Source organism: Cellulomonas sp. GbtcB1, assembly GCF_019091725.1.
GTDB lineage: Bacteria > Actinomycetota > Actinomycetes > Actinomycetales > Cellulomonadaceae > Cellulomonas.
In genome coordinates, this window is the sequence record NZ_JAGXJG010000007.1 from 1 (window position 1) to 112,757 (window position 112,757).

98 protein-coding genes and 2 riboswitches are annotated in these 112,757 nt (G+C 76.1%); of the genes, 49 read left to right on the forward strand and 49 right to left on the reverse strand.

The features are described from left to right. The first annotated feature begins 194 nt into the window (after positions 1 to 194). The 3 genes from KVT14_RS04090 (at position 195) to cydC (ending at position 6,814) form a co-directional block, all read left to right on the forward strand. Positions 195 to 2,891, forward strand: coding sequence for an HtaA domain-containing protein (locus KVT14_RS04090; protein ID WP_217614497.1), 2,697 nt, complete (start codon positions 195 to 197; stop codon positions 2,889 to 2,891). A gap of 132 nt (positions 2,892 to 3,023) precedes the next feature. After that, positions 3,024 to 5,039 (forward strand): ABC transporter ATP-binding protein/permease, encoded by a 2,016-nt coding sequence (locus KVT14_RS04095; protein ID WP_217614498.1) that lies wholly within the window; start codon positions 3,024 to 3,026, stop codon positions 5,037 to 5,039. Beyond that, entirely contained in the window at positions 5,036 to 6,814 is a 1,779-nt protein-coding gene (cydC, locus tag KVT14_RS04100; RefSeq protein WP_217614499.1) for a thiol reductant ABC exporter subunit CydC, read from the forward strand. The genes KVT14_RS04095 and cydC overlap by 4 nt, the downstream gene beginning before the upstream one ends. A gap of 175 nt (positions 6,815 to 6,989) precedes the next feature. On the opposite strand, the gene trmB is transcribed toward cydC, so the two are convergent. The 5 genes from trmB to KVT14_RS04125 form a co-directional block, all read right to left on the reverse strand. Next, positions 6,990 to 7,805, reverse strand: a complete 816-nt coding sequence (gene trmB, locus KVT14_RS22265) for a tRNA (guanosine(46)-N7)-methyltransferase TrmB (RefSeq protein WP_217614500.1) — start codon at positions 7,803 to 7,805, stop codon at positions 6,990 to 6,992. 116 nt (positions 7,806 to 7,921) lie between these two features. Then, complete coding sequence (locus tag KVT14_RS04110) at positions 7,922 to 8,704, reverse strand: VOC family protein (RefSeq protein ID WP_217614501.1); 783 nt, start codon at positions 8,702 to 8,704, stop codon at positions 7,922 to 7,924. Positions 8,705 to 8,873: 169 nt separating this feature from the next. Beyond that, a complete protein-coding gene (locus tag KVT14_RS04115; RefSeq protein ID WP_256447947.1) occupies positions 8,874 to 10,193 on the reverse strand; it encodes a UDP-glucose/GDP-mannose dehydrogenase family protein in 1,320 nt (439 codons plus the stop codon). 170 nt (positions 10,194 to 10,363) lie between these two features. Continuing rightward, a complete protein-coding gene (locus KVT14_RS04120; RefSeq protein ID WP_254630375.1) occupies positions 10,364 to 12,088 on the reverse strand; it encodes a glycoside hydrolase family 26 protein in 1,725 nt (574 codons plus the stop codon). Further along, the gene (locus tag KVT14_RS04125) at positions 12,081 to 13,733 is read right to left on the reverse strand and encodes a glycosyltransferase family 2 protein (RefSeq protein WP_217614503.1); all 1,653 of its coding nucleotides are present in this window, start codon (positions 13,731 to 13,733) and stop codon (positions 12,081 to 12,083) included. The genes KVT14_RS04120 and KVT14_RS04125 overlap by 8 nt, the downstream gene beginning before the upstream one ends. Here KVT14_RS04125 and KVT14_RS04130 point away from each other — a divergent pair. The 3 genes from KVT14_RS04130 to KVT14_RS04140 all read left to right on the forward strand — a co-directional run bounded on the left by KVT14_RS04130 (position 13,720) and on the right by KVT14_RS04140 (position 17,943). Continuing rightward, positions 13,720 to 13,905: a hypothetical protein gene (locus KVT14_RS04130; RefSeq protein ID WP_217614504.1), complete on the forward strand. Its 186-nt coding sequence runs from the start codon at positions 13,720 to 13,722 to the stop codon at positions 13,903 to 13,905. The two genes, KVT14_RS04125 and KVT14_RS04130, sit on opposite strands and share 14 nt — an antisense overlap. A 636-nt stretch (positions 13,906 to 14,541) precedes the next feature. Further along, on the forward strand, positions 14,542 to 17,142 hold the full coding sequence (gene clpB / locus KVT14_RS04135) for an ATP-dependent chaperone ClpB (RefSeq protein WP_217614505.1): 2,601 nt from the start codon (positions 14,542 to 14,544) through the stop codon (positions 17,140 to 17,142). 123 nt (positions 17,143 to 17,265) lie between these two features. Beyond that, entirely contained in the window at positions 17,266 to 17,943 is a 678-nt protein-coding gene (locus KVT14_RS04140) for a DedA family protein (RefSeq protein ID WP_217614506.1), read from the forward strand. Between the two features lie 6 nt (positions 17,944 to 17,949). Here KVT14_RS04140 and KVT14_RS23385 read toward each other — a convergent pair whose 3' ends face one another. Further along, the gene (locus KVT14_RS23385; protein WP_217614507.1) at positions 17,950 to 19,041 is read right to left on the reverse strand and encodes an FAD-dependent oxidoreductase; all 1,092 of its coding nucleotides are present in this window, start codon (positions 19,039 to 19,041) and stop codon (positions 17,950 to 17,952) included. Positions 19,042 to 19,368: 327 nt separating this feature from the next. Continuing rightward, on the reverse strand, positions 19,369 to 21,639 hold the full coding sequence (locus tag KVT14_RS04150) for a glycoside hydrolase family 3 C-terminal domain-containing protein (protein WP_217614508.1): 2,271 nt from the start codon (positions 21,637 to 21,639) through the stop codon (positions 19,369 to 19,371). A gap of 140 nt (positions 21,640 to 21,779) precedes the next feature. On the opposite strand from KVT14_RS04150, the gene KVT14_RS04155 reads away from it, so the two are divergent. Then, a complete protein-coding gene (locus KVT14_RS04155) occupies positions 21,780 to 22,454 on the forward strand; it encodes a TetR/AcrR family transcriptional regulator (protein ID WP_308160881.1) in 675 nt (224 codons plus the stop codon). A 14-nt stretch (positions 22,455 to 22,468) separates the two neighbouring features. On the opposite strand, the gene KVT14_RS04160 is transcribed toward KVT14_RS04155, so the two are convergent. The 3 genes from KVT14_RS04160 to KVT14_RS04170 all read right to left on the reverse strand — a co-directional run bounded on the left by KVT14_RS04160 (position 22,469) and on the right by KVT14_RS04170 (position 24,931). Next, positions 22,469 to 23,140, reverse strand: coding sequence for a DUF4190 domain-containing protein (locus tag KVT14_RS04160; RefSeq protein WP_308160882.1), 672 nt, complete (start codon positions 23,138 to 23,140; stop codon positions 22,469 to 22,471). Between the two features lies 1 nt (position 23,141). Beyond that, positions 23,142 to 24,047 (reverse strand): DUF4190 domain-containing protein, encoded by a 906-nt coding sequence (locus KVT14_RS04165; RefSeq protein ID WP_217614509.1) that lies wholly within the window; start codon positions 24,045 to 24,047, stop codon positions 23,142 to 23,144. 86 nt (positions 24,048 to 24,133) lie between these two features. Beyond that, positions 24,134 to 24,931: an exodeoxyribonuclease III gene (locus KVT14_RS04170; RefSeq protein ID WP_217614510.1), complete on the reverse strand. Its 798-nt coding sequence runs from the start codon at positions 24,929 to 24,931 to the stop codon at positions 24,134 to 24,136. 91 nt (positions 24,932 to 25,022) lie between these two features. Here KVT14_RS04170 and KVT14_RS04175 point away from each other — a divergent pair, with 91 nt between their 5' ends. Together KVT14_RS04175 and pyrE are read left to right on the forward strand one after the other, a co-directional pair. Further along, positions 25,023 to 25,808, forward strand: coding sequence for an SDR family oxidoreductase (locus KVT14_RS04175; RefSeq protein WP_217614511.1), 786 nt, complete (start codon positions 25,023 to 25,025; stop codon positions 25,806 to 25,808). 31 nt (positions 25,809 to 25,839) lie between these two features. Beyond that, a complete protein-coding gene (gene pyrE, locus KVT14_RS04180) occupies positions 25,840 to 26,418 on the forward strand; it encodes an orotate phosphoribosyltransferase (RefSeq protein ID WP_217614512.1) in 579 nt (192 codons plus the stop codon). A gap of 127 nt (positions 26,419 to 26,545) precedes the next feature. Here pyrE and KVT14_RS04185 read toward each other — a convergent pair whose 3' ends face one another. Next, positions 26,546 to 27,334, reverse strand: coding sequence for an HAD-IIA family hydrolase (locus tag KVT14_RS04185; protein WP_217614576.1), 789 nt, complete (start codon positions 27,332 to 27,334; stop codon positions 26,546 to 26,548). Between the two features lie 32 nt (positions 27,335 to 27,366). Further along, on the reverse strand, positions 27,367 to 28,125 hold the full coding sequence (locus KVT14_RS04190) for a VTT domain-containing protein (RefSeq protein WP_147794622.1): 759 nt from the start codon (positions 28,123 to 28,125) through the stop codon (positions 27,367 to 27,369). 120 nt (positions 28,126 to 28,245) lie between these two features. Here KVT14_RS04190 and purT point away from each other — a divergent pair, with 120 nt between their 5' ends. From purT to fbaA, 3 genes are all read left to right on the forward strand, one after another. Continuing rightward, the gene (gene purT / locus KVT14_RS04195; RefSeq protein WP_308160883.1) at positions 28,246 to 29,469 is read left to right on the forward strand and encodes a formate-dependent phosphoribosylglycinamide formyltransferase; all 1,224 of its coding nucleotides are present in this window, start codon (positions 28,246 to 28,248) and stop codon (positions 29,467 to 29,469) included. Beyond that, positions 29,466 to 30,143 (forward strand): TrmH family RNA methyltransferase, encoded by a 678-nt coding sequence (locus tag KVT14_RS04200; RefSeq protein WP_217614514.1) that lies wholly within the window; start codon positions 29,466 to 29,468, stop codon positions 30,141 to 30,143. Before purT ends, KVT14_RS04200 begins: the two co-directional genes overlap by 4 nt. Positions 30,144 to 30,246: 103 nt before the next feature. Continuing rightward, positions 30,247 to 31,269, forward strand: a complete 1,023-nt coding sequence (gene fbaA, locus KVT14_RS04205) for a class II fructose-bisphosphate aldolase (protein ID WP_147794617.1) — start codon at positions 30,247 to 30,249, stop codon at positions 31,267 to 31,269. Positions 31,270 to 31,366: 97 nt separating this feature from the next. On the opposite strand, the gene KVT14_RS04210 is transcribed toward fbaA, so the two are convergent. Next, positions 31,367 to 31,669, reverse strand: a complete 303-nt coding sequence (locus tag KVT14_RS04210) for an STAS domain-containing protein (protein WP_217614577.1) — start codon at positions 31,667 to 31,669, stop codon at positions 31,367 to 31,369. 225 nt (positions 31,670 to 31,894) lie between these two features. On the opposite strand from KVT14_RS04210, the gene KVT14_RS04215 reads away from it, so the two are divergent. Beyond that, a complete protein-coding gene (locus KVT14_RS04215; RefSeq protein ID WP_308160884.1) occupies positions 31,895 to 34,105 on the forward strand; it encodes a SpoIIE family protein phosphatase in 2,211 nt (736 codons plus the stop codon). A gap of 27 nt (positions 34,106 to 34,132) precedes the next feature. Here KVT14_RS04215 and KVT14_RS04220 read toward each other — a convergent pair whose 3' ends face one another. Continuing rightward, complete coding sequence (locus KVT14_RS04220; protein ID WP_217614515.1) at positions 34,133 to 34,507, reverse strand: STAS domain-containing protein; 375 nt, start codon at positions 34,505 to 34,507, stop codon at positions 34,133 to 34,135. A 104-nt stretch (positions 34,508 to 34,611) separates the two neighbouring features. Between KVT14_RS04220 and KVT14_RS04225 the strand changes: the two genes are divergently transcribed. From KVT14_RS04225 to KVT14_RS04245, 5 genes are all read left to right on the forward strand, one after another. Next, positions 34,612 to 35,034 carry a DUF3151 domain-containing protein gene (locus tag KVT14_RS04225; protein WP_217614516.1) on the forward strand — a complete coding sequence of 141 codons (423 nt, stop codon included), beginning with the start codon at positions 34,612 to 34,614 and terminating at the stop codon, positions 35,032 to 35,034. Positions 35,035 to 35,220: 186 nt separating this feature from the next. Beyond that, positions 35,221 to 36,507, forward strand: coding sequence for an adenylosuccinate synthase (locus tag KVT14_RS04230; RefSeq protein WP_217614517.1), 1,287 nt, complete (start codon positions 35,221 to 35,223; stop codon positions 36,505 to 36,507). A gap of 101 nt (positions 36,508 to 36,608) precedes the next feature. Further along, positions 36,609 to 37,871, forward strand: a complete 1,263-nt coding sequence (gene purD, locus KVT14_RS04235) for a phosphoribosylamine--glycine ligase (protein ID WP_217614518.1) — start codon at positions 36,609 to 36,611, stop codon at positions 37,869 to 37,871. 18 nt (positions 37,872 to 37,889) lie between these two features. Further along, a complete protein-coding gene (locus tag KVT14_RS04240) occupies positions 37,890 to 38,108 on the forward strand; it encodes an SCO4848 family membrane protein (protein ID WP_217614519.1) in 219 nt (72 codons plus the stop codon). Positions 38,109 to 38,158: 50 nt separating this feature from the next. Further along, positions 38,159 to 39,082 carry a phosphoribosylaminoimidazolesuccinocarboxamide synthase gene (locus KVT14_RS04245; protein ID WP_217614520.1) on the forward strand — a complete coding sequence of 308 codons (924 nt, stop codon included), beginning with the start codon at positions 38,159 to 38,161 and terminating at the stop codon, positions 39,080 to 39,082. Positions 39,083 to 39,122: 40 nt separating this feature from the next. Here KVT14_RS04245 and KVT14_RS04250 read toward each other — a convergent pair whose 3' ends face one another. Beyond that, the gene (locus tag KVT14_RS04250; RefSeq protein ID WP_217614521.1) at positions 39,123 to 40,130 is read right to left on the reverse strand and encodes an iron-siderophore ABC transporter substrate-binding protein; all 1,008 of its coding nucleotides are present in this window, start codon (positions 40,128 to 40,130) and stop codon (positions 39,123 to 39,125) included. A 104-nt stretch (positions 40,131 to 40,234) separates the two neighbouring features. Here KVT14_RS04250 and KVT14_RS04255 point away from each other — a divergent pair, with 104 nt between their 5' ends. From KVT14_RS04255 to KVT14_RS04265, 3 genes are read left to right on the forward strand one after another with little or no spacing between them, the layout of a single operon-like run. Beyond that, the gene (locus KVT14_RS04255) at positions 40,235 to 41,284 is read left to right on the forward strand and encodes an iron ABC transporter permease (RefSeq protein WP_217614522.1); all 1,050 of its coding nucleotides are present in this window, start codon (positions 40,235 to 40,237) and stop codon (positions 41,282 to 41,284) included. Further along, positions 41,281 to 42,312: an iron chelate uptake ABC transporter family permease subunit gene (locus KVT14_RS04260; RefSeq protein ID WP_217614523.1), complete on the forward strand. Its 1,032-nt coding sequence runs from the start codon at positions 41,281 to 41,283 to the stop codon at positions 42,310 to 42,312. The genes KVT14_RS04255 and KVT14_RS04260 overlap by 4 nt, the downstream gene beginning before the upstream one ends. After that, positions 42,306 to 43,109 (forward strand): ABC transporter ATP-binding protein, encoded by an 804-nt coding sequence (locus KVT14_RS04265; RefSeq protein WP_217614524.1) that lies wholly within the window; start codon positions 42,306 to 42,308, stop codon positions 43,107 to 43,109. Before KVT14_RS04260 ends, KVT14_RS04265 begins: the two co-directional genes overlap by 7 nt. A gap of 7 nt (positions 43,110 to 43,116) precedes the next feature. Here KVT14_RS04265 and KVT14_RS04270 read toward each other — a convergent pair whose 3' ends face one another. From KVT14_RS04270 to KVT14_RS04320, 11 genes are all read right to left on the reverse strand, one after another. Beyond that, the gene (locus tag KVT14_RS04270; protein WP_217614525.1) at positions 43,117 to 44,034 is read right to left on the reverse strand and encodes an anti-sigma factor; all 918 of its coding nucleotides are present in this window, start codon (positions 44,032 to 44,034) and stop codon (positions 43,117 to 43,119) included. After that, the gene (sigK, locus tag KVT14_RS04275) at positions 44,031 to 44,606 is read right to left on the reverse strand and encodes an ECF RNA polymerase sigma factor SigK (RefSeq protein ID WP_217614526.1); all 576 of its coding nucleotides are present in this window, start codon (positions 44,604 to 44,606) and stop codon (positions 44,031 to 44,033) included. Before sigK ends, KVT14_RS04270 begins: the two co-directional genes overlap by 4 nt. A gap of 110 nt (positions 44,607 to 44,716) precedes the next feature. Beyond that, entirely contained in the window at positions 44,717 to 46,015 is a 1,299-nt protein-coding gene (locus KVT14_RS04280) for a hypothetical protein (protein WP_217614527.1), read from the reverse strand. Positions 46,016 to 46,101: 86 nt separating this feature from the next. Continuing rightward, positions 46,102 to 46,338, reverse strand: coding sequence for a hypothetical protein (locus KVT14_RS04285; protein ID WP_217614528.1), 237 nt, complete (start codon positions 46,336 to 46,338; stop codon positions 46,102 to 46,104). A 261-nt stretch (positions 46,339 to 46,599) separates the two neighbouring features. Continuing rightward, positions 46,600 to 48,276: an ABC transporter ATP-binding protein gene (locus KVT14_RS04290; RefSeq protein WP_217614529.1), complete on the reverse strand. Its 1,677-nt coding sequence runs from the start codon at positions 48,274 to 48,276 to the stop codon at positions 46,600 to 46,602. Further along, positions 48,273 to 48,785 (reverse strand): GbsR/MarR family transcriptional regulator, encoded by a 513-nt coding sequence (locus KVT14_RS04295; protein ID WP_210417383.1) that lies wholly within the window; start codon positions 48,783 to 48,785, stop codon positions 48,273 to 48,275. Before KVT14_RS04295 ends, KVT14_RS04290 begins: the two co-directional genes overlap by 4 nt. A 5-nt stretch (positions 48,786 to 48,790) precedes the next feature. Continuing rightward, complete coding sequence (locus KVT14_RS04300) at positions 48,791 to 50,227, reverse strand: serine hydrolase (protein WP_217614530.1); 1,437 nt, start codon at positions 50,225 to 50,227, stop codon at positions 48,791 to 48,793. 71 nt (positions 50,228 to 50,298) lie between these two features. Further along, on the reverse strand, positions 50,299 to 51,204 hold the full coding sequence (locus KVT14_RS04305) for an ABC transporter permease (RefSeq protein ID WP_217614531.1): 906 nt from the start codon (positions 51,202 to 51,204) through the stop codon (positions 50,299 to 50,301). Continuing rightward, a complete protein-coding gene (locus KVT14_RS04310) occupies positions 51,197 to 52,123 on the reverse strand; it encodes an ABC transporter permease (protein ID WP_217614532.1) in 927 nt (308 codons plus the stop codon). Before KVT14_RS04310 ends, KVT14_RS04305 begins: the two co-directional genes overlap by 8 nt. Next, positions 52,120 to 53,520 (reverse strand): M14 family zinc carboxypeptidase, encoded by a 1,401-nt coding sequence (locus tag KVT14_RS04315; RefSeq protein ID WP_217614533.1) that lies wholly within the window; start codon positions 53,518 to 53,520, stop codon positions 52,120 to 52,122. The genes KVT14_RS04310 and KVT14_RS04315 overlap by 4 nt, the downstream gene beginning before the upstream one ends. Then, positions 53,517 to 55,133 (reverse strand): ABC transporter substrate-binding protein, encoded by a 1,617-nt coding sequence (locus KVT14_RS04320; RefSeq protein ID WP_217614534.1) that lies wholly within the window; start codon positions 55,131 to 55,133, stop codon positions 53,517 to 53,519. The genes KVT14_RS04315 and KVT14_RS04320 overlap by 4 nt, the downstream gene beginning before the upstream one ends. Before the next feature lie 290 nt (positions 55,134 to 55,423). On the opposite strand from KVT14_RS04320, the gene KVT14_RS04325 reads away from it, so the two are divergent. After that, complete coding sequence (locus tag KVT14_RS04325; RefSeq protein ID WP_217614535.1) at positions 55,424 to 56,161, forward strand: FMN-binding negative transcriptional regulator; 738 nt, start codon at positions 55,424 to 55,426, stop codon at positions 56,159 to 56,161. Positions 56,162 to 56,233: 72 nt separating this feature from the next. Continuing rightward, entirely contained in the window at positions 56,234 to 57,718 is a 1,485-nt protein-coding gene (locus KVT14_RS04330) for an amidohydrolase family protein (RefSeq protein WP_308160885.1), read from the forward strand. Between the two features lie 42 nt (positions 57,719 to 57,760). On the opposite strand, the gene KVT14_RS04335 is transcribed toward KVT14_RS04330, so the two are convergent. Continuing rightward, positions 57,761 to 58,324, reverse strand: coding sequence for a cysteine hydrolase family protein (locus tag KVT14_RS04335; RefSeq protein ID WP_217614537.1), 564 nt, complete (start codon positions 58,322 to 58,324; stop codon positions 57,761 to 57,763). Between the two features lie 207 nt (positions 58,325 to 58,531). Between KVT14_RS04335 and KVT14_RS04340 the strand changes: the two genes are divergently transcribed. The 7 genes from KVT14_RS04340 to KVT14_RS04370 all read left to right on the forward strand — a co-directional run bounded on the left by KVT14_RS04340 (position 58,532) and on the right by KVT14_RS04370 (position 62,713). Beyond that, positions 58,532 to 58,969, forward strand: a complete 438-nt coding sequence (locus tag KVT14_RS04340; protein ID WP_147794597.1) for a hypothetical protein — start codon at positions 58,532 to 58,534, stop codon at positions 58,967 to 58,969. Positions 58,970 to 59,047: 78 nt separating this feature from the next. Continuing rightward, positions 59,048 to 59,335 carry a phosphoribosylformylglycinamidine synthase subunit PurS gene (gene purS / locus KVT14_RS04345; protein WP_154729127.1) on the forward strand — a complete coding sequence of 96 codons (288 nt, stop codon included), beginning with the start codon at positions 59,048 to 59,050 and terminating at the stop codon, positions 59,333 to 59,335. Then, positions 59,335 to 60,030 (forward strand): phosphoribosylformylglycinamidine synthase subunit PurQ, encoded by a 696-nt coding sequence (gene purQ / locus KVT14_RS04350; RefSeq protein WP_217614538.1) that lies wholly within the window; start codon positions 59,335 to 59,337, stop codon positions 60,028 to 60,030. Before purS ends, purQ begins: the two co-directional genes overlap by 1 nt. A gap of 411 nt (positions 60,031 to 60,441) precedes the next feature. Next, positions 60,442 to 61,284 carry a hypothetical protein gene (locus KVT14_RS04355; protein ID WP_217614539.1) on the forward strand — a complete coding sequence of 281 codons (843 nt, stop codon included), beginning with the start codon at positions 60,442 to 60,444 and terminating at the stop codon, positions 61,282 to 61,284. 197 nt (positions 61,285 to 61,481) lie between these two features. After that, positions 61,482 to 61,934, forward strand: coding sequence for a hypothetical protein (locus KVT14_RS04360; RefSeq protein ID WP_217614540.1), 453 nt, complete (start codon positions 61,482 to 61,484; stop codon positions 61,932 to 61,934). Positions 61,935 to 61,985: 51 nt separating this feature from the next. Then, positions 61,986 to 62,201, forward strand: a complete 216-nt coding sequence (locus KVT14_RS04365; protein ID WP_217614541.1) for a hypothetical protein — start codon at positions 61,986 to 61,988, stop codon at positions 62,199 to 62,201. A 29-nt stretch (positions 62,202 to 62,230) separates the two neighbouring features. Beyond that, the gene (locus tag KVT14_RS04370; RefSeq protein ID WP_217614542.1) at positions 62,231 to 62,713 is read left to right on the forward strand and encodes a hypothetical protein; all 483 of its coding nucleotides are present in this window, start codon (positions 62,231 to 62,233) and stop codon (positions 62,711 to 62,713) included. 23 nt (positions 62,714 to 62,736) lie between these two features. On the opposite strand, the gene KVT14_RS04375 is transcribed toward KVT14_RS04370, so the two are convergent. The 3 genes from KVT14_RS04375 to KVT14_RS04385 are packed head-to-tail and all read right to left on the reverse strand — an operon-like array spanning position 62,737 to position 64,618. Next, a complete protein-coding gene (locus KVT14_RS04375; RefSeq protein ID WP_308160886.1) occupies positions 62,737 to 63,990 on the reverse strand; it encodes an O-succinylhomoserine sulfhydrylase in 1,254 nt (417 codons plus the stop codon). Continuing rightward, entirely contained in the window at positions 63,987 to 64,412 is a 426-nt protein-coding gene (locus KVT14_RS04380) for a rhodanese-like domain-containing protein (protein WP_217614544.1), read from the reverse strand. Before KVT14_RS04380 ends, KVT14_RS04375 begins: the two co-directional genes overlap by 4 nt. Further along, the gene (locus KVT14_RS04385) at positions 64,409 to 64,618 is read right to left on the reverse strand and encodes a DUF1737 domain-containing protein (RefSeq protein ID WP_147794585.1); all 210 of its coding nucleotides are present in this window, start codon (positions 64,616 to 64,618) and stop codon (positions 64,409 to 64,411) included. The genes KVT14_RS04380 and KVT14_RS04385 overlap by 4 nt, the downstream gene beginning before the upstream one ends. Before the next feature lie 6 nt (positions 64,619 to 64,624). Beyond that, positions 64,625 to 64,727: riboswitch (SAM riboswitch) on the reverse strand. Between the two features lie 117 nt (positions 64,728 to 64,844). After that, positions 64,845 to 64,960: riboswitch (SAM riboswitch) on the forward strand. A 48-nt stretch (positions 64,961 to 65,008) separates the two neighbouring features. Between KVT14_RS04385 and KVT14_RS04390 the strand changes: the two genes are divergently transcribed. Beyond that, the gene (locus tag KVT14_RS04390; protein ID WP_217614545.1) at positions 65,009 to 66,388 is read left to right on the forward strand and encodes an aminotransferase class V-fold PLP-dependent enzyme; all 1,380 of its coding nucleotides are present in this window, start codon (positions 65,009 to 65,011) and stop codon (positions 66,386 to 66,388) included. A gap of 58 nt (positions 66,389 to 66,446) precedes the next feature. Here the strand turns inward: KVT14_RS04390 and KVT14_RS04395 are convergent, their stop codons facing one another. Further along, positions 66,447 to 67,070, reverse strand: coding sequence for a pentapeptide repeat-containing protein (locus tag KVT14_RS04395; RefSeq protein WP_217614546.1), 624 nt, complete (start codon positions 67,068 to 67,070; stop codon positions 66,447 to 66,449). A 75-nt stretch (positions 67,071 to 67,145) separates the two neighbouring features. Between KVT14_RS04395 and KVT14_RS04400 the strand changes: the two genes are divergently transcribed. Together KVT14_RS04400 and KVT14_RS04405 are read left to right on the forward strand one after the other, a co-directional pair. Beyond that, positions 67,146 to 67,559 carry a hypothetical protein gene (locus KVT14_RS04400; RefSeq protein ID WP_217614547.1) on the forward strand — a complete coding sequence of 138 codons (414 nt, stop codon included), beginning with the start codon at positions 67,146 to 67,148 and terminating at the stop codon, positions 67,557 to 67,559. After that, on the forward strand, positions 67,556 to 67,822 hold the full coding sequence (locus KVT14_RS04405) for a hypothetical protein (protein WP_217614548.1): 267 nt from the start codon (positions 67,556 to 67,558) through the stop codon (positions 67,820 to 67,822). Before KVT14_RS04400 ends, KVT14_RS04405 begins: the two co-directional genes overlap by 4 nt. Positions 67,823 to 67,852: 30 nt before the next feature. Here KVT14_RS04405 and KVT14_RS04410 read toward each other — a convergent pair whose 3' ends face one another. Genes KVT14_RS04410 through KVT14_RS04420 form a run of 3 tightly spaced genes read right to left on the reverse strand, consistent with a single transcriptional unit; the run spans position 67,853 to position 71,624 of the window. Next, complete coding sequence (locus tag KVT14_RS04410; protein WP_308160887.1) at positions 67,853 to 68,911, reverse strand: MaoC/PaaZ C-terminal domain-containing protein; 1,059 nt, start codon at positions 68,909 to 68,911, stop codon at positions 67,853 to 67,855. Further along, complete coding sequence (locus KVT14_RS04415; protein WP_217614549.1) at positions 68,908 to 70,272, reverse strand: 3-oxoacyl-ACP reductase; 1,365 nt, start codon at positions 70,270 to 70,272, stop codon at positions 68,908 to 68,910. Before KVT14_RS04415 ends, KVT14_RS04410 begins: the two co-directional genes overlap by 4 nt. Continuing rightward, positions 70,272 to 71,624, reverse strand: coding sequence for an acetyl-CoA C-acetyltransferase (locus KVT14_RS04420; RefSeq protein WP_217614550.1), 1,353 nt, complete (start codon positions 71,622 to 71,624; stop codon positions 70,272 to 70,274). Before KVT14_RS04420 ends, KVT14_RS04415 begins: the two co-directional genes overlap by 1 nt. 134 nt (positions 71,625 to 71,758) lie before the next feature. Here KVT14_RS04420 and KVT14_RS04425 point away from each other — a divergent pair, with 134 nt between their 5' ends. Both KVT14_RS04425 and KVT14_RS04430 read left to right on the forward strand, forming a co-directional pair. Further along, positions 71,759 to 72,472 carry a TetR/AcrR family transcriptional regulator gene (locus KVT14_RS04425; protein ID WP_217614551.1) on the forward strand — a complete coding sequence of 238 codons (714 nt, stop codon included), beginning with the start codon at positions 71,759 to 71,761 and terminating at the stop codon, positions 72,470 to 72,472. Between the two features lie 50 nt (positions 72,473 to 72,522). Continuing rightward, a complete protein-coding gene (locus KVT14_RS04430) occupies positions 72,523 to 74,655 on the forward strand; it encodes an acyl-CoA dehydrogenase (protein ID WP_217614552.1) in 2,133 nt (710 codons plus the stop codon). A 116-nt stretch (positions 74,656 to 74,771) separates the two neighbouring features. Here KVT14_RS04430 and KVT14_RS04435 read toward each other — a convergent pair whose 3' ends face one another. The 6 genes from KVT14_RS04435 to KVT14_RS23125 form a co-directional block, all read right to left on the reverse strand. Continuing rightward, on the reverse strand, positions 74,772 to 75,572 hold the full coding sequence (locus tag KVT14_RS04435) for an ABC transporter ATP-binding protein (protein ID WP_217614553.1): 801 nt from the start codon (positions 75,570 to 75,572) through the stop codon (positions 74,772 to 74,774). Beyond that, complete coding sequence (locus tag KVT14_RS04440; RefSeq protein ID WP_217614554.1) at positions 75,569 to 76,429, reverse strand: ABC transporter ATP-binding protein; 861 nt, start codon at positions 76,427 to 76,429, stop codon at positions 75,569 to 75,571. The genes KVT14_RS04435 and KVT14_RS04440 overlap by 4 nt, the downstream gene beginning before the upstream one ends. After that, entirely contained in the window at positions 76,426 to 77,340 is a 915-nt protein-coding gene (locus KVT14_RS04445; protein WP_217614555.1) for an ABC transporter permease, read from the reverse strand. Before KVT14_RS04445 ends, KVT14_RS04440 begins: the two co-directional genes overlap by 4 nt. Then, positions 77,337 to 78,293, reverse strand: coding sequence for an ABC transporter permease (locus KVT14_RS04450; protein ID WP_147794573.1), 957 nt, complete (start codon positions 78,291 to 78,293; stop codon positions 77,337 to 77,339). The genes KVT14_RS04445 and KVT14_RS04450 overlap by 4 nt, the downstream gene beginning before the upstream one ends. A 4-nt stretch (positions 78,294 to 78,297) precedes the next feature. Then, on the reverse strand, positions 78,298 to 79,827 hold the full coding sequence (locus tag KVT14_RS04455) for an ABC transporter substrate-binding protein (protein WP_217614556.1): 1,530 nt from the start codon (positions 79,825 to 79,827) through the stop codon (positions 78,298 to 78,300). Positions 79,828 to 80,265: 438 nt separating this feature from the next. Next, on the reverse strand, positions 80,266 to 81,096 hold the full coding sequence (locus tag KVT14_RS23125) for a DUF2599 domain-containing protein (protein WP_308160888.1): 831 nt from the start codon (positions 81,094 to 81,096) through the stop codon (positions 80,266 to 80,268). Between the two features lie 160 nt (positions 81,097 to 81,256). Between KVT14_RS23125 and purL the strand changes: the two genes are divergently transcribed. After that, positions 81,257 to 83,671, forward strand: a complete 2,415-nt coding sequence (gene purL / locus KVT14_RS04465; RefSeq protein WP_217614557.1) for a phosphoribosylformylglycinamidine synthase subunit PurL — start codon at positions 81,257 to 81,259, stop codon at positions 83,669 to 83,671. 224 nt (positions 83,672 to 83,895) lie between these two features. Further along, a complete protein-coding gene (gene rsgA / locus KVT14_RS04470) occupies positions 83,896 to 85,032 on the forward strand; it encodes a ribosome small subunit-dependent GTPase A (protein ID WP_217614558.1) in 1,137 nt (378 codons plus the stop codon). Between the two features lie 143 nt (positions 85,033 to 85,175). Here the strand turns inward: rsgA and KVT14_RS04475 are convergent, their stop codons facing one another. Further along, positions 85,176 to 85,334: a hypothetical protein gene (locus tag KVT14_RS04475; RefSeq protein WP_217614559.1), complete on the reverse strand. Its 159-nt coding sequence runs from the start codon at positions 85,332 to 85,334 to the stop codon at positions 85,176 to 85,178. Positions 85,335 to 85,497: 163 nt separating this feature from the next. On the opposite strand from KVT14_RS04475, the gene KVT14_RS04480 reads away from it, so the two are divergent. Then, positions 85,498 to 85,872 (forward strand): sterol carrier family protein, encoded by a 375-nt coding sequence (locus tag KVT14_RS04480; protein ID WP_217614560.1) that lies wholly within the window; start codon positions 85,498 to 85,500, stop codon positions 85,870 to 85,872. Positions 85,873 to 85,955: 83 nt separating this feature from the next. Here KVT14_RS04480 and KVT14_RS04485 read toward each other — a convergent pair whose 3' ends face one another. Further along, on the reverse strand, positions 85,956 to 86,618 hold the full coding sequence (locus tag KVT14_RS04485; RefSeq protein WP_217614561.1) for a YigZ family protein: 663 nt from the start codon (positions 86,616 to 86,618) through the stop codon (positions 85,956 to 85,958). 45 nt (positions 86,619 to 86,663) lie between these two features. Between KVT14_RS04485 and KVT14_RS22275 the strand changes: the two genes are divergently transcribed. The 3 genes from KVT14_RS22275 (at position 86,664) to purM (ending at position 89,927) form a co-directional block, all read left to right on the forward strand. Beyond that, positions 86,664 to 87,149, forward strand: a complete 486-nt coding sequence (locus tag KVT14_RS22275) for a histidine kinase (protein ID WP_254630376.1) — start codon at positions 86,664 to 86,666, stop codon at positions 87,147 to 87,149. A 115-nt stretch (positions 87,150 to 87,264) separates the two neighbouring features. Beyond that, the gene (gene purF / locus KVT14_RS04495) at positions 87,265 to 88,815 is read left to right on the forward strand and encodes an amidophosphoribosyltransferase (RefSeq protein ID WP_147794567.1); all 1,551 of its coding nucleotides are present in this window, start codon (positions 87,265 to 87,267) and stop codon (positions 88,813 to 88,815) included. Then, entirely contained in the window at positions 88,812 to 89,927 is a 1,116-nt protein-coding gene (gene purM, locus KVT14_RS04500; RefSeq protein ID WP_217614562.1) for a phosphoribosylformylglycinamidine cyclo-ligase, read from the forward strand. The genes purF and purM overlap by 4 nt, the downstream gene beginning before the upstream one ends. Before the next feature lie 323 nt (positions 89,928 to 90,250). Here the strand turns inward: purM and KVT14_RS04505 are convergent, their stop codons facing one another. After that, positions 90,251 to 90,442 (reverse strand): DUF3073 domain-containing protein, encoded by a 192-nt coding sequence (locus KVT14_RS04505; RefSeq protein ID WP_147794565.1) that lies wholly within the window; start codon positions 90,440 to 90,442, stop codon positions 90,251 to 90,253. A gap of 746 nt (positions 90,443 to 91,188) precedes the next feature. On the opposite strand from KVT14_RS04505, the gene KVT14_RS04510 reads away from it, so the two are divergent. Beyond that, positions 91,189 to 91,398 carry a BldC family transcriptional regulator gene (locus KVT14_RS04510; protein ID WP_147794564.1) on the forward strand — a complete coding sequence of 70 codons (210 nt, stop codon included), beginning with the start codon at positions 91,189 to 91,191 and terminating at the stop codon, positions 91,396 to 91,398. A gap of 135 nt (positions 91,399 to 91,533) precedes the next feature. After that, positions 91,534 to 92,124, forward strand: coding sequence for a methylated-DNA--[protein]-cysteine S-methyltransferase (locus tag KVT14_RS04515; RefSeq protein WP_254630378.1), 591 nt, complete (start codon positions 91,534 to 91,536; stop codon positions 92,122 to 92,124). A 65-nt stretch (positions 92,125 to 92,189) separates the two neighbouring features. Here KVT14_RS04515 and KVT14_RS04520 read toward each other — a convergent pair whose 3' ends face one another. The 3 genes from KVT14_RS04520 to KVT14_RS04530 all read right to left on the reverse strand — a co-directional run bounded on the left by KVT14_RS04520 (position 92,190) and on the right by KVT14_RS04530 (position 93,427). After that, entirely contained in the window at positions 92,190 to 92,468 is a 279-nt protein-coding gene (locus KVT14_RS04520) for a DUF3618 domain-containing protein (RefSeq protein ID WP_217614563.1), read from the reverse strand. Next, on the reverse strand, positions 92,465 to 92,893 hold the full coding sequence (locus KVT14_RS04525) for a phage holin family protein (RefSeq protein WP_147794561.1): 429 nt from the start codon (positions 92,891 to 92,893) through the stop codon (positions 92,465 to 92,467). Before KVT14_RS04525 ends, KVT14_RS04520 begins: the two co-directional genes overlap by 4 nt. A 105-nt stretch (positions 92,894 to 92,998) precedes the next feature. After that, the gene (locus tag KVT14_RS04530) at positions 92,999 to 93,427 is read right to left on the reverse strand and encodes a phage holin family protein (protein ID WP_217614564.1); all 429 of its coding nucleotides are present in this window, start codon (positions 93,425 to 93,427) and stop codon (positions 92,999 to 93,001) included. A 150-nt stretch (positions 93,428 to 93,577) separates the two neighbouring features. On the opposite strand from KVT14_RS04530, the gene KVT14_RS23390 reads away from it, so the two are divergent. From KVT14_RS23390 to KVT14_RS04550, 4 genes are all read left to right on the forward strand, one after another. Next, positions 93,578 to 94,231, forward strand: coding sequence for a response regulator transcription factor (locus tag KVT14_RS23390; RefSeq protein ID WP_217614565.1), 654 nt, complete (start codon positions 93,578 to 93,580; stop codon positions 94,229 to 94,231). Continuing rightward, positions 94,228 to 94,743: a CrcB family protein gene (locus tag KVT14_RS04540; protein ID WP_217614566.1), complete on the forward strand. Its 516-nt coding sequence runs from the start codon at positions 94,228 to 94,230 to the stop codon at positions 94,741 to 94,743. The genes KVT14_RS23390 and KVT14_RS04540 overlap by 4 nt, the downstream gene beginning before the upstream one ends. Then, entirely contained in the window at positions 94,740 to 95,117 is a 378-nt protein-coding gene (gene crcB, locus KVT14_RS04545; protein WP_217614567.1) for a fluoride efflux transporter CrcB, read from the forward strand. The genes KVT14_RS04540 and crcB overlap by 4 nt, the downstream gene beginning before the upstream one ends. Before the next feature lie 108 nt (positions 95,118 to 95,225). Then, a complete protein-coding gene (locus KVT14_RS04550) occupies positions 95,226 to 97,475 on the forward strand; it encodes a SpoIIE family protein phosphatase (RefSeq protein WP_217614568.1) in 2,250 nt (749 codons plus the stop codon). A gap of 10 nt (positions 97,476 to 97,485) precedes the next feature. Here KVT14_RS04550 and KVT14_RS04555 read toward each other — a convergent pair whose 3' ends face one another. The 3 genes from KVT14_RS04555 to KVT14_RS04565 form a co-directional block, all read right to left on the reverse strand. Continuing rightward, the gene (locus KVT14_RS04555) at positions 97,486 to 98,106 is read right to left on the reverse strand and encodes an FMN reductase (RefSeq protein ID WP_147794556.1); all 621 of its coding nucleotides are present in this window, start codon (positions 98,104 to 98,106) and stop codon (positions 97,486 to 97,488) included. Positions 98,107 to 98,235: 129 nt separating this feature from the next. Continuing rightward, complete coding sequence (locus KVT14_RS04560) at positions 98,236 to 99,435, reverse strand: LLM class flavin-dependent oxidoreductase (protein WP_217614569.1); 1,200 nt, start codon at positions 99,433 to 99,435, stop codon at positions 98,236 to 98,238. Positions 99,436 to 99,556: 121 nt separating this feature from the next. Beyond that, the gene (locus KVT14_RS04565) at positions 99,557 to 100,894 is read right to left on the reverse strand and encodes an APC family permease (protein ID WP_217614570.1); all 1,338 of its coding nucleotides are present in this window, start codon (positions 100,892 to 100,894) and stop codon (positions 99,557 to 99,559) included. A 498-nt stretch (positions 100,895 to 101,392) separates the two neighbouring features. On the opposite strand from KVT14_RS04565, the gene KVT14_RS04570 reads away from it, so the two are divergent. Continuing rightward, the gene (locus KVT14_RS04570; RefSeq protein ID WP_217614571.1) at positions 101,393 to 103,201 is read left to right on the forward strand and encodes a PKD domain-containing protein; all 1,809 of its coding nucleotides are present in this window, start codon (positions 101,393 to 101,395) and stop codon (positions 103,199 to 103,201) included. Positions 103,202 to 103,450: 249 nt separating this feature from the next. Further along, positions 103,451 to 112,630 carry an S-layer family protein gene (locus KVT14_RS04575; RefSeq protein ID WP_217614572.1) on the forward strand — a complete coding sequence of 3,060 codons (9,180 nt, stop codon included), beginning with the start codon at positions 103,451 to 103,453 and terminating at the stop codon, positions 112,628 to 112,630. The last annotated feature ends 127 nt before the right edge of the window (positions 112,631 to 112,757 follow it).

Below are 112,757 nucleotides of genomic sequence, written 5' to 3' on the forward strand. Positions count from 1 at the left end.
GGGGTGGCCGCGTCCCGCGCCGCCCGGCGCCGGCGCGAGGCCGGGGCGGCCGCGGGGGCCGGCGCGACCGGCTCCGCACCGGGCGGGCCGGCCGAGCAGCACGGCGACCAGCAGCACTGACCGAGGAGGACCGCGGCCCGTCGGGGGGCGCGGCCCGCACGATCGCCCGGGTCCCCGGGCCGGAGAGGGAGACGATGCACCGAGGAACGAGGACCCGCGCCTGGCGCGCGGTGACCGGCGCGCTGGTCGCGCTGGTCGTGGGCGCGGGCTCCGCGCTCGTGGCGACCCCCGCGGTCGCCGCGCCGACGCCGACGCTGACGGTGTCGCCGACGACCGGGCTGGACCCGGAGGGCGCGACGATCACGATCACCGGCCGGGACTTCGACCCCGCGTTCACGCAGGGGCCGATGGTGGCCGGCATGTACGCGCAGATCGGGTGGCTGGCAGACACCTGGCGCCCGTCGCAGGGGGCGGCGGCCGGCGCGCGGTCCAACGCCTACCGCGTCGCGGTCGAGGACACCCCGACCGGCGGCGAGTACGTGCAGTGGACGGACGACGACGGCGACGGCCTGGTGGACTTCACCTGGACCCAGACGATCACGAAGGCCGCGCTGGACGCCGTGGAGATCGAGGGCGGGCAGCTCGCGGTGTTCACCGTCGGCGGCAAGGGCGTGGTGCAGGCGGGCAACGAGGTCGCCGTGCCGATCGCGTTCGCGGAGCCGGTGACCGAGGAGCCGGGCACGGGTGAGCCGGGCACCGAGGAGCCTGGGACCGGTGAGCCGGGCACCGAGGAGCCCGGCACCGGCGAGCCGGGCACCGAGGAGCCCGGGACCGAGGAGCCGACGGCCCCGGCCGAGCCGACGCTGACCGTCACGCCGACGACGGGCCTGGACCCCGAGGGCGCGACCCTGACGATCACCGGCTCCGGCTACGACACCAGCGCGCTCGGCCTGTACGGCCCGAACGCGGGCCAGCCCGCCGGGTTCTACGCGCAGGTCGGCTGGCTGGCGAGCACCTGGCGCCCGTCGGAGGGCGCGGCCACGTCGGCGCGCACGAACGCGTACTCGGCGTGGGTGCAGGGCGTCAGCGAGACGAGCCCCTACCTGAAGTGGACCCTCGCCGCCGACGGCACCGCGGGCTTCACCTGGACCGTCATGGTCGACAAGGAGACGCTGGACGCGAAGGCGCTCGCGGGCGGCACGCTCGCCGTCTTCACCACCGGCGCCGGCGGCACCACCCAGGCGGGCAACGAGCGCGCGGTCCCGATCGCCTTCGCGGCGGCGGGCGGCGAGACGCCCGGCGGGGAGAACCCCGGCGGCGGCGAGGGCGGCGAGACGCCCGGCACGCCCGGCACCCCCGGCGGCGGGACCCCGGCGCCGAGCTGCGTCGCGATCACCGGCGCCACCTTCTCCTGGGGTGTCCGCGAGTCGTTCCGCTCCTACATCACGAGCCCGATCGCGAGCGGCTCGATCAGCACCACCGGCGTGACCGGCACCGGCCCGTGGACCTGGTCCGCCGGCACGGGCCAGGTCGACGCCGACGGCCTGGCGACGTCCACGTGGTCGGGCGGCGTCCGGTTCACCGGCCACGAGGGCGCGCTCGACCTCACGTTCGCGAGCCCCGAGGTGCGGGTCACCGGCGCCACCACGGCGTCGCTGCTGATGTCGGTCTCCTCCGGCACGGCCGCCGCCACCCGCGTCGAGGTCGCCACGCTCGACCTGGCGGGCGGCACCGCGGGCTCGACGGCCTCGAAGGTCGCCTGGTCCGGCGTCCCCGCGACGCTGACCGCCGCGGGGAGCACGGCGTTCGCCGGCTTCTACCCGGCCGGCGCGCCGCTCGACCCGGTGTCGTTCACGCTGCCGCTCGGCGCGGCCACGGACTGCGGCACGCCGACGGTCCCGAGCACCCCCACGGTCCCGACGACGCCGACCCTGCCCGGCGGCGACGCCGAGCCGGCGCCGGTGCGCGAGGTCCAGGGCCTGAGCGCGTCGGGCGCGGTCACCGCGGGCGGCGAGCTCACCCTGACGGCGAACGGGTTCGGCGCGGGCGAGGGCGGCATCCGCCTCGAGCTGCACTCCGACCCGGTCCTGCTGGCGACGCTCACGGCCGACGCCTCCGGCACGGTCGCGGCGACGTTCACCATCCCGGCGTCCACGCCGGCCGGGGCGCACACGCTCGTGCTGATCGGCGCGGGCCAGACCCTCGAGTTCCCGATCACCGTCCAGGCCGCGGCGCCGACGTGCGTGGCACGGGCCGTGTCCGGGGCGTCGTTCACCTGGGGCGTGCGGGACTCGTTCCGCAGCTACGTCACCGGTCCGATCGCGAGCGGGTCGATCAGCGCCTCCGGCGTCTCGGGCTCCGGCCCGTGGACCTGGTCCGGCGGCACCGGCCGGTACAACACCGCCGGCGACGTCGGCTCGGCCTCCTGGTCGGGCGGCGTGCAGTTCACCGGGCACGCGGGCCAGCTGGACCTGACGTTCTCGAACCCGACGGTCCGCGTCACGAGCGGCTCGTCCGCGACGCTGACGATGACCGTGGCGAGCCCGTCCGGCTCCTCCCGCGTGGCGCTCGCCACGCTGGACCTGTCCGCCGGCTCGGCGTCCTCGGGCGCCTCGCAGGTGGCGTGGTCCGGGATCCCGGCGACGCTGACGCAGGCCGGCGCGACCGTGTTCCAGGGGTTCTACTCCGCCGGCGCAGCGCTCGACCCGGTGTCGTTCACGCTGCCGCTCGGCGCGGAGGTCGAGTGCGACGTCGCGTCCGGCAGCCTGGCCACCACGGGCGCCGAGCCCGGCGACGCGGTCGGCTACGCCGTCGCGCTGCTGCTGTTCGGCGCGCTCCTGACGGCGGCGGCGTACCGTCGCCGGCAGCGCTCGGCCGCGCTCGCGGCCTGATCGACGGGCGGCGCGACCTCACGGTCGCGCCGCCCCGACCACCGTGCCCGGGCACGGTGTCGCGCGGAGGGCGACCGCGTGGCACCGTGTCGGGCGCGCCCCCGTCCACCCCGCACCGAACCGAGGACCCGCATGACCGCCCCGCACCCCGGCAGCTCCGCCGGCACCCCCGCCCGGCCCGGCGGGGAGCGTCCCCCCGGCAGCGCGGGAGGCGGCCGACCGGACGGGGCGGCCCGTCCCGCGAACGGGCGCCCGGGCGGCGGCCACCCCGGCCACCCCGGCGGTCGTCCCGCCGGCGGGCACCCCGGCGCACCCGGCGGCGGCCACCCGGGCCGTCCCGGCGGTGCGCCCCTCGGCCCGCCCCAGGTCCCGACGCCCCCGCTGTCCCGCCGGACCAGCCTGCTGCCCGCTGCCCTCACCTGGGTGGTCGCGGCCGGCACCACCGCCGTCTACCTCGCGCTCGGCGCGGTCCTCGACGGCGCCCGTACCGGCGCCGGCGTCCCGGTGGGCGCCCTGGTCGCGATCGTCCTCGGCGTCGTCGCCCTCGCGGCCGCGGCCTTCGCGGGTCCGCGGCTGAGCCTGGGCGCGGTCGGCCGCCGCGAGGTCGAGCGCCGCGACGTGCTGCTCGACCAGATGTTCCGGCTGGGCGTCGCGTTCCGGACCCAGGAGCGGTCGGGCCGGTTCGTCTCGACGGCCACCGACGGCGTCGAGCGGGCCGCCTCCTACGAGGTCACCTTCAAGTTCCCGATCATCGCCTCGATGACGGTCCCGGTGATCGCGCTCGTCGCGCTCGGCGCGGCCGTCGACTGGGTGGTGGCCGGCTGGCTGGCGCTCGCGCTGCCCGCCATCCCGCTGCTGGTCAACGGGTTCCAGAAGCTGTTCCGCAGCGTGTCCGTGCAGTACCGGATGACCGCGCGCCGGTTCTCCGCGCAGTTCCTCGACGCGATCCAGGGGCTGCCGACGTCGACGGCGTTCAACCGGGCGGCGACCAAGGGCGCGGAGCTCGCGCGCAGCGCGGAGCAGCTGCGCCGGATGGTCATGCGCCTCCTGGCGGGCAACCAGGTGGTGCTGCTCGTCATCGACGCCTCGTTCTCGCTGGCGATGGTCGCCGCCGCCGCCGGCCTCGCGATGGCGCGGCTCCGGGACGGCGCGATCACCCCCGGGCAGGCGGTCGCGGTCGTCCTGGTGTCGACCGTGCTGCTGGAGCCGCTGGACCGGGTCGGGCAGTTCTTCTACGTCGGGATGGGCGGCCGCGCGGCCGTGCGGGAGATCGACACGGTGCTCGCGCAGCCGGCGACGGCCGGGGACGCGCCGGACGTCCGCGCGCCCGTGACCAGCACGTTCCACGTGAATCCTCGCGAGGGCGACGCGGGGGGCGAGGGCCGCCCCGAGGCGGTGGCGCTCGACCACGTGTCCTTCGCCTACCCCGGCGGCCGCCCCGTGCTCGACGACGTGTCGTTCGCCGTGCCGCGCGGCGGGCGGGTCGCGCTCATCGGGCCGTCCGGCTCCGGCAAGAGCACCGTCGCCGCGCTCGTCCAGGCGCACCTGCGCCCGGGGTCCGGCGTCGTCCGGGTCGGCGGCCACGACGCCACCGCGGTCCCGGTCGACTGGGTGCGCGCGCAGACCGCGGTGGTCGCCCAGACCACCTACCTGTTCACCGGCACGCTGGCGGACAACCTGCGGCTCGCCGCGTCCGACGCGGACGACGACCGGCTGTGGCACGCCCTCGCGGAGGCGAACCTCGCCGACGACGTGCGCCGGTTCCCCGACCGGCTCGCCACCCGGGTCGGGGAGCGCGGGCTGTCGCTGTCCGGCGGCCAGGCCCAGCGGCTCGCCGTCGCCCGCGCGCTGCTCAAGGACGCGCCCGTGCTGCTGCTCGACGAGCCGACGAGCCAGGTGGACGCCGCCTCGGAGTCGGCGCTCGTCGAGGCGCTCGACCGGGCCGGCGAGGGCCGCACGGTGGTCGTGGTCGCGCACCGGCTCAGCACGGTCCGCGGCGCGGACGAGGTGCTGGTGCTCGCCGAGGGCCGCATCGTCGAGCAGGGTCCGCCCGACCGGCTCGGCAGCATCGACTCGTACTACGCCCGCGCGCTGGACCTGTCCGGCGTCGGCGCGGGCCCGCTCACCGAGCAGGAGGCCCGCCCGTGAGCGCCGCCACGCAGCCCCGCCCCGCGACGCCCGCCGGGGCTCCCGCCGTCGCTCCCGAGGTCCCGCTGACCCGGGCCGCGATCTCCCGCCGCCTGGTGCGGTTCGGCCGACCCGTCCTGCCGCCGCTGGCCGCGTCGCTCGTGTGCCGCGTGGCCGGTCAGCTGCTCGGCATCGCGCTGCTCGGCGTCTCCGCGTGGGGCGTCGCGCGGGTCGCACAGGACCCGGACGCGGCGATCGCGCCCGTCGTGTGGACCCTCGTCGTGCTGTCGCTGGTCAAGGGGGTGCTGCGCTACCTCGAGCAGTTCACCGGGCACGCCGTCGCGTTCCGCGCGCTCGCCATGCTCCGCGTCGACTTCTACGACCGGCTCGCGCCGCAGTCGCCGGCCGGGGTGCTGTCCCGGCGCACCGGCGACCTGGTGAACCGCGCGACCAAGGACGTCGACCGCGTCGAGGTGTTCTTCGCGCACACCCTGGTGCCGGCGGTCAGCGCCGTCGTCGTGCCGGTCGTCGTGCTGGTGGTGCTCGCGGCCGGCTACGACCCGGTGCTCGCGCTGGTGCTGCTGCCGTTCCTGCTGCTCGTCGGCGCGGTGGTTCCCGGCTGGGGCCGCACCCCGAGCGCCGCGGCCGCGACCCGGGTCCGCGCCGCCCGAGGCCGGCTCGCCCAGCTGGTGACGGAGTCGCTGCAGGGCGTCCGCGAGGTGCTCGCGTTCGGCGCCGCCGGCCGCCGCCGCGCCGAGGCCCGGGACGTCGCCGCCGAGGTCGACGCCGGGCTCGCCGGCCTCGCGACCTGGACCGCGCGCCGCCGCGCCGCGAACTCGGTGCTCATGGTCGGCGCGGTCGTGACCGTGGCGCTCGTCGGCGCCGCCCGCGTCGGGTCCGGCGCGCTGGACTGGCCGGCGTACGCGGTGGCGGTCGTGCTCGCGCTGGCGGTGTTCACCCCGGTGCTCGCCGTCGAGGACGTCGCGCCCGACCTCGAGCAGGCCTTCGCCGCGGCCCGCCGCATCTGGCGGATCACCGACGCCGCCCCCGCGACGACGTCGCCCGCCGACCCGGTGCCGCTGCCCGACGGGCCGCTCGACATCCGGTTCGAAGGCGTGGGCTTCACCTACCCGGCACCCGACCTCGACCCCGACGACCCGGCCGCCGCGGCGCTGGGCTCCGTCGAGCGCCGGCCCGTGCTCACGGGGCTGGACCTGCACGTCCCGGCCGGGAGCACGACCGCCGTCGTCGGCTCGTCGGGCTCGGGCAAGTCGACGCTGGTGAACCTGCTGACCCGCGCCTGGGACCCGGACGCGGGGCGGGTGCTGCTCGGCGGGGTCGACGTGCGGGACGTGTCCCTCGAGGACCTGCGGCGGCACGTCGCCGTCGTCGGCCAGAGCACGTACCTGTTCAACGACACGCTCGCGGCAAACCTCCGGCTCGCCGCGCCGGACGCCACCGACGCCGAGCTGGAGGCCGCCTGCCGGCGTGCCGCCCTGCACGACGCGGTGCTGGCGATGCCGGACGGGTACGAGACCCGGGTCGGCGAGATGGGCGAGCGGCTGTCCGGCGGGCAGCGGCAGCGGGTCGCGATCGCGCGGGCGCTGCTGCTGGACGCGCCGGTGCTGGTGCTCGACGAGGCGACCAGCCAGCTCGACGTCGCGACCGAGGCGGAGATCCAGGACGCCCTGGCCGAGGCGGCGAAGGGGCGGACGGTCCTGGTGATCGCGCACCGCCCCGGCGCCGTCCGCACGGCCGACCGCGTCCTGCGCATCGAGAACCTCGCCAGCGCCTGACCCGCCCGCGGCGACCCCGTCTCGGAGTGCCCCGCCCGCGCAGCGGCGCGCGTGCTTCGGCCGCCGAGCGAGCAGCCGACGCGTCGAGCGAGTACCCGGCGACTACTCGCTCGACGTGTCGGGTACCCCGTGGTGAGCGTGCACCCGCCCGTGCCGGGTGCACGTGCGCGCCGGGTCAGGCGGTGCGGGTGGCGATGACGTCGTGGGACGGGCGGCCCGCCTGCTCGCCACGGCGCTCGAACTTGGTGACCGGGCGGTGCGCCGGGCGGGGCGCGAAGCCGCCGTGCGGGTTGGTCAGGCCCGGGTCGGCGTCGACGACCTCGAGCATCTGCTCGGCGTACTCCGCCCAGTCCGTCGCGCAGTGCAGCGTGCCGCCGAGCCGCAGCCGGCTGCGCAGCAGGGCGACGTGGTCGGGCGCGATGATCCGGCGCTTGTGGTGGCGTGCCTTCGGCCACGGGTCGGGGAAGAACACGTGCACGGCGTCGAGCGAGTCGGGGGCGACGGTCCGGCGCACCAGGTCGAGGGCATCCCCGTGCGCGACCCGGACGTTGGTCAGGCCGTGCTCCTCGACCAGCACCAGCAGGTTCGCGATGCCGGGCAGGTGCGCCTCGACGGCGAGGTAGTCCCGGGCGGGGTCGGCGGCGGCCATCGCCGCGGTGGCGTCGCCCATGCCGGAGCCGATCTCCAGCACGAGCGGGGCGGTGCGGCCGAACAGCCGAGCCGCGTCCAGGGCGCCGTCGGGCGTCGTCGGCGGGAGGCCGAGCGCGGGGTCGTGCACCGAGAAGCCGTACCGGGGCCACAGCCGGTCGAGCGCGTCGGCCCGGCGCTCGCCGAGCGCGGCGCGGCGCGGGTGGAAGGTGCGGATCGGGTCGCCCTCGGTGTTCGGGGCGTGCTGGAACGCGTCGCCGGGCCGCCCGTCCGCGGCGGCGGCACCTCCGGCTGCGCCGGCGTCGGCGGTCGGGGGAGCGGGGCGGTCGTCCGGGTCGGGCACGCGTCGAGGGTAGCGGCGCCGCCGCACGCGTCCGCGCCGCCCCCGTCGTCGCCGCACCGCCCCCGTCGCCGCCGGGTCGGCCCCGTCGCCGCCCGGTCGGCCAGGTCGCCGCCGGGTCACGCCCCGGCGGCCGCCGCCTCCTCGCCGGTGCTCGGCCCCATCAGCCCCAGCCGCTCCCCGAACGGCCCGGTGATCGACGCGACCCGCCCGTAGGGCGAGTCCTCCGCCGGGAGGTGCACGCCGCCGCCGAGCCGGGTGGCCGCCGCGACGACCGCGTCGGTGTCCGCGACCCGCACGTAGAGGCACCACTCGGCGCGGTCCCAGCCGCCGCCGATCCCGGCCACCGGCTCCCCGTCGAGCAGCAGCGTCGTGTAGTCGAAGCCCGGCTCGCTGATGTCCTGCAGCGCGTAGTCGAAGACCGCGGGGTAGAAGGCCCGCGCGGCGGTCGGGTCGGCGGACATGTGCTCGGCCCAGGCGATCGCGCCGGGCTCGTCGACGACCTCGGCGCCCAGGGAGGTGCCGGCCTGCCACAGCGCCACCGCCGCGCCGGCGGGGTCGGCGAGCACGGCCATCGCCCCGAACGCCATCACGTCCATCGGCCCGGCGAGCACGGTGGCCCCGGCGGCGGCGGCCCGGTCGGCGGTGCCGGCCGCGTCGGGCGTCGCGAGGAACGGCAGCCAGGCGACGGGGGCGTCCGGGTCGGGTCGGTAGCCGTTGAGCGCCGCGGCGCGCCGTCCGCCGACCAGGGCCTCGGAGTAGAAGCTGGTCTCCTCCGGTCCGACCACGAACTCCCAGCCGAGCAGCGCGCCGTAGAACTGCCGCCCGAGCTCGAGGTCGGGGACCGCCAGCTCCGCCCAGCAGGGCGTCCCCTCGGGCCAGGGCGTGTCGCGCACGGTCATGTCGTCCCCCTCGGTGGGTCGGGCGCGGGCCGTGGCGGCGCCGCCGGGACCCATCAGACCACCGCCCGCCGACACCCGGCCAGCGCCGGGACGGCAGAGGGGCGCCCCGACGGGCCGGCGCTCCCTCCGCGCGCCGACCCGCCGGGACGCCCCGTCCCGTGGCCGCCCGTCAGGCGGCGGGCCGCCCCAGACCCGCGAACTCCCAGCCGGCGGTGCGCCAGCGGTTCGGGTCGAGCTTGCCGCGCGCGTCGACGACGCGGGGCGTGGCGGTGAGCGGCGCCAGCTTGTCGGCGTCCGCGTTCGCGAACTGGTCCCACTCGGTGAGGACCAGGACGACGTCGGTGCCCTCGACGGCCTCCTCGATGGAGGTCGCGTACGACAGCGTCGGGAACGACCGGCGCGCCGTGTCGCCCGCCTCGGGGTCGAAGACCGTGACCTGCGCGCCGCGCAGGTGCAGCGCCGCCGCCACGTTGAGCGCCGGCGAGTCGCGGACGTCGTCGGTGTCCGGCTTGAACGCGGCACCGAGCACCCCGATCCGGCGGTTCAGCACGGAGCCGCCGCAGGCCTCGACCGCCATGTCCAGCACGCGCTCGCGCTGGCCCATGTTGATCTCGTCGACCTGCTGCAGCAGCGCCGACGCCCGGTAGGCGCCGAGCTCGTTGGCGCGGTGCATGAGGGCGCGGATGTCCTTGGGCAGGCAGCCGCCGCCGAAGCCGAGGCCGGCGTTGAGGAACTGGCGGCCGATGCGGACGTCGTGGCCCAGGGCGTCGGCGAGCACGGTGACGTCGGCGCCGGCGGCCTCGCAGACCGTGGAGATGGCGTTGATGAACGAGATCTTCGTGGCGAGGAACGCGTTGGCGCTGACCTTGACGAGCTCGGCGGTCGGGAGGTCGGTGACGACGACCGGAGTGCCCTCGGCGATCGGGCCGGCGTAGACCTCGCGCAGCGTGGCCTCGGCCCGCGTGGAGGTGCCGCCGAGCACGATGCGGTCGGGGTGCAGGGTGTCGTCGACGGCCTTGCCCTCGCGCAGGAACTCGGGGTTCCAGACGAGCTCCAGCGAGACGCCGGCCGGGGCCTGCGCCGCGACGAGCTCGCGCAGCCGCGCCGCGGTGCCGACCGGGACGGTCGACTTGCCGACGATCAGCGCGTCCTTGGTGAGGTTCGTCGCGATGGTGGTCGCGGCGGACTCCACGTAGGAGAGGTTGGCGGCGTGGCTGGTCTTCATCTGCGGGGTGCCGACGCAGATGAAGTGCACGTCGCCCCACGCGGCGGCGGACGCCAGGTCGGTGGTGAACCGCAGCCGGCCGGTCTCGAGGTGCTTTTCGAGCAGCGGGTCGAGCCCGGGCTCGAAGAACGGCACCTTGCCGGCGGCGAGCGCGTCGACCTTGGCCTGGTCGACGTCGGCGCCCAGGACCTCGAAGCCGAGCTCGGCCATGGCGACCGCGTGGGTCGCGCCGAGGTAGCCGGTGCCGTAGACGGCGATCTTCAGCGGGGCGGCCGGGGTGCCGGCGCCCGGGCGGGCCTCGGTCTCCTCGACGGGCAGGTCGGCTGCGGCCAGACCCTCGGCGGACAGGGTTGCGGCGGAGAGGGATGCGTCGTTCATGGCAGTGCTCCTCACGGTGGGGCGCGGGTGGCGGGGAGTGCGGGTCCGGCGGGCGGTCACGGGGTCGCCGCCGGGGTCGGGGTGGGCGAGGCGGTCGCGCTGGGCGACGGCGACGGCGCCGGGCTCGGCGAGGCGGTCGGCGCCGGGCTCGCGGTCGGTGCCGGGGACGGCGACGCGGTCGGGGCGGGTGCGGCGGCGGCCGCGGGCTCCTCCGCCGCCGGCGCCGCGGCGGTCGCGGCCGGCGCGGTGGCCAGCACCGTCCCGCCGAAGTTGCGCGCGGTGCCGGCCAGCCCGGTGCGGAACGCCTCGAGGCTGTTGGCCCGGGAGTCCACCCGCCAGTCGTTCGTGGCGAGCTGCCCGTCGACGTAGGTCGTCACCGCGAGGTTGAACCAGGCGAAGCCGATCACGTCGTCGTTGCGGCCGGGGTCGAAGCCCTCGAAGAACGACTTCACCCAGGCGGGCTTGGTGCCGCCGACCTCGGACGCGCCGACCTCGGCCAGCAGGATCTTCTTGTCGGTGATCTCCCGGAGCTGGTTGAGCGTCCGGTCGAACGTGTACTCGAAGGTCGCGTCGTTGTCCGACTTGTACGGCGGCCGCTGGTAGCCGGAGACGCCGACCCAGTCGACGTACGCGTCGCCGGGGTAGAGCGCCCGCAGGAAGTCGGTGCTCTGGTTGGCGGCCGGCAGGTTGTTGACGATGTTCGGCGCCCACACCCAGATGACGTACTGGTTGGCGCCGTTCGCCTCGAAGACGTCGTGGACGTGCTGCCACATCTTCACGTAGTCGCCGACGTTGTTGCCGTTGATGGGGGCGCCCGAGCCGGTCTGCTCGGCCCACGGGTACCAGACGCCGTTCATCTCGTGGTCCAGGCGGATGGCGAGCGGCAGCCCGGTCGCCGCGATGTCCTTCGCGTACTGGGTGAGGTAGGCGTCGAAGTCACCGTTGATGATCTTCGGCAGGGTGTAGTCCGGCTCGTCGACCACGTCGTTGCCGGACGCGATCGGCCGGGACTCCCAGGTGAGCATCGGGAGCATGCCGCGCTGCCAGGCGCGGGTCACCGCGTTGGCGCGGTACGCCTCGTCCCAGCCGCCGAAGAAGCCGACCATCGACTGCTGCCGGCCGACCTCCTCGGCCGCGTCGTCGAACGTGGCCCAGTTGAACGGGGCCTGCTCGGTGTACATGCCGAAGTAGCGGCTGGTCGGGTTCACCAGCGCCGCCTTGCTCGGGGCGGTCGGCTTGGTGGGCCCGGGCGGGGTGCTCGGGTTGTCCGGGCGCGGGGTGCTCGGGTTGGCCGCGCCGGAGCCGCCGCCGGAGCCGGCCGCCGCCGCCGAGCCGCCCCGGCCCGAGCGGGACGAGGAGCCGGACGACTTCGACGAGCCCGACCTCGACGACCCGGAGGTCGCCTTCTGGTCCGCCTCGGCGGCCGCGGCCGCCTCGGCCTCGCGCTGCGCCTGGTTCTGCGCCGCGGACTCCTCGCCCTTCTTGCGCGCGGCCTGCTCGTCGCCGAGGACCTCGCGCAGGGCGTCGGCCTGCGCGCGGCTGGACTGGAGCTGGCCCTCGAGCTCGGCGTTCCGCTGCTGGAGCGCGAGCTCGGCGGCGGTCGGCTCGTCGGCCTGGGCGTTGACGATCGAGGAGACCGTCGGCAGGTTCCACACGACGGCGGTGACGGCCACGAGGGCCAGCACGATCACGGCGGTCGCGACGCGGGCGCGGACGGTCATCCGGCCCATCGTCGGGGCCCACCAGTGCTTGCCGCTGGGGGTGATGGGTGCGTCAGACATAGAGGAGGGCCTCCAGGGCGAACAGGACCACGGCGATCACGTAGGGGATCCCCGCGAGCGGGTTGAGCCGCCGGCGGGCGGGGGCGGGGGCGGCGGCACGGGCGTGCCGGCGCGAGGTCTCGGGGGCGGCCACGGTGGCGACCGCGGTGTGCGCGGCCAGCGCCGGCGTGCCGGCGGTCGGGACGGGCGCGGCCGAGCCGGCCTCCAGCGGGGCGTGCCCGGCGACCGCGTGCACGGGCTCGCCGTGCGCGCCGCCGGGGTCCGTGGCGTGGTCGCGCTGCGTCGGGAAGTCGCCGCGGTCGACGACGTCCACCGGCGCCGCGTCGGCGATCAGGCCGAGCTCGGCCTCGAGCGTGCCGGGCTGCGGGGCCTCCTCCGCGCCACCCTGACCCGGGTCGCCGCCGGCGTACGCACCGGCTCGGGTGCCCCAGCCGGAGGCGTGCGCCATGCGGAGGAAGCCGAGCAGCCGGACCGGCATGAGGAAGAACGTCGAGACGATGATGAAGATCGGCAGCCGGAAGAAGTCGCTCGGGACCTCCTGCAGGTGCCGGATCTGCCGGATCGCCATCGACAGCACCGAGGACACGACCATCAGGGCGATGACCCAGAACCAGCCGGCCTGGGCGCCGTAGGTCTCGAGCATCGCCTCGTAGAGGTTGACGCCCGTGCCGCTCACCGAGCGGTAGACCCAGCCCGCGATCGTCCCGACGAGCAGGAACGGCAGCAGGATGTCGGTCAGGAAGAAGATCGCCAGGATCGGCGCGTGCCCGAGCATCCAGGGCAGCATCCGCAGCGTGTTGTACTGCGACCCGCGGGCCCAGCGGAGCTGCTGCTTGAACAGTTTCTTCACCTGCAGCGGGGCGTCGGTGTAGACGAGGCTCGTGTGCTGGTAGACGGTCCGGTAGCCCTGCTTGAGGGTGAGGTTCGTCAGCGTGCGGTCGTCGGAGACCTCGAGGAAGACGCCCATGAACCGCTGCGTCATGAAGTCGTCCATGACGTCGATGAGGATGTGCCGGCGGAACGCGATCGTGCGGCCCGGGAGGCAGCCGACCTGGCCGAGCACCGACTGCGCCGGCATCGAGTAGAGCGAGCGCGAGTTCTCCAGCCAGTCCGCCCAGCGGGTGATCCACGAGCGGGTCGGCTCGAGGATGCGCTGGCGGGTGGTGACGCCGCCGACGTTCGCGTCCTTGAACGGCTTGATCAGCTCGGGCAGCGTGCCCGGCGTCCACACCGTGTCCGAGTCGAGCAGCACGGTGATGTCGTACTTCGACATCTCGGTGCCGATCTTCACGGCGTTGCGCTTGCCCGGGATCGGGGTGTGCACCCAGCGGACGAGCGGCGCGAACTCCTCGCACACCGCCTCGAGGTCCGGGTTGCGCTTGCCGTTGATGACGACGATCACCTCGTCGGGGCGCTGCTCGGTCACGCGCGTCAGCACGTCGCGGAACAGGTCGAGCGGCTCGTCGACCACGGGCACGATCACGCTGGTCGTCTCGTGGTGCTCGTCGGTCCACGGGCGGTACCGGCGGGACAGGCCCACCTTGAGCAGCCACAGGGCCCAGACGAGCCCGGAGAAGATCGTGAACAGGTACAGCTCGGCTTGCTCGTCGAGCATGTGCCGGATCTGCAGGATGAAGATGAACATCGCTCACCTCGGCGTCGGTCGGGAGGGTGCCGGCGGCGACGGTGACGCGGCGGAGAACGGGGTCGGGATGCGCTGTCCCGGTCGGGAGGCGTCGGCCTCTGTGACTGGCGTGGGGGCAGACGAGGACGTGGTGTCACCCGTTCGGACGGGCGGCGACGAGACGATCGGGTGAGTCTGTGCGCCGGTTGTGCTCCCGGCCTCGAGTGGGCCCAGCGTGTTGGACGCGGTGCCCGTCGCGCAACTCGCTCCCGGCAATTCGGGCATGGTTTGTGAGATGGATCACAGGCAGGGTGTCCGGATTGCCCGTAAATGCGCAGATCACAGGCGTGCAAGTCGGACATGTCCGGAGTAGGGAAGCGCTTCAACGGTGCCGCAGGTCAGCGCGCGTGTCGCGCGTTGCGGGGATGTGTCGTAGGGGAGTCGGCCGCGTGAAGCCGGTCACAACGCGCGGTGACGCCGGTCAGAGTCACGCCCTGCTATGACATGACGTCACCCGGATGGTCGAGCATCGGATCGCCGCGTGATGACGCGGGTCGGCAGCGGCCCCGCATTCGCGCGCGACGGCCTGGGGCGTTCCCTTCGCGCCGCGGCCCGCACGCTGGCGGCCGGGGGCCGTGGTCCACGAACCTGCGCGTCGGCCGCGCACGCCCCCCCCCGGTCGCCGGGTCGACGCGCAGAGTTGAGCGGAATAGGCTCAACTTGCTCGGCGTTGCACCGGACGTCCCGCGCGGAGCCGCGGGGCGACACGCACGCACGACCACGCGCGCGGCCGGCCGGCCGCGCGCGACCCGGACGCACGGAGGGGACGTTGGACGCGAAGCTCACCACCAAGTCGCAGGAGGCGATCGGCGACGCCATCCAGCAGGCGTCGGCCGCGGGGAACCCGCAGCTGGAGCCCGCCCACCTGCTGAACGCGCTGCTCGGCCAGGAGGGCGGCGTGGCGAACGGCCTGCTCGACGCCGTGGGCGCCGACCGCCAGGCGCTCGGCCGCGCGGTGCGCGCGATCCTGGTCAACCTGCCCGCCGCGAGCGGATCCTCCGTCGCGCAGCCGACCGCCTCCCGGGCCACCGCGTCCGCGATCGAGGCCGCGTCGGCCGAGGCGCGCACCCTGGGCGACGACTACGTGTCCACGGAGCACCTGCTGCTCGGGCTCGCCGCCGGGCAGACCGGTGTCGCCGACGCGCTGCGCGCCCAGGGCGCCTCCCGCGACGCGCTCGCCGCCGCGCTGCCGTCGGTGCGCGGCTCCGCCCGGGTCACCAGCCCGAACCCCGAAGGCACGTACAAGGCGCTGGAGCAGTACGGCGTCGACCTGACGCAGCGCGCCCGCGACGGGAAGCTCGACCCGGTGATCGGCCGGGACGCCGAGATCCGTCGCGTGATCCAGGTGCTGTCCCGCCGGACCAAGAACAACCCGGTGCTGATCGGCGAGCCCGGCGTCGGCAAGACGGCCGTCGTCGAGGGCCTGGCCCAGCGCATCGTCGCCGGCGACGTGCCGGAGTCGCTGCGCGGCAAGCGCCTGGTCTCGCTCGACCTGGCGGCGATGGTCGCCGGCGCGAAGTACCGCGGCGAGTTCGAGGAGCGGCTGAAGGCCGTCCTGGAGGAGATCACGTCCTCCGAGGGCGAGGTCGTCACGTTCATCGACGAGCTGCACACGGTCGTCGGCGCGGGCGCCGGCGGCGAGGGTGCGATGGACGCGGGCAACATGCTCAAGCCCATGCTGGCCCGCGGCGAGCTGCGCCTGGTCGGCGCCACGACCCTCGACGAGTACCGCGAGCGGATCGAGAAGGACCCCGCCCTGGAGCGCCGGTTCCAGCAGGTGTTCGTCGGCGAGCCGTCGGTGGAGGACACCGTCGCGATCCTGCGCGGGCTCAAGGAGCGGTACGAGGCGCACCACAAGGTGACGATCGCGGACGCCGCGCTGGTCGCCGCCGCCACGCTGTCCGACCGGTACATCACCGGCCGCCAGCTCCCGGACAAGGCGATCGACCTGGTCGACGAGGCCGCGTCCCGGCTGCGCATGGAGCTCGACTCCTCCCCGGTCGAGATCGACGAGCTGCAGCGCGCCGTCACCCGGCTGGAGATGGAGGAGGTCGTGCTGTCCGAGGCGGACGACCCGGCCTCCCGCGAGCGGCTGGAGAAGCTGCGCGCGGACCTCGCCGACCGTCGCGAGGAGCTCGCCGGGCTCACCGCGCGCTGGGAGAAGGAGAAGGCCGGCCACAACCTGGTCGGCGACCTCAAGGCGCGCCTGGACGACCTGCGCTCGACCGCGGACCGGCTGCTGCGCGAGGGCGACCTCGCCGCCGCGGCGCGGCTCCAGTACGGCGAGATCCCGGCCGTCGAGAAGGAGATCGCCGAGGCGGAGGCGAGCGAGCGCGAGGCCGACGCCGCGGCCGCCGAGGCGCAGGCGCCGATGATCGCCGACAAGGTCGGTGCGGACGAGATCGCCGAGGTCGTCGCCATGTGGACCGGCATCCCCGCCGGGCGGCTGCTCGAGGGGGAGACCGCGAAGCTGCTCCGGATGGAGGAGGTCATCGGCGAGCGGCTCATCGGCCAGTCCGCCGCGGTCGCCGCGGTGTCGGACGCCGTGCGGCGGTCCCGCGCGGGCATCGCCGACCCCGACCGGCCGACCGGGTCGTTCCTGTTCCTCGGCCCGACCGGCGTCGGCAAGACCGAGCTGGCCAAGGCGCTCGCGGACTTCCTGTTCGACGACGAGCGCGCCATGGTCCGGATCGACATGTCCGAGTACGCCGAGCGGCACTCCGTCGCGCGCCTGATCGGCGCGCCCCCGGGCTACGTCGGCTACGAGGAGGGCGGCCAGCTCACCGAGGCCGTCCGGCGGCGCCCGTACTCCGTGCTGCTGCTGGACGAGGTCGAGAAGGCGCACCCCGAGGTGTTCGACATCCTGCTGCAGGTGCTCGACGACGGCCGGCTCACCGACGGCCAGGGGCGCACGGTCGACTTCCGGAACGTCATCCTCGTGCTGACGTCCAACCTCGGTTCGCAGCACCTGGTCGACCCGCTGCTCGACCCCGAGCAGCGGAAGGCCGGGGTCATGGACGCCGTGCGTGCGGCGTTCAAGCCCGAGTTCCTCAACCGGCTCGACGACATCGTGCTGTTCGACCCGCTGTCGCTCGGGGAGATCGGCCGGATCGTCGACCTGCAGGTGGCCGCGCTCGCGGCCCGGCTGCGGGACCGGCGGCTCGCGCTGGACGTCGATCCGGCGGCGCGCGAGTGGCTGGCGATCGAGGGCTTCGACCCGGCGTACGGCGCCCGGCCGCTGCGCCGGCTCGTGCAGCGGGAGATCGGCGACCGGTTGGCCCGGCTGCTGCTCGCGGGCGAGGTCCGGGACGGCGACACCGTCCGCGTCACCCGCGCGGACGACGGCGGCCTGGAGCTGACCCGGGCCTGACCGCGCTCGGCGCGGCGTGTCCGCGATGTCCGGTGTGCGAGGTGTGCAGGACCTGTGCGCCTCGCACGCCGGACCGCCGTCCTCGCAGGCCGCGGGCGAGGTCGCGTGCGACGATCGACCGCGATGAACGCGACCCTCGCCCTGGCCGCCGGCGTCCCCGCCGCCTCCGACGCAGCGCCCGAGCTCACCGGTCTGGCCGGCTGGGTGGTGGGCGTGATCGAGGCGCTCGGCCCGGCCGGGGTGGGCCTGGTCGTCGCGCTGGAGAACCTGTTCCCGCCGATCCCGTCCGAGGTCGTGCTGCCCGTCGCCGGCTACGTCGCCAGCCAGGGGCAGATGAACCTGGCCTGGGCGATCGTCGCCGCTACGCTCGGTGCCGTCGCGGGCGCCTGGATCCTCTACGGGCTCGGCGCGTGGTTCGGTCGCGCGCGGCTGCGCCGCTGGCTCGAGCGCATCCCGCTGATGGAGGTCGAGGACCTCGACAAGGCCGAGGCCTGGTTCGACCGGCACGGCGGCGCGGCGGTGCTCATCGGGCGGTGCGTGCCGATCGTCCGCTCGCTCGTCTCGATCCCCGCCGGCCTGGAGCGGATGCCGCAGGTCCGGTTCCTGCTGTACACGGCGATCGGCAGCGCCGTCTGGAACAGCCTGCTGATCGTCGGCGGCTACGTGCTCGGCTCGCAGTGGCAGGACGTCGGGCACTACTCCGACTACATCAACTACGCCGTGTACGCGGCGATCGTGATCGTCGTCGTGCGGTTCGTCTGGACCCGCCTGCGCCGCCGCCGCGCCGCCGCGCAGGGCTGACCGCGCTCAGGCGAACAGCGCCCCGACCCGGGACGCGTACAGGTCCTCGCCCTTCAGGCGGCTCGTGGCCGCGGCGCCGACCACCCGGCGCACGCCGTCCTCGCCGACGAGCTGCGAGGCGCCACCCGAGCGGCCGAGCGGCAGCAGGATCCGCTCCGGGGCCGGGTGGTAGGACGCGGCGGGCTCGCGGCCCTCGACCAGCGCCGTGATGTTCGCGGCCACCACCTCGGCGTGCGCCCGCGCCGCCGACGCGCGCTTGGACTCCGGCACGTCCGTGATGTCGCCGACCGCGAACACCGTCGGGTGCCCGGTGAGCGCGAGCGTGTCGTCCACCCGCACCTCGCCCAGCCCGTTGCGCGCGCCCAGCAGGTCGCCCGCCAGGTAGTCGCTCGCCGGCAGGTTGCCGTAGCAGCGGAACCACATCTGCGCCTCGACGCGGACGCCCGCCTCGGTCTCCACGACGAACGGCTCGTGCACGCCGACGTCCGACGGCGGCAGGTAGCCCAGGCGGGAGCCCAGCACCAGCTCCACGCGGTCGGCGAGCTGGGCGCGCACCACCTCGCGCAGCTCCGGCAGGTAGTCGTCGGTGGTGAGCACGTCGTCCGCCTGGTCCACCACGGTGATCCAGAGGTGCGGGTAGGCGTCCAGCAGCTCGCCGACCAGCTCCAGGCCCACCGCGCCGGCACCGACCACGAGGACGCGATGCGCGCGCGCGAGCCCCTCGCGCATCCGGGCGAGCCGCGCCTGCGCGACCGCCGTCTCCGACTCGATGAACTTGGCCGGGAACGGGTAGGCGGTGCCCGTCGCGAGCACGAGGTAGTCCGCGTCCAGGGTCGTGCCGTCCGCCAGCCGCACCTGCGAGGAGGTGGCCCGCTCGACCCGCTGCCGCAGCACCAGGCCCCGGTCCAGCAGCCGCTCGTAGCCGAAGAACACGCGGTCCTCCCACGACGGGTCGACCGCCGCGCGCAGCGCCGCCGCCGCGTGCACGAACGCGTCCTTCGGGTCCACGAGGACGACGTCGGCGACGCCGTCCAGCAGCGAGGCGACCTGCGTCCCGCCGTACCCGCCACCGACCACGACGACCCGCGGTGCTGCCATGTCCGAACCCCTCTCGCCCCGACGCGACCGCCGGACGCGGCCCCGTGCCCTCGAGCCTGCCACCGCCGCCGCGGCGCGGGCTGGGACGCAGGACCCGCCCGCGCCGTGACGTGCACGACGTCCGCCCGGCCCGTCGTGCCTCGACCCGGCCCGTCCCCGTCCCCACCGCTTTCGCGCGCAGCCCTCTGATCGTTCGGGCGGCGGCGCGAAATCGGGGAGGGGACCAGGGCGGTCCGCGCCTCCACCCCCGCCGCAGACGCCGCAGGCCCTCCGCGCGAGGTGCGCGACGGGCCTGCGGGCGGGTGCGGCGAGCGGCGCCGCCGGGGGTCAGGCCGCGGCCCGTGCCACCAGCGCGTCCAGGCCGTCCAGGTCGAAGCCGCCCATGCCGAAGCTCGCGACGACGCGCATCGGCATGTCGCCCATCATCGCCAGCATGGTCGGCTCGAGCGCCGCGGTGGCCTCGCCGAACGCGGCGCCGAGCAGCTCGGCGCCCCGCGGGTGTGCCAGCCACTCGTTGACCGTCGAGTCCGCCGAGAGCGTCCCGTGCAGGGACTCGCCGGTGACCGTCACCTCGGCCGCGCCGCGGATGTCGCGGGACGACGCGCCGACCTCGACCACGGTGCGCCCGCCGCCGACGGCCCAGCGGCGCAGCGCCGGGTGCCAGTACGACAGGTCGCGGGCGTCGAGCGTGAACTGCAGCGTGCGGGACTCGCCCGGCTCCAGCGTCACCTTCGCGAACGCCTTGAGCTCGCGGGTCGGGCGCAGCACGGCGGCCTCCGGGTCGCCGACGTAGACCTGCACGGTCTCCGCGCCGGCACGGTCGCCGGTGTTGGTCACCGTCACCGACACGGCGACGGCGGACGAGGCGCCCTCGCCGGACACGGTCGCCGTCACGTCGGAGTAGCCGAACGTCGTGTACGACAGGCCGTGGCCGAACGGGTACGCGACGTCGACCAGGCGGGTGTCGTACCAGCGGTACCCGATGAGCACGCCCTCGCCGTACCGGACGTGACCGTTGTCGCCCGGGAAGTTGCCGAACGCCGGGGTGTCCTCGACGCGGTGCGGGATGGTCTCGGCGAGCTTGCCCGACGGGTTCCGCACGCCGAGCAGCAGGTCCGCGACGGCCGAGCCGCCGGCCTGGCCGCCGAGCCAGGTCTCCAGGACCGCGGCGGCGTCGTCCTGCCACTCGACGGCGACGGCCGAGCCGTTGGCCAGCACGACGACCACGCGGTCGTTCACCTCGGCGACCGCGCGCAGCACGGCGAGCTGGTTGGCGGGCAGGTCGAGGTGCGTGCGGTCGTAGCCCTCGGACTCGTCCGGCGCCGGCAGGCCGAGGAACAGCAGCACGGTGCCGGCGCCCCGGGCGGTCTCGACGGCCTCCGCGAGCAGCGCGGCGTCGTCCGCGTCCTGCGAGCCCTCGACGCCCGCGACCGAGAACCCGGCGGCGAACGCGAGGTCCGTGCCGGTGGCGGCGCGCAGCGCGGTGAGGGCGTCGTCCAGGCGGGTGGGGTTCACCTGGGAGGAGCCGGCGCCCTGGTACCGCGGGGTGCGGGCGAACTCGCCGATCACCACCGCGCGCGCCGCGTCGTCCGCCGACAGCGGCAGCACCGGGGCGCCGCCGACGACCGCGTTCTTCAGCAGCACCGAGCCGTCCGCCGCCGCCTCGCGGGCCAGCGCGTGGTGCGCCTCGACGTCGATGTCACCCGGCTCCGCGAGCGCGGGCTGAGCCCGGGCGATGAGCGTCAGCACCCGGCGCACGGCGGTGTCGAGCACGGCCTCGTCCAGCTGCCCGTTCTTCACCGCGTCGACGACGAGCGCGTCCGTGCGGCCGCCGGTGGCCGGCATCTCGAGGTCCAGGCCCGCGGCGACGGCGGCGACGCGGTCGACCACGGCGCCCCAGTCGGAGACGACCAGGCCCTCGAAGCCCCACTCGTCGCGGAGGACCTCGGTCAGCAGCCAGGGGTCCTGCGAGGCGTAGACGCCGTTGATCTTGTTGTACGAGCACATGACCGTCCACGGCTGCGCCTGCTTCACCACGCGCTCGAAGGCGGGGAAGTAGATCTCGCGGAGCGTGCGCTCGTCGACGTCGGAGGAGACCCGCATGCGGTCGGTCTCCTGGTTGTTCGCCGCGAAGTGCTTGAGCGACGTGCCCACGCCCTCGGACTGGATGCCGGACACGAGCGCCGCGCCGAGGTCGCCGGCCAGCGCCGGGTCCTCGGAGAAGTACTCGAAGTTCCGCCCGCACAGCGGGGAGCGCTTCATGTTCACGCCGGGGCCGAGCAGCACGGCGACCTCGTTGCCGCGGGTCTCGCGGCCGAGGGCGCGGCCGACGCGGTCGAGCAGGTCGACGTCCCAGGTCGAGGCCAGCGCGGCGGCGGGCGGGAAGCAGGTGGCGGGCACGGAGTTGCCGATGCCCAGGTGGTCGGCGCTCTCGGCCTGCTTGCGGAGGCCGTGCGGGCCGTCCGTCACCATCACCTGCGGGACCCCGAGGCGGTCGACGCCGTCGGTGTGCCAGAAGTCGGAGCCGGACGTCAGGGCGGCCTTCTCCTCCAGGGTGAGCTCGGCCAGGACGCGCTCGACGTCGAATGCGGCGGTCATGCGGGGGCACCTCCTCGTGCGGTGGGTCTGTTCCCGCCACTGTAGCCGATGCCTACCGGTTGGTCGGGTTTTTGGCCGGGATCCGCCGACCTCCTGTGAGAACCTGTCCACCACGCGCCGCCCGGCGCGGCAGGAGCACGGTGACGGGGGCAGGGACGATGTCCGTCGAGACGCAGCAACGGGGCTACGCGAAGGGGCGCGCGAAGCGCCGGGAGATCATCGACCAGGCGACCGCCATGTTCGGTGAGGTCGGCTACCGCGGGGCGTCGCTCCGCGAGATCGCGGCGCGGTGCGGGATCTCGCACCCCGGCCTGCTGCACCACTTCCCGACCAAGGAGTCCCTGCTGCTCGCGGTGCTCGAGCACCGGGACGACGTCGACATCGAGTGGCTGGAGACCGACAGCCCGGACGGGGTCACGACCCTGCGGCACCTCGTCGAGCTCGTGGCGCTGAACGCCACCCGGCGGGGGATCGTCGAGCTGTACGCGGTCCTGTCCGCCGAGGCGACCTCCGCCGACCACCCGGCGCACACCTACTTCCAGGACCGGTACCGGCGCGCGCTGGACACCGCGACGACGGCGTTCGCGCGGGCCGCCGAGCAGGGCGCGCTGCGCGACGGGGTGGACCCCGACTCGGCCGGCCGGCAGCTGATCGCGCTGATGGACGGCATGCAGGTGCAGTGGCTGATGGACGACGGCGCCACCGACATGGCCGGCGTCGTGCGGCGGCAGGTGCAGGACCAGCTGACCGTCCCGCTGGACGCGGCCCCGGACGCCGCCCCGGCCGACGCCGCGGAGCTCGACGCCCAGGGCTGACCGGCGAGCCGCGGCTAGGCCACCGGCACGGCCGTGCCGTCCAGCAGCGACCCCGTGAGCGGGGCCGGCGGCACCGCCACGCACAGCCCCGCCCGGTCGCCGCGCGCCCAGGACGCCTCCGTCGGCGCCCACGCGAGCATCCGCGTCCCCTGCTCCCGCTCGGCGGCGGTCAGGTCGCAGGACGCCGCGACCCGCGCCGACGCCTCGGCGGCGCCCGGCCACGCGGCACCGGGCTCGAAGGCGTAGGACGACACCGCCTGCGCGGCGTGCGGGTCCGCGCACGGCACGACGCGGACCCGGTCGACCGGGCCGTCGTCGGGCACGTCCGCGAGGCAGCTGCCCGGGACGAGCTGCACCGCGTGCGCGTCGACCGGCTCCGCGACGTCGGACGGCAGCGGGCGCTGCGCCTGCGCCGAGCCGACCAGCACCGCCGCCAGCGCGATCCAGGCCAGCGTCGTGAGCGCACCGAGGACGACGCCCGCCACCGCGAGGCCGCGCCCGCGACGGGGCTCGGGCGCCGCGCGGCGGGTGCGGCGGAGCCCGACGAGCCCGAGCGCCAGCGCGACGGGGCCCGTGCCGAGGACCCCGGCCACCAGCGCCGCGACCGCGACGCCGTCGGTCCGCGGGCGGGGCGGTGCCCAGCCGGGGGCGTAGAACGGCTCGGGGTAGCCGTACGGGTCGGTCACGTCAGACCTCCGCCGCGGACCCGGCCGCGAACGTCCCGGCGAGCACCGAGCCCGTGCCCGCCGGCTCGGTCGAGAGCACGCAGTAGGCCCACCGGTCGCCGGCGGCCCACTGGTCGGGGTGCACGAAGTACACGTCCGCCCACGACTCCGCCGGCAGCGCGGTCGAACCGACCAGGCGCTCGGCCACCGCGGCGCACCGGTCGAGCAGCGCGGTGTACGCGGCGTCCGGCTCGGTCACGTCGGCGCGGACCGGCTCCGCCATCGAGAGCTGCTCCAGGACCTCCGTCGCGTGCCCCGAGGCGCAGTCCACGACGCCGGCGTCCGACATGTCGTAGGTCTCCGGGGCGGTCGCGAGGCAGTCGCCGGGGACGAGGTCGTGCCCCAGCTCGAACCACGGCAGGGTGGTCTGCTCACCCGGCGCGCCGGCGGCGTCGCCCGGCGCCGGCCAGGAGCCCGCGGACGACGCGGTGGACGCAGTCGAGGCGATGCCCAGCGCGACCACGAAGCCCAGACCGACGACGAGCGCGGCGGTCAGGACGCCGCCGATCCAGGTGGCCGCGATCGCGAGGCCGCGACCGTCGGCGCCCGAGCGACGGACCCGACGCTGCGCGGCGATGCCGAGCCCGAGGCCGACGGGCGCGGTGAGCAGGCTCGTGGCGAACGACGCGAGGGCGAGGACGAAGGCCGCCACGGCCAGACCGTCGGTGCCGGGCGCGGGCGGGGGAGCGCCCCAGGCGACCGGCGGGGCGGGCAGGGCGACCGGTGGCGCCGGCGGCCAGGTGACCGGCGGCGCGACGGGCGGCGCGACCGGCGCACCGGGCCCGGCGTAGGGCGGCAGCGGCGCGTGCGGGGATGCGGACGGCGCCGTGCCCGGCCAGGCCGGCGGACCCGGCTCGGGGGTCGACATGCGCCGAACCTAGCGGGCGCGCCCGCCGCGCCGACGGTCCGCCGGTCCGGTTCCCCCGGACGGGCGTGCGCCCACCCCGCGGACCGTCAGGCCGCGTCGGCGATGTCGAGCACCACCGGCACGTGGTCCGACGGCGCCTTGCCCTTGCGCTCCACCCGCTCGATCGACGCGCCGGTGACCCGCGGCGCGAGCGCGGGCGAGGCCCAGGTGAAGTCGATCCGCATGCCCTCGTTCCGCGGGAACCGCAGCTGCTGGTAGTCCCAGTAGGTGTACGTGTGCTCGGCAGGCACGTGCACCCGGGACACCTCGGTGTAGCCGCCGGCGCCGAACGCCTGGAACGCGTCCCGCTCCGCCGGGGTCACGTGGGTGCGGCCGGCGAACACGCCGATGTCCCACACGTCGGTGTCGAGCGGGGCCACGTTCCAGTCCCCGACCAGGGCGACCGGCAGCGCCGGGTCCTCCTCGATCCAGCGGCGCGACTCCTGCTGCAGCGCCTCGAGCCAGCGCAGCTTGTAGTCGAAGTGCGGGTCCCGGACCTCGCGGCCGTTCGGGATGTACAGGCTCCACACCCGGACGCCGCCGCAGCTCGCGCCCAGCGCGCGGGCCTCGGTCACCGGGTCCTCGCCCCACCCGGGCTGCCCGGCGAACGCGTGCTCGACGTCGTGGATCCCGACCCGGGAGGCGATCGCGACCCCGTTCCACTGGCTGAAGCCGCTCGTGACCACCTCGTAGCCGGCGGCCTCGAAGGCCTCGCGCGGGAACTGCTCGTCCTTGCACTTGGTCTCCTGCATCGCCAGCACGTCCGTGCCGGACCGCTCGAGGAAGGCGATCACGCGGTCGACGCGGGTGCGGACGGAGTTCACGTTCCAGGTGGCGAGGCGCATGACCGGCACGCTACCGGCCGTTCCCGACACCCGCGGAACCGCCGCCCGGCAGACCCGGGCGACCGGGGGTCCGCGACCGTAGGGTGGCGGCATGGGAACCGCACTGATCACGGGCGCCAGCTCCGGCCTGGGGCTCGAGTTCGCCTGGCAGCTCGCCACCGCCCGGCACGACGTCGTCCTCGTCGCCCGCGACGGCGAGCGGCTCGAGCGCCTCGCCGCCCAGCTCCGCGCCGCGGCCGGGGTGAACGCCGAGGTGCTGCGGGCGGACCTGACCGACCGCGACGACCTGGAGCGGGTCGCCGAGCGCCTGCGGGCCGACGAGCGCCCCGTCGGGCTCCTGGTGAACAACGCGGGCATCGGGCTCGGCCAGCGGTTCGTCGGCAGCGACCTGGCGCAGCAGGAGGCGGCGCTCGCCCTCATGGTCCGCGCGGTGCTCGTGCTGTCGCACGCGGCCGCCGGCGCCATGGTCGGGCGGGGGCGCGGCGCGATCCTCAACGTCGGCTCGGTCGCGGCCCTGATGACGTCCGGCACGTACTCCGCGCACAAGGCGTGGGTGCGCACCTTCACCGAGGGCCTCGCGGCCGAGCTGGCCGGCACGGGCGTGACGGCCACGGTGGTGTCGCCGGGCCTCACGCACACCGAGTTCCACGAGCGCGCCGGGCTGCGCGCCGAGCAGGCGTACCCCGAGCTGGCCTGGCTGTCCGCCGACCGGGTCGTGGCGACGGCGCTCGCAGACGTCCGGCGCGGGGCGGTCCTGTCCACCCCGAGCCTGCGGTACCGGGTCGCGTCCGGCGTCCTGCGGGTGCTGCCGCGCTCCGCGCTCCGCGCGCTGTCGGCGCGCCGCCCGGACCGCGCCCCGGGCGACCCGGAGGCCTGAGCCGCCCCGCCGCCTCGCTACGCTGGCGGCCGTGACGACCTCCTCCCTCTCCCCGACGCCCCGCGAGCAGCTCCGCGACCTCATCGTCGAGCTGGCCGTCGTGCGCGGCCGGGTCACGCTGTCCTCCGGCCGCGAGGCCGACTACTACGTCGACCTGCGCCGGGTGACCCTGCACCACCGCGCGGCGCCGCTGATCGGGCACGTGCTGCTCGACCGGCTGGAGGAGGTCGGCCTGGGCACGGCGGACGTCGAGGCCGTGGGCGGCCTGACGCTCGGCGCCGACCCGGTCGCCACCGCGCTGCTGCACGCCGCGGCGTCCCGCGGGCAGGACCTCGACGCGTTCGTCGTCCGCAAGGAGGCCAAGGCGCACGGCATGCAGCGCCGCATCGAGGGCCCGGACATCGCGGGCCGTCCCGTCGTCGTCCTCGAGGACACCTCGACCACCGGCGCCTCGCCGATCACCGCCGTCGAGGCCGCGCGCGAGGCCGGCGCCGACGTCCGCGGCGTGGCCGTCATCGTCGACCGCGCCACGGGGGCGCGGGAGAAGATCGAGGCCCTGGGTGTGCCGTACCACTTCCTGTTCGACCTGGCGGACCTCGGCCTGGCCTGATCGCGCCGGCGCGCGCGGCCCGGCGCCGCGCCGCCTACGCCTTCCTGCCGGACCCACTGCCGCCGGGGGTGGCCGGGCCGGAAGGGGTAGGCGGCGTGCGCGTCGGGCGGCCGCGTGCGCGTCGGGCTCAGGCCTCCGGGGCCGCGGCGGCGCCCGGGTACGCCTCCGCCCACTCCGGCACGCGGTCGACGAGGTCCGCCACGGAGTCCAGCACCTGGGTCGGTCGGAACGGGTAGCGCACCAGGTCCTCGGTGCGGGTCGACCCGGTCAGCACCAGGAACGTCCGCAGCCCCGCCTCGATCCCGGCGACGACGTCGGTGTCCATCCGGTCGCCGATCATCGCGGTCGTCTCGGAGTGCGCGTCGATCCGGTTGAGCGCGGACCGGATCATCATCGGGTTCGGCTTGCCGACGAAGTACGGCTGCCGGCCCGTCGCCGCGGTGATCATCGCCGCGACCGCGCCGGTGGCGGGCAGGTCGCCCTCCTGGCTCGGCCCGGTGACGTCCGGGTTCGTCGCGATGAACCGCGCCCCGCCCTGGATCAGCCGGATCGCGCGGGTGATCGCCTCGAACGAGTACGTGCGGGTCTCACCCAGCACCACGAAGTCCGGGTCCGCCGAGGTCAGCGTGTAGCCCGCCTCGTACAGCGCGGTCGTCAGGCCGGCCTCGCCGATCACGTAGGCCGAGCCGCCGGGCTCCTGGTCGGTGAGGAACTGCGCCGTCGCCAGCGCCGACGTCCACAGCGACTCCTCGGCCAGGTCGATGCCGGAGGCCGCGAGCCGGGCGCGCAGGTCGCGCGGGGTGAAGATCGAGTTGTTGGTCAGCACCAGGAACGGGTGGTCGCCGTCCCGCAGCGCCCGCACGAACTCCGGCGCGCCCGGCAGGGCCACGCCCTCGTGCACGAGCACGCCGTCCATGTCGGACAGCCAGGAGGCGATCGGCCGGGCGGTCACTGGTCGAACGCCTTCCGCTCCACGGCGGCGCGCTCGGCGGGCTCGTCGTAGCGCTCGTCGCGGCCGTCCGCGGTGACCTGGCCGCGCTTCGCCGCCCGGCGGCCGCGCCACAGCTCGATCGCGACCGGGATCACCGAGACCAGGACGATCAGCACGGCCAGCGCCTCGATGTTGTCCCGGACGAACGAGATCGTGCCGAGCAGGTAGCCGAGCACGGTGACGCCCACGCCCCACAGCAGGGCGCCGACCACGTTGTACGACACGAACGTCCGGTACCGCATGCCGCCCACGCCGGCGGCGACCGGGGCGTAGGTGCGCACGATCGGCACGAACCGGGCCAGGATCACCGTCCGGCCGCCGTACTTGTCGAAGTAGGCGTAGGTCTGGTCGATGTACTGCTGCTTGAAGATCTTCGAGTCGGGCCGGCGGAACAGCCGCGGCCCGACCTTGTTGCCGATGAAGTAGGCCACCTGGTCGCCGAGGAACGCCGCCGCGAACAGCAGCACGCAGAGCAGCCACAGCGGGAAGTCCAGCGCCTCCTGCGCGACGAGTGCGCCCGCCGTGAACAGCAGCGAGTCGCCTGGCAGCAGCGGGAACAGCAGCCCGGTCTCGATGAACACGACGACGACGATCCCGATCAGCGCGTACGAGCCGAACGAGGAGATGAGGTGCTCGGCGTCGAGCCAGTCCGGCAGCAGCGCGGGCTGGGCGCCGAGGGCAGGGACGAGCGACACGAGCGCGGCTGACGCAGGCATGGGCCTCAGCGTACGGGTCGGGGGCCGGGACCCCGGGCGCCCGGCGTGCAGGTCCTGTGTGGGGTCCGCGGGCGGGGACGGGGTGCCGCGGGGCCTCGGCGGTGCGACAGGATGGCGGCCGTGACGACCTCCCCGCAGGCCGGCGAGCCCGGCGTCCTCGGCACCCCGCTCACCCCCGGCGCGACCCGCGTGCTGCTGCTCGGCTCCGGCGAGCTCGGCAAGGAGGTCGCGATCGAGCTCCAGCGCCTCGGCGTCGAGGTGGTCGCCGTCGACCGGTACCCCGACGCCCCCGCCATGCAGGTCGCGCACCGGTCGCACGTCGTCGACATGCTCGACGCCGCCGCGCTGCGCGCCGTGCTCGACGCCGAGCGCCCGCACGTCGTGGTCCCCGAGATCGAGGCCATCGCGACCCACGTCCTCGCCGAGGTCGAGGCCGCCGGGGTCCGGGTGGTGCCGACCGCGCGCGCCACGGTGCTGACGATGGACCGGGAGGGCATCCGGCGGCTCGCCGCCGAGGAGCTCGGCCTGCCCACCTCGCCCTACCGGTTCGTCGACGACCTGACGGCCCTGTACGCGGCGGTGTCCGAGGTCGGCGTGCCGTGCGTGGTCAAGCCGGTCATGTCGTCGTCGGGCAAGGGGCAGTCGGTGGTCCGGACCGCGGCCGACGTCGAGGCGGCCTGGGCGTACGCGCAGTCCGGCGGCCGCGCCACCGCCGACGACGGTGCCACGGTGCGGGTGATCGTCGAGGGCTTCGTGCGGTTCGACTCGGAGATCACCCTGCTCACCGTCCGGCACGCCGGCGGCACCACGTTCTGCGCGCCGGTCGGCCACGTCCAGGTCGACGGCGACTACCGGGAGTCCTGGCAGCCCGCGCCGCTCCCGCCGGGCACGCTCGCCGAGGCGCACCGCGTCGCCGCCGGAGTGACCGACGCGCTCGGCGGCTGGGGCCTGTTCGGCGTCGAGCTGTTCGTCGTCGGCGACCGGGTGCTGTTCTCCGAGGTGTCGCCGCGCCCGCACGACACCGGGCTCGTCACGCTCGCGTCCCAGGACTCCTCGGAGTTCGCCCTGCACGCCCGCGCCGTGCTCGGGCTCCCCGTGGGCGAGGTCCTGGAGCTCGGGCCGGCCGCGTCCTGCGCCGTCCTCGCCGAGGGCGACGGCGTGCCGCGGTTCTCGGGGGTCGACGCGGCGCTCGCGGTGCCGACCGCGCAGGTGCGGCTGTTCGGCAAGCCGTCCGTCGCGGGCCGGCGCCGGGTCGCGGTGACCGTCGCCCGCGGCGCCGACGTGGAGCAGGCGCGGGAGCGGGCGCGGGAGTCGGCGGCCGCCCTCACCGTGGACCTGGTGTGACCGCGGCCGGCGACGGCGGCCCGGCCGACCCCCGCGACCCCGAGGAGGTCGGCGTCGGACCCTGGCCGGGCGGCCCGAGCGCCTGGCCCGACGACCCGCGCCTCGACCCGGAGCTGCTCGCGCAGGGCGACCGCCGCAACGTCGCCGACCGGTACCGGTACTGGACCGTCGAGGCCGTCGTCGCCGACCTGGACACCCGGCGGCACCCGTTCCACGTGGCCATCGAGAACTGGGCGCACGACCTCAACATCGGCTCGGTGGTCCGCACCGCCAACGCGTTCAACGCCGCGGGCGTGCACGTGGTCGGGCGCCGCCGCTGGAACCGCCGCGGCGCGATGGTCACCGACCGCTACCTGCACGTCCACCACCACCCGGACGTCGAGCACCTGCTGGGGTGGGCCGCGACGGCAGGCCCGGAGGGCGGCCCGCTGCCGGTGCTGGGCGTCGACAACGTGCCGGGGTCCGTGCCGCTCGACGGCTACCCGGTGCCGCGGGAGTGCGTCCTGCTGTTCGGCCAGGAGTCCGCGGGGCTCTCCGACGCCGCGCGGGCCGGCGCGGACGCGGTGCTGCACATCGACCAGTACGGCTCGACGCGGTCGATCAACGCGGGCGCGGCGGCCGCGATCGCGATGCACGCGTGGGCGGTCCGGCACGCGGGACCGCCGCCGGCCTGACCTCGACCGGCGTCTCGTGGGCAGGACGTCCCGCCCGGCCTGCGCGCAGGACGTGCCAGACTTGGGGAGAAAGCGAAACCCCACTCTCTTTGGAGCTGCTGCGATGCCCATCGCCACCCCCGAGGTGTACGCCGAGATGATCGACCGGGCGAAGGCGGGCAAGTTCGCCTACCCGGCCGTGAACATCACGTCCTCCCAGACCATCACCGCCGCGCTGCAGGGCTTCGCCGAGGCGGAGTCGGACGGCATCCTCCAGGTCTCCGTCGGTGGCGCCGAGTACGCGTCGGGCTCCACGGTCAAGGACCGCGTCTCGGGCACCCGCGCGCTCGCCGCGTACGCCACCGAGGTCGCCAAGGGCTACGGCATCACGGTCGCCCTGCACACGGACCACTGCGTCAAGAAGAACCTGGACTCCTGGGTCCGTCCGCTCCTGGCCCTGGAGGCCGAGGAGGTCAAGGCCGGCAAGAACCCGACCTTCCAGTCGCACATGTTCGACGGCTCCGACATCCCGCTGGACGAGAACCTCGTCATCGCGGCCGAGCTGCTCGAGCTGTCGCAGGCCGCGCGCACCATCCTCGAGATCGAGGTCGGAGTCGTGGGCGGCGAGGAGGACGGCCACGAGGCCGAGATCAACGAGAAGCTGTACACCACCTCCGAGGACGGCCTGGCGACGGTCCGCGCCCTCGGCGCCGGCGAGAAGGGCCGCTACCTGACGGCCCTGACCTTCGGCAACGTGCACGGCGTGTACAAGCCGGGTGCCGTCAAGCTGCGCCCGTCGATCCTCGCGGACATCCAGAAGGCCGTCGGCGCGGAGATCGGCAAGGAGAACCCGTTCGACCTCGTGTTCCACGGCGGTTCGGGCTCCACGGCCGCGGAGATCTCCGAGGCCGTCGACAACGGCGTCATCAAGATGAACATCGACACCGACACCCAGTACGCGTTCACGCGTCCCGTGGTCGGCCACATGTTCAGCAACTACGACGGCGTGCTGAAGATCGACGGCGAGGTCGGCAACAAGAAGGCGTACGACCCGCGCGCCTGGGGCAAGCTGGCCGAGGCCGGCATGGCCGCCCGCATCGTCGAGGCCGCGCAGCAGCTGCGCTCGGCGGGCCAGCGCCTGCGCTGATCCGTCCGACGGCCCCCGGGGCCGGCGACGCGACGAGGGCCCGGTCACCGCGACGGTGACCGGGCCCTCGTGCGTGCGGGCGCCGGGACGGCGCTGCTCAGGCCTGGTGGTCGTCCTCGACCACGTCGAGCAGCTCGCCGATCCGGGTGACCTCGAGCAGGAACTGCACCGTCGGCGGCACGTGCAGCAGCCGGACACGGTGCGGGGTCCGCATGGCCAGGCGGGCGAGGAACGCCACGCCCGACGAGTCCATGAACGTCACGTGGTGCGCGTCGACCTCGATCGGCACGCCCGCCTGCTCGGCGTCGGTGGTCGCCTGCGCCAGGTCCGGGCCGAGATCCGCGTCGACCTCGCCGGAGAGGACGATCGTGGTCCGGTCGGGGGACAGGATGACGTGCACCGAGCCCGGCTCGCCGGCGGCGTCGCCGGGACCGGGTACGGTCGGTGCGGCCGCGGCTTCCGCGCCCTGGTCCCCGGCGAGCCCGCCCGGGGGTGTGCTGTTACCGTCGCGCACGATGCTCCCTCCCGTCCGGGTGGCGGCCGAGACGACCGCGCCGGTGATCGGCCACCGTCCCGGCGGGTTGCTGCACCGGGACCTGTCGGAGACGCTAGACGATCGGAGGCGGTGGTGGTCAACTCCACGCCCGGCGACGGCGCCGAGGAGACCGTCGGCTCCATCGGGCGGGCGGTGGGCCAGATCGTCGGGATGCCGGTCCTGGTGGTCGCCGCCGAGCCGCCCCGCTGGCCCGTCGTCTGGGTCAACCACGCGTTCACCGAGGCGACCGGCCTCACGCTCGACGACGTCGCCGGGCCCGCGGTCGACCTGATCGCGCTGTCCGCGGAGGACGCGTCCGGCCTGCACCAGCTCCAGGACGCGGTCCTGGACCGGCGCGCGACGTCCGCGCTGCTCCGGCTGCGTCGCGCCGGGGGCGACTGGTTCTGGGCGCGCACGGTCGTCACCCCGGTCACCGCCGAGGGCGCCGACGAGCCCACGCACTGGGTGGCGGCGCTCGTCGACGTGACCGACCAGGTGCACCGCGACGCCGCCGTCGCCGCGGAGGTCGAGGTGGTGCGCCGGGAGAGCGAGGACCTAGCGCTCATCGGCGCGGTCTCCGACCTGGTGATGGACCTCGACGACCCGTACGGCCTGCGGGCGATCGCCGAGCTGCTCGCGCACCGGGTGGTCGGCTGGGCAGGGTTCTACGTCGACGACGACGGGCTGCAGGCCGCGGACGGCGTCGACGTCACCCGGGCCCCGCGCGCCTCGGGACGCCGGCACGGGCCGGGCGGCACCGGCGTGCCGTTCGTGGCGCGCCGCGGCGCCCGCCCCGCCGGGGACGACCCCGTGCAGCGCCTGCTCGACGGCGAGGGCGAGCCGCACCTCGTCCTCGACCTCGACACCGACGCCCCGCACCCGCCGGGGACCGCGTCGGCGTGGCTGGCGGCGGACCTGCGCGCCCGCGTGCCCGGCGGCGCCGGCGTCGGGCACGTCGCGGTGCTGCCGCTGCCCGGCCGGCACCGGGTGCTCGGTCTGCTCGCGGTGGTCCCGCGGGCCGCCGCCGGACCTGACCTCGTGCACGACGCCCCCGCCCGCGGCGGCGTCGACGAGCGGACCCGCACGATCCTGTCGCTCACGGCGCGCCGGGTCGGGCTCGCCATGGAGAACGTGCGGCTGTACGCCCGGGAGCACCGGGTGGCGGAGACGCTGCAGCGCGCGATGCTGCCGGAGCAGGCCGAGGTCGAAGGGCTGGACGTCTGGTCCTACTACGCCCCGAACGTGGTCTACGCCCAGGTCGGCGGCGACTGGTACGACGTCGCGCAGATCACCGACGACGTGGTCGGCGTGGTGATCGGCGACGTCGTCGGCCACGACGTCGAGGCCGCCGCCGCGATGGGCCAGCTGCGCTCCGTCGTGCGCGCCTACGCGTTCGAGGTCACGGAGCCGGGCCCGGTGCTCGAGCGCGTGGACCAGCTGGTCGCCGGCATGCGCATCCCGCGGTCGGCGGGCCTCGTGCTCACGACCCTCACCCGGCGCGATCCCGAGGACGGCGGCTGCCCGAGCTGGCACCTGGAGTACTCCCGGGCCGGCCACCTTCCGGCGCTGCTGGTGCGGGACGGCGCGGTCGAGCTGCTCGACGGGGCGGGCGGCGCGCTGATCGGCTTCGGCGACGGGCGCCGGCGCACGGCGCGGCACGACCTGCTGCCCGGCGACGTCCTGGTCTTCTACACGGACGGCCTCATCGAGCGCCGGGACCGCGCCCTGCTGGACGGGCTCGCCGCGCTGCGCGAGGTGGCCGCGGGCGCCACCGCCGTCGACGCGGCGGGCATCGGCGAGGAGCTGCTGGCTCGGCTCGCGGACAGCCCCGAGGACGACGTCGCGGTCGTCGTCGTGCGCATCCCGGACCTGACCGACACCTCCGGCCACGGCGGCAACGTCCGCAGCCGGCGCTGGCAGCTGCCCAGCGAGCCCGGGTCCATCGCGCGCGCCCGGCACGCGGTCCTGCGGACCTCGCACGCCTGGGAGCTCGGCGACGCGTCGAACGCGGAGCTCGTCGTCTCCGAGCTGGTCGCCAACGCGGTGCTGCACGGCTGGGGCCGGGTCACGCTCCGCCTGCACGACACCGGCGAGGGGCTGCGGATCGAGGTCGAGGACTCCAACCCGACGCCGCCCGTGGCCACCGAGGGGCACCCGGGGCGGATCGGCGGGTTCGGGATGCGGATCGTCGAGCGGCTGGCCGACTGGGGCTGGCGGCCCTCGCGCGGCGGCAAGGTCGTGTGGGCGCGGGTGCGGCCGACGGAGCCGTCGGTGCTGGAGGGGCCGCGGGGCGGGGCCTGACGAGCCCGGCAGGGATCGTGGGCGGCGTCAGACGCCGGTGGACGCGTCCTGCGTCACGGGACCGGGGCCGGCGTCCGCCTCGTCCGCGGCGCACCGGTGGTCGGCGTCGATCCGGAACAGCTCGAGCGCCCCGCAGATCTCCAGCACGAACAGGTCGCGCGGGTCCGCGCCGCGCAGGACGGTCGCGCCGCCGCGCTTGCGGCTCGAGTCGGCGAGCGAGATGAGGAACGCGGCACCGGTCGAGTCCATGAACGTCACGCCGCACATGTCGATGACGAGCAGCTGGCGCCGGAGGCCGACCACGCGCGCGGCGATCTCGGGGAACTGGTCGCGCTCGGCCAGGTCGAGGTCGCCGGCGATGACGAGGGTGGTCGTCGCGGCCGAGGTGGCGATCTCGATCATGGGGGGACCTTCGACGGGGCGGGCACGGGCTGGACGACTGTAACCACGTCCCGCGCGCCACCGCATGCCGGGACCACGCACGCACTGCCTGACACACTGGCGGCATGACCGGAGCCAACCTCCTCGGACCCGAGCCCACCCGCCTCCCGGACGGGGCCGACGCCGACGCGCGCGCCGTGCTGACCGCCGGCGGCGACCCGCGCGACGCCGCCCGCCGCGCGCCCGCCTCGTCCCTCGCCTGGGCGCTGCTCGCCGAGCGCGCCCTGCGGGACGAGGGCGACCCGGTCGCCGCCTACGCCTACGCGCGCACCGGCTACCACCGCGGGCTCGACGCGCTGCGCCGTGCCGGCTGGCGGGGACAGGGCCCGATCCCGGCGGACCACGAGCCGAACCAGGGCTTCCTGCGCGCGCTGCTCGCGCTCGCCGAGGCCGCCGAGGCCATCGAGGAGGACGAGGAGGCCGCGCGCTGCGCGCAGTTCCTCGCCGACTCGGGCACCTCGGCGGCGGAGGTCGCGGGGCTGCGCTGACCGGGCGCGGGCGGCGCCGGCACCCGGGGGTGGTGGCGTCGCCCGGACGGTGATCACGCGGCTCCGGTAGCCTTTCGGAGGTACTGGGGTCGCCTGCCGCCCCGTGCCCGGACCTCCCGCGCCCGAGCCACGCCGCTCGGCCCCGCTGCGGGTGCCGCCGCGAGGCAGGGTGGGAGTGGTGATCACATGCCGGCCGTCGTGGTGCTCGGGACCCAGTGGGGCGACGAGGGCAAGGGCAAGGCGACCGACCAGCTCGGGTCGCGGATCGACTACGTGGTGAAGTTCAACGGCGGCAACAACGCCGGGCACACCGTGGTCGTGAACGGCGCGAAGTACGCCCTGCACCTGCTGCCCTCGGGCATCCTGTCGCCCGGCGTCGTGCCGGTCATCGGCAACGGCGTCGTCATCGACATCGCGGTCCTGTTCGAGGAGATCGACGCGCTGCAGGCCCGCGGGGTCTCCGCCGAGCGGCTGCTCGTCTCCTCCGCGGCGCACGTCATCGCGCCGTACCACCGCACGATCGACAAGGTCACCGAGCGGTTCCTCGGCAAGCGGAAGATCGGCACGACCGGCCGCGGCATCGGCCCCGCGTACGCGGACAAGATCAACCGGGTCGGCATCCGCATCCAGGACCTGTTCGACGAGAACATCCTGCGGCAGAAGGTCGAGGGCGCCCTCGACCAGAAGAACCACCTGCTGGTGAAGGTCTACAACCGCCGGGCCATCACGGTCGACGAGACGGTCGAGGACCTGCTCGGCTACGCGGAGCGGCTGCGCCCGTACGTCGCGGACACCCCGCTCGTGCTGAACCAGGCCCTCGACGCCGGCAAGACCCTCGTGTTCGAGGCCGGTCAGGCCACGATGCTCGACATCGACCACGGCACCTACCCGTTCGTCACGTCGTCGTCGGCGACCGCGGGCGGCGCCTGCACCGGCTCCGGCATCGGCCCGACCCGCATCGACCGCGTCGTCGGCGTGGCCAAGGCCTACACGACCCGCGTCGGCGAGGGCCCGTACCCGACCGAGCTGTTCGACGAGGACGGCGAGTGGCTCCGGCAGACCGGCGGGGAGTTCGGCACCACCACCGGCCGCCCCCGCCGCACCGGCTGGTACGACGCCGTCGTGGCCCGGTACTCCTCGCGGGTCAACGGCCTGACGGACCTGGTCGTCACCAAGCTCGACGTGCTCACCGGGCGGGACAAGATCCCCGTGGCCGTGGCGTACGACGTGGACGGCCGCCGGTTCGACGAGATGCCGGACGACCAGAGCGACTACCACCACGCGAAGCCGGTCTACGAGTACCTGGACGGCTGGACCGAGGACATCTCCGGCGCCCGCGAGCTCGAGGACCTGCCGGCGAACGCGCAGCGGTACCTGGCGCGGCTCGAGGAGATCAGCGGCACCCGGATCTCCGCGGTCGGCGTCGGCCCGGGCCGCGAGGCCACCGTCGCGATCCACGACCTGCTGGGCTGAGGCCGCCGTGGCGCCGCCCGCCCGGGCGGGCGGCGCCACGGCGCGTCCACGGAGCGGCGCGCGTCGCCGCAGGCGCGGGGCCGGTCGGTAGGGTCGGCGTCGTGAAGATCCTCGTCGTCGGGACCGGCGCCCGCGAGCACGCCCTCACCCTGGCCCTGTCCCGCGACCCGCGGGTGACCGACCTGCACGCCGCCCCCGGCAACCCGGGGATCGGCGCGCTCGCGACGCTGCACGCGGTCGACCCGCTGGACGGCGCGGCGGTCGCCGCCCTCGCGACCTCGCTGGGCACGGACCTGGTCGTCGTCGGCCCCGAGGCGCCGCTCGTCGCGGGCGTCGCCGACGCCGTGCGCGCCGCGGGGGTCCCGGTGTTCGGGCCGAGCGCGGAGGCCGCGCGGCTCGAGGGCTCGAAGGCGTTCGCCAAGGAGGTCATGGCCGCCGCCGGCGTGCCGACCGCCGACCCGGTCGTCGTCGCCGAGGCGTCCGCCGCCGAGGCCGCGCTCGACACGTTCGGCGCGCCGTACGTCGTGAAGGACGACGGCCTCGCCGCCGGCAAGGGCGTCGTCGTCACCGAGGACCGGTCCGTCGCGCTCGAGCACGCGCTCGCCTGCCTGGCCAAGCCGGGCGGCCGGGTCGTCGTCGAGGACTACCTGGACGGCCCCGAGGTCTCGCTGTTCGTCCTGTCGGACGGCACCCACGTCGTCCCGCTCGTGCCGGCGCAGGACTTCAAGCGCGTCGGCGACGCGGACACCGGCCCGAACACCGGCGGCATGGGCGCGTACACGCCGCTGCCGTGGGCGCCGGAGGGGCTGGTCGACGAGGTCGTGGCGCAGGTCGCCCAGCCGACGGTGGACGAGATGGCCCGGCGCGGCACGCCGTTCGTCGGCGTCCTGTACTGCGGGCTCGCGCTGACCAGCCGCGGCACCCGGGTCGTGGAGTTCAACGCGCGGTTCGGCGACCCGGAGACCCAGGTCGTCCTGGCCCGGCTGGCGACGCCGCTCGCGGGCGTGCTGCTCGCCGCGGCGACCGGCGGGCTCGGCGACCTGCCGCCGCTGGAGTGGACCGACGAGGCGGCGGTGACCGTCGTCGTCGCCTCCCACGGCTACCCGGAGTCCCCGCGGACCGGGGACGTGATCGAGGGCCTGGACGAGGCCGGGGCGGTCCCCGGCGTCCACGTGCTGCACGCCGGCACCGCGGCCGGCGCGGACGGCGCGGTCGTGTCGGCGGGCGGCCGGGTGCTCTCGGTCGTCGGCACGGGACCGGACCTGGCGGCGGCGCGCGCGACGGCCTACGCGGGCGTCGACCGCATCGCGCTGGCGGGCTCCCACCACCGCTCCGACATCGCTTGGGCGGCCGCGGAGGGCTGAGCGGGCATACTCGCCCGCATGGAGCTGCCCCTCGCCTGGTCCCTCGTGCTGATCGTCGCCGGCGCCTGGAGCCTGCTCGTCTGGCCCCGGTTCGGCGCGCGGATCGCGAAGGACCCGCGGGCCCGGGACGCCCAGGGCCGGCCCACCCGGTTCCTCACCGTGCACCTGGTGCTCATCACCGTGTCGATGCTGCTGGGCGCCGCCGTCGCGCTGCTCGGCGTCCTCACGCTGGTCTGACGCCCGGACGCCCCGCCGGCCCGTCCCCGCGGCTGCGGCAGGATGGGCCCATGACCGCACCCACCCTGCCCGGCTGGACGCACACCTACTCCGGCAAGGTCCGCGACCTGTACGTCCCGGACACCACCCAGGAGGCCGGGGCCGCGGTGGCCGAGGCCCACGGCGACGTCGTCCTGGTGGTGGCGAGCGACCGCGTGAGCGCGTTCGACCACGTCCTGAGCCCCGGCATCCCGGGCAAGGGCGTGGTGCTGACCCGGCTCAGCCTGTGGTGGTTCGACCAGCTCGCCGACCTGGTCCCGAACCACGTGGTGTCGGCGGAGGCGCCGGCGGTGCCGGAGGCGGTGCTCGGCCGGGCGATGGTGTGCAGGCGGCTGCAGATGTTCCCGGTCGAGTGCGTGGCCCGCGGCTACCTCACCGGGTCCGGCCTGGTGGAGTACCGGGCGTCCGGCGAGGTCACCGGGATCCCGCTGCCCGCCGGCCTGGTGGACGGATCGCGGCTGCCGGAGCCGATCTTCACGCCCGCGACCAAGGCGGAGCTCGGCGAGCACGACGAGAACGTCAGCCTGGACGTGGTCGCCGGGCAGCTGGGCCGGGAGCGCGCGGAGGAGCTGCGCGACCTCACGCTGGCGGTCTACGCGCGGGCCGAGGGGATCGCGCGGGAGCGCGGGGTGATCCTGGCGGACACCAAGCTGGAGTTCGGCGTCGACCCGACGACGGGGGTCGTGACGCTCGGCGACGAGGTGCTCACCCCGGACTCCTCGCGGTTCTGGCCGGCTGACGGCTGGGAGCCGGGCCGGTCGCAGCCGAGCTTCGACAAGCAGTTCGTGCGCGACTGGCTGGCCTCGGCGGAGTCGGGCTGGGACCGCGCGGCCGACGGGGAGCCGCCGGCGCTGCCCGCGGACGTCGTCGAGCGGACCCGGGACCGGTACCTCGAGGCCTACGAACGACTGACGGGGACGCCGCTCACGGTGTGAGCGACGCCCCCGCCGGGGTCGTGCGTCGGGCCGGGCCGGCTCAGGAGCCGAGCGCGTCCTCGATGAGCGGCACCAGGTTGTCGAGCGCGTACTGCTGGGCGCCGATGGTGCCGAGCGAGTAGGCGGAGGACAGGTCGCCGTCGATCACCACGGCCCGGCCGTCGGCGACGGCCGGGATGGCCTGCCACTGCGGGTCGTCGGTGATCTCGGCCGTGTCGATGTAGATCGGGAACGCGACGATGAGGTCGGCGTCGAGCAGGTCGAGCTGCTCCGAGGAGATGTCGACGCTGAAGCCCGAGGCGGACACCGGCAGGTCCGCGATCGTCGGCGACTGCACGAAGCCGAGGTTCTCGAGGAAGTCGACGCGGTCGCCGCCCTCGATGTACGCGCCCCAGCCCTCGGACGTGCGGGTGGCGGCGGCGATGGTCTTGCCGTCCCAGTCCGGGTGCGCCTCGCGCGCGGCGGCGAAGGTGTCCTCGAGCTGCGCCTCGAGCTCCGCGCCCTTCTCGGGGACGCCGAGGGCCGTCGAGATGAGCTCGAGCTGCTGCTGCCCCGTCGTCAGGTAGGAGTCGCCGCCCTCGGGGACGCCGACGGTCGGGGCGATCTCGGAGAGCCGGTCGTACCGGTCCTGGTCGCCGGACGACTTCACGTCGAGGATCAGGTCGGGCTCGAGCGCGGCGATCGCCTCGTAGGACGGCTCGAGGGTGTCGATGATCTCGGGCGACTCGTCGTACTGGCCCTCGGCCCACGGGCCCACGCCGTCGCCGCCGAACGCCAGCCAGTCGGACGCGCCGACGGGCTGGTAGCCCAGGGAGAGCGCGGTCTCGGCGTCGCCCCAGCCGAGCGCGACGATCCGCTCGGGCCGCTGCTCGACGGTGACCTCGCCGAACTTGGTGTCGACCGTGGCCGGGAAGGTGCCCTCGCCCGCCGAGGTCGAGCCGCCCGCGGCGGTAGTCTCGCCCGAGCCGGCGGAGTCGTCGGCGCCGGAGCACGCGCTCAGGGCCAGGACCGCGACCGCCGCGACGGCGGCGACACGCATGGACTTCATCGAAGGCCTTTCGTGGAGGGGGCCCGCGGACTTCGGGAACGGAGTCACGAACGAGCGGATGCCTCGGAAGGTTAGCCTAGCCTCATGATGTGCGGGAACCCCGGGTGAGCGCCGTCGGCGCCCCGCACCCTGCGGCGGTCCGCCCGACGACGTCCACGACCGCCCGTCGCGGCACCGCGCTCGTGCTGCTCCTGGTGCTGCTCGTCGCCGCGCTTGCCCTCAGCCTCGCCGTGGGGTCGCGCCCCGTGGGCCTGTCGACGGTGTGGTCCGCGCTCACCGGCGGGGACGTGCCCGCGGCGGACCACGCGGCGGTGGTCGGGCTGCGGCTGCCGCGCACCGTCCTGGCGGTGCTGGTCGGCGCGGGGCTCGCCGTGGCCGGGGGGCTCATGCAGGCGCTGACCCGGAACCCGCTCGCCGACCCCGGCATCCTCGGCGTGACGAGCGGTGCGGCGTTCGCGGTGGCGATGGGCGTGGTGCTGCTCGGCGTGACCCGGCCGTCGGGGTACGTGTGGTTCGCGTTCGGCGGGGCGCTGCTGGCGACGGTGGCGGTGTACCTGGTCGGGTCGGCGGGGCGGTCGAACGCCGGGCCGATCCAGCTGACGCTGGCCGGGGTGGCGCTGAGCGCGGTGCTCACCGGGGTGGTCGGCGCGCTGCGGCTGACCGACCAGGAGCGGTTCGCGGTCCTGCTGACCTGGGAGTCGGGGTCGTTCCAGTCCCGCGGCTGGGACGTGGTCGTGCCGGTGCTCCCGTTCGTGCTGCTCGGGCTGGTGGTCGCGGGGCTGGTGGCCGGCGCGCTGAACACGCTCGGGCTCGGTCAGGACCTGGCGACGGCGCTGGGCGCCTCCGTCGGGCGGACGCGGGTGCTGGCGGTCGTCGCGATCACGCTGCTGGCCGGCGGGGCGACGGCGATGGCCGGCCCGATCACGCTGGTGGGGCTGATGGTGCCGCACATCGTGCGGTGGCTCGTCGGCCCGGACCAGCGGTGGATCCTCGGGCTGTCCGCCGTCGCGGGGCCGGTGCTGGTGCTGCTCGCGGACGTGGCGGCGCGGGTGCTGCTGTGGCCGGGCGAGCTGCCGGTGGGCGTCGTGACGGCGTTCGTGGGCGCGCCGGTGCTGATCGCGCTGGTGCGGCGGCGGAAGGCGACCGGGCTGTGACGGGCGTGCGGGTGGCGACGACGCCCGGGGGCCTGCGCGTCCGCGACCCGCGGCGCCGGTCCCGCGCCGCCGTGGCCGGCCTCGCGGTCGCTGCGCTGCTGCTCGCCCTGGTCGCGCTCGGCCTCGGCGACTACCCGCTGGGCGTCACCGAGGTCGTGCGGGCGCTGGTGTCCGACCAGGGCTTCGCCAGCACGATCGTGACGCAGTGGCGGCTGCCGCGGGTCCTGGTGGCGCTGGTATTCGGCGCCGCGCTCGCGGTGTCCGGCGCGCTGTTCCAGTCGCTGACCCGCAACCCGCTCGGGTCGCCGGACGTGATCGGGTTCGCGACCGGGTCGTACACGGGCGTGCTCGTCGTGACCACGGTGCTCGGCACGGGCACGCTCGGCGTCTCGGCCGGGGCGCTGGTCGCGGGGCTGCTGACGGCGCTGGTCGTCTACCTGCTGGCGTACCGGGACGGCGTGCAGGGCTTCCGGCTCATCGTGGTGGGCATCGGCGTGACCGGGATGCTGCACGGCCTGAACGTGTGGCTGCTGCTGCGCGCGAAGACGGAGGTGGCGCTCGCGGCCTCGATCTGGGGCGCCGGGTCGATCTCGCTGGTCGGCTGGTCGCAGGCGCTCCCGGCCCTCGCGGTGCTCGCGGTCCTGACGCCGCTGGTGTGGGCCGTGCGCGGGCCGCTGCGGCAGCTGGAGCTCGGCGACGACGCCGCCGGGTCGCACGGCCTGCGCGTCGAGGCGTCGCGGCTCGCGGTGGTGGTGCTCGGCGTCGCGCTGATCGCGACCGTGACAGCGACGGCGGGGCCGATCGCGTTCGTGGCGCTGGCGGCGCCGCAGATCGCGCGCCGGCTGGCCGGGTCGGCCGGGCTGCCGCTGGTGGCCTCGGCGCTGACCGGCGCGCTGGTGCTGCTCGCGGCGGACCTGCTGGCGCAGCACGTGCTGCCCACGGCGCTGCCGGTGGGCGTGGTGACCGTGGTGCTCGGCGGGGCGTACCTGCTGGCCCTGATCGTGCAGGAGGCGCGGCGGCGATGGTGAACGAGCAGCGGCTGCGGGCCGACGCGGTGACGCTCGGCTACGAGCGCAGGACGGTGTCGACCGGCCTCAGCCTGGCGATCCCGGACGACTCGTTCACGGTGGTCGTCGGCCCGAACGCGTGCGGGAAGTCGACCCTGCTGCGCTCGCTGGCCCGGCTGCTGCGCCCCGCGGCGGGCGAGGTCGTGCTCGACGGGTCGTCGATCCACCGGATGGCCACCAAGGAGGTCGCCCGCCGCGTCGGCCTGCTGCCGCAGACGGCGCTGGCGCCCGAGGGCATCACCGTCGGCGAGCTCGTCGCGCGCGGCCGGTACCCGCACCAGAACCTGTTCCGGCAGCAGTCCGACGCCGACCGCCGGGCCGTGGCGGACGCCATGGACGCCACCCGGGTCACCGACCTGGCGGCCGTGCCGGTCGACGAGCTGTCCGGCGGCCAGCGGCAGCGCGTCTGGGTCGCGATGGCCCTGGCCCAGGAGACCGGCATCCTGCTGCTCGACGAGCCGACGACGTTCCTCGACATCGCGCACCAGATCGAGCTGATGGACCTGTTCGCGCGGCTGCACGCCGAGGGCGCCACGCTGGTGGCCGTGCTGCACGACCTCAACCACGCCGCCCGGTACGCCACGCACCTGGTCGTGATGAAGGACGGCGCCGTGGTGGCGCAGGGCCGGCCGACCGAGGTGGTGACGGCCGACCTCGTCGAGGAGGTGTTCGGTCTGCCGTGCCTGGTGATCCCGGACCCGCTCGCGGGCACGCCGCTGGTGATCCCGCGCGGCGCGGCGCACACCGCCGCGGACTGAGCGCCGGTCAGGCCGGGGCCAGGACCACCACCGGCTCGCTCGTCGGCTGCTCCGAGCCGCCCTCCGGCTCGACCGTCAGCGCGAGCGCGTCGCCGGTCCGGTACACGTCCGTGCGGATCTGGAGCGTGCCGTCGGTGACGCCCGTCGTGCCCGCGGAGACCGGCGCGCCGTCCCGCATCACCCACAGCTGGTAGACCTCGTCGGCGTCCGGGGCGTCGACCCCGCTGGCGGTGACCAGGGCGGCGTCCGCCGTGACCACCGCGACGGCGGTGCCGCCCGACGTCACCGGCGCGGAGACGACCTGGGCGCCAGGCTCGGCGAGCAGGGCGGTGATCCGGTCGGCGCGCGCCTCGGCCTCCGCAGCCCGCTCGGCCTGCCGCCAGGCGACGGTCGACGGCACGGCGACGGCGGCCAGCACGGCCAGGGCGGCGACGGCAGTCGACCAGCGACGGCGGGCGCGGCGGCCGGCCGGTCGGGTGGATCCCGCGGGCCGGGTGGACCCGTCGGGCGAGCCCGCGGGTCGGTCGGTCGGGCGCGCGGGCACCGAGGACGGGACCGGCTCCCCGCCGGTCGTGCCGGACGCCGCGGCACCCGGCGCGGCCGTTCCGGCCGCGGGGCGCACGGGCTCGGACTCCGGCGCCGAGGCCGCAGCGGGGTCGTCCTGCCGCGTGCGCTCGACCTCCGACAGCACGGCCAGCCGCACGGCGTCGGGCGCCGCGACGGCGACGGCCTCGCCGAGCACCGCCGCGGTCTCGCGCAGCGAGCGGGCCTCGCGCGCGGCGTCGGGGTCGCGGGCGACCAGGTCGTCGACGCGGGCGCGCTCGGCGTCGTCGAGGGCGTCGAGCGCCCAGGCGCCGAGCAGCTCGCGGGTGGCGGCGTCGTCGGGCCGGCGCTCGCCGGGGCGCGGCGGGGTGGGCGTGGTCACGCGGCCACCCCCAGGCAGTCGCGGAGCCGGGTGAGGCCGTCGCGGATGCGGCTCTTGACGGTGGGCAGCGGGGCCTCGAGCGACTCGGCGACCTCGCGGTACGTGCGCCCGTCGTAGTAGGCGAGCACGACGGCCTCGCGCTGCGTGTCGGTCAGGCCGCCGAGGCAGTGCCGGACGCGCTCGGCCTCGAGGTTCGACTCGGCCTGCTCGGCGACGACGTCGAAGGCGCGCGGCCGGTCGGCGTCGAGGACCGCCTGGTCGCGGGTGCGCTGGGCCTGCACCGAGCGCACGCGGTCGACGGCCCGGCGGTGCGCCATCGTGGTCGCCCACGCGCGCGCCGAGCCGCGCCGAGCGTCCCACCGGGACGCCGTGCGCCAGATCTCCACCATGACCTCCTGGGTGACCTCCGCCGCGTGGTCCGGGTCGCGGAGCACGGCGAGCGCCGTGCCGTGCACGGCGGGGGACAGCATGTCGTACAGCGTCGGGAAGGCGTCGCGGTCGCCGCCCGCGACGCGGGCGAGGGCCTCGTCGGCCGTCGCGTGGGCGGCGGGCCGGGAACCGGGGGAGGGCACCGCTGCAGTCTGCCGCACGGTGCCCGCCTCGGTCCCGTCGAACCGCCCGGCGCGGGCGTGACGCCGGCCCCGACGGGGAACGGGGCCGGCGTCACGGTCCTCGGCGCCCGTCAGGGGACGAGCGCGGCCGCCAGCGAGTCGATCGCGCCGGCGAGGGTCGAGACGTGCATGCCGAGCCCGGCCGCGACGTCGTCCGCCGGCAGCTCGCCGTTGCTGACCTTCTCGAAGAAGGCGCCCGCCTCGGGCCGGTAGCCGTCGAGGTCGGCCAGCGCCTGCTGGCGGCCGTCCTCGTCGCCCGTGGCGTCGGCCACGGCGTAGTCGACGAAGAACCCGATGTGCTCGCGCCACAGGTCCAGGAACGCGGAGCCGTTCTCCTCGCCGGCCAGCGACGTCACGGCGTCGGACAGCGCGACGGAGTTGGCGTCGAGCGTCGCGGCCGCGGCGGTGAACGCCGGGGAGTCGACCCCGCCCTCGGCGGTGTACGCGGTGAACACCGCGTACGAGGCCAGGTACACGTGCTCCTGGAGCAGCGCGGTCAGCGTCGAGCGCAGGGTGGACGCGTCGTCCATCGCGTCGCCGGACAGGCCCGCGCCGGCGGCGAGCCCGGTCGCGATGGTGGCGGCGTCCATGCCGACGTGGTCGGCGGCGGCCTTGAGCGTGTCGGACGCGGTCGGCTCGCCCGCGGCGAGCGCGTCGATCGCGGCCGTCAGGGTCGTGACGTGCATGGTGAGCGCCTCGGCCACGGCGTCCGCGGGCAGGTTGCCGGCGCTGATCTGCTCGAAGAACGCCCCCGCCTGGGTGGTGTACCCGGCGAGCGAGGCCTGGGCGGCGTCGGCCGCCGCCTGGTCGCCCGACTTCACCGCGACGGCGTAGTCGACGAAGTAGCCGATGTGCTCGTCCCACAGGTCGTGGAACGCGGTGCCCTGCTCCTCGCCGGCGAGCGAGCCCACGGCGTCCGCGAGGTCGTCGGTGTTGCCGTCGAGGGCCGCCTTGGCGGCCATGAACTCGTCGGAGTCGGCGCCCGCCGTGTAGGCGGTCGCCACCCCGATGCCGGTGAGGTAGACGTGCTCCTGGAGCAGCGCCGTCAGGTCGGCGCGCAGGGTGGCGGCGTCGGAGTCGACCTCGCCGGCGGTGTCGGTGGCGGCGGCGAGTCCGGTCGCCAGGGTGAGCCCGGTCTCGGGCATGTGCGCGGCTGCGGTGCGGGCGTCGGCGAACGGGTCGCCGGTGCTGACCGGGGCGACGGCGTCCATGTCGCTCATGCCCGAGTGGTCGGATCCGTCCATCGAGGAGGAGGCCGACGGCGCGGTGCCGCCCGTCTCGTCCGTGCTGCTGCAGGCGGCCAGCGTCAGGCTCAGGGTGAGCCCGGCGGCCATCGCGGCCACGGCGTAGGTGCTGCGGGTGCGTCGCATCATCGCTCCTTGCGTCCCTCGGGTGTGTGTCACCAGGGGTTCGGAGCGGGGCCCGGCCCGGATGGGCCCGGAGCGGGTGAACGGTCCTACGCGGCGCCGTGCCAGGCCAGCGCGAGGACGACGTCCTCGGGTCGCTCCGCGTGCTCGGGCGCGGGCCCGCCGACGAAGCACTGGCAGGGTCCGTCGCGGTGCACCAGGCCGGCGTGCGGACGGGCGACGCAGGGGGTGGGGCCGACGGCGGCCCGCAGCTCGTCGAAGGGGGTCCAGGCGGCGGGCAGCCGCGTCACGGAGGCGGCCGGGCGGCCGAGGTCGTCGAGGGTCATGCGGTCCCACCTCCGTGCTCCGGACCTCCCGGGGAGGTCCCTGCGGCGTCGGCGCGGGCCGACGTCGCCCCGCGGGCCGGGTCGGCCCGTGTGCTGCTGTCCATCGGACGGTCGCACGGGTTCCTGTGGCGTCAGGCGTATCTCGGTGGTATCGAGCGGGTGAAAAACCACACATGTGGTCGACATCACGGGCGAATCGGACGTCCCCCGGTGGCGGGAACGGCCGCTCCGTGCCATGACGCCCACTCGCGGGAGCACTGGTCAGCCCGCCAGCCGCACCGCCCGCCGCGCCGCCTGGGCAGCGGGGTCCGGCACCGGCGCGGCCGCCAGCAGCCGCCGGGTGTAGTCGTGCTCGGGCGCCCCCAGCACCCGGCTGCGCTCGCCCACCTCGACGACCTGCCCGCGGTGCATCACCGCGACCCGGTCGGCGAGCTCGTCCACCACCGCGAGGTCGTGGCTGATGAACAGGCACGCGAACCGGAGCCGCTGCTGGATGGACCGGAACAGCTCGAGCACGGTGGCCTGCACGGACACGTCGAGCGCGGAGGTGGGCTCGTCGGCGATCAGCAGCTCCGGGTCCAGCGAGACCGCCCGGGCGATCGACACCCGCTGCCGCTGGCCGCCGGACAGCTCGTGCGGGTAGCGCGAGGCCCAGGCGGCGGGCAGCTCGACGCCGTCCAGGAGCTCGGCGACCCGCGCGGTGAGGGCGCTGCCCCGCAGGCCGGCGTGCACCCGGAGCGGCTCGGCCACGGACTCGCCGATCGTGTACCGCGGGTTGAGCGACGCGGCGGGGTTCTGGAACACGACGCCGATCCGGGTGCGGGCCGCCCGGACGGCGCGCGGGGTGTCCCGGCCGAGCCGGGTGCCGACGACCTCGACGGTCCCGGAGGTGAGCGGCGCGAGCCCGAGGGCGCACCGGCCGAGCGTCGACTTCCCCGAGCCCGACTCGCCGACCAGGGCCAGCATCTCGCCGGGCTGCACGCGCAGCGTGACGTCGTCGACCGCCCGGACGACGCGGCCCCGCCGGTTCCGGTACTCGACGACCAGGTTCTCGACGTTGAGCGCGGGCCGCTCGGCGGCGTCGGTGCCGGCCGGGCGCTCGTCGGCGCCGATCCGCGGCACGGCGTCCAGGAGGGTGCGCGTGTAGGCCGCGGCGGGGGCGTCGAACAGGTCGGCGACGTCGGCCGTCTCCACGACCTCGCCGTGCCGCATCACGACCACCCGGTCCGCCAGGTCGGCGACCACGCCCATGTCGTGCGTGATGAGGACGACGGCCGCCGAGGTGCGGGCGCGCAGCCGGCGCAGGACGTCGAGGACCTCCTGCTGCACGGTGACGTCGAGGGCGGTGGTCGGCTCGTCGGCGATCAGCACCTCGGGGTCGCAGGCCAGCGCCATCGCGATCATCACCCGCTGCGCCTGCCCGCCGGACAGCTGGTGCGGGTAGAACTTCAGCCGGTCCTCGGGGTCGGGCAGCTCGACCATGCGCAGCAGCTCGACGGCGCGGTCGCGGGCCTCGTCCCGGGACAGGCCGGGCAGGTGCCGGCGCAGGGTCTCGCGGAGCTGGAACCCGATGGTGAAGACCGGGTCCAGCGCGTTCGACGGGTCCTGGAAGATCATCGCGACCCGGCGCCCCCGGATGTCGGACAGCGCCCGGTCGTCCAGGCCGACCAGCTCCAGGTCCTCGAGCCGCGCGCTGCCGGTGACCCGCGCGGTGCCGGGCAGCAGGCCGAGCACCGCGAGCGAGGACACGGACTTGCCGGAGCCGGACTCGCCGACGACGGCCAGCACCTCGCCGGCGTGCAGGTCGAACGAGACGCCGCGGACGGCGTGCACGTCGGGGCTCCGCCCGCGGTCGACGCGGAACGTGACGGTCAGGTCGCGCACGGACAGCACGGGGGCGGCTGCCGTGGCCGCGCCGGGGGTCGGGTCGGTGGTCACGGTTCTCCAGTCCCGGCCTGCGCGTCGCGGTAGGCCTCCCAGTCGGCGAGCATCTTGCGGTGGTACCCCGCGAGCCACTCCATGTAGTTGCGGGCGTTGCGCAGCCGGCGCTCCGGCCCCTCCGCGGGGCCGCCGGTGAGGGCCGCGTCGAGGACCCGCTGCAGCCGCGGCAGGTAGTTCCGCTCGCTCGCCAGCCAGCGCCCCCAGATGTCGTCCTCGACGCGGAAGTAGTGGTTCCGGTCGCCGCCGATCGCGTGCCGCTGGATGAACCCCACCTCCACGAGCCGCCGGGTCGCGGTGGACACCGCACCGGCGCTCGCGGTGAGCAGCTGCGCGATCTGCTGGGACGACAGGTAGGGGCGGTCGGCGATCATCAGCAGCCCGACCACGCGGCCCTCCATGCGGGCGCTGTTCGTGCCCTCCCAGGTGAGCGCGAACTGCTCGATCCACGCCAGCTGCTCCGGCGTCATCGTGAGGTCGGCGGCCGGTGCTGCGTCGTCGCTGGTCATGCCGGTCAGCCTAGGGACGCCGGGACCGGCGCACCGGCGTCCCGGCGGCGGGTCATGCCGGCGCGCCGGCGGCGGAACTCGTCGAGGGGCCAGGAGGTCATCCCGTTGCGGACGGCGGCGATGCTCCCGTCCGCCGCGCGCTCGACGACCACGTCCTCGCCCGCCGACCCGAAGCCCGGCTGCCGCGTGGTGCCGAGCACGTCGCGCCCGCGCACGTGCAGCTCGTCGTACGCGGCCACCGGGTCCGGCGCGGCGGGGTGCAGCAGCAGGAGCCGGCCGCCGAGCTCGGCGATGTCGGTGATCCCCCACAGGGCCCCGAACCGGCCGGTGTACTCGGCGAGCGGCCGGGCATCGGCGGCGGGCTCGGGCGCGTCCGCGGGCGGGTTCAGCGCGAGGTCGATCAGCTTGATGAGGCCGACCGCGATCGGGTCGGCCGGGCCGTCGATCGCGTTGGTGAGGACGCTGACGACCAGCCGCTGCTCCGGGTCGATGTAGGTGCGGGTGATGTGGCCCGGGTACCCGCCGGAGTGCCCGACGATCTCCCGGTCGCCGATGGTGTGCAGGTCCAGGCCGATGCCGTACCGCCCGACCTCCTTGCCGTGCACCTTCACCACCGACTCCTGGCGGTGCAGCAGCCGCTTGCCGCCGTCGGACAGCAGCGACTCGTCGCCGTAGAAGTGCGCGGCGCCGAAGGCGGTCATGTCCCGGGCGGTGGAGTAGAAGCCGGTGGCGGCGGCGAGCGCGCGGGTGTCGACGTGCTCGATCGTCTCCCGGCGGTCGTCGGCGTCGAGGAGGGCGGTGTGCCCGGCGGCGTACCGCGCGGCCAGCGCCTCGTCGTACTCGGCGCCGGTGTCGGCCATGCCGAGCGGGTCGAGCACCGCGGCGCGCAGGTGGTCGCGGAACGGCTGGCCGGTCACGGACTCCACGACGAGGCCGAGGATCCCGTACCCGTAGTTGGAGTACTTGAAGTGCTCGTTCGCGCCGTAGACCTCGCCGGCCTCGCGCAGCTCCGCCAGCAGGGTCGGCTCGTCCGGGAAGGGGCCGTCGAGCTGCCAGAAGTCGCCGCGCTCGCCGTCACGGATCACGCCGGCCTGGTGGCCGAGCAGCTCGCGGACGGTGCGGGACCCGAGGGGGGACCCCGCCAGCCCGGCGACGTGCGTCCCGACGGCGTCGTCCAGCCGGAGCCGGCCGGCCTCGACCAGCCGCATCACCGCGGTCGCGGTGAACGACTTGGAGTGCGAGGCGATCCGGAACAGGTGGTCGGTGCGCAGCGGCTCGCCCGTGGTGACGTCGGCGGTGCCCCACGCGTGCTCGAGCACGACCTCGTCCCCGGACCGGATCGCCACCTGGACGCCGACGGCGCGGCGGAACGCACCCTGGAGGTCGACCCACGACGCGAGGTAGGGGGCGGCGGCGCGGAGGGTGGCGGTCGTGTCGGACATGCGGTGGGCCTCTCGGGACGGTGCGGGGTGGTGCCGGGGGTGGTGCGAGGTGCGGTGCGGGCGGCGCGGCGTCAGCCGCGGCCCTTCGGGTCGAGGACGTCCCGGAGGACGTCGCCGAGCGTGATCATCGCGAGGACGGTCACGGTCAGGAAGATGCTCGGGAACAGCAGCATGTGCGGGGACGTCTGGAAGTAGGTCTGCGCGCTGGACAGCTGCAGCCCCCAGGAGATCGACGGGGCGCGCAGGCCCAGGCCGAGGAACGTCAGCGTCGACTCGGAGACGATGACGCCGCCGACCATCGTGGTGGCCACGGCGAGCACCGGGCCGATCGAGTTGGGCAGCACGTACCGCGCGATGATCCGGCGGTCCCGCAGGCCCATCGCCTTGGCGGCCTCGACGTACGGGGCGTCCCGGACGGCGCGGACCGAGCCGCGGACGAGCCGGGCCATCGTCGGCCAGGAGAACAGCGCGAGCACCAGGGCGACCGTGACGGCGGACCGGGTGCCGATCGAGGTGAGCACCACGACCGCGCCGAGCAGGAACGGGAAGCCGAGGAACACGTCGGTCAGCCGGGCGATCAGCCGGTCGGCCAGCCCGCCATAGAACCCCGCGGCGGTGCCGACGACCAGGGCGACCAGCAGCGCGACCGCGGTTGCGAGCACGCCGACCGTGAGCGAGGCCTGCGTGCCGTAGATGACGTTGGCGTACACGTCGCAGCCCTGCACGTCGGTGCCGAACACGTGCTCGCCGCCCGGGCGCAGCGCGCTGTCGGCCAGGTCGCAGGCCCGCGGGTCGGGCTGGCCGAACCAGCCGGCGAACCACGACGGGGCGACGGCGATCAGCAGCAGCACGCCGAGCACCCCGGCGCACAGCCAGAACAGCGGGCGGCGGCGCAGCGTGCGCCAGACGCCGCGCGGCGCCGCAGGGGCGCCCGCGTCGACCTCGGTGGCCGCGGTCGCGGTGAGGGTGTCACTCATGGCGGATCCTCGGGTCGAGCACCGACGACAGCAGGTCCACGACCAGGTTCGTCAGCAGGAAGATGATGATCAGCGCGGTGGAGACGCCGACGACGGTCGGCCCCTCGTGCGCGCGGATCGCCTGGAACAGCAGCTGGCCGACGCCCGGCAGGTTGAACACGCCCTCCACGACGACGGTGCCGCCGAGCAGGTAGCCGAGGTCGATGGCCAGGAAGGTCAGCACCGGGATCGCGGAGTTCCGCATCACGTGCACGCCGACGACCTGCCGCTCCCGCAGGCCCTTGGCCCGCAGGGTCCGCACGAAGTCGGACTGCAGGGTGTCGACCACCGAGCCGCGCATCAGCCGGGTGACCGACGCGAGGCCGAACACGGCGATGACCGCCGCGGGCAGCAGGTAGGAGGTCGGCCAGCCGTCGCTCGTCCCCGCGACCGGGAACCAGCCGAGCCGCACGCCGAGCACGAGCTGCGCGGTCACCGCGACCACGAACACCGGGATGCTGGTCGCGAGGATGGTGCCGGCCAGGACGAACCGGTCGCCGGCGCGGCCGCGGCGCAGGCCTGCGAACAGACCGAGCAGCACGCCGAGGACGACCTCGATCCCCCACGCGGTGAGCGCCAGGGTGATCGTCACGGGCCACCGGGACTCCATGCGGCCGGCGACGGACTGCCCGCTGAAGTTGGTGCCGAGGTCGCCGGTGAACAGGCCGCCCAGGTACCGGGCGTACTGCTGGAGCACCGGCTCGTCCAGGTGGTACCGGGACCGCAGCTCGGCGACGACGTTGTCCGGCAGCGGCCGGTCGCCGCCGAGGGACCGGATCGGGTCGCCGGGCAGCGCGAACACCATGAGGTAGATGACCAGCGTGACGCCGAGGAACACGATCAGGAGCTCGACGGCGCGGCGCACCGCGTACCGGCTCACGACGCGCCGCCCGCGGTCCGCGCCGCCAGGACTTGCGACATGGCCAGCGTAGCGCCGTACTGCACGCCGACCAGCTGCTCGACCGGCAGCACGGTCAGGCCCGTGAGCGAGTCCGCCTCGGCGACCCAGCCGTCGTAGACCTCGCGCGCCCGGTCGGCGACCCGCCGGACCCGCGCCGTGGCGATCCCGGCGTGCACCTCCGCGTCCAGCGCCCGCAGCAGCATGCCCCCGAACCGCAGCCGGAAGCACCGGACGACGTCCTCGTTGCTGAACACCTCGGCCGCGGTGGCGGCGCGGCGCAGCTCCGGGCGCTCGGCCCGCAGCAGCTCGGCGCGGCCGCCCTCGCCCATCATCGGCACGAACGACTCGCTCGCCCGCAGGAACGGCGAGCGCAGGCTGAGGTCGGGCCGGGCGTCCTCGAGCAGCGCGGTGAGGGTCGCGCCGAGGTCGACCAGCTCCTCGCCCTTGGCCCGCACCACGTCGGCGTAGTCCGCCGAGGTCGGGGTGGTGTCGTCGGCCAGCGGGTGCGACCAGTACGGCAGCTCCGCGACCAGGGAGACCGTGCCGTGCCGGCGCGCGTAGGCGCTGGACGACTCGCCGCCGACCATCGTCGCCGCGGCCATGCCCAGCGACTCGAGGTAGTCGTACTCCTCGCGGGTGCTGGACATGTGGAACACCGCGGGGGCGATCGACCGGATCGACGGGGACTCCGGCTCGCCGACGTCGAGCGGCAGGCCGAGCGTGCGGGGGACGGCGTGCAGCGCGTCGACGGCCCCCGGCACCTCCTCGGACAGGTAGTAGTAGACGCCGCCGAGCTCCGCGTTGTGCAGGCTGACCATGAGCTCCGGCCGCACGTCGTCGATCACGCGCATGAGCGCCTGGGTCTCGGGGATGACGTCGTCGAAGTACGCGTCCTTGTAGGCGAACGGGAACGTCCACTCGACCTGCTCGGACGGCGCGGGCCGGTAGAACCTCCGCGAGTACGCGGTGCGGTCCGACGGGTCGGTGAACCAGGACTCGTTCAGCCGGGTGCCGTCCGGGTCGATGCACGGGACCAGGTGCCAGGTGGCGCCGGACCGGACGAGCAGGTCCGGGTCGGCCACCAGCTCCGAGGCGAGGTGCTGGAGCGTCCGGAAGCCGATCGGCTCGTTCGGGTGCACGCCCGCGAACAGCAGGTGCGACCGCGGGCCGGATCCGACGCTGAACATCGGGATCGGCTCGCCGAGGCGGGAGGTGCCGATCCGCCGCTCGGTGACGAGCCGCGGGTGGTCGGCCGCGAGCGTGCCGAACCAGGCCAGCAGCTCGTCGACCGGGGGGAAGCCGGACATCGGGGGGACCCGGCGGGCCCGCTCGAGGACGTCCTCGAGCGAGCCCGCCGTCGTGGTGCCGTGGCTCATGCGCCCTCGGCGAGGACGACCTGGGTGTACGTCGGGTTGCCGACCGCCGACGTGGGCAGCTCGGCCACCCGGTCGGACACCACGTAGGAGTAGGTCTCGAAGAACAGCGGCGGGGCCGGGAAGTCCTCGAGGATCCGCTCCTGCACGGCCGCGTAGGCCTCGGCCGCGGCGTCCGCGTCCACCTCGGCGTCGGCGGCCGCGATCAGGTCGGTCACCTCGGGCTCGTAGTACGGGATGCAGTTCGGGCAGCCGCCGCCCTCGACGTAGAACGCCCGCAGGGTGTTCTGCTGGCTCGGGTACAGCGCGCCCCACCGGGAGAAGAACGGCCCGGCGATGTCGCCCGCGGTCCGCTTGTCGGCGAACTCGGCCCAGTCGGTGCTCGGGGTCGCGACCGCGTCCACGCCCAGGTTCTGCCGGAGCTGGTTGGCGATGGCCGTGTACAGCTCGTCCAGGCCGGAGCCGCCCGGGAAGTAGATGTCGATCGTGCCGTCGAACCCGCCGGCCTCCTCGAGCAGCGCCTTGGCGCCCTCGGGGTCGTACTCGCAGTACTCCGCGCAGATGCCCTCGGGCGTGCCGGCCTCGACGGCCGGGGTCAGCGCGGTGGCCGGCGTGAACAGGCCGCCGTAGATGACGTCGTTGATCGTGTCCCGGTCGATCGCCATCGAGATCGCCTGGCGCACCCGGACGTCCGAGTAGCGCGCGTCCCACAGCGGCAGGCCGAGGTAGGAGATGCCGGCGGCCTCGAACGTGTAGAGCCGGTCGCCGAAGTCGGCCGAGGCCTGGGTCTGGCGCGCCACCGGGACGCCCGCGACGTCGATGTTGCCGGCCTGGACGTCGGTGTAGGCGGTGGTGGTGTCGGTGTACGGCACGAACGTGATCGCGTCGACCGTCGGGGCGGGGCCCTGGTAGTCGGCGTACGCCGTGACGGTCATCTCCTCGTTCTCGGCGTAGTCCGTCTCGACCTCGAACGGGCCGTTGCCGACCGGGTGCACGTTGTACGCGTCGAAGTCGTCGAACGCGGACTCCGGCATCGGGTAGAACGCCGTCTGCGCCTGGCTGAGCTGCATGGGGAACTGGCCGTCGGGGCCGGTGAGCGTGACGGTGAACGTCGTGTCGTCGACCACCTGCAGGCCGGACATCTCGGTGGTCGTCGGCTCGCCCTCGGCGGGGTTGAGGTCGGCGTAGCCCACGACGTTCGCGAGCTGGCCGGAGTTCTCCCACGCGTTCGGGCCGTAGGCCACCGCGTTCCAGGCGTCCACGTAGGACTGCGCCGTCACAGGCGTCCCGTCATGGAAGGTCCAGCCGTCCTTCAGCGTGATCGTCCAGGTGGTGCCGTCCTCCGACTCGACGGAGTCGGCCGCGACGTACGTCAGCTCGCCGGCGTCGTCGATCCAGGTCAGCGGGGCCCAGACGGCCATGTTGAAGTCGAAGGCGATCGACTGGCGGCCGGGGATCAGCTGGATCGGGTCGGTCACGGCGACGCGGATCGCGCCGCCGCCCGAGCCCGTCGCGCTGGTGTCGGCGGAGTCGTCACCACCGCCGCCGGAGCAGGCGGCCAGGGCGAGCGCCAGCACGGCGGCACCGGCCGCGAGCCGGATCCGGGTCGTTCTCATGGGTCCTCCACTGCAGGGGGAGCGGCGGCTGGGCCGCCGGGGCGGGGGAGTGCACGGGGGAGCGGGGTCGGCGGCTCTGCCGGGTGGCCGGTCGCGCGGCGTCGGGGGTGGGACGGCGCGGGCCGGGGGCCGGGTCTGCGCCCGGCGGCGGTGCCGGACAGTCAACCCCGGCACCCCGTGGTGGAGTCAATAGCCGGGATGCTGAGAGTTCAGTAGGCAATGAAAGTTTTACGTGCGTGACACAGGGCGTGGGTGCCGCCCTGTGGGTGCGTGGTGGTTCGATGGGCCGCGTGATCCACACGACCGACTACGTGCTGACCGACGAGGGGCGCGTGCGCGACCTGGTGCGGGCCCACGGGTGGGCGACGCTGGTCTCCGTGACCGACGACGGGCCGGTGGCGTCCCACGTGCCGGTGCTGCTCGCCGAGGACGTGACGCTGCCGTCCGGCGCGGCCGGGGACGCGACGGCCCCGGCGGCTCCGAGGGCGCGGCCCGCCCGGGACGCGCACGGCCTGCCCGACCGGTTCACCGTGCCGGCGGCGCCGCTCGCGGTGCTCAGCCACCTGGGCCGGCCCGACGAGCTGCTGCACCAGGCCGGTTCCGGCCGGGAGCACCTGCTGGTCGTCGAGGGTCCGTACGGCTACGTGTCGCCCGGCTGGTACGGCTACACGCCCGCCGTGCCGACCTGGAACTACCTCGCCGTGCACCTGTACGGCACGCTCGAGCTGCTCGACCCCGAGGACTCCTACGCGGTCATGGGCGCGACCGTCGACCGGTACGAGGCGCCGATGCCCGATCCGGTGCGGATGCCCGACGTCGAGGGCTACGCGCGCCGGATCGCGCCCGGCGCCGTCGGGTTCCGGCTGTCGGTGACCCGGTGGCAGGGCAAGGCCAAGCTCAGCCAGGACAAGCCGCGCGCCGTCGCCGAGCGTGTGGTCGAGCACCTGGGCTCCGACCCGCATTACGCCGACCCGGCGCTCGCGGCCGAGATGCGGGCGGAGCTCGACCGCCGCCCGGACTGGACCTGACCCGCGCCTGACCCGCGCATGACCCGGGCCCGCGTCGCCGCCGGCCCTCCTCCCGAACGGAGACCCACCGCCGTGAGCACCGCACCGCTCGTCCTGACCCACGCCCGCCTGGTGGGCGCCGCCCGCACCGTCGACGTGCTGCTGCGCGACGGCCGGGTGCACGCCGTCGGGCCGGACCTCGCGCGCGGCGCCGGCGCGGGCGTCGAGCAGGTCGACCTCGGCGGTCGCACCGTCATGCCGGGCCTCTGGGACGCGCACACCCACATGACGCAGTGGGCGCTCGCCCGGCAGCGGCTCGACGTCTCGGCCGCGACCTCCGCGGCGCACGCGATCCGGATCGTGCTCGACCGGCTCGCCGCGCGGCCGCTCACCCCGGGCACCGCGCTGGTCGGCTACGGGTTCCGCGACGGGCTGTGGCCGGACGCCCCCACCGCGGAGCTGCTCGACGCCGCGGTCGGCGACGTGCCGGTGATCCTGGTGTCCGGCGACCTGCACTGCGCCTGGTTCAGCACCGCCGGCCTGCGGTACGCGGGCGTGCCCGCTCACCCGACCGGGCTGCTGCGCGAGGCCGAGTGGCTGCCGCTGACCAGCGTCGTCGACCACGTACGGGACGACGTCGCCGACGCGTGGGTGGCCGAGGCGTCCCGGGCGGCCGCCGCGCGGGGCGTGGTGGGCGTGGTCGAGCTCGAGATCACCGAGAACCTCACGCCGTGGCGCCGCCGGATCGCCGCGGGCAACGACGCGCTCCGGGTCCGCGCGGGCGTCTGGGAGCCGTACCTGGACCGCGTGCTGGCCGAGGAGCTGCGTTCCGGCGACGTGGTCGTCGGCACCGGCGGGCTGCTCCAGCAGGGCCCGCTCAAGGTGGTGACGGACGGGTCGCTCAACACCCGCACCGCGTTCTGCCACGACCCGTACCCGGGCCTGTCCGGCGCCGACGCGCACGGCGTGCTGTCCGTGCCGCCCGAGCACCTGGTCCCGCTCATGGCGCACGCGACCCGCAAGGGCCTGACCTGCGCCATCCACGCGATCGGCGACCACGCGAACACCCTGGCCCTGGACGCGTTCGCCGCGTCCGGCGCCCGCGGGTCCGTCGAGCACGCCCAGCTGCTCACCGACGCCGACGTGGCGCGGTTCGCCGCGCTCGGCGTGGTGGCCTCCGTGCAGCCCGAGCACGCGATGGACGACCGCGACGTCGCCGACCGGCACTGGGCCGGGCGCACCGGGCGGGCGTTCGCGCTGGCCTCGCTCGCCGCCGCGGGCGTCGAGCTGGTGCTCGGCTCGGACGCGCCGGTCGCCCCGCTGGACCCGTGGGTCGCCGTGTCCGCGGCCGTCGAGCGGACCCGGGACGGGCGCGAGCCGTGGCACCCGGAGCAGCGGCTCGACCTGCTCACCGCGCTGCGGTCGTCGGTGGACGGGCAGCCGCTGACGCTCGCGGTCGGGGCGCCGGCCGACCTGGCGGTGCTCGACGCCGACCCGCTGTCCGCGGGGGCGCCGCTGCGCGAGATGCCGGTCGCGGGGACGCTGCTGGGCGGCCGCTGGACGCACCGGGCGTTCTGACGACGGCCGGGCCCGGCCACCCGGCAGGGTCCGGCGCTGCCCTCAGGCCTCGGCGACCACCTCCGCCGTCCGCACCACGCGGGCGAACCCGCCGCCGTGCAGGCTGGTGGCCGTCGCGCGGGTCAGGTCCTCCGCGGACAGCACCGCGCCGTCGGGGCCCGCGAGGTCGAAGGTGTGCGCGGCGTCGATCGGCAGCAGCACGTCGTAGCCGAGGTTCCCGGCCATCCGCGCGGTGGTCTCGACGCACATGTTGGTCTGGATGCCGCAGAGCACGAGCTGCCGGATCCCGGCACCGGTCAGCCACGCGTGCAGGTCCGGCTCGCCGTAGAACGCCGAGTTCACCGACTTCGTGACGTGCAGCGCGGCCTCGACGCCGGCGACGACGGGCTTGAGCTCGTAGCCGGGCGTGCCGGCGTGCAGGGGCGGCGAGGTCCGGGAGGCGTGCTGCACGACCACGACCGGGCGGCCGGTGCGCCGCCACGCGTCGACGAGGGCGCCGATGTTCCGCTCGGCGTCGGGGTTGTCGCGCCGGCCCCAGAAGGCGGCGTCGTCGAAGCCCTGCTGCACGTCGATCACGACCAGGGCGGCGTCGGGGGAGAGGTCCATGGGGGGAATCGTGCTGGTCGAGCGGCCGGGCCCGACAGTGGCGTGGGCGCCGTTCTCCGTCGATCCCCTGCCACGGCACGCCCCCCGGGTGACGCCCACCCACCCGGACGGCGTCGACCGATCGGGTGGTCCGCCCAACGGGGGTGGGTGCTACCACCCAGACGTCCCAGGACACGCGGGCTACCGGGTCGTAACGTCCCCGCACATATGCACTCTGACCTGCACGTCCTCGCCCCCCACGGCATCGGCGGCCGCACCGCTCTCGGGTACCACCCCCGGGACGGCCGCCCCGTCGCGTGCTGGGTCGTGCACCCGACCCGCCGCGAGCCCGGGGTCGTGCCGCGGCTCGAGCGGTACGCCGCCGCGCTGGGCCTGTCCGACACCGACGCCGCGGCGCTGCGCGAGGTCGACGACTACCGCGCGTCCCTCACCGCCGCCGGCGGCTGGGCGACGCTCTGGGTCGGGGACGAGACCGAGCTCGCGGCCGAGCACGACGACGCCTGGCTGGACGCGCTGCTGGACCGCGGCTGGGCCGTGGTCGTCGTCGGCTACTCGACCGACCTCGCCACCTCGGACAACCCGGCGATCATGGCCTACCTGACCGGCGGCGGGAACGCGCACGTCGGAGTGGTCCGCGCCGCCTGACGGACGCGCGCGCGGAGGCACCCCGCGGGATCGGTACGCTGTGACCATCCCCACCGCCGCGAACCAGGGAGCTCACCCGTGGGACGAGTCGTCGTCGATGTGATGCCCAAGCCGGAGATCCTCGACCCGCAGGGCAAGGCCGTCGCCGGGGCGCTGCCGCGGCTCGGTTTCGGCCAGTTCACCTCCGTCCGCCAGGGCAAGCGGTTCGAGCTCGAGGTCGACGGCCCGGTCACCCCCGAGGTGCTGGCCGCTGCCGCCGAGGCCGCGACCCAGGTGCTGTCGAACCCGGTGATCGAGGACGTCGTCCGCGTGGCCGACTCCGAGGCCGACGCGGCCGGGACCGTGCTGTCCGAGGGCCTGGCCTGATGACCAAGATCGGCGTCGTCACCTTCCCGGGCACCCTGGACGACCGCGACGCCGCGCGCGCCGTGCGCCTCGCCGGGGCCGAGCCCGTCGCGCTCTGGCACGCCGACGCGGACCTGCGCGGCGTCGACGCGGTGGTCCTGCCCGGCGGGTTCTCCTACGGCGACTACCTGCGCGCCGGGGCGATCAGCCGGTTCGCGCCCGTCATGGGCGAGGTCGTCGAGGCCGCCGGCAAGGGCATGCCCGTGCTCGGCATCTGCAACGGCTTCCAGGTCCTCACCGAGGCGCACCTGCTGCCCGGCTCGATGATCAAGAACGACCACCTGCACTTCGTCTGCCGCGAGCAGGTGCTGTCCGTCGAGCGGGCCGACACCGCCTGGACGAGCGAGTACGCCGCGGGCGAGCGGATCACGATCCCGCTCAAGAACCAGGACGGCCAGTACGTCGCCGACGAGCACACCCTCGACGAGCTCGAGGGCGAGGGCCGGGTCGTGTTCCGCTACGAGGACGTCAACCCGAACGGGTCGCGCCGCGGGATCGCCGGCATCAGCAACGCGCGCGGCAACGTCGTCGGCCTCATGCCGCACCCCGAGCACGCCGTCGAGGCGGGCTTCGGCCCGGACGGCGCCCGCGGCCCGCGCTCGGGCACGGACGGCCTGCGGTTCTTCACCTCGGTGATGCGCGCGCTCGTCTCCTGACCCGCGCGCCCGGCGCCCCGGACCCCGCGGGTCCGGGGCGCTCCTGCGTCCCGGGCGCCGCCCGCCCCGCTGCCGCCCGCCCGCTGCCTGCCGCCTGCCCGCCCTCCTGCCGCCCGCCGCGGCGCCGAGTGCCTATCGGACACGTCCACTGCCTACCCAGTGGATAGGCAGTCGACGTGTCGGATGTGCACTCGCGGGCCGGGCCGGGCTGGGGCCGGGCCGGGGCAGGGCGGGCCGGGCCGGTCACGTGCGCCCGGGATGTGGACACGGTGCTGCCTCGTCCGGCGGGGCGCAGTTAGGCTGCCCGCGTGTTCCTGAGCCGGGTGTGTTGTCGCTGAGCTGACACCCTCGCGCGCCCGCGGCCGGACGGCCCTCGCCGCGCACCCGCCTCACCCCGAGGACACCACCCCCATGGCTCAGCCCGTGCTGGACCGCGCGCTCGCGGTCGCCACCCGTCACGTCCCCGCCGCCGCCCGCCGCGTCGTCCCGACCCGCCGCGCGCTCGCCACCCCGGCCCCCGCGCCCGCCACCCCGGACCTCGCCCCGGCCCCCGCGCCCGCCACCCCGGACCTCGCCCCGGACCTCGCCCCCGCCGCCCCGGACCTCGCGCCGGCCTCGGCACCCGCCGCCCCGGCCTTGGCCCCCGGTCGCGCCTCGGCGTCCCCGCTCCGGTCCCCCGCGGATCCTCGGGACGCCGCCCGATCCGTGGGTGCACAGCGCGAGAACCGGGTGGGAACCAGCGCCCCGACGGCGGCGGACCGGCCCGCGCCGGACGCGGAGCGCGCGCCGGTCGTGCACGTCGGAGCCCCGGCCTACGGCGTGCGGACCGTCGAGGCCCGGCCGGAGTCGGAGTCGGGGATCGCCGTGGCCGCCCGCACCGCCGACGCCATCCGGCTCGGCTTCTCCGTCGCGGTGCCCTCCGTCGGGGCGCTCGCCCGGGTGGCCGCCCTCGTCGAGGACGCCCTCGCCGAGGTCGGCCGCGACCGGTCCGCGGTCCGGGTGCTGCTCGACCTGGAGGTCGTGCTCGCCGGTGACGAGCGCACCGCCCGCCGCAAGCGGTCGCACCTGGAGTACCTCGACGCGCTCGCCGGCCTGTCGTGGGCGCCCGCCGACACCCGCGTCGTCACGACCGCGGACCGGCTCGTCGCCGAGGTCGGCGAGGTGGCCCGGCGCGCGGGCGTCGACGGCGTGGTCCTGCACCCCCTGGCCGGCGGCGCCGAGGTCGAGGCGGAGCTCCGCGCGCTGGTGGCCTGACCTCCGGCGCCCGACCCCGGCCGGCCCCGACGGTGGAAGGTTGTGACGGACACGCCGATGGCGTGTCCGTCACAACCTTCCACCGTGCAGCGGCACCGACACCGACCCAGGGCCCGGGCGAGGGCCCGACCCGGGAGGCCCGGCTCGGGGCCGTCGGCCGTCGGTCGTGACCGTGGCTGTCGGTACGGTGGGCTCCCATGACACGGGTGTGGCAATGGTCGGTCCTGGGCGTGCTGCTGCTGGCCGTGTGGCTGGTCGCGCTCACGGGGGCCGGCGACCCCGAGGTCCGTGCCGGGTTCCTCGGGTACGCGGTGCTGATCCTCCTGCTGGGCGCGGTGCCCGCCGCGCTGCTGGGCGGCCTGGTCGGCGCCGGGGTGCTGGCCGTCGCACGCCGCCTGCCGCCGGCCGGTGACCCCCGCCGCCCCCGCGCCCGGCTCGTCGCCGTCGCGGTCACGGGGGTGGGATCGACCCTCCTGGGCGCGGTCCTCGCCACCGGCGGAGTCGCGGTGGCGTTCGCGCCCGCGGTGCTCGGGTGGTCGGCGCTGCTCGTCGGCCTGCCGCTGACCCTCGCGGCGGCGACCGCCTGGGCGCGCTGGCGCCCGGAGCGGGACCGCCCCCGCCGTCCGGCGCCCGAGGGCACCTACCCCTGATTCCGGGGGTCCGACGTGCGAGGACGCCGGGGTTCCGCGACCCTCGGTCCCATGCTGAACGGCTGGCCGCTCGTCGTCATCGGCGTCGTCGCGGCGGTCGCCGGGCTGGCAGGGGTGCTCGGTCGCCTCGACCGCACGCGGTTCGCGCGGTACAGGCGCCACGGCGAGCCGACCCGGCGCCAGCACATGATCCTGCAGCGGCTCGGCGGGGGGATGTTCGTGCTGGTCGGTGTCGGTCTCGTGATCGCCGGAGTGAACGACCCCTGACGGCCGGGCCGCGTCCGTAGCCTCGGCGCGTGACGAGGCTCCGGCACTGGGCGCTGCTGGGCGTCGTCCTGCCGCTGTGGCTCGCGGTGGTGCGCGCCGCGGGGGTCCTGGGCTGGCACCTCGGCCTTGCGGACTGGCTCGTGCTCGTGGCCTTCTGGACGGCGATCACCCTGGTGCCGGTCCTGGTGCCCTGCCTCGCCGTCGCGCTGCTGGTCGGGGCCGGCGTGCTGGCCGTGGGCCGGCGTCTGCCGCCACCCGGGTCCCGGGCCCGTACGGTCGTCGTTGCGGCGGGCACGCTCGCGGTCGCCGCCGTGGCGACCGTCGGCGGGATGTGGCCCCAGGCGGTGTTCTCCGCGCCCCTCGACCTGGTGCCCGTCCCGCGGGTGCTCGCCGCCGCGGTGGCCGCCGGCGCGCCACTGGTGGTGGCGGCCGTCGTCGCGTGGCGGCGCAGCGACCGCATCACGCCGCTGCCGCCGCTGCCGAGCCCGTGGGAGGACGGCCCGGCGACGTGACCGCCGCCGGGCCGCCCCCGCCGTCAGCCGCCCAGCGTCCCGAGGGCCTGCTCCAGGTCGTCGGCCAGGTCGTCGACGTCCTCCAGCCCCACCGACAGCCGCACCGTCGACTCCGCGATGCCGACCGCAGCGCGCCCGTCGGGGCCGAGCTTGCGGTGCGTCGTCGTCGCCGGGTGCGTGACCAGCGACTTCGCGTCGCCGAGGTTGTTCGAGATGTCCACGACCCGCAGCGCGTCCAGCACGCCGAACGTCAGCGCCTTGGCCTCCGCGGGCGTCGACCCCTCCGGCACGCGCAGGTCGAGCGTCACCACCGTGCCGCCGCCGGACTGCTGCGCGAGCGCGAGGGCGTGCTGCGGGTGCGAGGGCAGGTACGGGTACCGGACCTGCGCGATCACCGGATGCCCCTCCAGCCGGGTCGCCAGCTCCAGCGCGGACGCCGTCTGGTGCCGGACCCGCAGCGACAGCGTCTCCAGGCCCTTGAGCAGCACCCACGCGTTGAACGCCGACAGCGACGGCCCGGTGTTCCGGATCAGCGTCTGCACCGGCCCGTGCACGAACGCGTCGGTGCCGAGGATGGCCCCGCCGAGCACCCGTCCCTGGCCGTCGATGTGCTTGGTCGCCGAGTACACGACCACGTCGGCGCCGAAGTCGAGCGGCCGGGACAGCACGGGCGTCGCGAACACGTTGTCCACGACGACGACCGCGCCCGCGGCGTGCGCGAGCCGGCTGACCGTGGCGATGTCGACCAGGTCCTGCATCGGGTTGGACGGCGTCTCGAAGAACACCACGTCCGCGGGCGTCGACAGGGCCTCCTCCCACTGCGCGGGCACGTGGCCGTCGACGTAGTCGGTGCGCACGCCCCACTTGGCGAGGATCTCGTCGAAGATCACCACCGACGACCCGAACAGCGCGCGCGCCGCGACCACCCGCGAGCCCGACCGGACGAGCGCGGCGAGCGCGGTGAACACCGCCGACATGCCGGACGCCGTGGCGTAGCAGGCCTCGGCGCCCTCGAGCAGCCGGAGCCGCTCCTCGAATGTCGACACCGTCGGGTTGCCGTACCGGGAGTACAGGAACCGGTCGGCCTCGCCCGCGAACGCCGCCTCGGCGTCGGCGGCGCGGGAGTAGACGTAGCCCTGCGTGAGGAACAGCGCCTCGGACGTCTCCTGGAACGGCGTGCGGACGTGGCCGCCGCGCACGGCGAGCGTGTCGGGGCGCAGGGACTCCCGGGGAAGCCGCTCGTCGTGCCAGTCCGCCGGTCCGGGAGCGGCGCTCACGCCTCCCGCCACGGCAGGCCGGCCGCGCGCCAGCCCTGGTGGCCCCGGCGGCCGTCGGGGCCGACGTCGCCCTCGAAGCCGGTGAGCACGTTGTACGCCGGGCCGAGGCCCGCGGCGGTCGCGGTGACCGCGGCGGCGACGGAGCGCACGCCCGACCGGCACAGGAACACCACGGGGCGCGGGTCGTCCGCGGTCACGCCGGCGGCGGCCAGACCGTCGAGGAACGCCGGGTTGGGCCGGCCGAACGCGTCGGTCCACTCGACGAACGCCGTGCGGCCCTCGCCGGCGTCGGCGGTGTCGGGGACGCCGATGGTCTGCCACTCGCCCTCGGTGCGGACGTCCACGAGGACGGCGCGCTCGTCGGTCAGCAGCAGGTCCCAGGCCTCCTGCGGGGTGAGGTCACCCGCGTACGGCGCGGTCACAGCGGGCGCACCGGGGTGCTCGGGGCGGCCGCGGCCGGCAGCACGACGGCCTGCGCGACGATCACGCGCTCCCCGTCGAAGGTGGCGGCGGGCCCGCCGTGCAGCTCGTAACCCTCGGCCAGGGCGGCGCTGACCCGCTCGCAGAACGAGCGGTCGTCGGGCCCCGTCAGCAGGCGGTAGCGCAGGCGGTCGTCGGTGTCGGTCATGCCTCTCCTCCATCGGATCTGGCGGAAGCACCCTCGGCCGGCCCCGGTGGGGGTCCGCGGGTTGCTGCGGCGTCGACGAGCCAGATCTCTCGGCCGCTCTGGATGGTGCGGCGATGCTACGCCATCGCCCGGACCAGGATGACCGCCCGGCCGCGCCCGGGTGAACCCGTGTCGCACCGTGGACCACGGTTGACACCTGCGCGCGGGCCGCCGCATCCTCGGACGAGGTCATGAGCGCCAGCGCGAAGCCCCGGCTCGCTGGCCGGCAACCCTCCCTCCGCGGCGGGGTGCCCCGGGTGACGACCTGGCCGTCCACCGACCGGTGGCCGGCAAGCGCGGGGTCGCCCGGTCGGCGACCGGGCCCCCACCGATCCGCTCGGGGGTAGTCCCATGTCCGTCACCGCCACCACCTCGTGTGCCGAGACCGCCCTGCTGCCCGTCGTCGGCGGGGACACGCGCGTCCCTCTGGTCGACGGCCGGTCCGTGCCGTACGCGAACCTCGACTACGCCGCCTCCGCGCCGGCGCTCGAGTCCGTCGCCGCCCGCGTCGTCGAGGTGCTGCCGCTCTACGCGTCGGTGCACCGCGGCGCCGGCTACCTGTCCCAGGTGTCGACGGCGCTGTACGAGGCGTCCCGCGCGACGGTCGCCCGGTTCGTGGGCGCGCGCCCCGACGACGTCGCGGTGATCACCCGGAACACCACCGACGCCCTGAACCTGCTGGCCGGCTGCGTCCCCGACGGCGGCCGGGTGCTCGTCCTGGACGTCGAGCACCACGCGAACCTGCTGCCCTGGGTGCGCTCGGTCCGGGGCTCCGGCCGCACAGCGACGATCCTGCCGTCGGCGTCGACCGTCGCCGAGACGCTGACGGCGCTGCGCACCGAGCTCGCCCGCCAGCCGTACGCGCTCGTCACGCTGACCGGGGCGTCGAACGTCACGGGCGAGGCGCTGCCGATCGCCTCGGTGGTCGCCCTCGCGCAGGAGGCCGGCGCCCGCGTCGCCGTCGACGGCGCGCAGCTCGTGCCGCACCGGGCGTTCTCGCTCGCGGCCAGCGGCGTCGACTACGTCGCCTTCTCCGGGCACAAGACCTACGCGCCGTTCGGCGCGGGCGCCCTGGTGGGCCGGCGCGACTGGCTCGACGCGGGCACGCCGTACCTGGCCGGCGGCGGCGCCGTCCGCGACGTGCGCACCGACAGGACGCTGTGGCAGCCGGCGCCCGCGCGGCACGAGGGCGGGTCGCCCAACGTGCTCGGCGCCGTCGCGCTGGCGGAGGCGTGCGACGCCCTGGACGCCCTGCCCGCCGGGGCGCTGGTCGAGCACGAGCGCGCGCTGCGCGAGCGCCTGGTCGACGGGCTGGCCGCGATCCCGGGGGCCCGGGTGCTGCGGCTGTGGTCCGACTCGACCGACCCGGTCGGCGTGGTCGCGTTCACGCTCGGCGACCACGACTCCGGCCTGGTGGCCGCCTACCTGTCCGCCGAGCACGGCATCGGCGTGCGGGACGGGCGGTTCTGCGCGCACCCGCTGCTGGCCCGGGTCGGGGTGACGGGCGGGGCGATCCGCGCCTCCGTCGGGGTCGGGACGACCACGGAGACGGTCGACCGGCTGCTCGCCGGGCTGCACGCGTACGTCACCGAGGGTCCTGCGGCGTCCTACGAGGTCGTCGACGGCTGCTGGACGGTGGCGGACGACACCCGGCCCCGGCCCGCCGTGACCGGCATCGACGCGATCGCGGCGACCGCCGCGGCGGCCTGCGGGCCGGCCGTCGAGGACTGAGAACCCGGCGCCGGGCGGCCCGCGCAGGGGGCGGGTCGTCCGGGGCCGCGGGGCGTCGTCAGCGGACGACGACCCCGAGGTGCGCCGCCAGCGCGCCCGCCAGGTCGAGCAGCTGCGCCTGGCTGATCGTCGCGCCCTTCAGGCCGGCGGTGCCGTCGATGCCGGCGAGCTCCGCGCCGCGCAGGTCGACGTCCTTCAGCTGCGCCCGGGTCAGGTCCAGCCGCCCGACCCGGCAGTCCTCCAGCCGGACCCGCGCCGCACGGACGCCCGCGAGGTCGAGGTCGCCGATGGTGCAGCCGACGAGGCGGACGTCCTGCAGCCGGGCGTCGCGCAGGTTGAGGTAGTCGATCTTGCCGCCCTCGACCGTGACCCGGTCCCAGGAGCCGCCGAACGCCTCGAGCGCGCCGAGCCGGCAGCCCTCGAGCGTGACGTCGCGCCACGTGCCCGAGCGGGCGCGGAGCATCCCCGCCCGGCACTCGGCGAGCGTGGTGTCGACGAGGTGGGCGTGGTCGAGCTCCGCCCCATCGAGGTCGCACCCCCGGAGCAGGCACTTGATGAACCGGGCGCTCTCCGCGTCGGCGCCGGCGAGGTCGAGGCCGTCGAGCAGGAGGCGGTCGTAGTCGCCCTCGGGCTCGACAGGGCCGGGGTACGGGTCGAGGAGGTCGGTGCGCGGGGCGGGCATGGGTCCAGCCTCGCACCCCGAACCCGGCTGTGGACGACGGTCGATCGGGGTCCCGGGGCCTCTAGCGTGGTCGGCATGGCGGCGGGAGCGGCGGTGACGCAGGCGGCGCCGGCGCTCGGGACGGCCGAGTGGCTGGCGGAGTTCCTGCTGTCCCCGGGGCCGGCGGCGCTGGCGGCCGTGCTTGCCGCGATGCTGGGTCTTGCCGCGGCGCAGGCACGGATCCGCGCCGACCGGGCAGCGGCTGTGGCGACGAGGAGGCACACCGCGTGGCTCGCGTCACGGGAACGCGAGGGCCAGGAGCGGGACCGTCGCCGGGCGCAGTGGTGGGAGTCGTACACCTGGGTGGTGGAGCGCCTGGACGGCACCGAGGACGAGGCCCTCGGCCCGGTGCCCAAGGCGCTGGCCGCGGCCGCAGACGACCCTGTGCGGTCGGCGCTCGCGACAGTAACGTGGGAGCAGATCACCGAGCCGGAGGGAGCGGGACGATGACCCCCGACCAGCAGCGGTCGAGCAGCGGCGGCCGCCGCCCGGTGAGCCCGGAGTTCGCCGCGGAGGCACGCGAGTACGTCCGGCGGCTGTCGGAGGGCGGCGACCTGTGGCAGCAGGCCGTGGACCGCGACCGCGAGCGACGCGAGCGGCTGGAGGAGGCGACCCGGCACGAGATGGAGATGGAGCGGTTCTGGACCGCCGAGTACGAGCGCCTCACCCGCGGCGGCCCGATCCGGCGGATGCTCCGCGCCCTGTTCACCTAGGCACCCCGCACCCGCCGGACCGCGCCGGCCTCACCCTCGCCCCCGCACCTCCGCCGTCAGGTGCGGCTTCCGGCGCTTCGCGTCCCACGCCGTCACCGACCACGCCGCGTCCCCCGTCGCCGCGACCCGTACCACCGGCGTCGACGGCAGCAGGACCGGCGACGCGAACTCCACGTCCCAGTCGTACGCCTCCCCGCGCCGGGCGCCGACCGCGGCGAGCGCCCGCGCGGCGGTGAGCATCCCGTGCGCGATGGCCCGCGGGAACCCGAGCGCCCGCGCGGTCAGCGGGTGCAGGTGGATGGGGTTGGCGTCGCCCGACACGGCGGCGTACCGGCGGCCCGCCCCGGCGTCGAACGCCCACCGACCGGTGGGCACGGGCGCGACGAACTCCGGGCGGGCGCCGTCCTCCGGCTCCGGCCCGGGCACCCGGACCCCCGGCGCCAGGTAGGTCGACACCCCGCGCCAGGCCGGCGGCTCGTCGGCGGGCGCGCCCGCGCGGCGCACCTCGGCGATCAGCTCGACCTGCGCGCCTTTGCGGTGCGGCCGCAGGTCCTCCGCCCAGGACCGGATGTCCAGCGTGTCCCCGACCCGCAGCGGCGAGTGCTGCTCGACCCGGTTGGCGAGGTGCACGATGCCGAGCGGCGGCATCGGGAAGTCCGGCCGGACGATCAGGGCGATGCCGACCGGGAACGCGAGGACGTGCACGAAGCCCGCGGGCAGCACGTCCGTCGCGGGCTCGCCGACCAGGTGCTGGTAGGCGGTGAGCCGCGCCGGGTCGGGGACGACGCCGCCGAGCCGGTGCTCGACGCGCGGCAGCGCCGGGGCGGCGCGGGGACCCTCACCGTTCGGGGCCCCCGGGATCCCCGGCACCCCGCCCAGCGCCCGCCGCACCGGACCGCCGACCGCCGCACGTCCCGAGGCCAGCCCGGCGCGCGCGTACAGCCCGCCGAGCCCGGGCGACTCCGCGAGCGTCAGCACCCGACGCCGGGCGGCCCCGGCGGACCCGGCCGCGCCGGCTGCCCCAGCGACCCCCGGCGCCCCCGGCCCGCCCGGCTCTGCGTCCCGCTCCCGCGCCTCGACCGCCGTCACCGGCCCACCATGCTCTGCCCGCACACCCGCAGCACCTGCCCGACGACCCCACCCGCCTGCGGCGACGCGAGGAACGCCACGGCCTCCGCCACGTCCACCGGCAGCCCGCCCTGCTGGAGCGACGACAGCCGGCGCGCGACCTGCCGGGTGAGGGCCGGCATCCGCGCGGTCATCTCGGTCTCGATGAACCCGGGGGCGACCGCGTTGGCGGTGCCGCCGAACGCGGCGAGCAGCGGCGCGGTGGCCTGCACCATGCCGATGACCCCGCCCTTGGACGCGGCGTAGTTGCTCTGCCCGCGGTTGCCCGCGATGCCCGACGTCGACGCGAGCGACACGATGCGCGGCGCGTCGGCGAAGTCGCCCGAGGTCAGCAGGGCCTCGTTGATCCGGAGCTGCGCCGCGATGTTCACCGCGATCACCGACTCCCAGCGGTCGGGCGTCATGTTGGCGAGCAGCTTGTCCCGCGTGATGCCGGCGTTGTGCACCATGACGTCGAGCCGCGCGTGCCGCCCGAGCGCGTGCTCGAGGATCCGGGCGCCGGCGTCGTCGGCGGTGACGTCGAGCTGCAGCGCCGTGCCGCGGACCCGGTTGGCGACGGCGGCCAGCGCCTCGCCCGCGGCGGGCACGTCGACGGCCACGACCGTGGCGCCGTCCCGTGCGAGGGTGGTCGCGATGGCCTCGCCGATCCCGCGGGCGGCGCCGGTCACCACGGCGACCCGGCCCTCCAGCGGCCGCTCCCAGTCGGCGGGCAGCGTGCCGGCCGCGGAGTCGACCGGGAGCAGCTGGCCGTCGACGTAGGCCGACCGGGCGGACAGCAGGAACCGGAGCGCGCCGAGGACGGCGGGGGCGGTGACCGGCACGTCGTCGGCCAGGACCACGCCGTTGCCGGTGGCCCCGGCGCGGAGCTCCTTCGCGATCGACCGCAGCGCGCCGTCGACGCCCTGCCGCGCGGCGGCGAGCGCGGGCGCCTGGTCGGGCGTGGCGCCCCGGGACACGGTGACGACGCGGCCGCCCGGCGCGAGCGTCTTGAGCACCGGCGCGAGCGCCAGCAGGGGCTCGGCCAGGTCCCGCGGGTGCGCGACCTCGGTCAGGGCGAGGACGACGGCGGCGAACCGGGTGCCCTCGCCGGCGTGCCGGCGCACGTCCAGGTCCCACCCCTTGTGCTCGGGCGAGGTGCCGGCCAGGAAGTGCGCGAGCGTGTCGGCGTCGCCGCCCTCGCCGAGGACCAGCACCGGGCCGTCGACGAGCGGGGTGCCCGCGCGGTACCGGCGCAGCCGCGCGGGACGGGGGAGGCCGAGCTGCTTCGCGACCTTGGCGGTGAACCCGCTGTTCACCAGGTCCAGGTAGGTGTCGGTCGCCATCACACCGCCTCCAGGATCGCCGCGACCCCCAGGCCGCCCGCGGCGCACACGGACACCAGGGCGCGGACCGGCCGGTCCTCGCCGGCGGCGAGCAGCTCGGCGCGGCGCCGGTGCAGCGTCTTGGCGACCGTCGCCACGATCCGGCCGCCGGTCGCGGCGAACGGGTGCCCGGCCGCCAGCGAGGAGCCGTGCACGTTGAGGCGCTCGCGGTCGACGGTGCCGAGCGCGTCGTCCAGGCCGAGGCGGGACAGGCAGAACTCCTTGTCCTCCCAGGCCGCCAGCGTGGTGAGTAGCGTGGACGCGAAGGCCTCGTGGATCTCCACGTAGTCGAGGTCGCCGAGCCCGAGGCCCTGCCGGGCGAGCAGCCGCGGCACCGCGTACACCGGCGCCATCAGCAGCCCGTCCTCGCCGTGCACGAAGTCGACGGCGGCGGTCTCGGCGTCGACCACGGCGGCGAGCGGGGTCAGCCCCCGGGCGTGCGCCCAGTCCTCGGACGCGAGCAGCACCGCGGACGCGCCGTCGGTGAGCGGCGTCGAGTTGCCGGCGGTCATCGTCGCCGGGGTGTCGAGCCGGGTGCCGAACACCGGCTTCAGCTTCCCGAGCTTCTCCAGCGAGGTGTCCGCGCGCAGGTTCTGGTCGCGGACGAGGCCGCGGTACGGGGTGACGAGGTCGTCGAAGAAGCCGTCCTCGTAGGCGGCGGCGAGGCGCTGGTGGCTGGCGAGCGCGACCTCGTCCTGCGCCTGCCGGGAGATGCCCCACTGCGCGGTGGTGAGCGCCTGGTGCTCGCCCATCGACAGGCCGGTGCGCGGCTCGTCGGTCCGCGGCGTCGCCGGCTTGAGGTCGCCGGGCCGGAGCGCCGACGCCGCCTTGAGCCGCTGCGGGACCGTCTTCGCCCGGGCCAGGGTCAGCAGCGTCCGGCGCAGGCCCTCGCTGACCGCGATCGGCACGTCCGACGCGGAGTCGACGCCGCCCGCGACGCCCGACTCGACCTGGCCGAGCCGGATCTTGTTGGCGATCGACACGACCGCCTCGAGCCCGGTCGCGCACGCCTGCTGCAGGTCGTACGCCGGGGTGCGCGCCGACAGCGGCGAGCCGAGCACGGCCTCGCGGGTGAGGTTGAAGTCGCGGCTGTGCTTGAGCACGGCGCCGGCGACGACCTCGCCCAGCACCTCGTCCTGCAGCCCGTACCGGGCGACGAGCCCGTCGAGCGCGGCCGTGAGCATGTCGAGGTTGCTCACCCGCGCGTACGGCCCGCCGGCCCGCGCGAACGGGATCCGGTTGCCGCCGACCACCACGGCGCGCGTGCCGCCGGTCGTCGTGGCTGCCGTGGGTGAGCTGGGGGTCGCTGCCATCGGGGTCCTCCCGCATCGTCGTCGATCAGGGTGGTGCCGGTCGGGTCCTGCCCGCTGCGGCCGGGGAAAGTTGGGACCTCGGTCCCTTGCAGCAACGGTGCCCGAAACTCACAGTACCTGATACCGTCGGTTCTGTGACCCCGATCACGCGCGCACCGTCGACGGCGACGGACGACGGCCGGTCGACCCGGTGGGAGGACCACCGGGAGGCTCGCCGCGCCGAGCTCGTGCGCGTCGCGCGCAAGGTGGTGCACCACGGCGGCCCGGACGTGTCGATGGACGACATCGCGGCGGCCGCCGGCACGTCGAAGTCGATCGTCTACCGGTACTTCACCGACAAGGACGGCCTGCAGCTCGCGGTCGCCGCGGCAGTGGTCGCCGACATCCGGGACGCCCTGGACGCGGCCGCGGCGGGGGCGGCCGGGCCGCGCGACGCCCTGCGCGGGATGGTCGACACCTACCTGTCGATGATCGAGTCCTCGCCGCACGTGTACGCGTTCGTGACCCGCGGCGGCTCCGTGGGCCACTTCCTCGACTCGGTCACCGAGCTGGTGGCCGAGCCGTTCGTGCGGGCGCTGAAGGAGGGGCCCGGCGCCACGGCCGACCCCGCCGACGCGGCCTGGACGCGGCTGTGGGCCGCCGGCGCCGTCGGGTTCGTGCGGGGCGCGGGGGAGCGCTGGCTCGCGGCGCCCGGCACCCCGGGCGCCGGCCGCGAGGACCGCGAGGACGTCGCCACCCGCGTCGCCGCCTGGCTCTGGGCCGGGCCGGTCGGCGCGCGCACCCGCGAGCAGGCCGGGCGCACCGAGCCGGCACCGCACCGAGACCAGCAGCACCCGTCCGCCGACTGATTCACCCGAACCGTGCGCCGACGGCGACGCACCGACCCAGGGGAGACCGCATGACGACCACCGCACCGACCCCGGCCACCACCCCCGGCCCGGCGGTGACGACCCCGACCGCGACCGTCCGGCCCACCGGCGCCGGGCACCCGCACGGCCGGAAGCACACGGACCCGCGCGTGGACGTGCCCCGGCTGACCGACGTGCTGCTCGGCCGGTACGCCGACCTGCGCCGCGGCGCGCGCGACGTGGTCGCGCAGCCGCGGTTCCAGCGCGTCGAGGGGCTGCCCGTCCCCGAGCACCGGGCCCGGGTGCTCGACCAGCTCCGCACCCTCGCGGCCGAGGGCGACGTCCTGCGCGCCTTCCCCGCGCGGCTCGGCGGCGCCGACGACCACGGCGGCAGCCTGGCCCGGTTCGAGGAGCTGGTCGCGGCGGACCCGTCGCTGCAGATCAAGGCCGGCGTGCAGTGGGGCCTGTACGCGTCCGCGATCCTGCACCTCGGCACCGAGCGGCACCACGACCGGCTGCTGCCCGGCGCGATGTCGGTCGACGTGCCCGGCGCGTTCGCGATGACGGAGACCGGGCACGGCTCGGACGTCGCCAGCATCGGCACCACCGCGACCTACGACCCCGCCACCGAGGAGTTCGTGCTCCACACGCCGTTCCGGGCGGCGTGGAAGGACTACCTCGGCAACGCGGGCCAGCACGGCACGGCGGCCGTGGTGTTCGCGCAGCTGGTGTCGCAGGGCCCGGAGGACCCGCGACCGGTGAACCACGGGGTGCACGCGTTCCACGTGCCCATCCGGGACGCCGCGACGGGGGAGTTCCTGCCGGGCGTCGGCGGTGAGGACGACGGTCTCAAGGGCGGGCTGAACGGCATCGACAACGGCCGGCTGTGGTTCGACCACGTGCGGGTCCCGCGGGCCGACCTGCTCGACCGGTACGGCTCCGTCGCCGCGGACGGCACGTACTCGTCCCCGATCGCCAGCCCGGGACGCCGGTTCTTCACCATGCTCGGCACGCTCGTGCAGGGGCGGGTCTCACTCGACGGCGCGGCGGTGAACGCCGCCAAGCTCGGCCTGGTCGTCGCGGTGACCTACGGCAACCAGCGCCGGCAGTTCGCCGGGGCGTCCCCGACGGACGAGGTGGTCCTGCTCGACTACGGCGAGCACCGCCGCCGGCTGCTGCCGCTGCTCGCCGAGACCTACGCCGCGACGTTCGCGCACGAGCACCTGCTCGCCGCGTTCGACGACGTGTTCTCCGGCCGGGACGACACCCCGGACTCCCGGGAGGAGCTCGAGACCCTGGCGGCGGCGCTCAAGCCGACGTCGACCTGGCACGCGCTGCGGACCCTGCAGACGTGCCGGGAGGCGTGCGGCGGCGCGGGCTTCCTCACCGCCAACCGGCTGACCTCGCTGCGCGCCGACCTCGACGTGTACGTGACGTTCGAGGGCGACAACACCGTGCTCTACCAGCTCGTCGGCAAGCGGCTGCTCGCCCGGTACGCCGCGCAGGTCGGCGGCGACCCGGCCGTCATGGCCCGGCTGGTGGCGGGCAAGGCGGCGGACGCCGCGCTGCACCGGATGCCGCTGGCCCGCGCCGTGCAGACCCTGGTCGACGCCGGCGACGCGCGCCGGTCGGCCGGTCAGCTCCGCGACCCGCACACCCAGCGGGACCTCCTGGCCGACCGGGTGGCGACGATGGTGGCGGAGCTCGCCCAGGCGCTGCGCCCGGCCCGGCGCGCCACCCCCGAGGTCGCGGCGGAGCTGTTCGACGCGCACCAGCACGAGCTCGTCGAGGCCGCCCGCGCGCACGCCGAGCTGCTGCAGTGGGAGGCGTTCACCCGGGCGCTCGACGCGGTGCCGGACGCCGGCACCCGCCAGGTGCTCACCCGGCTGCGGGACCTGTTCGGGCTCACCGTCATCGAGCGGAACCTCGCCTGGTACCTGGTGAACGGGCGGCTGTCCGCCGGCCGGGCGCGCACGGTGACGTCATACATCGAGCGGCTGCTGGTCCGGCTGCGGCCGCACGCGCAGGACCTGGTCGACGCGTTCGGGTACGCCCCGGAGCACGTGCGCGCCGAGATCGCGTCGGGGGCGGAGGCCGAGCGGCAGGCGGAGGCGCGCGAGGCGCAGCGCGCGGCGAGGGCGTCGGGGACGGAGCCGGTGCCGGAGCCGAAGCCGGCGCGCTGACGCGGGGCGGGGCGGGGGTCGGCCCCGGGGCCAGCCCTGCCCACGGTGGAAGGTTCTGCCGGACACGCCCGGGGCGTGTCCGGCAGAATCTTCCACTCGAGGGTCGTTCCCGGGGCTCAGGACACCGGGAGCTGCGGGACCGCCGCCAGCAGCCGGCGGGTGTACGCCTCCTGCGGGTCCGCCAGCAGCGACGCCGTCGGCCCCTCCTCGACGACCCGCCCGTGGTGCAGCACGACGGTCCGCTCGCACAGCCGCCCGACGATGGCGATGTCGTGCGACACCAGCACCAGCGTCAGCCCCTGCTCCGCGGCGAGCCGCTGCAGCAGGTCGACGACCTGCCCGCGCACGGACACGTCGAGCGCCGACACCGGCTCGTCGGCGACGAGCACCGACGGCCGGGGCGCCAGGGCCCGCGCGATCGCGATGCGCTGCCGCTGGCCGCCGGAGAACTGCGCCGGGTAGCGGGACGCCACGTCGGGGTCCAGTCCGACGGCTGCCAGCACCTCGGCGACGCGCTCCCGGTGGTCACCCGGGACCCTGAGCGAACGCAGCGGCTCCGCGACGACGGCGCCGACCCGCATGCGCGGGTCCAGCGAGGACCGCGGGTCCTGGAACACCGGCTGGACGTCGGCGCGGAGCCGGCGGAGCAGGCCGCGGTCGCGGCGCGCCAGGGGCTCGCCGCGGTACCGGACCTCGCCGGCGGTGGGGGAGTCGAGCGCGAGCAGCTGGCGTAGCAGGGTCGACTTCCCGGAGCCGGACTCGCCGACGATGCCGACGCTGCGGCCGGCCTCGACGCGCACGGAGACGCCGTCGAGCGCGCGGGTGGTGCCGAAGGTGCGGACCACGTCGACGGCCTCGAGCACGGGCGCGGCGGGGGCGTCCGGCGCGCCGGCCGGGGTCGGGACGGTCGCGGTCATCGGGCCGCCTCCCCGTCTGTCGCCGGCAGCGTTGCATGCACCGCACCCGCGGCACCCGCCGCGGGCCCGCCGCCCGGCAGCCCCGTCACGGCCCGCGCCGCCCCGACGAGCTCCCGCGTGTACGCGGCCTCGCCCCCGGCCAGCGCCGCGGCGACCGAGGTGTGCTCGACCACCCGGCCGTCGCGCATGACCACCAGGTCCCGCGCGACGCGGGCGACCACGGGCAGGTCGTGCGTGACGAAGACGAGCGCGACGCCGGTCCGGTCGACGAGGTCGTCGAGCAGGTCGAGCACCTCGGCCTGGACGGTCACGTCGAGCGCGGTCGTCGGCTCGTCCGCCAGCAGCACACGCGGCTCGCAGGCGAGCGCCATCGCCAGGGCGACCCGCTGCCGCTGCCCGCCGGACAGCTGCCACGGGTAGGAGCCGAGGATGCGCTCGGTGTCGTCGAGGTGCACGAGCCGGGCCAGCCGGGCCGCCTCGTCCCGCGCCGCCGCGCCGCGCAGCCCCCGGTGCAGCCGCAGCGGGCCGGTGATCTGCCGGCCGACGGTCATCAGCGGGTCGAGCGCGGTCAGCGGCTCCTGGAACACCATCGCGACCTGCCCGCCGCGGACCCGGGCGAGCCGCCGCGGGGGCAGGGTCAGCAGGTCCTCGCCGTCGAGCAGGACGCGGCCGGTGGCCCGCATCCCCTCGGGCAGCAGGCCGAGCACGGCCAGGGCGGTCATCGACTTGCCGGAGCCCGACTCGCCGACGACGCCGAGCCGGCCGCCGGCGTCCAACGACCAGGAGACGCCGTCGAGGATCCGGCGCCCGGTCGAGGTGGTGACGGTCAGGTCCTCCACGGACAGCAGGGCGGTCATCGGTCCCCCCTCAGGTTGGGGTCGGTGCGCTCGCGGACGCCGTCGCCGAGCAGGTTCAGCCCGAGGACGGCGACCACGATCGCGACGCCGGGCAGGACCGCGCCCCACGGCTGGACGAGCATGGTCGACTGCGCCTCCTGGAGCAGCCGGCCCCAGGACGCGTTGGGGGGCGGGGCGCCTAGGCCGAGGTAGGAGAGCGACGCCTCGGCGAGCACCGCGCCGCCGCCGAGCAGCATCAGCTGCACCAGCAGGGTCGGCCAGACGTTCGGCACGACGTGCCGCAGCACGGTGCCCCACCAGCCGGTGCCCGCGGCGTGCGCGGCCGTGACGTAGTCCTCGCGCAGCACCCGGGCGACGTTGACCCGGGTGACCCGCGCGATGACGGCGGACCCGGAGATGCCGATGGCCCAGATCGCCGACGACAGGGAGGCCCCGCGCACCGTGACGATGAGCATGGCGAGCAGCAGCGTGGGGAAGGCGATGAGCAGGTCGACCGCCGAGAGCAGTGTGACGTCGACCCAGCGCCGGGTGGCGCCGGCGAGCACGCCGACCGCGACGCCGAGCACCCCGGCGACGAGCATCGAGGCGACCGCGACGACCAGGGCGTTGCCCGCGCCGGTCATCAGCTGGGACAGCAGGTCGCGGCCGAGGCGGTCGGTGCCGCCCCAGTGCGCGGCGCTCGGGCCGGCCAGGCGTTCGCCGGAGCCGGTGTCGTCGAGGGCGTAGGGGGTCCAGAACAGCGACACCAGACCGACCAGGGCGACGAGGCCGACCAGGACGGCGCCGACGACGAGCGACGGGGGCAGGCGGCGGGCGCCGCGGGCGCGCCCGGTCGCGGGGGTCTCCGGCGTGGCGCCGGGCGCCTCGACGCCCCGCGCGACCGGGGTGGTGGTCGTGAGCTCGCCGGTCATGCCGTCACCTCCGCCGTCCGCAGCCGCGGGTCGATGGCGCGCTGCCCGAGGTCGACCAGCGCGTTCATGATCAGCACGATCGCGGTCAGCCCCAGCACGAGCGCCTGCACCACCGGCAGGTCGCGGGAGGTCACCGAGTCGAGCAGCAGCGTGCCCAGCCCGGGCAGGGCGAACACGTTCTCGATCACGACGGCGCCGAGCAGCGAGGTCGCCAGCTCGATGCCGAGGATCGACACGACGGGCACGGCCGCGTTCCGCAGCCCGTGCCGCGCCAGCGCGTGCCACCGGCCGTAGCCGAGGGACCGCGCGGTGCGCAGGTAGTCCTGGTCCAGCACGTCGAGGGTCGCGGACCGCACGTACCGGACCATGACCGCCGACATGGCGATCGCCACGGTCACCACCGGCAGCACCAGCGACCGCACCGCGGCGGCGGGGTCGTCCCAGCCGGTGCGCGGGAAGCCGCCGGCCGGCAGCCACCGGGCCTGCAGGGCGAGCACGAGCACGAGCAGCACGCCCACCCAGAACACCGGCACCGCGACGCCGAGCTGGGAGACGGCCGACACCGCGACTCCGACCGGCCCGCGCCGGTGCACCGCGGCGATCACGCCGAGGGGGACCGACACGAGCACGGCCAGGACGAACGCGGACAGGCTGAGCGGCACCGTGATGGGCAGCTTCTGCGTGATGAGGTCGGCCACGGGGAGCCGCGACACGAACGACGTGCCGAGGTCCCCGCGGACGATCTGCCCGAGCCACTGCACGTACTGCGTCACCACCGGCTGGTCCGTCCCGAGCTCCGAGCGGAGCTGGTCGAGCTGGTCCGTGGTGGTGCCCACGCCCAGGGTGGCGCCCGCGGCGTCGCCCGGCAGCAGCCGGAGCACGACGAACACGACCACACTGGCCAGGACGAGGGAGATCAGCAGGGCGCCGATCCGCAGCAGTGCAGCACGCACGGTGTCAGGACTCCCGGACGATGTCGGCGACGTAGAACGACTCGGTCACCTGGTCGACGGGGAAGCCGGTCACGTCGGAGCGGGCGACGCGGATCTGCGGGTCTAGGTACAGCCAGGCGGACGCCGCCTCCTCGCCGATGGTCTCGTTGACCTGCTTCAGCAGGTCGACCTGCTCGGCCTCGGTGCTCGCCTCGTCGGCCTGGGCGACCCACTCCTGCACCTGCGGGTTGTCGTAGCCCCAGTAGAAGTCGGGGTTCGCGTACCAGAGCACGTCGCGCGGGTTCACGTGGCCCATGAGGGTCGTCTCGAAGTCGTGGTCCGTGTAGACCTTCTGGTACCAGGTGGCGTCGTCGATCGGGTTCGGGGTCAGCGTGACGCCCACGGCGGCGAGGTTCTTGGTGAGCAGCGCGAGGATCGCCTCGGTGGTGTCGTCCGGGATGTAGTCCACGGAGATCTCCAGGTCGGTGACGCCGGCCTCGTCGAGGAGCGCCTGCGCGGCCTCCGGGTCGAAGCCGTGCACGTCGGCCTGGTCGACGAACCACGGGTCCGTCGGCGGGACCATCGAGCCGATGACCTGGCCGTAGCCGTCCCAGACCGCCGACAGGATCGCGTCGCGGTCGATCGCCTTGTAGAGCGCCTGGCGGACGCGGACGTCGCTGAACGGCGCCTCGCGGTCGTTGAACGCCCAGAGCTGCTTGGTGGTCGACGTGCCCTCGGTGATCGTGAAGTCCGGGTTGTCCTCGAACTGCACGAGCTGGTCCGGGGAGTCCTCCGCGATGACCAGGTCCAGGTCGCCGGTGAGCAGCGCGTTGTTCAGCGCGGTGGTGTCCTGGAAGAACCGGAATGTGACCCCGGCGTTCTTCGCGGGCTCGCCCCAGTAGCCGTCGAACTTCTCGATCGTCAGGTGGTCGCCCTGCACCCACTCGACGAACCGGTAGGGCCCGGTGCCGTTGTCGCTGGTGAGCTCGGTGTCGCCGTCCTTCACGATCGTGACGGAGGCGAGGTAGAACGTCAGACCCTGCGACGGGCGGGACAGGTCGAGCTCGACGGTGGCGTCGTCGACCGCGGTGACCTGCTGGATGACGAGCAGGTCGCTCTTGCGGGCGGACTTCGACTCCGGGCCGATCGCCTCGGAGATGCTCCACACCACGTCGTCCGCGGTCAGCGGCGTGCCGTCGTGGAAGGTCACGTCCGGCTGCAGGTGGAACGTGTACGTCAGGCCGTCCTCCGACACGTCCCAGGACTCGGCGAGCGTCGGGATGACCTGCCCGTCGACGTCCACCGAGGTCAGGCCCTCGAACACGTTGCGGGTCATCGTCTGCGAGACGCCGGACGAGCCGCCGACGTTGCGGACGAGCCCGGTGGGCTCGTTGGTGGAGCCGATGACGATCTCGGCCGAGGCGTCGGGCGTGCCCGAGGCTGCGGACGAGTCGCCGCCGGAGCCCGAGCCGGAGCCGCAGGCGGCCAGCGCCAGGGCGGCGGCGACGGCCAGGGCGGCGCCGAGCGGGGCGCGGCGGGAGCGACGGGTGCTCACGGGGGTGTCCTTCCGGGAGGGCCGCGCGGCGGTGTGCCGCGCGAGGGGGATGGGCGTGCGTCCGGGCGCCGGGCGGGCTGCCCGCGGCCGGGTGCGTGCGTCGGCGCCGCGGCTCCCCGATGGACCGGAACCAGACCGGTGGGTCGGGAATTCCCGGGACGGGGTGGCGCGACGGCGCGTGGGGGCGGAGCGGGCTCCGGGCGGCGGTGCCGGCGCGGGTGCGGCGGCTCGCCGGGCGCGTCAGGGACGCGCGGGCGTCAGGGACGCGGGGCGCTCAGCGACGACAACAGCACGCGGCGGTCGACGCGGGTCGACAGGCGCGGGTGCGTGCGGGGGTGGTCGTGTGGCGCATGATGCGGATGACTGTAGCAACAACCGACCGCGCGTCGGGACGGGCGGTCCGGCATGCGGGCGCACGGGTCGGTGCGCGCGGGTCGGTCAGGACGGGTTGCAGAGCGCCGCGATCGTCTCCAGCAGGCCGACGTCCGGCCGCCACGGTTCCAGGTTCCAGGTGGCCTTGTCGGGCGCGCCGATCAGGTGGCAGGTGAGCTGGTCGCGGACGTTCTGCGCGTCCGCCTCGGGCTCGGCGGCGACCAGCGCGGACCACACCGCCTCCTCGGCGGCCAGGCTGCCGCGGCGCGCCCACGCGGCGGGCTCGACGGCGAGCGACCGGCCGCCCTCGTCGGCCAGGTCGCGCCAGGTCGCGTCGAGCACGGCCGTCGCCGCGAACGTCGCGGTCACCGTGCCGCCCGCCGCGCCTGACCCGGCGGCGCCCTCCGCGAGCCAGGTGGTCGTGCCGTCCTCGGCGGTGCGGACCCGGACGGTGCGGCCGGCAGGGTCGTCCAGCAGCGGGGCGGTGAGCCCGGCCAGCACCGCCCCGTCGGCGCCGCGGACCACCGCGGACAGGTCGTCGAGGACGTCGATCGTGCCGCCCTCCGGGGGCGCGAGCGTCGCGACGGTGACCAGCGTCGCGGCGGCGTCGTCGGCCGGGACGGCGACCGCCAGCAGCACGGCGTCGTCCTCCGCGGGAGTCGACGTGGGCGGGCCGCCCGGGGCCAGCACGGACAGCGTGACGGTGCCCGAGGCCACGGGGGTGCCGTCGGCACGGACGGCGGCCGCGTCGGGGGAGGCCCCGCCGTCGGGGGAGGACGCGGTGGTGGCCGGCGCGGGCGCGGTCGGACCCGGGGCACGGTCCGCGGTGCACCCGGCGAGCAGCAGCGACCCGAGCAGGGCGGCGGCCGGCAGGGCCAGGAGGGCGCGTCGCGTCACCGCGCCATTGTGGCGGCAGGCGCGCGGTCCGGTCGCCGGGCGCGCGTGCCGGCGGCCCCCGGCGCGCGGGTAACCTGGGTCACGTCTGCCGATGCCCGCCCGCCGCCGCCGGCCCGGTCCCCCGACCGCCGCGCAGCGGGCCCCCAGCCCGAGGGATTCGATGACCAGCACGACGCCCGCCTCGCAGCGCCCCGCCGAGCCGACCTCGGGCCACGTGTCCGACACCGTCGACGCCGCCGCGGCCACCCCCGACCAGGAGCAGCCGTTCGCGGAGCTCGGCCTCAAGCCGGACGAGTACCAGCGGATCCGCGACATCCTCGGCCGCCGCCCCACGGCCGCCGAGCTGGCCATGTACTCCGTCATGTGGTCGGAGCACTGCTCGTACAAGTCGAGCAAGACCCACCTGCGCAAGTTCGGCGAGCGCGTCACGCCGGAGATGACCGAGCACCTGCTCGTCGGCATCGGCGAGAACGCCGGCGTCGTCGACATCGGCGACGGCTGGGCCGTGACGTTCAAGGTCGAGTCGCACAACCACCCGTCGTACGTCGAGCCGTACCAGGGCGCCGCGACCGGCGTCGGCGGCATCGTCCGCGACATCATCTCGATGGGCGCGCGCCCGGTCGCGGTCATGGACCAGCTGCGGTTCGGCGCCGTGGACCACCCCGACACCGCCCGCGTGGTGCACGGCGTCGTCTCCGGCGTCGGCGGGTACGGCAACTCGCTCGGCCTGCCGAACATCGGCGGCGAGCTCGTCTTCGACGCCTCCTACCAGGGCAACCCGCTGGTCAACGCGCTCTGCCTCGGCGTGCTGCGGCACGAGGACATCCACCTGGCCAACGCCTCGGGCGTGGGCAACAAGGTCGTGCTGTTCGGCGCGCGCACCGGCGGCGACGGCATCGGCGGCGCCTCGATCCTGGCCTCGGAGACCTTCGACGACACCAAGCCGTCGAAGCGCCCGAGCGTCCAGGTCGGCGACCCGTTCATGGAGAAGGTGCTCATCGAGTGCTGCCTGGAGCTGTACGCGGCCCGCGTGGTCGAGGGCATCCAGGACCTCGGCGCCGCCGGCATCTCCTGCGCCACCTCGGAGCTCGCGTCCAACGGCGACGGCGGCATGCACGTCGACCTCGAGAACGTGCTGCTGCGCGACCCCACCCTGACCGCCGGCGAGATCCTCATGTCGGAGTCGCAGGAGCGGATGATGGCGGTCGTCACGCCGGAGAAGCTCGACGAGTTCCTGGCGATCACCGGCAAGTGGGACGTCGAGACCGCCGTGATCGGCGAGGTCACCGGCACCGGCCGCCTCACGATCGACCACCACGGGCAGCGGATCGTCGACGTCGACCCGAAGACGGTCGCGCACGAGGGCCCGGTCTACGACCGCCCGTACTCCCGCCCGGAGTGGCAGGACGGCCTGGTCGCGGACTCCGTCAGCACGCCCGAGGGCGCGCGGCGGTACGCCCGCCCGGAGGGCGGCCCCGCGCTGCGGGCCACCGTGCTGGCGCTGCTCGCGTCGCCGAACCTCGCGTCGAAGGCGTGGGTCACCGACCAGTACGACCGGTTCGTGCAGGGCAACACCGCCCTCGCGCAGCCCGACGACGCCGGCGTGGTCCGCGTCGACGAGTCGACCGGCCTGGGCGTCGCGCTCGCGACCGACGCGAACGGCCGGTACGCCAAGCTCGACCCGTACGCCGGCGCGCAGCTCGCGCTCGCCGAGGCGTACCGGAACGTCGCCGCCTCGGGCGCCAAGCCGCTGGCCGTCACCGACTGCCTCAACTTCGGCAGCCCCGAGGACCCCGCGTCGATGTGGCAGCTCGTGCAGGCGATCGAGGGCCTCGCCGACGCCTGCGCGGTGCTCGGGACCCCGGTCACCGGCGGCAACGTCTCGCTCTACAACGGCACCGGCGAGCCCGGCAAGATCGACTCCGCCATCCACCCGACGCCGGTCGTCGGCGTGCTCGGCGTGATCGACGACGTCGCGGAGGCCACGCCGTCCGGCTGGACCACCGCGGGCCAGTCGGTCTACCTGCTCGGCACGACCCGCGGGGAGCTCGACGGCTCGGCGTGGGCCGACGTCGCGCACGCCCAACTCGGCGGCACCCCGCCGCGCGTCGACCTGGAGGCCGAGCGGAAGCTCGCGACCGTGCTGGTCCGGGCGTCGCGGGACGACCTGGTCGACGCCGCGCACGACCTGTCCGAGGGCGGGCTCGCGCAGGCGCTCGTCGAGTCCTCGCTGCGGTACGGCGTCGGCGTGCAGGTCGACCTCGCCGGGCTGTGCGAGCGCGACGGCGTCACGCCGTTCGAGGCGCTGTTCTCGGAGTCGACGGCCCGCGCGGTCGTCGCGGTGCCGCGGTCCGAGACCGTGCGGTTCGAGGACCTCTGCACCGCGCAGGGCGTCCCGGCGCTGGCGATCGGCGTCACGGCCGAGACCTGCAGCCCCGGCGCGGGCGCCCCGACGCAGGACGCGCCGGAGCAGCACGTGCACGCGCCGGCCGTCGAGGTCACGGGCCTGTTCACGCTCCCGCTGGCCGAGGCCCGCGCGGCGCACGAGGCCACCCTCCCGCGCCACTTCGGCTGACGCCGAGCGGGCGGCGGCCCGGGGGTCGTCGGCGGCAGCAACCCGGCGCCCGCGGCGCCACCCCGGGCCGCCCGGCCCACCGGCGGATGGATCCACTCGAGCCGACACGCGCGGGCGAGTCAGCTCGAGTGGATCCATCCGCCGGACGGGTGGGCGCAGGGCGGTGCGGGGTGCGCGCGAAAAGGGCTCGCGCGCACCGTGCGGGGGTTCCTACCGTCGTGGGCATGTCCACTCTCGGAGCCGGGTTCCCGGGCGCCGCGGGACGCGTGGTGCGCGTCGACCGCGGGGCCGTGCTCGTGCTGCCCGCGGACGCCGGCGGGGCGGGGGCCACGACCGGCGAGGCGGCGGGCCTCACGGCCGGCGACGCGGCGGGGGTGTCGACCGGTTCCGCCGCAGCCGGTGCCGATCCCGTGCGGGTGCCGCTGCCGGGCGAGGGGCTGGTGCCGCTGCTCGACGCCGACGGCGCCCCCGGGGACGCGGTGCCGCCCGCGGTGGGCGACCACGCCGTGCTGGGCGTCGGCCCGGACGGCGCCCCGCTGCTCGTCGGCCTCCGCCCGCGCCGCACCGCGGTGGTCCGGGACGGCGCCGACCGCACCTCCCGCGCCCAGGTGCTCGCCGCGAACGTCGACGTCGTGCTCGTCGTCGAGCACCTGGACCCCGACCCGAGCCCCGGGCGCGTCGAGCGGCTGCTGACCCTGGCCTGGCGGTCGGGGGCGACGCCGGTCGTGGTGCTGACCAAGGCCGACCTCGTGCCGGACCCGGACGGCATGGCCGACGAGGTGCGGGCGCTCGCGATCGGCGCCGACGTGCACGCGGTCAGCGTCGCGGCCGGGACGGGGCTGGAGCCGGTGCGCGCCCTGCTGGGGCCCGGGCGGACGCTCGTGGTCGTGGGGCCGTCGGGCGCGGGGAAGTCGACGCTGGTGAACGCGCTGGCCGGCACGGACGTGATGGCGACCGGCGACCGCCGGGCCGACGGGCGCGGGCGGCACACCACCGTGCACCGGGAGCTCGTGCCGCTCGCCGGTGGCGCCTGCCTCATCGACACCCCGGGACTGCGCGGCGTCGGGCTGGTCGCGGACGCCGCGGCGCTGGACGCGACGTTCGCGGACGTGGCCGACCTCGCCGGCGGCTGCCGGTTCGCCGACTGCGCGCACCGCACCGAGCCGGGCTGCGCGGTGCTCGCGGCCGTCGAGGACGGCACGCTGCCCGCGCGGCGGCTCGACTCCTGGCGGCGGCTGGCCCGGGAGGCGGCCTACCAGGAGCGCCGTGCGGACGCGGCGCTGGCGGCGGCGGAGCGCAACCGCGTGCGGCGCGCGACGGTGGCGTACCACCGCCTCCAGCAGGGCCGCCCGACGCGCTGACCCGGTGAGGTCACCGGGTGGGGTCGTCACGACCCGGTGAGGTCGGCACAACCCGGTGAGGTCGTCACAAACGAGTGCCGACCTCGCCACGATGGGACGACCTCGCCGGCGCCACCAGCGCGCCGGGTGCCGGCCGCCCGCCGTCAGCCCGCCCGCACCGCCAGCACGATGATCGCGCCCACCGCGGCCAGCCCGGCCGCCGCGGACCCGAGCGCACCCCACAGGGCGGCGCGCGAGGCGCGCGGGCGGGGCTCGGTCGAGGGCACGTCGGTCGTGGTGGGCTCGGCGGGGGTGCGGCTCATGGGCGTCGATCCTGCCACGGGCCTCCGGGCCTCCGGGCCTCCGGGCCTCCGGGCCCCCTGGCCGCCTCCGGGCCCCCTGGCCTCCGGGCCTCCAGGGCCCCCGGGCGCCCAGTCCCACGGGAGCGACGGGTGCGCGCCGTCGCGACCGGGGATGATGGGCCGCATGCCTCCCCGCCGCCGCACCGACCCCGCGGTCGGCCGGGCCGCCGTCGCCGCCTGGCGCGCGGACCCGACCGACGTGGCCGCCCGCCGCACCGCCGTCCGGTTCACGCTGGAGGAGCTCGCCGACGTCGCCCCGGGCCACACCGTCGAGGTCCGGGTCCCGCCGGACGGCGCCGTCCAGGCCGTCGAGGGCCCGCGGCACACCCGCGGCACCCCGCCGAACGTCGTGGAGACGGACCCGCAGACCTGGCTCGCCCTCGCGACGGGCGCGGAGTCGTGGCACGAGGCGCTGGCCGCGGGCCGGGTGCACGCCTCGGGCGAGCGCGCCGACCTGGCGGACTGGCTCCCGCTCCAGGCCACCCGCACCCGGCTCTAGTCGCCGAGGTCGTCGGTTCCGGCCGGACGAGGGGTGGCGCAACCGCCGACCTCGGGCGCAACCGCCGACCTCGGGGGCGGCGGCTAGCGGGAGAGGACGACCGTGGCGCCGCGCTCCGCGCGGAGGGTGCCGGAGGTGGCCGCGGCGAGGGCCGCGTCGAAGGCGCCCAGAGCGGGCGGCGGGATCAGGAGCGTGAACCGGGCCTCCGCGCCGTACGCGACGTCCTCCAGGGAGCCCTCGTGCGCCTCCGCCCAGTCCCGCAGCACCCCGTGCAGCCGGCCGGCGTCGGCGTGCGGGGCGTCGACCGTCACCCGCACCGCGGCGCTGCGCCGGACCAGCCGCGCGCGGTCCAGTGCCTCGGAGGTGGCCGTCGAGTACGCCCGCACCAGGCCGCCCGCGCCGAGCAGCACCCCGCCGAAGTACCGGGACACGACCGCGACCAGGTCGGTGAGCTCCCGGCGGCGCAGCACCTCGAGCATCGGGACGCCCGCGGTGCCGGAGGGCTCGCCGTCGTCGGTCGAGCGCTGCTGCTCGGCGAGCGGCCCCACCGACAGCGCGACGCAGTGGTGCCGGGCGTCCCAGTACCGCTTGCGCACGGCGGCGACGACGGCGTCCGCCTCCGCCACCGAGGAGACCGGCTGCACCAGGGCGAGGAACCGGGACTTCTTGATCACGAGCTCGTGCTCGACGGCCGCGGCGATGGTGGACGGGTACCGCGGCGCGGGGTCGGCGGCGGGGGAGGGCATCGGCCCGAGCCTAGGCCGTCGCCCCGGAGGACCTAGGATCTGCGGGTGGCCGACACGACGGAACCCGGGCGACCCGACGACGAGCGGGGCGCCGACGCCCCCGCCCCGAGCGAGCCCGCGGTCGCGCCCGACGCCGCGGGGGCCCCGGAGCCGGTCACGCCCGCGACCGAGCCGGCGCCCGGCGCCGAGACGGCCCCCGACCCCGCGGCACCCACGGAGCCCGCGGTCGCGCCGGTGCCCGACGAGGACGTGCTGGCCCGCGTCGCCGAGCCCGCGCGCGTCCGCCGCGCGCCGAAGATCGGCGCGTTCATCACGGCCGGCGTCCTGCTCGGGGCGCTGATCGGGTTCGTGCTCGCGCAGGTGGCCGCCTCGGGGAGCGGGCTCGCCGAGTCCGACCCGCAGGCGTTCATCGGCTTCCTGGGCGGCCAGGGCGGTGCCCGGGCGGTCTCGGCCTTCATCGGCGCGATCGTCGGGGGGTTCGCCGGGGCGCTCGCCGCGCTCGTCGCGGACCGGCGCAGCCGCCGGCGCTGACCACCGGCCGGCCCGCGGGGAACCGCCGCCGGCACGGCTGCCCGGCCCCGCCGACCCGGGACCGACGTCCCGGTCGCGGGACGGGGCTGCGCGTGGCATGTGTCACCATGGAGTCGTGGCCCCCCGCGGAGACGGCAAGCTCAACCACGACCTCCTGCCGAACGAGAAGGGACCCCAGGACGCGTGCGGCGTGTTCGGGGTCTGGGCTCCCGGCGAGGAGGTCGCCAAGCTCACCTACTTCGGCCTGTACGCGCTGCAGCACCGCGGCCAGGAGTCGGCGGGCATCGCGACGTCGAACGGCGAGCAGCTGCTCGTCTACAAGGACATGGGCCTGGTGTCCCAGGTCTTCGACGAGACGGCGCTGAACGCCCTGCACGGCCACATCGCCGTCGGGCACGCGCGGTACTCGACGACCGGCGGCAGCACGTGGGAGAACGCGCAGCCGACCCTCGGCGCGACGGCCGGCGGCACGGTCGCGCTGGCCCACAACGGCAACCTGACGAACACGGCCGAGCTGGTCGACCTGGTCGCGGAGCGGTACGGCGCGCAGCGGCGCGGCGAGCTCGCGCGCGGCAACACCACGGACACCGCGCTGGTGACGGCGCTGTTCGCGGGCGACCAGGACCACACGCTCGAGGCCACCGCGATGGAGGTGCTCCCGCGGCTGCGCGGCGCGTTCAGCCTGGTGTGGATGGACGAGCACACGCTGTACGCGGCCCGCGACCCGCAGGGCGTGCGCCCGCTGGTGCTCGGCCGGCTGGAGCGCGGCTGGGTCGTCGCGAGCGAGACCCCGGCGCTCGACATCGTCGGCGCGTCCTTCGTCCGGGAGATCGAGCCGGGCGAGCTCGTCGCGATCGACGCGGACGGCCTGCGCACCCAGCGGTTCACCGAGAAGCAGCAGCGCGCGGGCTGCGTGTTCGAGTACGTCTACCTGGCCCGCCCGGACACCACGATCGCCGGCCGCTCCGTGCACGCCGCGCGCGTCGAGATGGGCCGCCGCCTGGCGAAGGAGCACCCGGTCGAGGCCGACCTGGTCATCCCGGTGCCCGAGTCCGGCACCCCGGCGGCGGTCGGCTACGCGCAGGCGTCCGGGATCCCGTTCGGCCAGGGCCTGACCAAGAACGCCTACGTCGGCCGGACGTTCATCCAGCCGTCGCAGACGCTGCGCCAGCTCGGCATCCGGCTCAAGCTCAACCCGCTGCGCGAGGTGATCCGCGGCAAGCGGCTGGTCGTCGTGGACGACTCGATCGTGCGCGGCAACACCCAGCGCGCGCTGATCCGGATGCTCCGCGAGGCGGGCGCCGCCGAGGTGCACGTGCGGATCAGCAGCCCGCCGGTGAAGTGGCCGTGCTTCTACGGCATCGACTTCGCCTCCCGGGCGGAGCTGATCGCGAACGGCCTCGCGGTCGAGGAGATCGGGTCCTCGCTGGGCGCCGACTCGCTCGGCTACATCTCCATGGACGGCATGATCGCCGCCACCGAGCAGCCCGCGGCGCAGCTGTGCACCGCGTGCTTCACCGGGAAGTACCCCATCGAGCTGCCGTCGCAGGACCGGCTCGGCAAGCACCTGCTGGAGCAGAACGAGCTGCCGCTCGGCGCTCCGGAGGACGGACTCGCCACCCTGGTTCCCGGGACCGGTGGCTCGAACGCGCTGGAGCACCCGTGACCGAGGGCATCACCTACGCCGCCGCCGGCGTCGACACCGAGGCGGGCGACAAGGCCGTCGAGCTGATGAAGGACGCCGTCCGCGCGACCCACGGGCCGCAGGTGCTGGGCGGGGTCGGCGGCTTCGCCGGGCTGTTCGACGCCTCGGCGCTCGTCGGCTACCGGCGCCCGCTGCTCGCGACCTCGACCGACGGCGTCGGCACCAAGGTCGCGATCGCGCAGGCGATGGACGTGCACGACACGATCGGGTTCGACCTGGTCGGCATGGTCGTCGACGACATCGTCGTGGTGGGCGCGAAGCCGCTGTTCATGACCGACTACATCGCGTGCGGCCGGGTCGTCCCGGAGCGCATCGCCGACGTCGTCCGCGGCATCGCGGCGGCCTGCTCGGTCGCCGGCACCGCCCTGGTGGGCGGCGAGACCGCGGAGCACCCGGGCCTGCTGGGCCCCGACGAGTACGACGTGGCCGGCGCCGCGACCGGCGTGGTCGAGGCGGACGCGCTGCTCGGCCCGGAGCGGGTGCGGGCGGGCGACGTGCTGGTGGCGCTCGGGTCGAGCGGCCTGCACTCCAACGGCTACTCGCTGGTGCGCCGGGTCGTCGCGCACGCCGGCTGGTCGCTCGACCGGCACGTGCCGGAGCTCGGACGCACGCTCGGCGAGGAGCTGCTGGAGCCGACCCGCGTCTACGCCTCCGACTGCCTCGCGCTGGTCGAGCGCGCGGGCGGCGCGGTGCACGCGTTCAGCCACGTGACCGGCGGCGGGCTCGCGGCCAACGTCGCGCGGGTGCTGCCCGCCGGCCTGGTCGCGGACGTGCCGCGCGGGTCCTGGACGCTGCCGCCGGTGTTCTCGCTGGTGCAGGCCGCGGGCGCGGTCCCGTGGACGGACCTGGAGCGGACGCTCAACCTGGGCGTGGGCATGGTCGCGATCGTCGACGCCGCGGGCGCGGACGCGGTCGAGCGGCACGCGGCGGAGCTCGGGTTGACGGCGTGGCGGCTCGGCGAGGTGCGGGACCTCACGGCGGCGGACGCCGAGGGCGGCCCGGACCTGGTGGCGGGCACCAAGGGCGTGCAGGGCGGCGCGGTGCGGCTCAGCGGGGAGTACCGCACGGCCTGAGGCGGCCGCGAGGACCGCGCGGCCTGAGGCGGGCGCGCCGGTCCTCGTGCGGAGTCCGCCATCGGCGCGGACGCCGCTCGGCGTCCGCCGACGTGGGCCGCGGCGCGGCGCCACCGGTCAGCGCGCCCCGGCGCAGCTGGGGGCAGCGCCTGCCGGCGTGGAACCGCGCCGCGCCTGCCGACGCGTGCCGGGGCAGCGCACGAGCCGGGTCCGCTTGCGACCGTCGACTGACGGTGCGAGGAGACCCGGCTCGTCGTGCTGGTGGGCCGCTGTGTCTCAGCGGCGGGGCCGGTGCCATGCGGGGTGGCTGCCGACCCGGGTATTCAGCGCTCGTCCGCCCAGCGAGGGGGGTAGTCGTCACCCTCGTCGTCGGAGTCCTGTCGGCTGTCGGTGACGAGGTCGTTCCGGTGGCCGGTGAGCTCCTGCTCCAGCGCCCGGTAGTTGGTGTCGGGGCTGAAGTACTTCAGCTCCCGAGCCACCTTCGTCTGCTTAGCCTTCTGACGGCCGCGCCCCATGGCATCGACCCCCTCTAACGTGGAAGCGGGGCGGCTCCGTGCTCACACGTGCGGCCCCGGGATGCTGAATAGTCTGTTCGTGTCGCAACGGTACATGGTCCCGCGGCATTCCGACCACTCGCCCGGGAGCGGGTCCGCGCCGCCGGAGCCCGCGCGGGTGGGCCGGCCGCTGTCGCGCGGCGTCGGGCGCCGCCCCCGCCACGGCGCCCGACGTGCGCCGACGAGGTGGCGACCGGCGGGCGCGTGCGTAGGACCCAGGTCCGGGTGCACGGACCGGGTCGGGTGTGATCTTCGCCACTGGCGAACGCGCGCCGGCGTCGGGACGATGGGGAGCGTGGTGTCGCCGTGAGCGCGCCGCCCGGGACGCCGACTGGGACGAACGACCCGGTGGGCGGGCTCCGGGCGGGGCAGTCACGACGCCGTCCACCCGGACGGGTGAGGTGAGCGGACGTGGGGACCGCCCGTTCGGAGCACGGTGTCGACGCGCAGTCATGTCGACTTCGACCTAGAGTGTCCTCATAGTTACCACTTGTCCCGGAATGGGACGTTGGTACTAGTTGTCGGAAGTTCGCACGTGACACCGTCGTCACGGTGGGGGCGCAAGGGGGGTCGAGCGCGAATGACGTCACCGATGCCGAGCCAGCCCGGCTCCGTCCGGGCAGCGGTACCGATGGCCATGTTCCTGTCTGTCATGACGACGGGTCACCCGACCGGTCGTCGCCACGAGGGCACCCCGGAGGTCTGACGTGTCTGCCCCCCACACCGAGAACGAGATCCTGCTGACGCCGTCGGAGGTCGCGACCCTGTTCCGGGTCGACCCCAAGACGGTCACCCGCTGGGCGAAGTCCGGCAAGCTGTCGTCGATCCGCACCCTGGGCGGTCACCGGCGCTACCGCGAGACCGAGGTGCGCGAGCTCCTCGGCGGCGTCCCGGGTCAGCGCGGCGACGACGTCTGACGTCGTCGCGTCGGGCCTGACGCCTCGCGGCGGCGGGCCCGGTCGTCCGGCCACCGCCCACCGTCCCGGTCGCGCCGTGCCGCGATGTCCGATCGCCGCCGGTGCGCGCCCGCCTGACGGGCGCAGGATGGTGCCATGACCGAGATCGCCACCGCCGTCCCGCCGCGCGCGACAGCCGCCGCGGAGCCGCTCGACCCCGCCGCGCCGCTGCTCGCCGCCGTGCTCCCGTCGCCGGCCGGCGGGCTCGCGGTGCTGCTGACCGAGGACGGCGTCGTGCGCGCCGCCGGCTTCGGCCCGGTGCCCGCGATGGCTGCGCGCCTGCCCCTGGACCTGGCGGCGCGCGGGCACGAGCTGCTCGAGCCCGCAGCCCTCGCCGCCCGCGGCGCCGGCCCCGCGCTGGTCGCCGACGCGGCGGCCCGCTACCTCGACGGCGAGGTGGGAGCCCTCGACACGGTGCCCGTCGCGCAGCCCGGCGGTCCGTTCCAGCAGCGGGCGTGGGCGGCGATGCGCGCGATCGCGCCGGGGTCGACCGCCACGTACGCGGAGCTCGCCGCCGCGGCCGGCAGCCCGACCGCGGTGCGCGCAGCCGGTTCGGCGTGCGCGCGCAACCTGGTGGCGCCGTTCGTGCCGTGCCACCGGGTGCTGCGCAGCGGCGGGACGCTCGGCGGCTACTACTACGGGCTCGACACCAAGCGGGCGCTGCTGGCGCACGAGGCGCGCGGCTGACGCCCGGCGCGGGCGGCCCGGGTCGACCCGCCCGCGCGAGGTGCTCCGCCCCGCGCGGGCGGAGGTCAGCGCCGGACGGCGAGCACGACCACGAGGGCCAGCGCCCCCACGGCGCCGGCGAGGATGCCGCGCGCCCGGTTCTTGTTGGCCGGGTCGGCGGCCGGGTCCGTGCCGACCGCGTCGCGCCAGATCTTCTCCGCGGCGGCCCGGGCGTCGGCGACCTGCCGCTTCGGGCTCAGCCGCTCGGCGAGCGCGTCGGCCGTGCCGGCCAGCTCGGCGCGGGTCAGCAGGACCTCCGCCTCGAGGGCGGTGATCGTCGGCTTCGGCGTGGGGGAGTCGCTCATCGGCTCAGGCCCTCCTTGACGGACTTCTGCACGGTCGCGGCGTCCTGCTTCAGACCCGCGACGGCCTTCTCGGGCGTCGGCGGGGTGCCCTTCTGCAGGCTCTTCACCCCGACGAGCGCGAGCACGCCGGTGATGATCGCGAGCGCGACGAGCACGATCAGCGCGGCGAGCCACGGCGCCAGGCCCTCGCTGATCGCGAGGATCACCGTGGTGACCAGCACCGCGAACGTGAAGAACCCGAAGAACGCGGCGCCCGCGAGCAGCCCGATCCCGATCCCCGCGGCCTTGGCCTTCTGCGCGAGCTCGGCCTTGGCCAGGTCGATCTCCGCGCGCACCAGCCGGGCGGCCTGCTCGCTGAGCCGGCTGATGAGCTGGCCGATCGACTGCTGGTCCGGGCCGGACCCGCTGCCCGATGTCGTCGTCATCCGGTGCTCCTTCGTGGACGGGAGGCGTTCGGCCCCAGTCTGGCCCGTCCGCGTGATCTCCGCAGGTGGGACGGGCCGGGTGTGCCCCGTGCTGGGTGGTGCGGGTCAGTCGGCCCAGGGGTGGACGAGGTCGGCGTCGCGCGCCGGGCCGGGCGGCGGGGGCGTCGGTCGCACGCGCTCGGGGAGCCGGCTGCGACCCCAGGCCGCGAGCCCGGCGGCGGCGCCGATCAGCACCACCCCGACGATCACGGCCGCGAGCCAGAGCTCGACCACGTGCGCGAGGCCGACGACGGCAGCGGTGACGAGCAGCGCCAGGCCGAAGACCGTGAGCAGCAGCGCCCCGGCGAACGCGATCGCGCTCGGCCGGACCTCCACCGCCCGCGCCCGCACCGAGCGGGTCACCGCGTCGATCTCCGCCTGCACCGAGCGCCGGACGCGGTCCTCGACCTGCTCGATGCGCTCACGGGTCTTCTCGGCCAGCGGCTCCGCCAGCCGGCCGAACAGGCTCCGCCGCGGCTCGTCGGCGTCGGTCACGGTGCCCTCCTCGTCAGGACCCGGAGCCGCACCGCGTCCTCGCGGCGGCTCCCGGTTCCACCTGGTTCGCCCGGTGTGACCACCCTAGTCACCGCGGGACGTCCCGGCCGGTCCACCTGCGCGGCGTGCCGCCGGGCGTACGGTGCCCCCGTGGTCGGACGCGTCGTGCGGGTGGCTCTCGTCGTGGACGAGGCGCTGTCGCGCGCCGCGCTGGCGCTCGGCCTCGAGACGGACCCGCGGCTCGCCGTGGTGCACCGGCTCGCGGGTCGGGTCGAGGCGCTCGACCGGGTCGAGCCGCGCACCGTCGACGTGCTGGTCGTCGAGGACACGCTGGCGGACGGGACCGGCGTCGAGGTCGGCCTGCGGCTCCAGGAGCGCGACCCCGACCTCGCGGTGCTGCTGCTGTCGGGCGGCGACGCCTCGGGCGTGGTGCTGGCGCTGCGGGACCGTGCGCCCCGGCCGTGGAGCCACGTGTCCCGACGGGCGTGCCCCGACCCGGGTGCGCTCGCGCGCGCGGTGGTCGCGGCGGCGGACGGGCTCGCGGTGGTCGGCCCCGGCGACGCCGCGGCGGCGCCCGGCAGGGGCCTCGGGCTGACCGCCGCGCAGGACGGGGTGCTCGCGCTCGTCGCCCAGGGCCTGTCGAACCGGGCGGTGGCGCAGGCGCTCGGGCTGTCGCCGCGGTCGGTGGAGAACCACCTGGCGGCCGTCTACCGCGTGCTCGGCGCCACCGGCCCGGACGTCAGCCCGCGCGTGCTGGCGGCGCTGGCGTACCGCACGGGCCCCGCGCGGCGTGCGGCAGGATGAGCCGCGGCCCGCACCAGCCGCGACGAGCCGACCCGGAGGACCCCACGAGCACGCCCCCCGTCCCCCCGCCCGCGCCCCGACCGGCGCACCACCGCGCGGGCCTCGCGCTGCTCGTCGCGGCGGGCGGCGCCCTGGGCTCGCTCGGCCGGTACGGGCTGTCCCGCGCGTTGCCCCCGCAGGACGGCTGGCCGGTCGGCACGCTGACCGCGAACCTCACGGGGGCGTTCCTGCTGGGCGTGCTGCTCGAGGTCTTGGGCCGCCGCGGGCCCGAGACGCCGGGTGTGCAGCGGGTGCGGCTCGCGCTCGGCACGGGCGTCCTCGGCGGCTACACCACGTTCAGCTCGCTGGCGCTGGAGACCGAGCGGCTGCTCGCGTCCGGGGCCGTCGGGACCGCCCTGGGGTACGCGGCGGTGTCCCTCGTCGCCGGCGTGCTGTGCGCGGCGGCCGGCGTGGCGGCGGTGGCGGCGCTCGCGGGCCGGGGCGCGCCGCCGCCGCCCGGGGGTGCGCGGTGACCGACGCCCTGCTCGTCGCGGTCCTGGGCGGCCTCGGCGCCGCGACCCGGTTCTGGGTGGACGGCGCCATCCGGGCCCGCGGTCGCACGGTGCTGCCCGTGGCCACCATCGCGATCAACGTCACCGGGTCGCTGCTCATCGGCCTGGTCGCGGGGGCGCACCTCTACCTGGGCCTGCCCGCGACGTGGCAGCTGCTGCTGGCGACCGGCTTCTGCGGCGGGTACACGACGTTCTCCGCGGCGGCGGTCGAGACCGTCCGGCTGGCGCAGGCCGGCGAACGGGCCCGCGCGGTGGCCAACCTCCTCGGCACGACGGTGCTCACGGTCGCGGCCGCCGCGGCCGGGCTGGCGCTCACCGCCGTGTGGGCCGGTTGACCCACTTGCCACGGGTCGTCCCGGTTTGCGAGGGTCGTCGGGGACCGCGCCGCCGCGCGTGACCGCTCGGCCGCTCCGGTCGGGTCCTCCGACCGGAAGGACACGGCGTTGAGCGAGACCTTCGTGGCGCCCGGCGAGCCGATCGACCTCGACAACTGCGCGCGCGAACCCATCCACATCCCCGGTTCGGTGCAGCCGCGCGGGGTCCTCCTGGTGGTCCAGGACGACGGCGGCGTCGTCCTGCAGGCCTCCGAGAACGTCGCGTCCGTGCTCGGCCGACCCGTCGACACCGTGCTGGGCGCGCCGCTCGGCGACGTCCTGGGGGTGCCGGCCGCCCGCGTGGTCCTCGAGCAGCTCGCCGCGGTGCCCGACCACCGGACCCGCAACCCGGGGCTGGTCGAGATCGCGACCGCGGACGGGAGCGTCCAGCTCGACGTCGTCGTGCACCGCCCGCCGCCGGCGACGCTCGCCGACCCCGGCCCGGTGTTCGTCGTCGAGCTCGAGCCGGCCGACGGCCCGCGGCCGCTGACCTACGGCACGACCTACGAGAGCGTCCGCGACGCGATCGCCGACCTGAACCGCGCCGGCGAGCTCACCGAGCTGTACGACATCGCGGCCCGGCACGTGCGCCGGCTGACCGGCTTCGACCGCGTGATGATCTACCGGTTCGACGCCGAGTACAACGGTGAGGTCGTCGCCGAGGCGAGGCGCCGCGACCTGGAGTCGTTCCTCGGGCTGCACTACCCGGCCTCCGACATCCCGGCGCAGGCGCGGGCGATGTACGAGAAGAGCTGGATCCGGCTCATCTCCGACGTCGAGTACACGCCGGTGCCGGTCGTGCCGACCGCCGACCCGCTGTCGGGCCGGCCGCTCGACCTGACCTACGCGACGCTGCGCTCCGTCTCGCCGATCCACTGCGAGTACCTGCGGAACATGGGCGTACGGGCGTCGATGTCGATCTCGCTGCTCCGCGACGGGAAGCTCTGGGGCATGGTGGCCTGCCACCACTACTCCGGCCCGCACGCGCCGTCCTACGGGGTGCGCGCGGCGGCCGAGTTCCTCGGCGTCGCCCTGTCCGCCCGCCTGGTCGCGCAGGTCGAGGAGGACGCCCTGGCGGAGAGCCGCCGGGCGTCCGGCGTGCTGGCCCGCCTGGTCGGCGCCAGCCGCGACGAGGAGGTGCGGCTGGCGCAGGCGCTGACCCGGACCGACGACCTGCTGACCCTCGTCCCCGCCGACGGCGTGGTGGTCAGCGTCGGCGCGGACGTGCTGACCCGGGGCCGGGTGCCCGACGGCGAGGCCTGCCGGAAGATCGCGGCGTGGGCGTCCTCCGCGGACGAGGTGCTCGCCACGGATCGGCTGCCCGAGGAGCCGGGCGCGCCCGACGTGCCCGGGATCGCCGGCGCGGTCGCGGTGGCCCTGCCCGACGGCGGGACGGTCGTCTGGCTACGCGGCGAGGTCGTGCGCACCGTCGACTGGGGCGGCGACCCGCACCACAAGATGATCGCGGTGCCGGAGGGCGACGGGGTGCGGCTCGGCCCGCGGCAGTCGTTCGACCTGTGGCGCGAGCAGGTCCGCGGGCGCTCGCTGCCGTGGGACGACCAGCACGTGCAGAACGCGGCCGACCTGCGGACGTACCTCGTGGAGGCGCTGTTCCGCCGCGGGCGGGCCGAGGTCAACGCCGCGCGCGCGATCCAGCGGACCCTGCTGCCCACGTCGCTCCCGCTGCTGCCGGGCTGGTCGGTGGACGCGCGGTACGAGCCCGCCGGGACCGGGCAGGTCGGCGGCGACTGGTACGACGTGCTGCGGCTGGCCGACGGGCGGCTCGCGCTCACCATCGGCGACGTCACGGGCCACGGCCTCGCGACGGCGGCGGCGATGGGGCAGCTGCGCAACGCCACGCGCGCCTACCTGCTGGACGCCGCACCGCCCGCCGTGGTGCTGTCGCGGGTCGCCGCGCTCGCGCGGTGGACCCTGCCGGGGCAGATGGCGACCATGGCGGTCGCCCTGCTCGACCCCGCGACCGGCGAGGTGGAGTACTCCGGGGCGGGGCACCTGCCGCCGCTCGTGGTGCGCGCGCACGGGTCCGCGGCGTGGGAGCCCGTGCTGGGCTCGCCGCTGATCGGCCTGCTCGCGGGGGAGCCCGCCGCGGGCCGGACGACGCTCGCGCCCGGCGACGCGCTGCTGCTGTTCACGGACGGGGTGATCGAGCGGCGGCGGGAGTCGCTGCGCGACGCCCTCGCCCGGACGGCCGAGGCGGTCGGCCGCCCGGTGCCGGGGGACCTGGACGCGCTCGTGGCGCGGCTGCGGGACCCGGCGTCGGACGACGACGCGACGGTGGTGCTGCTGGCGCGCGACTGACGCGCGCGGATCAGCCGCCCAGCAGGTCCGCGAAGGACGGGGCGCCGGCGAACGGGTCCTGCGGCCCGCGCGGCCCGCGGGCGGCGACGGTCGTGGCGAGCTCGGCGCCGGCGCGGCGGATGCGCGCGGGCAGCGGGCTCGGCTCGTCGGCGGTGGCGCCGGCGGCCCAGTCGTCGGTCGCGGCGAACACCGAGGTCGTGGCGACGTCGGCCCGCAGGTAGGTGAACAGCGGGCGGATCGAGTACTCGAGGGCCAGGGAGTGCCGGGCGGTGCCGCCGGTCGCGCCGAGCAGCACGGGCAGGCCCACCAGCGAGTCCTTGTCGAGGATGTCGACGAACGACTTGAACAGGCCCGAGTAGGTCGTCGTGAACAGCGGGGTGACCGCGATGAGCGCGTCGGCGCCGGTCACGGCCTCGATCACCTCGGCCAGCGCGGGGCTGGGCACGCCGGTCAGCATCGCGTTGACGATGTCGTGCGCGTGGTCGCGCAGCTCGACGACGCGGACCTCCGGGCGCTGCCCGCGGTCGGCGAGCTCGGTCGCGGTCGCCTCGGCGAGGCGGTCGGCGAGCAGACGGGTCGAGGACGGCTGGCCGAGGCCGGCCGACAGCGCGACGATCGAGCGCTGGGTCATGGCGTGCTCCTTCGGAGGTCCTGCTGGGGTGGTGCGCGGGGTGGTGCGGGGCGTCGGGTGGAAGGTCCGGCCGGCCACGCCGACGGCGTGTCGGTCAGAACCTTCCACCCGACGGGGTTGTTCCTCCGGTCAGAGGCCGAACGCGGCGCCCTGCCGGGCGGTGACCGCGTCGGCGGCCGCGGCGTCGTCCTCGGCCGTCTTCCCGGTCCAGTGGTCCGCGGCGGCGACGGTCTGCTCGTGCACCTGGCCGGCGGAGCGGGCCTTCGCGACGCGCTCGGCGTGCGTGGGCGGGCCGGACGGGACGTCGGCGGGGCGGTCGGACTCCATCTCCTTGCGGAGCACCGGGACGACCTCGCCACCCAGGATGTCGAGCTGCTCGAAGACGGTCTTGAGCGGCAGGCCCGCGTGGTCGATGAGGAACAGCTGGCGCTGGTAGTGGCCGACGTCGTGCCGCATGGCGGCGTACCGGTCGATGACCTGCTGCGGCGAGCCGACGGTCAGCGGCGTCTGCGCGGAGAAGTCCTCCAGCGACGGGCCGTGGCCGTAGACCGGCGCGTTGTCGAAGTACGGCCGGAACTCGTCCACGGCGTCCTGCGAGTTCTTCCGCATGAACACCTGACCGCCGAGGCCGACGATCGCCTGGTCCGCGCGGCCGTGGCCGTAGTGCTCGAACCGCTGCCGGTAGAACTGCACCATCTGCTTGGTGTGGCTCATCGGCCAGAAGATGTTGTTGTGGAAGAAGCCGTCGCCGTAGTAAGCGGCCTGCTCGGCGATCTCGGGGCTGCGGATCGAGCCGTGCCACACGAACGGCGGGACGCCGTCCAGCGGCCGCGGGGTCGAGGTGAAGCCCTGCAGCGGGGTGCGGAACTTGCCCTCCCAGTCGACGACCTCCTCCTCCCAGAGGCGGCGGAGCAGGGCGTAGTTCTCGATCGCCAGCGGGATGCCCTGGCGGATGTCCTGGCCGAACCACGGGTAGACGGGGCCGGTGTTGCCGCGGCCCATCATGAGGTCCATCCGGCCGTCGGAGATGACCTGGAGCATCGCGTACTCCTCCGCCAGCCGGACCGGGTCGTTCGTGGTGATGAGGGTCGTGGCGGTCGACAGCACGATGTTCTTGGTGCGCCCGGCGAGGTAGCCGAGCATCGTGGTCGGGGACGACGCGACGAACGGCGGGTTGTGGTGCTCGCCGGTCGCGAAGACGTCGAGACCGACCTCCTCCGCGTGCTCGGCGATCGCGAGGATCGACCGGACGCGCTCGGTGTCGTCGGGCGCGCGGCCCGTGCGGGGGTCAGGCGTGATGTCGCTGACCGTGAAGACTCCGAACTGCATCTCGCGCTCCTCAAGTCGATGCGTTTGCATGTACTTGCGCCCCAACGAGGGCGCGCGCCGATCTATTCCGCGCCGCCGGGACCGTCGTCCCCGACCCGGTGCCCCTGCGCATCGGGGCAGGTCAGCGCGTCGGGGCGCCGTTCTCGGCCGGGGCCCGCCGGCTCGCCCGCCGCGTCACCAGGTGCAGCACCAGCCCGACCGCGAGCAGCACCCCGGCGAGCGCCCAGTGCCGCGCCTCCTGCTGGGTCAGCAGGACGACGCAGGTGACGACGGCGAGCACCGGCAGCGCGGTCCAGGCCCGGAAGTGCGGGTGGTCGACCCGGTCCCGGCGCAGGACGAGCACGGCCACGTTGGTGCTGAGGAAGACGAACAGCAGCAGCAGGACGACCGTCGACGCCAGGTCGACGAGCTCGCCGGTGGCGGCCAGCACCATCGCGACGACCGTGGTGACGACGATCGCGACCCACGGGGTGCGGCGGCCGGGCAGCACCCGCCCGAGCACCGGAGGCAGCAGGCCCTCCTGCGCCATGCCGTAGGTGAGCCGGCTGGCCATGATCATCGTCAGCAGCGCGCCGTTCGCGACCGCGACCAGCGCCACCGCGGAGAAGATCTCGAGGGGGACGCCGCCGGCCGCGCGCACGACCTCCAGGAGCGGTCCGCTGGAGGCGGCGAGGTCCTCGGGCGCGACGACCGCCGGGGCGACGAGCCCCACCAGCAGGTAGACCACGCCCGCGGCGAGCAGGGCCCCGAACAGCGCGCGCGGGTAGACGCGGCGGACGTCGGTGACCTCCTCGGCCAGGTTGGCGGAGGTCTCGAACCCGACGAACGAGTAGAACGCGATCAGCGCCCCGCCCAGGATCGCCGCGGCCCACGACGTCTCGGCGGGCAGCTCCAGCACCCGGCCGGGGTCGCCGTCGCCGCGGCCGAGGACGACGGCGCCCAGGATCACGACGAGGACCAGGCCGGACAGCTCGATCGACGTCATGACGACGTTCGCGCGCAGCGACTCCTGGATGCCGCGCATGTTCAGCGCCGCCACCAGGGCGAGGAACACGATCGCCGTGAGCACCGGCGGCAGGTCGAGGAACACCGAGAGGTAGTCGCCGCCGAACGCCAGCGCGAGGCCGGCCGCGGAGGTGACGCCCGCCGCGAGCATGCAGAAGCCGACGAGGAACGACACCAGCGGGCTGCCGAAAGCGCGCTGCGCGAACACCGCGGACCCACCGGCCTTCGGGTACTTGGTGACGAGCTCGGCGTACGAGGCCGCCGTCAGCAGGGCCATGCCCAGCGCGACCAGCAGCGGCAGCCAGATGGCGCCGCCCGCCTCGGCGCCGAGCTCGCCGACCAGCGCGTACACGCCCGCGCCGAGCACGTCGCCGAGGATGAACAGGAACAGCAGGGGACCGGTCACGGCCCGGCGGAGGCCGGGGGACTTCTCGGTGGCGGTGTCGGTGGTCACCGGGCCGAGTATCGGCGCGCTCGTGCGGTCGCGCGCGGCGAGCCCGGCGCGCTGCCCGGCGCCGAGCGAGCAGCCGACGTGCCGAGCGAGCAACCCGGGGCCACCCCCTCGACGCGTCGGTTGCTCCCTCGACGCGGCGGTCGCCGCTCGGCCCGGCGGTCGCCGACTCCGCGGGTCGCGGGTGTGAGCAGGGGCACACGCCAGGTGTGGAGGGCTCAGAGGGTCGCGCGCGTTGTCGATGGTGGACGTGCGGGCCCGGCCCGCCGTCCCGCCCGGGGGACCGGGCGACGCCGCGTGACGAGACCGCGGTAGCAGGTGCCCGTGCCCGCGGGCCGGCGCCGACCGCACCACCACCCCGCACCACCGCGCGCCGCGCTCGCCGCGGCAGTCCGCGGGGGCGACGTCGCCCCCGCGCCACCGGCCCGCCGCCGGCGCCGCCGGTCATCGCAGCACCGCACGACCGGGCGCCCGCGCGCGCCCGCACGCAGGGGGATCCGCATGTCCGCACCGACCCGCGCCCGCAGGGGCGCCGCTCTCGTCGCCGCGCTGGCGACGGTCCTCGCGCTCGCCGCACCGGCCGCCGCCGTGTCCGCCCCGACCAGCACCGACGGCTTCCGTCTCGGCGCGCACGTCGACCGCGGCTCCGCCCCCGACGCCGCGGCGGCCGTCGCGGGGTTCGAGGACGCGCTCGGTCGCCGGCTCGACGTGCACCGCTGGTACAGCCGGTGGGACGACGCCCAGCCCGCGGGCCCGGTCGCGGACTCCGTCGCCCGGGGCCGCACCCCGCTGCTGTCGATCTGGCCGAAGCGCCTCGACGGCTCGGTGGTCCCGTGGTCGGCGATCGCGTCCGGCGCCGTCGACGGCGACATCCGCCGGCAGGCCGCGGGCGTCGCCGCCCTGGGCGTCCCGGTGTACCTGACGCTGCACCACGAGGCCGACATCGCGCAGGGCTGGGGCACCCCGGCGGAGTTCCGGGCGGCCTGGCGGCACTACGTGCAGGTGTTCCGCGACGCGGGCGTGCGGGACGTGCGCTGGACCTGGGTGGTGACGCCGGGCAGCTTCGGGTCGGCGCCGTCGACCGCGGGCGCGGAGGCGTTCTACCCGGGGGACGACGTCGTGGACCGGGTGGGGCTGGACGCCTACAACTGGTACGGCTGCGCCCCGGGCAAGCCGGCTGGGTGGCGGTCGCTCGCCGAGGTGGCCGGTCCGTTCCGGCGGTGGGCGGAGGCGCGCGGCAAGCAGGCGGTGCTGGCGGAGTTCGGCACCGCCGCCGACCCCGCGGACCCCGCGCGGCGCGCCACCTGGCTGACCGAGGCGGTCGCGTACCTCGGCGCCTGGCCGGGGCTCGACGTGGCGTCGTCGTTCGAGGGGACGGGCACCTGCCCGTGGGCGGTGGCGGGCTCGGAGCCGGCGCGCGCCGCCTATGCCGCCGCGGTCGCCCGGCCGGTGGCGAACGCCGGGCCGACCGCGGACCTGCGCCCGTCCGCCCGGGTCGGACCGGCGCCGCTCGCGGTCACGTTCGACCTCGCGCGCAGCACGGGCGGCGGCGCCGCGACGGGTGGCGGCGTCACGCGGTGGACCCTCGCCCTCGGCGACGGCACGACCCGCACCGGCACCGGGCAGCCCGGCGTCGTCACGCACACCTACGCCGCGGGCACGGTGACCGCCCGGCTGACGGTCACGGACGCCGCGGGCCGCACCGCCACCGACGCCCGGACGCTCGTGGTCGCCGCGCCACCGGTGGTCACCGGCGCCGAGAGCGGCGTCACCGGTACCGCGGCCCGGGTGCGCGCCTGGGCGGATCCCGCCGGCCTGGCCGGGACGGTCCGCATCGCCTGGGGTCCCGAGGGCGGGGCCGAGACCGGCCGCGTCGAGCGCCCGCTCGCAGCGTCGGCCGCCGCGCAGGAGGTCGCCCACGACCTCGTCGGCCTGGTCCCGGGCACCCGGTACCGGTGGACGGCCACCGCGACGACGGCGGCGGGCAGCACCACGCTGACCAGGACGTTCGACACTCCGGGGCCGCCGACGGTGCGGGCGCTCGCGGCCACGGGCGTCACTCGCACGGGCGCCACCGCGCAGCTGCGGGTGCACCCGCGCGGCCTCGACACGACGGTGCGCGTGGAGTGGGGAGCGGGCTGGTCCTCGCGGAGCGTCGAGGTGCCGTTCCCCGCCGCGTCCTGGGAGCGCGCGGGCACGGTCGACCTCACGGGTCTCGCGCCGGGGACGACCTACCGGTTCCGCGTGGTGGCGACGAACGCGGCGGGCACCACGGTCGGGCCGGAGCAGGTGCTGACCACGTCCGGGTGAGGCCCATTCACCCGCCGCGCCACCCGATCGGCCTATCAAGCCGGTCGGGCGGGACGCAATCGTGACCGTCTTGTGACCTGAGTCACCTCGTCGTGCGCTGACCTGCGCCGACGCCGGTCGGCTGACGCGCCGCGAGAGTTTGCTTTGATCGCGAATGTCCGAAATGCGAATGTGGCGCCGTCGCGGAATGCGGTTGCCGGGTTCGCGAGGTCGCGCCCTCCTGTGTTGCATGCCGTCAACACGACATTCGTGGCGACGTCGTCGCTGCAGGGGGGACGGATGATGGTGGGTGCGCTGCAGCATGCCCGAAAGCTGGTCGCGGGAGCGACCGCGGCGATCCTGGCGTCGGGAGCGATGGTCTTCGCCCCGACGGCCGCACAGGCGGCACCAGGGGACGCCAGCGCCACGAGCGTGGCGATCAACCTCAACGCGGGCATCTCCATCCCGCCGCTGGTCAACATCCCCCTGGTGGGGCTGACGACCACGCTCGGCACGGCGGTCGCGCCGCCCGGGGGCGGGACGAGCCAGAGCGGCCTGCTCAACCTCGGCGTCGGTGGCCTCGGGGTCACGACCGCGGGGAGCGTCACCAGCACGACGGCGACGCGGACCGCGGCCGGGTCGACCGCGACGTCCGAGATCGCCGGCGTCAACATCGGCGTCCTCGGCCTGAGCGCCGTCGCCCTCGACGCGGTGAGCGCGACCGCCACCTGCCCCGCGGGGGCGGCGCCCGCCGCGGCCGCGAACGTCGCCAACCTGCGCCTGCTCGGCCAGGCCGTGACGCTGAACGCGAGCACGCCGACGGTCTCGGCGGGCGCGAACGTCAACGTGCTGGGCCTCGCCGGGGCGCGCCTCAACGCCACCGCGCGCCAGGTCACGACCACCACGGCGACCAGCGCGTCGTCCGCGGCGGTCCTCGTCGACCTCGGCCTGTCGGCGACCGTCACGCTGACCGGCACCACCGTCAACGTCCCGCTGGGCACGATCGCGCTCGCCCAGGCGTCCTGCCAGGCGCCGAACGCCACGGTCGCCTCGGTCGCGCCGACCACCGGCCCGACCTCCGGCGGCACCGTCGTCACGGTGACGGGCAACGGCCTGCAGAACGCCACCGGCGTCACCGTCGGGGGCGTCCCGGCCACCTCGGTCACCCCGTCCGCCGACGGCACCTCGCTGACCGCGGTCACCCCGGCGGCCGAGGCCGCGGGCGCGGTCCCGATCGTGGTGAACCGCCCGACCGGCGACGTCGCCGCGGGCAGCTTCACGTACGTCGCGCCGACGATCTCCGCGGTCGACCCGCCGCAGGGGACGACGGCCGGCGGCACGACCGTGACGATCACCGGGACCGGCCTGGCCGGCGCGACGGGGATCTCGTTCGGCGGCGTCGCCGGCACGGTCACCGCGAGCACGCCGACGTCCGTCACCGCCGTCACGCCGCCGCACGCGGCGGGCACGGTCCCGGTGACCGTGACGCTCCCCGGCGCGGACGCCTCCGCGACCGGCGCCTTCACCTACGTCCCGCCCACCAACCCGACCGTGGCCACGATCACGCCCGCGGAGGGGCCCGCGGCCGGCGGCACCGCCGTCACGCTCACGGGCACGAACCTGGGCAACGCCACCGCCGTCACGTTCGGCGGCACGCCCGGCACCATCACCGCGCGCACCGCGACGTCCCTCACGGTGACCACCCCGCCGCACGCGGCGGGCCCGGTGGCGGTCGCGGTGACCAACCCTGCCGGCACCACCACCGCCGCGGACCCGTTCACCTACCTGGACGACGGCTCCGGCGCGACGTTCACGGGCGTGGCACCGGCGCAGGTGCCCACGGCGGGCGGCACCACCGTCACGATCAGCGGCACCGGCCTCGGCGGCGCCACCGGAGTCACCGTCGGCGGCGTCGCGGCGACCGGCGTGACCGCCACGCCCACGGGCATCACGGCGACCGTGCCGGCCCGCGAGACCGCGGGCGCCGCGCCCGTCGTCGTGCAGTTCCCGGCCGGCACGCGCGCCGCGGGGACCGTCACCTACGTGGCGCCGACGATCACCGCGGTCGCCCCGGCGCAGGGCCCGGCGGCCGGCGGCACGGCGGTCACGCTCACGGGCACGGGCTTCGGTCCGGCCACCGGCGTGACACTCGGGGGCCGGACCGCCACGATCACCGCGCAGTCGCCCACCTCGCTGACCGTGACCGCACCGGCGCACGCGCCGGGGCCGGTCGACGTGGTGGTCGTGGCGCCCGGCGCGGACGCGACCGCCGCGGGCGCGTTCACGTACCTCGACGACGGCACCGGCGCGACCGTGACGGGCCTGACGCCCGCCACCAGCCCGACCGCCGGCGGCGGCACGCTGACCGTCACGGGCACCGGCCTGGCCGGCGCGACCGGTCTGCTGGTCGGCGGCACCCCCGCCACCGGCCTGACCGTCGCGCCCGACGGCACGGGCGTGTCCGGCACGATCCCGGCCTCGGCCGCGGCCGGACCGGTCGACGTGGCGCTGGTGTTCCCGGGCGGCCAGGTCGTCGCCGGACCGCTCGTCTACGTCGCCCCGACGATCGCGCTCAGCCCCGCGCAGGGCACCGACCAGGGCGGCACGACGGTGACCCTCACCGGCACAGGCCTGGCCGGCGCGACCGGCGTCACGTTCGACGGCGTCGCGGGCACCGGCCTGGACGTCGTGAGCGACACCGAGCTCACCGTCACGACGCCGGCGCACGCACCCGGCGCGGTCGACGTCGTCGTGGCCCTGCCGGGGCTCGACGCCACGGCGGCCAGCGGCTACGCCTTCCTCGCGGAGGGCGCCGCCACGGTGACCGGGGTCGACCCGGCCGAGGGCCCGGTCGCGGGCGGAACGGTCGTCACGCTCACCGGCACCGACCTGGCCACCGTGTCCGGGGTGCTGTCCGACGGCGTGCCCGGCACCGGCCTGGACGTCGTCAGCGGCACCGGCCTGACCGTCACCTCGCCGCCGCACGCGGCGGGCCCGGTGACGCTCACCGTCACCAACGAGGGCGGCGACTCGCTGCTGCCCGCCGGGTTCACCTACCTCGCGGACGGCACGGACGCGACGGTCGACGGCCTCGCGCCGGTCGAGGTGCCCACCGCGGGCGGCACCACCGTGACGGTCACCGGCACCGGCCTGGCGGGCGCCACCGGGGTCACCGTCGGCGGCGGCCCCGCCACCGACGTGGTTGTCGCCCCCGGCGGCGGCACCCTCACGTTCACGACGCCGGCCGGCGAGACCGGCGGCGCCGCCCCGGTGGTGATCGCGTTCCCGCTGGGCACCGTCGAGGCGGGCGACCTCACGTACGTCGCCCCGACGCTCGACGCGCTAGACCCCGCCGAGGGCCCGACCTCCGGCGGCACCACGGTCACGCTCACCGGGACCGGGCTCGAGGCCGCGACCGGCGTGACCTTCGGCGGCGTGGCCGCCACGGACCTGGCCGTCGTCGGCCCGGGGGAGATCACCGTGACGTCGCCCGCGCAGGGGGCGGGCGACGTCACGGTGGCGGTCGAGCTCCCGGGCGCCGACCCGGCGGGGCTCACCTTCACCTACCTCGACGACGGCGCGGACGCCGTGGTCGACGGCGTGGCCCCGGCCGCGCTGCCGACGTCCGGCGGCACGGTCACGGTCACGGGTTCCGGCCTCGCCGGCGCGACGGGCATGACCGTCGGCGGCGTCCCGGTCGTCGACCTCGCGGCGACCGACGGCGCCGTCAGCGGCACCGTGCCGCCCGCGGAGGCCGGCGGCGCGCAGGACGTCGTCCTGCAGTTCCCGGGGGGCGAGGTGCCCGCGGGCACGGTCGAGCTGCTCGCGCCGGCCGTCACCGACGTGCAGCCGGCGTTCGGCGTGAGCTCCGGCGGCAACCAGCTGGTGCTCACCGGCACCGGGCTGGGCGCGGCCACCGAGGTCGCCGTCGGCGGGGCGCCCGCCGAGATCGTCGCGGTCGCGCCCGACGGCACCTCGGTGACCGTCACGGCCCCGCCGGGGGCACCCGGCGCGGCCGACGTCGTGGTGACGCTGCCGGGCGCCGACGCGGTGCTCGACGACGGCTACCGCTACCTGGACGACGGCTCCGGGGCCGACGTGACGGGCCTGGCCCCGGCCGAGGTCCCGACCACCGGCGGCACCACGATCACCGTCTCCGGCACCGGCCTGGGCGCCGTCACCGGCGTCACGGTCGGCGGCGTCCTCGCGGACGGCCTCGCGGTCGCCCCGGACGGCACCGCGGTCTCGGTGACCGCGCCGCCGTCCGAGGCGGGCGGCCCGGCGACGGTCACCCTGATCTTCGAGGCGGGCTCCGCCGTCGCCGGCACGGTGACCTACGTGGCGCCGGCGCTCACGGGCGTCGACCCGGCCGAGGGCCCCGCGGCGGGCGGGTCGTCCGTCACGCTCACCGGCACCGGGCTGACCGGCGCCTCGGGCGTCACGTTCGGCGGCGAGCCGGCGCCGATCACGGCGGTCGCCCCGGACGGCACCGGCCTCACGGTCACGACGCCGGCGCACGCGCCGGGCGCCGTGGACGTCGTCGTCGAGCTGACCGGCGCGGACGCGGTCCTCGCGGGCGCGTTCACCTACCTGGACGACGGCGGGTCGGCGACGGTCGACGGCCTCGACCCGGCCCGGAGCCCCACGGCGGGCGGCGGCACGCTCACCGTCACCGGCGCCGGCCTCGGCGCGGTGACCGGCGTGACCGTCGGCGGCGTCCCGGCGGGCGACCTGGTGGTCGCCCCGGACGGCACCTCGGTGACCGTCACGATCCCGGCAGCGGAGGCGGCCGGCCCCGCGGACGTCGTCCTGGCGTTCCCGGCCGGCACGGTCGCGGCGGGGGCACTCGAGTACGTGACGCCCCCGCTGGCCGGGGCCGACCCGGCCGAGGGGCTCGCGGCGGGCGGCACGTCGGTCACGCTGACCGGCACCGGCCTGGCCGGCGCCACCGGCGTCGCGTTCGGGGGGATCGCGGCCCAGGTCGTCGACGTCGCCGCCGACGGCACGTCGACCACCGTGACCTCCCCGCCGCACGCGGCGGGCGCGGTGGACGTCGTCGTGGCCCTGCCCGGGCCGGACGCGACGCTCCCCGGCGGGTTCACCTACCTGGAGGACGGCTCCGGCGCGACCGTCACCGGCGTCACGCCGACGACCAGCCCGACCGCGGGCGGCGGGACCGTCACGGTCACCGGCACCGGCCTGACGGGCGCCACCGGCCTGACCGTGGGCGGCGTCCCCGCCACCGGCGTGACGGCGTCGCCCGACGGCACCTCGTTCTCCGCGGTGCTGCCGGCCTCCGACGCCGCGGGCCCGGCCGCCGTGGTCGTCGTCTTCCCCGAGGGCACGCTCCCGGCCGGCGAGATCACGTACGTCGCGCCGACCGTGACCGGGGTCGCCCCGGCCGAGGGCGGCACCGGCGGCGGCACGCTCGTGACCGTCACCGGGACCGGGCCCGCCGGCGCCACGGGCGTGCTGCTCGGCGGCGCCCCGGGCGTGGGCGTCGCCGTGGCCCCCGACGGCACGAGCCTCACCGTCACGACGCCGCCCGGCACCACCGGCCCGGTGGACGTGGTCGTGCAGCTGCCCGGGGTCGACGCCACGCTGGCGGACGGCTTCACCTACGTGGACGACGGCACCGGCACGACGGTCGACGCGACCGACCCCGCCACCAGCCCGACGGCCGGGGGCGGCACGCTGGCCCTCACCGGCACGGGCCTGGCGGGCGTCGAGTCCGTGACCGTCGGCGGCGTGGCCGTCCCGGTGGAGACGCAGAGCGACACCGGGATCACCGTGACGATCCCGCCGGCGGACGCCGCGGGCGAGGTCGCCGTCGTGCTCGGCTTCCCGTCGGGCGCCACGGTGCTCGCGGGGGCCCTGGAGTACGTCGCCTCGACCGTCACGGCCGTGGACCCCGCGGCGGGCCCGCAGTCCGGTGGCACCGGGGTGACGGTCACGGGCACCGACCTGGGCGCGGTCACCGCCGTGCTCGTGGACGGGGTGTCCGTGACCCCGACGGAGGTGACCGCGACGTCGGTGACCTTCGAGACGCCGGAGCACGCGCCGGGGGCGGTCGACCTGGTGCTGGAGCAGCCGGGCGCGGACGTGACCCTGGCGGGCGCGTTCACCTACCAGCCCGACGGGTCGGACGCGGTGGTCGGCGACCTGACGCCGGGCACGGTGCCGCTCGCGGGCGGCGTCCCGGTCACGATCACGGGGACCGGCCTGACCGGTGCGACCGGCGTCACGGTCGGCGGCGAGCCGGCGACGGACGTCGTGGTCGCCGACGACGGCACCTCGATCACCTTCACGACGCCCCCGGGCGCCGAGCCGGGGGCCGAGCCGGTCGTGATCACCCACCCGGGTGGCGGCGGGGTGCCCGCGGGCGACCTCACCTACGCCGACGACGGGTCGGCCTCGGCGGTCGCCGGCGTCGAGCCGGCGACGGTCCCGACGTCGGGCGGCCCGGTCACCGTGACCGGGACCGGCCTCGGCGGGGTCTCCGGCGCCACCGTCGGTGGCACACCCGTGGCCGTCACGGTGGTGTCCGGCACCGAGGTGACCGTGCAGCTGCCGCCGACGGAGACGCCGGGCGCCGTCCCGGTCGTGCTCGAGTTCCCGGCGGGCACGCTGCCGGCCGGCGACGTCACGTACGTCGCCGCGACGGTCACCGCGGTCGACCCGGCCGAGGGCCCGCAGTCCGGCGGCACGTCCGTCACCCTGACGGGGACCGGGCTCGGCGCCGTGACCGCGGTGCTGGTGGACGGCGCCCCGGTGACGCCGACCGAGGTGACCGCGACGTCGGTGACCTCCACGACGCCGGAGCACGCACCGGGCCCGGTCGGCCTGGTGCTGGTCCAGCCGGGTGCCGACCTCGAGGTGCCGGACGCCTTCACCTACCTGGTGGACGGCTCCGACGCGGTGGTCGGCGGGCTCGAGCCGGGCACCGTCCCGCTCGCGGGCGGCGTCCCGGTCACGATCACCGGCACCGGTCTCACCGGGGCCACGGGCGTGACCGTCGGCGGCGTCGCCGCGACGGACGTCGTCGTGGCCGACGACGGCACCTCGATCACGTTCACGGCGCCCCCGGGCGCCGAGCCGGGGGCCGAGCCGGTCGTGATCACCTACCCGGGTGGCGGCGGGGTGCCCGCGGGCGACCTCACCTACGCCGACGACGGGTCGGCCTCCACCGTCGACGGCGTCGAGCCGGCGACGGTCCCGACCGCGGGCGGCACGGTGACCGTGTCCGGCACCGGCCTGGACGGCGTCTCCGGCGTGACCGTCGCGGGCAGCCCCGTGGACTTCACGGTGGTGTCCGGCACCGAGGTCACCGTCGTGCTGCCGCCGTCCGACGCCCCCGGCGCCGTCCCGGTGCATCTCGAGTTCCCGGCGGGCTCGCTCCCGGCGGGCGTGGTCGCCTACGCCCTCCCGGCCGTCGACTCGGTCGAGCCGGCCGCCGGCCCGCAGTCCGGCGGCACGTCCGTCACGCTGACGGGCACCGGCCTGGGCGCCGTGACCGGGGTCCTGGTCGACGGCGTGGCGGTGGCCCCGTCCGCCGTGACCGCGACGTCGGCGACCTTCACGACGCCGGAGCACGCGCCGGGCGCCGTCGACTTGGTGCTGGTCGCGCCGGGCGCGGACGCGACGCTCGCCGCGGCGTTCACCTACCAGGCCGACGGCTCGGACGCCGACGTCACCGGCCTGGACCCGGCCGAGGTCCCGCTCGCGGGCGGCGTCCCCGTGTCCCTCACCGGCACCGGGCTGAACGGGGCCACCGGGGTGACGGTCGGCGGCACCGCGGCCGGGGACGTCGTGGTGGCCGACGACGGCACGTCGATCACGTTCACGGCGCCCCCGGGTGCCGGGACGGGCCCGGCGGCGGTCGTCGTCACCTACCCCGGCGGCGGCGAGGTGCCCGCGGGCGACCTCACCTACGTCGAGGACGGCAGCGGCGCCACGGTCGGCTCGGTGACCCCGGCGACGGCGCCCACCGCGGGCGGCGTGCCGATCACGGTCACCGGCACCGGCCTGGCGGGCGCCACCGGCCTGACGGTCGGCGGCGTGGCGGTCGCGGACGCGGTGCCCTCGGCCGACGGCACGACCCTCACCGGCACGCTGCCGGCGAGCGAGACCGCCGGCGCCGCCCCCGTGGTGATCACCTTCCCGGCCGGGGAGGTGGCCGCCGGCACGGTGACCTACGCCGGCCCCGTGCTCACGGGGCTGTCCCCGGCGCAGGGCCCGGTCGCGGGCGGCACGACGGTGACGATCTCCGGGTCCGGCCTGGCCGCGGCCACGGGCGTCACGTTCGGCGGCGTCCCGGCCACCGGCCTGACGGTGGTCCCCGGCGGCCTGACGGTCGTCGCGCCGGCCGGCGCGGCCGGCCCGGCGGACGTCGTGGTCGAGCTGCCGGGCGCCGACGCGGTCCGCGCCGGCGGGTACGGCTACGTCCCCGAGGGCGGCCCGTTCCTCGGCGGCCTCACGCCGAGCACGGGCCCGACCGCGGGCGGCACCACGGTGACGCTCACCGGCACCGGCCTCGGCACGGTCTCCGGTGTCACCTTCGGCGGCGTCCCGGCCACGATCGTCGGCACGCCGACGGCCGACCAGGTCGTCGTCACCACGCCGGCGCACGGCGCGGGCCCGGTGGACGTCGCGGTGACCAACGCCGCGGGCACCGGGGTCCTCCCGGGGGCGTACACCTACCAGACCCCGGCCGGTGGCCCGGTGCTGCGGGTGGCGTACTACGCGCCTCGGGTGGGCCCGACGTCGGGCGGCCAGACCGTGCTGATCACCGGGACCGGGTTCGTCCCGGGCCAGACCTCGGTGACCTTCGGCGGCACCCCGGCCGAGTCGGTGGCGGTCCTCTCGGGCACCGCGGTCGTCGCGGTGAGCCCGCCCGGGCCGGAGGGCGTGTGGCCCCTCGTGGTGTCCGTGGCCGGCGTCGACGCGGTGACGCTCGGCTACGAGTACGACGCGGACGCCGCCCCGGTGCCGGCCGCGCCGGTCGCCACGGGCGCCGACCCGTCCGACCTCGACGCGGGCGGGGGCACGCCCGTCACCGTGGGCGGCACCGGGTTCGTCCCGGGCGACACGTCGGTGGTCGTCTGCGGCACCCTCGTGCCGGCCGACGAGGTCGCGGTCGCCGCGGACGGGACGTCGCTGACGTTCACCGCCCCGGCCTGCGCCCCGGGTGCCGCGGAGATCGTGGTGGTCACCCCCGGTGGCACCGCCTCGCTCCCGGTGACGTACTACGCCTCCGAGGTGCTGGCGGCGGCCGACGACCCGGCGGACCCGGCGTCCGGCGCGTCCGACCCGCTCGCCGTGACCGGCAGCGACATCGGCCGGGAGGCGCCGTGGTGGGCCGCGGGCCTGGTGCTCTGGGGCGTCGGGCTGCTGCTGGTCCGGCGGTACGCGGTCCGGCGGCGGGCGGCGCGACCGGGCGGGGCCGGGTGACGGCCGGGCACTGACCGCTCGGGCGTCGACCGGCCGGCACCGGACCGGCGGCCGCGCGTCGCGGCGGGGACCCTCCCGCCCGGCGCGCGGCCGTCGTGCTGGGGATCCCGTACTACGTGTGGGACCT

Coding starts and splice junctions, on each gene's coding strand:
- KVT14_RS04090 (WP_217614497.1), top strand. CDS start 195: ATGCACCGAGGAACGAGGACCCGCGCCTGGCGCGCGGTGACCGGCGCG.
- KVT14_RS04095 (WP_217614498.1), top strand. CDS start 3,024: ATGACCGCCCCGCACCCCGGCAGCTCCGCCGGCACCCCCGCCCGGCCC.
- KVT14_RS04110 (WP_217614501.1), bottom strand. CDS start 8,704: ATGACCGTGCGCGACACGCCCTGGCCCGAGGGGACGCCCTGCTGGGCG.
- KVT14_RS04120 (WP_254630375.1), bottom strand. CDS start 12,088: ATGTCTGACGCACCCATCACCCCCAGCGGCAAGCACTGGTGGGCCCCG.
- KVT14_RS04130 (WP_217614504.1), top strand. CDS start 13,720: ATGAAGATGAACATCGCTCACCTCGGCGTCGGTCGGGAGGGTGCCGGC.
- KVT14_RS04125 (WP_217614503.1), bottom strand. CDS start 13,733: ATGTTCATCTTCATCCTGCAGATCCGGCACATGCTCGACGAGCAAGCC.
- KVT14_RS04140 (WP_217614506.1), top strand. CDS start 17,266: ATGAACGCGACCCTCGCCCTGGCCGCCGGCGTCCCCGCCGCCTCCGAC.
- KVT14_RS23385 (WP_217614507.1), bottom strand. CDS start 19,041: ATGGCAGCACCGCGGGTCGTCGTGGTCGGTGGCGGGTACGGCGGGACG.
- KVT14_RS04150 (WP_217614508.1), bottom strand. CDS start 21,639: ATGACCGCCGCATTCGACGTCGAGCGCGTCCTGGCCGAGCTCACCCTG.
- KVT14_RS04165 (WP_217614509.1), bottom strand. CDS start 24,047: ATGTCGACCCCCGAGCCGGGTCCGCCGGCCTGGCCGGGCACGGCGCCG.
- KVT14_RS04170 (WP_217614510.1), bottom strand. CDS start 24,931: ATGCGCCTCGCCACCTGGAACGTGAACTCCGTCCGCACCCGCGTCGAC.
- KVT14_RS04175 (WP_217614511.1), top strand. CDS start 25,023: ATGGGAACCGCACTGATCACGGGCGCCAGCTCCGGCCTGGGGCTCGAG.
- KVT14_RS04185 (WP_217614576.1), bottom strand. CDS start 27,334: ATGGACGGCGTGCTCGTGCACGAGGGCGTGGCCCTGCCGGGCGCGCCG.
- KVT14_RS04190 (WP_147794622.1), bottom strand. CDS start 28,125: ATGCCTGCGTCAGCCGCGCTCGTGTCGCTCGTCCCTGCCCTCGGCGCC.
- fbaA (WP_147794617.1), top strand. CDS start 30,247: ATGCCCATCGCCACCCCCGAGGTGTACGCCGAGATGATCGACCGGGCG.
- KVT14_RS04220 (WP_217614515.1), bottom strand. CDS start 34,507: ATGATCGAGATCGCCACCTCGGCCGCGACGACCACCCTCGTCATCGCC.
- KVT14_RS04225 (WP_217614516.1), top strand. CDS start 34,612: ATGACCGGAGCCAACCTCCTCGGACCCGAGCCCACCCGCCTCCCGGAC.
- KVT14_RS04230 (WP_217614517.1), top strand. CDS start 35,221: ATGCCGGCCGTCGTGGTGCTCGGGACCCAGTGGGGCGACGAGGGCAAG.
- KVT14_RS04240 (WP_217614519.1), top strand. CDS start 37,890: ATGGAGCTGCCCCTCGCCTGGTCCCTCGTGCTGATCGTCGCCGGCGCC.
- KVT14_RS04245 (WP_217614520.1), top strand. CDS start 38,159: ATGACCGCACCCACCCTGCCCGGCTGGACGCACACCTACTCCGGCAAG.
- KVT14_RS04250 (WP_217614521.1), bottom strand. CDS start 40,130: ATGAAGTCCATGCGTGTCGCCGCCGTCGCGGCGGTCGCGGTCCTGGCC.
- KVT14_RS04265 (WP_217614524.1), top strand. CDS start 42,306: ATGGTGAACGAGCAGCGGCTGCGGGCCGACGCGGTGACGCTCGGCTAC.
- KVT14_RS04280 (WP_217614527.1), bottom strand. CDS start 46,015: ATGCGACGCACCCGCAGCACCTACGCCGTGGCCGCGATGGCCGCCGGG.
- KVT14_RS04285 (WP_217614528.1), bottom strand. CDS start 46,338: ATGACCCTCGACGACCTCGGCCGCCCGGCCGCCTCCGTGACGCGGCTG.
- KVT14_RS04295 (WP_210417383.1), bottom strand. CDS start 48,785: ATGACCAGCGACGACGCAGCACCGGCCGCCGACCTCACGATGACGCCG.
- KVT14_RS04300 (WP_217614530.1), bottom strand. CDS start 50,227: ATGTCCGACACGACCGCCACCCTCCGCGCCGCCGCCCCCTACCTCGCG.
- KVT14_RS04305 (WP_217614531.1), bottom strand. CDS start 51,204: ATGAGTGACACCCTCACCGCGACCGCGGCCACCGAGGTCGACGCGGGC.
- KVT14_RS04315 (WP_217614533.1), bottom strand. CDS start 53,520: ATGAGCCACGGCACCACGACGGCGGGCTCGCTCGAGGACGTCCTCGAG.
- KVT14_RS04320 (WP_217614534.1), bottom strand. CDS start 55,133: ATGAGAACGACCCGGATCCGGCTCGCGGCCGGTGCCGCCGTGCTGGCG.
- KVT14_RS04335 (WP_217614537.1), bottom strand. CDS start 58,324: ATGGACCTCTCCCCCGACGCCGCCCTGGTCGTGATCGACGTGCAGCAG.
- KVT14_RS04340 (WP_147794597.1), top strand. CDS start 58,532: ATGCACTCTGACCTGCACGTCCTCGCCCCCCACGGCATCGGCGGCCGC.
- purQ (WP_217614538.1), top strand. CDS start 59,335: ATGACCAAGATCGGCGTCGTCACCTTCCCGGGCACCCTGGACGACCGC.
- KVT14_RS04355 (WP_217614539.1), top strand. CDS start 60,442: ATGGCTCAGCCCGTGCTGGACCGCGCGCTCGCGGTCGCCACCCGTCAC.
- KVT14_RS04360 (WP_217614540.1), top strand. CDS start 61,482: ATGACACGGGTGTGGCAATGGTCGGTCCTGGGCGTGCTGCTGCTGGCC.
- KVT14_RS04365 (WP_217614541.1), top strand. CDS start 61,986: ATGCTGAACGGCTGGCCGCTCGTCGTCATCGGCGTCGTCGCGGCGGTC.
- KVT14_RS04385 (WP_147794585.1), bottom strand. CDS start 64,618: ATGACCGACACCGACGACCGCCTGCGCTACCGCCTGCTGACGGGGCCC.
- KVT14_RS04390 (WP_217614545.1), top strand. CDS start 65,009: ATGTCCGTCACCGCCACCACCTCGTGTGCCGAGACCGCCCTGCTGCCC.
- KVT14_RS04395 (WP_217614546.1), bottom strand. CDS start 67,070: ATGCCCGCCCCGCGCACCGACCTCCTCGACCCGTACCCCGGCCCTGTC.
- KVT14_RS04400 (WP_217614547.1), top strand. CDS start 67,146: ATGGCGGCGGGAGCGGCGGTGACGCAGGCGGCGCCGGCGCTCGGGACG.
- KVT14_RS04405 (WP_217614548.1), top strand. CDS start 67,556: ATGACCCCCGACCAGCAGCGGTCGAGCAGCGGCGGCCGCCGCCCGGTG.
- KVT14_RS04415 (WP_217614549.1), bottom strand. CDS start 70,272: ATGGCGACCGACACCTACCTGGACCTGGTGAACAGCGGGTTCACCGCC.
- KVT14_RS04420 (WP_217614550.1), bottom strand. CDS start 71,624: ATGGCAGCGACCCCCAGCTCACCCACGGCAGCCACGACGACCGGCGGC.
- KVT14_RS04430 (WP_217614552.1), top strand. CDS start 72,523: ATGACGACCACCGCACCGACCCCGGCCACCACCCCCGGCCCGGCGGTG.
- KVT14_RS04435 (WP_217614553.1), bottom strand. CDS start 75,572: ATGACCGCGACCGTCCCGACCCCGGCCGGCGCGCCGGACGCCCCCGCC.
- KVT14_RS04440 (WP_217614554.1), bottom strand. CDS start 76,429: ATGACCGCCCTGCTGTCCGTGGAGGACCTGACCGTCACCACCTCGACC.
- KVT14_RS04445 (WP_217614555.1), bottom strand. CDS start 77,340: ATGACCGGCGAGCTCACGACCACCACCCCGGTCGCGCGGGGCGTCGAG.
- purL (WP_217614557.1), top strand. CDS start 81,257: ATGACCAGCACGACGCCCGCCTCGCAGCGCCCCGCCGAGCCGACCTCG.
- rsgA (WP_217614558.1), top strand. CDS start 83,896: ATGTCCACTCTCGGAGCCGGGTTCCCGGGCGCCGCGGGACGCGTGGTG.
- KVT14_RS04475 (WP_217614559.1), bottom strand. CDS start 85,334: ATGAGCCGCACCCCCGCCGAGCCCACCACGACCGACGTGCCCTCGACC.
- KVT14_RS04480 (WP_217614560.1), top strand. CDS start 85,498: ATGCCTCCCCGCCGCCGCACCGACCCCGCGGTCGGCCGGGCCGCCGTC.
- KVT14_RS04485 (WP_217614561.1), bottom strand. CDS start 86,618: ATGCCCTCCCCCGCCGCCGACCCCGCGCCGCGGTACCCGTCCACCATC.
- KVT14_RS04505 (WP_147794565.1), bottom strand. CDS start 90,442: ATGGGGCGCGGCCGTCAGAAGGCTAAGCAGACGAAGGTGGCTCGGGAG.
- KVT14_RS04515 (WP_254630378.1), top strand. CDS start 91,534: ATGACCGAGATCGCCACCGCCGTCCCGCCGCGCGCGACAGCCGCCGCG.
- KVT14_RS04520 (WP_217614563.1), bottom strand. CDS start 92,468: ATGAGCGACTCCCCCACGCCGAAGCCGACGATCACCGCCCTCGAGGCG.
- KVT14_RS04525 (WP_147794561.1), bottom strand. CDS start 92,893: ATGACGACGACATCGGGCAGCGGGTCCGGCCCGGACCAGCAGTCGATC.
- KVT14_RS04540 (WP_217614566.1), top strand. CDS start 94,228: ATGAGCCGCGGCCCGCACCAGCCGCGACGAGCCGACCCGGAGGACCCC.
- KVT14_RS04555 (WP_147794556.1), bottom strand. CDS start 98,106: ATGACCCAGCGCTCGATCGTCGCGCTGTCGGCCGGCCTCGGCCAGCCG.
- KVT14_RS04560 (WP_217614569.1), bottom strand. CDS start 99,435: ATGCAGTTCGGAGTCTTCACGGTCAGCGACATCACGCCTGACCCCCGC.
- KVT14_RS04570 (WP_217614571.1), top strand. CDS start 101,393: ATGTCCGCACCGACCCGCGCCCGCAGGGGCGCCGCTCTCGTCGCCGCG.